Source organism: Candidatus Skiveiella danica, assembly GCF_022705245.1.
Lineage (GTDB): Bacteria > Pseudomonadota > Gammaproteobacteria > Burkholderiales > Burkholderiaceae_C > Skiveiella > Skiveiella danica.
This window is the reverse complement of record NZ_JAKJEW010000010.1, coordinates 1-111,815: the sequence shown is the minus strand read 5'-3', so window position 1 is coordinate 111,815 and position 111,815 is coordinate 1. Positions and strand designations below refer to the sequence as shown.

104 protein-coding genes (1 of these 104 running past the window's edge) are annotated in these 111,815 nt (G+C 66.6%); 49 read left to right on the top strand and 55 right to left on the bottom strand.

Features of this window, described 5'->3' with window-relative positions; all coding sequences use genetic code 11:
* Together ACMUOY_RS07995 and ACMUOY_RS07990 are read left to right on the top strand one after the other, a co-directional pair.
* Positions 1-702, top strand: partial view of a phosphotransferase gene (locus ACMUOY_RS07995; protein ID WP_413892178.1) — the 3' portion only. 384 nt of this gene lie to the left of the window's left edge; only the last 702 of its 1,086 coding nucleotides appear in the window; the start codon falls outside the window, past its left edge; it ends in the stop codon at positions 700-702.
* A 29-nt stretch (positions 703-731) separates the two neighbouring features.
* Positions 732-1,991, top strand: coding sequence for an acyl-CoA dehydrogenase family protein (locus ACMUOY_RS07990; protein WP_413892177.1), 1,260 nt, complete (start codon positions 732-734; stop codon positions 1,989-1,991).
* Positions 1,992-2,375: 384 nt separating this feature from the next.
* Here the strand turns inward: ACMUOY_RS07990 and ACMUOY_RS07985 are convergent, their stop codons facing one another.
* Positions 2,376-2,666 (bottom strand): H-NS family nucleoid-associated regulatory protein, encoded by a 291-nt coding sequence (locus ACMUOY_RS07985; RefSeq protein ID WP_413892176.1) that lies wholly within the window; start codon positions 2,664-2,666, stop codon positions 2,376-2,378.
* A 122-nt stretch (positions 2,667-2,788) separates the two neighbouring features.
* On the bottom strand, positions 2,789-4,099 hold the full coding sequence (locus ACMUOY_RS07980; RefSeq protein WP_413892175.1) for a hemolysin family protein: 1,311 nt from the start codon (positions 4,097-4,099) through the stop codon (positions 2,789-2,791).
* A gap of 36 nt (positions 4,100-4,135) precedes the next feature.
* On the opposite strand from ACMUOY_RS07980, the gene ACMUOY_RS07975 reads away from it, so the two are divergent.
* Positions 4,136-4,972, top strand: a complete 837-nt coding sequence (locus ACMUOY_RS07975) for a symmetrical bis(5'-nucleosyl)-tetraphosphatase (RefSeq protein WP_413892174.1) — start codon at positions 4,136-4,138, stop codon at positions 4,970-4,972.
* A gap of 116 nt (positions 4,973-5,088) precedes the next feature.
* Here the strand turns inward: ACMUOY_RS07975 and ACMUOY_RS07970 are convergent, their stop codons facing one another.
* A complete protein-coding gene (locus tag ACMUOY_RS07970) occupies positions 5,089-6,528 on the bottom strand; it encodes a DEAD/DEAH box helicase (protein ID WP_413892173.1) in 1,440 nt (479 codons plus the stop codon).
* Positions 6,529-6,668: 140 nt separating this feature from the next.
* Complete coding sequence (locus ACMUOY_RS07965; protein WP_413892172.1) at positions 6,669-7,559, bottom strand: neutral zinc metallopeptidase; 891 nt, start codon at positions 7,557-7,559, stop codon at positions 6,669-6,671.
* A 90-nt stretch (positions 7,560-7,649) separates the two neighbouring features.
* On the opposite strand from ACMUOY_RS07965, the gene pcp reads away from it, so the two are divergent.
* Positions 7,650-8,273 carry a pyroglutamyl-peptidase I gene (pcp, locus tag ACMUOY_RS07960; RefSeq protein WP_413892171.1) on the top strand — a complete coding sequence of 208 codons (624 nt, stop codon included), beginning with the start codon at positions 7,650-7,652 and terminating at the stop codon, positions 8,271-8,273.
* A gap of 32 nt (positions 8,274-8,305) precedes the next feature.
* The gene (locus tag ACMUOY_RS07955; protein WP_413892170.1) at positions 8,306-9,268 is read left to right on the top strand and encodes a delta(1)-pyrroline-2-carboxylate reductase family protein; all 963 of its coding nucleotides are present in this window, start codon (positions 8,306-8,308) and stop codon (positions 9,266-9,268) included.
* 12 nt (positions 9,269-9,280) lie between these two features.
* Here the strand turns inward: ACMUOY_RS07955 and dcd are convergent, their stop codons facing one another.
* On the bottom strand, positions 9,281-9,856 hold the full coding sequence (gene dcd / locus ACMUOY_RS07950; protein WP_413892169.1) for a dCTP deaminase: 576 nt from the start codon (positions 9,854-9,856) through the stop codon (positions 9,281-9,283).
* Positions 9,857-9,999: 143 nt separating this feature from the next.
* Here dcd and ACMUOY_RS07945 point away from each other — a divergent pair, with 143 nt between their 5' ends.
* Positions 10,000-10,278, top strand: a complete 279-nt coding sequence (locus ACMUOY_RS07945; protein ID WP_413892168.1) for a hypothetical protein — start codon at positions 10,000-10,002, stop codon at positions 10,276-10,278.
* Positions 10,279-10,330: 52 nt separating this feature from the next.
* Here the strand turns inward: ACMUOY_RS07945 and guaD are convergent, their stop codons facing one another.
* From guaD to ACMUOY_RS07920, 5 genes are all read right to left on the bottom strand, one after another.
* Complete coding sequence (gene guaD / locus ACMUOY_RS07940; RefSeq protein ID WP_413892167.1) at positions 10,331-11,608, bottom strand: guanine deaminase; 1,278 nt, start codon at positions 11,606-11,608, stop codon at positions 10,331-10,333.
* A 4-nt stretch (positions 11,609-11,612) separates the two neighbouring features.
* Positions 11,613-12,707, bottom strand: coding sequence for a BMP family ABC transporter substrate-binding protein (locus tag ACMUOY_RS07935; protein ID WP_413892166.1), 1,095 nt, complete (start codon positions 12,705-12,707; stop codon positions 11,613-11,615).
* Between the two features lie 110 nt (positions 12,708-12,817).
* Complete coding sequence (locus ACMUOY_RS07930) at positions 12,818-13,879, bottom strand: EamA family transporter (RefSeq protein WP_413892165.1); 1,062 nt, start codon at positions 13,877-13,879, stop codon at positions 12,818-12,820.
* A 55-nt stretch (positions 13,880-13,934) separates the two neighbouring features.
* Positions 13,935-14,201: a CopG family antitoxin gene (locus ACMUOY_RS07925; protein WP_413892164.1), complete on the bottom strand. Its 267-nt coding sequence runs from the start codon at positions 14,199-14,201 to the stop codon at positions 13,935-13,937.
* The gene (locus ACMUOY_RS07920; protein ID WP_413892163.1) at positions 14,188-14,481 is read right to left on the bottom strand and encodes a hypothetical protein; all 294 of its coding nucleotides are present in this window, start codon (positions 14,479-14,481) and stop codon (positions 14,188-14,190) included. Before ACMUOY_RS07920 ends, ACMUOY_RS07925 begins: the two co-directional genes overlap by 14 nt.
* A 349-nt stretch (positions 14,482-14,830) precedes the next feature.
* Here ACMUOY_RS07920 and ACMUOY_RS07915 point away from each other — a divergent pair, with 349 nt between their 5' ends.
* The 3 genes from ACMUOY_RS07915 to ACMUOY_RS07905 are packed head-to-tail and all read left to right on the top strand — an operon-like array spanning position 14,831 to position 15,381.
* A complete protein-coding gene (locus ACMUOY_RS07915) occupies positions 14,831-14,986 on the top strand; it encodes a hypothetical protein (RefSeq protein WP_413892162.1) in 156 nt (51 codons plus the stop codon).
* A gap of 17 nt (positions 14,987-15,003) precedes the next feature.
* Positions 15,004-15,195, top strand: a complete 192-nt coding sequence (locus tag ACMUOY_RS07910) for a hypothetical protein (RefSeq protein WP_413892161.1) — start codon at positions 15,004-15,006, stop codon at positions 15,193-15,195.
* 9 nt (positions 15,196-15,204) lie between these two features.
* The gene (locus ACMUOY_RS07905; protein WP_413892160.1) at positions 15,205-15,381 is read left to right on the top strand and encodes a hypothetical protein; all 177 of its coding nucleotides are present in this window, start codon (positions 15,205-15,207) and stop codon (positions 15,379-15,381) included.
* 132 nt (positions 15,382-15,513) lie between these two features.
* On the opposite strand, the gene ACMUOY_RS07900 is transcribed toward ACMUOY_RS07905, so the two are convergent.
* A complete protein-coding gene (locus ACMUOY_RS07900; protein WP_413892159.1) occupies positions 15,514-17,418 on the bottom strand; it encodes an HIRAN domain-containing protein in 1,905 nt (634 codons plus the stop codon).
* A 205-nt stretch (positions 17,419-17,623) separates the two neighbouring features.
* Between ACMUOY_RS07900 and ACMUOY_RS07895 the strand changes: the two genes are divergently transcribed.
* A complete protein-coding gene (locus ACMUOY_RS07895; RefSeq protein WP_413892158.1) occupies positions 17,624-17,812 on the top strand; it encodes a hypothetical protein in 189 nt (62 codons plus the stop codon).
* Positions 17,813-18,025: 213 nt separating this feature from the next.
* Here the strand turns inward: ACMUOY_RS07895 and ACMUOY_RS07890 are convergent, their stop codons facing one another.
* The 4 genes from ACMUOY_RS07890 to ACMUOY_RS07875 form a co-directional block, all read right to left on the bottom strand.
* A complete protein-coding gene (locus tag ACMUOY_RS07890) occupies positions 18,026-18,424 on the bottom strand; it encodes a hypothetical protein (protein WP_413892157.1) in 399 nt (132 codons plus the stop codon).
* Between the two features lie 79 nt (positions 18,425-18,503).
* Positions 18,504-18,905: a type II toxin-antitoxin system VapC family toxin gene (locus ACMUOY_RS07885; RefSeq protein WP_413892156.1), complete on the bottom strand. Its 402-nt coding sequence runs from the start codon at positions 18,903-18,905 to the stop codon at positions 18,504-18,506.
* Positions 18,906-18,908: 3 nt separating this feature from the next.
* Positions 18,909-19,160 carry a hypothetical protein gene (locus tag ACMUOY_RS07880; protein ID WP_413892155.1) on the bottom strand — a complete coding sequence of 84 codons (252 nt, stop codon included), beginning with the start codon at positions 19,158-19,160 and terminating at the stop codon, positions 18,909-18,911.
* A gap of 52 nt (positions 19,161-19,212) precedes the next feature.
* Complete coding sequence (locus ACMUOY_RS07875) at positions 19,213-23,097, bottom strand: class I SAM-dependent DNA methyltransferase (protein ID WP_413892154.1); 3,885 nt, start codon at positions 23,095-23,097, stop codon at positions 19,213-19,215.
* Between the two features lie 237 nt (positions 23,098-23,334).
* Between ACMUOY_RS07875 and ACMUOY_RS07870 the strand changes: the two genes are divergently transcribed.
* Positions 23,335-24,336 (top strand): hypothetical protein, encoded by a 1,002-nt coding sequence (locus tag ACMUOY_RS07870; RefSeq protein ID WP_413892153.1) that lies wholly within the window; start codon positions 23,335-23,337, stop codon positions 24,334-24,336.
* A 63-nt stretch (positions 24,337-24,399) separates the two neighbouring features.
* Here the strand turns inward: ACMUOY_RS07870 and ACMUOY_RS07865 are convergent, their stop codons facing one another.
* The 8 genes from ACMUOY_RS07865 to ACMUOY_RS07830 all read right to left on the bottom strand — a co-directional run bounded on the left by ACMUOY_RS07865 (position 24,400) and on the right by ACMUOY_RS07830 (position 32,484).
* Complete coding sequence (locus ACMUOY_RS07865) at positions 24,400-24,654, bottom strand: AbrB/MazE/SpoVT family DNA-binding domain-containing protein (protein WP_413892152.1); 255 nt, start codon at positions 24,652-24,654, stop codon at positions 24,400-24,402.
* Between the two features lie 15 nt (positions 24,655-24,669).
* Positions 24,670-25,722 (bottom strand): adenosine deaminase family protein, encoded by a 1,053-nt coding sequence (locus tag ACMUOY_RS07860; protein ID WP_413892151.1) that lies wholly within the window; start codon positions 25,720-25,722, stop codon positions 24,670-24,672.
* Between the two features lie 255 nt (positions 25,723-25,977).
* Positions 25,978-26,694 carry a hypothetical protein gene (locus tag ACMUOY_RS07855; RefSeq protein WP_413892150.1) on the bottom strand — a complete coding sequence of 239 codons (717 nt, stop codon included), beginning with the start codon at positions 26,692-26,694 and terminating at the stop codon, positions 25,978-25,980.
* A 40-nt stretch (positions 26,695-26,734) separates the two neighbouring features.
* Positions 26,735-27,898, bottom strand: a complete 1,164-nt coding sequence (locus tag ACMUOY_RS07850; RefSeq protein WP_413892149.1) for a BMP family ABC transporter substrate-binding protein — start codon at positions 27,896-27,898, stop codon at positions 26,735-26,737.
* Positions 27,899-27,937: 39 nt separating this feature from the next.
* On the bottom strand, positions 27,938-28,858 hold the full coding sequence (locus ACMUOY_RS07845) for an ABC transporter permease (protein ID WP_413892148.1): 921 nt from the start codon (positions 28,856-28,858) through the stop codon (positions 27,938-27,940).
* Positions 28,858-29,922, bottom strand: a complete 1,065-nt coding sequence (locus ACMUOY_RS07840; protein ID WP_413892147.1) for an ABC transporter permease — start codon at positions 29,920-29,922, stop codon at positions 28,858-28,860. The genes ACMUOY_RS07845 and ACMUOY_RS07840 overlap by 1 nt, the downstream gene beginning before the upstream one ends.
* Positions 29,909-31,471, bottom strand: coding sequence for an ABC transporter ATP-binding protein (locus tag ACMUOY_RS07835; protein WP_413892146.1), 1,563 nt, complete (start codon positions 31,469-31,471; stop codon positions 29,909-29,911). Before ACMUOY_RS07835 ends, ACMUOY_RS07840 begins: the two co-directional genes overlap by 14 nt.
* 68 nt (positions 31,472-31,539) lie before the next feature.
* On the bottom strand, positions 31,540-32,484 hold the full coding sequence (locus tag ACMUOY_RS07830) for a LysR family transcriptional regulator (protein WP_413892145.1): 945 nt from the start codon (positions 32,482-32,484) through the stop codon (positions 31,540-31,542).
* A gap of 85 nt (positions 32,485-32,569) precedes the next feature.
* Between ACMUOY_RS07830 and xdhA (ACMUOY_RS07825) the strand changes: the two genes are divergently transcribed.
* The gene (gene xdhA / locus ACMUOY_RS07825; protein ID WP_413892144.1) at positions 32,570-34,111 is read left to right on the top strand and encodes a xanthine dehydrogenase small subunit; all 1,542 of its coding nucleotides are present in this window, start codon (positions 32,570-32,572) and stop codon (positions 34,109-34,111) included.
* Positions 34,108-36,411, top strand: coding sequence for a xanthine dehydrogenase molybdopterin binding subunit (xdhB, locus tag ACMUOY_RS07820; RefSeq protein WP_413892143.1), 2,304 nt, complete (start codon positions 34,108-34,110; stop codon positions 36,409-36,411). The genes xdhA (ACMUOY_RS07825) and xdhB (ACMUOY_RS07820) overlap by 4 nt, the downstream gene beginning before the upstream one ends.
* 5 nt (positions 36,412-36,416) lie before the next feature.
* On the opposite strand, the gene ACMUOY_RS07815 is transcribed toward xdhB (ACMUOY_RS07820), so the two are convergent.
* Positions 36,417-38,120, bottom strand: coding sequence for an NAD-binding protein (locus tag ACMUOY_RS07815; protein WP_413892142.1), 1,704 nt, complete (start codon positions 38,118-38,120; stop codon positions 36,417-36,419).
* Positions 38,121-38,258: 138 nt separating this feature from the next.
* Here ACMUOY_RS07815 and ACMUOY_RS07810 point away from each other — a divergent pair, with 138 nt between their 5' ends.
* Complete coding sequence (locus tag ACMUOY_RS07810; RefSeq protein WP_413892141.1) at positions 38,259-39,332, top strand: STING domain-containing protein; 1,074 nt, start codon at positions 38,259-38,261, stop codon at positions 39,330-39,332.
* A 39-nt stretch (positions 39,333-39,371) separates the two neighbouring features.
* Here ACMUOY_RS07810 and ACMUOY_RS07805 read toward each other — a convergent pair whose 3' ends face one another.
* Entirely contained in the window at positions 39,372-42,062 is a 2,691-nt protein-coding gene (locus ACMUOY_RS07805; protein ID WP_413892140.1) for a GNAT family N-acetyltransferase, read from the bottom strand.
* A gap of 215 nt (positions 42,063-42,277) precedes the next feature.
* Positions 42,278-42,850 (bottom strand): DsrE family protein, encoded by a 573-nt coding sequence (locus tag ACMUOY_RS07800; RefSeq protein WP_413892139.1) that lies wholly within the window; start codon positions 42,848-42,850, stop codon positions 42,278-42,280.
* Positions 42,851-42,904: 54 nt separating this feature from the next.
* Here ACMUOY_RS07800 and ACMUOY_RS07795 point away from each other — a divergent pair, with 54 nt between their 5' ends.
* The gene (locus ACMUOY_RS07795) at positions 42,905-44,032 is read left to right on the top strand and encodes an NAD(P)/FAD-dependent oxidoreductase (RefSeq protein ID WP_413892138.1); all 1,128 of its coding nucleotides are present in this window, start codon (positions 42,905-42,907) and stop codon (positions 44,030-44,032) included.
* Positions 44,033-44,060: 28 nt separating this feature from the next.
* Here ACMUOY_RS07795 and ACMUOY_RS07790 read toward each other — a convergent pair whose 3' ends face one another.
* Positions 44,061-44,999, bottom strand: coding sequence for a LysR family transcriptional regulator (locus ACMUOY_RS07790; RefSeq protein WP_413892137.1), 939 nt, complete (start codon positions 44,997-44,999; stop codon positions 44,061-44,063).
* 84 nt (positions 45,000-45,083) lie between these two features.
* Here ACMUOY_RS07790 and ACMUOY_RS07785 point away from each other — a divergent pair, with 84 nt between their 5' ends.
* The 3 genes from ACMUOY_RS07785 (at position 45,084) to ACMUOY_RS07775 (ending at position 50,011) form a co-directional block, all read left to right on the top strand.
* Positions 45,084-47,234: a thiamine pyrophosphate-dependent enzyme gene (locus ACMUOY_RS07785; protein WP_413892136.1), complete on the top strand. Its 2,151-nt coding sequence runs from the start codon at positions 45,084-45,086 to the stop codon at positions 47,232-47,234.
* Positions 47,235-47,242: 8 nt separating this feature from the next.
* Entirely contained in the window at positions 47,243-48,877 is a 1,635-nt protein-coding gene (locus tag ACMUOY_RS07780; protein WP_413892135.1) for an indolepyruvate oxidoreductase subunit beta family protein, read from the top strand.
* Positions 48,878-49,006: 129 nt separating this feature from the next.
* Positions 49,007-50,011: a Bug family tripartite tricarboxylate transporter substrate binding protein gene (locus ACMUOY_RS07775; RefSeq protein ID WP_413892134.1), complete on the top strand. Its 1,005-nt coding sequence runs from the start codon at positions 49,007-49,009 to the stop codon at positions 50,009-50,011.
* Between the two features lie 36 nt (positions 50,012-50,047).
* Here the strand turns inward: ACMUOY_RS07775 and ACMUOY_RS07770 are convergent, their stop codons facing one another.
* On the bottom strand, positions 50,048-50,674 hold the full coding sequence (locus ACMUOY_RS07770) for a Crp/Fnr family transcriptional regulator (RefSeq protein WP_413892133.1): 627 nt from the start codon (positions 50,672-50,674) through the stop codon (positions 50,048-50,050).
* 220 nt (positions 50,675-50,894) lie between these two features.
* On the opposite strand from ACMUOY_RS07770, the gene ACMUOY_RS07765 reads away from it, so the two are divergent.
* Positions 50,895-52,328, top strand: a complete 1,434-nt coding sequence (locus tag ACMUOY_RS07765) for an amidohydrolase family protein (protein WP_413892132.1) — start codon at positions 50,895-50,897, stop codon at positions 52,326-52,328.
* Between the two features lie 255 nt (positions 52,329-52,583).
* Positions 52,584-53,933, top strand: a complete 1,350-nt coding sequence (locus ACMUOY_RS07760) for an anaerobic C4-dicarboxylate transporter (protein ID WP_413892131.1) — start codon at positions 52,584-52,586, stop codon at positions 53,931-53,933.
* Between the two features lie 59 nt (positions 53,934-53,992).
* Here the strand turns inward: ACMUOY_RS07760 and ACMUOY_RS07755 are convergent, their stop codons facing one another.
* Positions 53,993-54,166, bottom strand: coding sequence for a hypothetical protein (locus ACMUOY_RS07755; RefSeq protein WP_413892130.1), 174 nt, complete (start codon positions 54,164-54,166; stop codon positions 53,993-53,995).
* 346 nt (positions 54,167-54,512) lie between these two features.
* On the opposite strand from ACMUOY_RS07755, the gene ACMUOY_RS07750 reads away from it, so the two are divergent.
* Positions 54,513-55,811: an iron-containing alcohol dehydrogenase gene (locus ACMUOY_RS07750; protein WP_413892129.1), complete on the top strand. Its 1,299-nt coding sequence runs from the start codon at positions 54,513-54,515 to the stop codon at positions 55,809-55,811.
* 132 nt (positions 55,812-55,943) lie between these two features.
* Positions 55,944-58,196 (top strand): dehydrogenase, encoded by a 2,253-nt coding sequence (locus tag ACMUOY_RS07745; RefSeq protein ID WP_413892128.1) that lies wholly within the window; start codon positions 55,944-55,946, stop codon positions 58,194-58,196.
* A gap of 36 nt (positions 58,197-58,232) precedes the next feature.
* Here ACMUOY_RS07745 and ACMUOY_RS07740 read toward each other — a convergent pair whose 3' ends face one another.
* From ACMUOY_RS07740 to ACMUOY_RS07725, 4 genes are all read right to left on the bottom strand, one after another.
* Positions 58,233-59,333 (bottom strand): SMP-30/gluconolactonase/LRE family protein, encoded by a 1,101-nt coding sequence (locus ACMUOY_RS07740; RefSeq protein ID WP_413892127.1) that lies wholly within the window; start codon positions 59,331-59,333, stop codon positions 58,233-58,235.
* 144 nt (positions 59,334-59,477) lie between these two features.
* Positions 59,478-61,076 (bottom strand): AAA family ATPase, encoded by a 1,599-nt coding sequence (locus ACMUOY_RS07735; RefSeq protein WP_413892126.1) that lies wholly within the window; start codon positions 61,074-61,076, stop codon positions 59,478-59,480.
* A 21-nt stretch (positions 61,077-61,097) separates the two neighbouring features.
* On the bottom strand, positions 61,098-61,685 hold the full coding sequence (locus tag ACMUOY_RS07730) for a DsbC family protein (RefSeq protein WP_413892125.1): 588 nt from the start codon (positions 61,683-61,685) through the stop codon (positions 61,098-61,100).
* Positions 61,686-61,766: 81 nt separating this feature from the next.
* On the bottom strand, positions 61,767-62,069 hold the full coding sequence (locus ACMUOY_RS07725) for a putative signal transducing protein (protein WP_413892124.1): 303 nt from the start codon (positions 62,067-62,069) through the stop codon (positions 61,767-61,769).
* Positions 62,070-62,233: 164 nt separating this feature from the next.
* Between ACMUOY_RS07725 and ACMUOY_RS07720 the strand changes: the two genes are divergently transcribed.
* The 3 genes from ACMUOY_RS07720 to ACMUOY_RS07710 all read left to right on the top strand — a co-directional run bounded on the left by ACMUOY_RS07720 (position 62,234) and on the right by ACMUOY_RS07710 (position 63,772).
* Complete coding sequence (locus tag ACMUOY_RS07720) at positions 62,234-62,746, top strand: anti-sigma factor domain-containing protein (RefSeq protein WP_413892123.1); 513 nt, start codon at positions 62,234-62,236, stop codon at positions 62,744-62,746.
* Positions 62,747-62,857: 111 nt separating this feature from the next.
* Positions 62,858-63,280, top strand: a complete 423-nt coding sequence (locus ACMUOY_RS07715) for a cyclic nucleotide-binding/CBS domain-containing protein (RefSeq protein ID WP_413892122.1) — start codon at positions 62,858-62,860, stop codon at positions 63,278-63,280.
* Positions 63,281-63,370: 90 nt separating this feature from the next.
* Positions 63,371-63,772 carry a phage holin family protein gene (locus ACMUOY_RS07710; protein WP_413892121.1) on the top strand — a complete coding sequence of 134 codons (402 nt, stop codon included), beginning with the start codon at positions 63,371-63,373 and terminating at the stop codon, positions 63,770-63,772.
* Between the two features lie 104 nt (positions 63,773-63,876).
* Here ACMUOY_RS07710 and ACMUOY_RS07705 read toward each other — a convergent pair whose 3' ends face one another.
* The 5 genes from ACMUOY_RS07705 to ACMUOY_RS07685 form a co-directional block, all read right to left on the bottom strand.
* Positions 63,877-64,281 (bottom strand): hypothetical protein, encoded by a 405-nt coding sequence (locus ACMUOY_RS07705; protein WP_413892120.1) that lies wholly within the window; start codon positions 64,279-64,281, stop codon positions 63,877-63,879.
* 36 nt (positions 64,282-64,317) lie between these two features.
* Positions 64,318-64,659, bottom strand: a complete 342-nt coding sequence (locus tag ACMUOY_RS07700; protein WP_413892119.1) for a hypothetical protein — start codon at positions 64,657-64,659, stop codon at positions 64,318-64,320.
* A gap of 111 nt (positions 64,660-64,770) precedes the next feature.
* Positions 64,771-65,274 (bottom strand): hypothetical protein, encoded by a 504-nt coding sequence (locus ACMUOY_RS07695; RefSeq protein ID WP_413892118.1) that lies wholly within the window; start codon positions 65,272-65,274, stop codon positions 64,771-64,773.
* A 14-nt stretch (positions 65,275-65,288) separates the two neighbouring features.
* Complete coding sequence (locus ACMUOY_RS07690; RefSeq protein WP_413892117.1) at positions 65,289-66,026, bottom strand: DUF2092 domain-containing protein; 738 nt, start codon at positions 66,024-66,026, stop codon at positions 65,289-65,291.
* Between the two features lie 153 nt (positions 66,027-66,179).
* Positions 66,180-67,043, bottom strand: a complete 864-nt coding sequence (locus ACMUOY_RS07685) for a bile acid:sodium symporter family protein (RefSeq protein WP_413892116.1) — start codon at positions 67,041-67,043, stop codon at positions 66,180-66,182.
* Positions 67,044-67,207: 164 nt separating this feature from the next.
* Between ACMUOY_RS07685 and ACMUOY_RS07680 the strand changes: the two genes are divergently transcribed.
* Together ACMUOY_RS07680 and ACMUOY_RS07675 are read left to right on the top strand one after the other, a co-directional pair.
* Positions 67,208-67,651: an FKBP-type peptidyl-prolyl cis-trans isomerase gene (locus tag ACMUOY_RS07680; protein WP_413892115.1), complete on the top strand. Its 444-nt coding sequence runs from the start codon at positions 67,208-67,210 to the stop codon at positions 67,649-67,651.
* A gap of 33 nt (positions 67,652-67,684) precedes the next feature.
* Entirely contained in the window at positions 67,685-68,410 is a 726-nt protein-coding gene (locus ACMUOY_RS07675) for a sulfite exporter TauE/SafE family protein (RefSeq protein ID WP_413892114.1), read from the top strand.
* Positions 68,411-68,446: 36 nt separating this feature from the next.
* On the opposite strand, the gene ACMUOY_RS07670 is transcribed toward ACMUOY_RS07675, so the two are convergent.
* Together ACMUOY_RS07670 and ACMUOY_RS07665 are read right to left on the bottom strand one after the other, a co-directional pair.
* Complete coding sequence (locus tag ACMUOY_RS07670; RefSeq protein WP_413892113.1) at positions 68,447-68,908, bottom strand: TlpA family protein disulfide reductase; 462 nt, start codon at positions 68,906-68,908, stop codon at positions 68,447-68,449.
* Between the two features lie 175 nt (positions 68,909-69,083).
* Complete coding sequence (locus ACMUOY_RS07665) at positions 69,084-69,851, bottom strand: hypothetical protein (RefSeq protein ID WP_413892112.1); 768 nt, start codon at positions 69,849-69,851, stop codon at positions 69,084-69,086.
* 136 nt (positions 69,852-69,987) lie between these two features.
* Between ACMUOY_RS07665 and ACMUOY_RS07660 the strand changes: the two genes are divergently transcribed.
* The 3 genes from ACMUOY_RS07660 (at position 69,988) to ACMUOY_RS07650 (ending at position 72,809) form a co-directional block, all read left to right on the top strand.
* A complete protein-coding gene (locus tag ACMUOY_RS07660) occupies positions 69,988-70,437 on the top strand; it encodes a MarR family winged helix-turn-helix transcriptional regulator (protein ID WP_413892111.1) in 450 nt (149 codons plus the stop codon).
* A complete protein-coding gene (locus ACMUOY_RS07655) occupies positions 70,434-71,819 on the top strand; it encodes an MATE family efflux transporter (protein WP_413892110.1) in 1,386 nt (461 codons plus the stop codon). Before ACMUOY_RS07660 ends, ACMUOY_RS07655 begins: the two co-directional genes overlap by 4 nt.
* Positions 71,820-72,119: 300 nt before the next feature.
* Positions 72,120-72,809: a PRC-barrel domain-containing protein gene (locus ACMUOY_RS07650; RefSeq protein WP_413892109.1), complete on the top strand. Its 690-nt coding sequence runs from the start codon at positions 72,120-72,122 to the stop codon at positions 72,807-72,809.
* Positions 72,810-72,853: 44 nt separating this feature from the next.
* Here the strand turns inward: ACMUOY_RS07650 and ACMUOY_RS07645 are convergent, their stop codons facing one another.
* Positions 72,854-73,549, bottom strand: coding sequence for a VIT family protein (locus tag ACMUOY_RS07645; protein ID WP_413892108.1), 696 nt, complete (start codon positions 73,547-73,549; stop codon positions 72,854-72,856).
* A 145-nt stretch (positions 73,550-73,694) separates the two neighbouring features.
* Here ACMUOY_RS07645 and ACMUOY_RS07640 point away from each other — a divergent pair, with 145 nt between their 5' ends.
* Both ACMUOY_RS07640 and ACMUOY_RS07635 read left to right on the top strand, forming a co-directional pair.
* A complete protein-coding gene (locus tag ACMUOY_RS07640; RefSeq protein ID WP_413892107.1) occupies positions 73,695-75,605 on the top strand; it encodes an AMP-binding protein in 1,911 nt (636 codons plus the stop codon).
* A gap of 130 nt (positions 75,606-75,735) precedes the next feature.
* A complete protein-coding gene (locus tag ACMUOY_RS07635) occupies positions 75,736-76,485 on the top strand; it encodes a TerC family protein (protein WP_413892106.1) in 750 nt (249 codons plus the stop codon).
* 26 nt (positions 76,486-76,511) lie between these two features.
* Here ACMUOY_RS07635 and ACMUOY_RS07630 read toward each other — a convergent pair whose 3' ends face one another.
* A complete protein-coding gene (locus tag ACMUOY_RS07630) occupies positions 76,512-77,777 on the bottom strand; it encodes a urate hydroxylase PuuD (protein ID WP_413892105.1) in 1,266 nt (421 codons plus the stop codon).
* 163 nt (positions 77,778-77,940) lie between these two features.
* On the bottom strand, positions 77,941-78,759 hold the full coding sequence (xdhC, locus tag ACMUOY_RS07625; RefSeq protein ID WP_413892104.1) for a xanthine dehydrogenase accessory protein XdhC: 819 nt from the start codon (positions 78,757-78,759) through the stop codon (positions 77,941-77,943).
* Positions 78,760-78,898: 139 nt separating this feature from the next.
* Here xdhC and ACMUOY_RS07620 point away from each other — a divergent pair, with 139 nt between their 5' ends.
* On the top strand, positions 78,899-79,423 hold the full coding sequence (locus ACMUOY_RS07620) for a hypothetical protein (RefSeq protein WP_413892103.1): 525 nt from the start codon (positions 78,899-78,901) through the stop codon (positions 79,421-79,423).
* A gap of 7 nt (positions 79,424-79,430) precedes the next feature.
* On the opposite strand, the gene xdhB (ACMUOY_RS07615) is transcribed toward ACMUOY_RS07620, so the two are convergent.
* From xdhB (ACMUOY_RS07615) to uraH, 3 genes are all read right to left on the bottom strand, one after another.
* Positions 79,431-81,809 carry a xanthine dehydrogenase molybdopterin binding subunit gene (gene xdhB / locus ACMUOY_RS07615; RefSeq protein ID WP_413892102.1) on the bottom strand — a complete coding sequence of 793 codons (2,379 nt, stop codon included), beginning with the start codon at positions 81,807-81,809 and terminating at the stop codon, positions 79,431-79,433.
* Positions 81,809-83,287 carry a xanthine dehydrogenase small subunit gene (xdhA, locus tag ACMUOY_RS07610; protein WP_413892101.1) on the bottom strand — a complete coding sequence of 493 codons (1,479 nt, stop codon included), beginning with the start codon at positions 83,285-83,287 and terminating at the stop codon, positions 81,809-81,811. Before xdhA (ACMUOY_RS07610) ends, xdhB (ACMUOY_RS07615) begins: the two co-directional genes overlap by 1 nt.
* Before the next feature lie 88 nt (positions 83,288-83,375).
* The gene (gene uraH, locus ACMUOY_RS07605) at positions 83,376-83,729 is read right to left on the bottom strand and encodes a hydroxyisourate hydrolase (RefSeq protein ID WP_413892100.1); all 354 of its coding nucleotides are present in this window, start codon (positions 83,727-83,729) and stop codon (positions 83,376-83,378) included.
* 78 nt (positions 83,730-83,807) lie between these two features.
* Here uraH and ACMUOY_RS07600 point away from each other — a divergent pair, with 78 nt between their 5' ends.
* The 11 genes from ACMUOY_RS07600 (at position 83,808) to ACMUOY_RS07550 (ending at position 96,326) form a co-directional block, all read left to right on the top strand.
* Entirely contained in the window at positions 83,808-84,473 is a 666-nt protein-coding gene (locus ACMUOY_RS07600) for a GntR family transcriptional regulator (protein WP_413892099.1), read from the top strand.
* Entirely contained in the window at positions 84,470-85,414 is a 945-nt protein-coding gene (gene puuE / locus ACMUOY_RS07595) for an allantoinase PuuE (protein ID WP_413892098.1), read from the top strand. Before ACMUOY_RS07600 ends, puuE begins: the two co-directional genes overlap by 4 nt.
* Positions 85,415-85,416: 2 nt before the next feature.
* A complete protein-coding gene (gene uraD, locus ACMUOY_RS07590; protein ID WP_413892097.1) occupies positions 85,417-87,189 on the top strand; it encodes a 2-oxo-4-hydroxy-4-carboxy-5-ureidoimidazoline decarboxylase in 1,773 nt (590 codons plus the stop codon).
* 20 nt (positions 87,190-87,209) lie between these two features.
* A complete protein-coding gene (locus tag ACMUOY_RS07585) occupies positions 87,210-88,433 on the top strand; it encodes a M20 family metallopeptidase (RefSeq protein ID WP_413892096.1) in 1,224 nt (407 codons plus the stop codon).
* Between the two features lie 195 nt (positions 88,434-88,628).
* A complete protein-coding gene (locus tag ACMUOY_RS07580) occupies positions 88,629-90,173 on the top strand; it encodes a nucleobase:cation symporter-2 family protein (RefSeq protein ID WP_413892095.1) in 1,545 nt (514 codons plus the stop codon).
* A gap of 170 nt (positions 90,174-90,343) precedes the next feature.
* Positions 90,344-92,647 carry an NADP-dependent malic enzyme gene (locus tag ACMUOY_RS07575; RefSeq protein WP_413892094.1) on the top strand — a complete coding sequence of 768 codons (2,304 nt, stop codon included), beginning with the start codon at positions 90,344-90,346 and terminating at the stop codon, positions 92,645-92,647.
* Positions 92,648-92,823: 176 nt separating this feature from the next.
* A complete protein-coding gene (locus ACMUOY_RS07570) occupies positions 92,824-93,852 on the top strand; it encodes an ABC transporter substrate-binding protein (RefSeq protein ID WP_413892093.1) in 1,029 nt (342 codons plus the stop codon).
* Position 93,853: 1 nt separating this feature from the next.
* Positions 93,854-94,681, top strand: a complete 828-nt coding sequence (locus ACMUOY_RS07565) for an ABC transporter ATP-binding protein (protein ID WP_413892092.1) — start codon at positions 93,854-93,856, stop codon at positions 94,679-94,681.
* A 15-nt stretch (positions 94,682-94,696) separates the two neighbouring features.
* The gene (locus ACMUOY_RS07560) at positions 94,697-95,464 is read left to right on the top strand and encodes an ABC transporter permease (RefSeq protein WP_413892091.1); all 768 of its coding nucleotides are present in this window, start codon (positions 94,697-94,699) and stop codon (positions 95,462-95,464) included.
* A gap of 7 nt (positions 95,465-95,471) precedes the next feature.
* Entirely contained in the window at positions 95,472-95,945 is a 474-nt protein-coding gene (locus ACMUOY_RS07555) for a nucleoside deaminase (protein WP_413892090.1), read from the top strand.
* Between the two features lie 81 nt (positions 95,946-96,026).
* Positions 96,027-96,326, top strand: a complete 300-nt coding sequence (locus ACMUOY_RS07550) for a helix-turn-helix domain-containing protein (RefSeq protein WP_413892089.1) — start codon at positions 96,027-96,029, stop codon at positions 96,324-96,326.
* On the opposite strand, the gene ACMUOY_RS07545 is transcribed toward ACMUOY_RS07550, so the two are convergent.
* Positions 96,317-97,633, bottom strand: a complete 1,317-nt coding sequence (locus ACMUOY_RS07545; RefSeq protein ID WP_413892088.1) for an enoyl-acyl carrier protein reductase FabMG — start codon at positions 97,631-97,633, stop codon at positions 96,317-96,319. The two genes, ACMUOY_RS07550 and ACMUOY_RS07545, sit on opposite strands and share 10 nt — an antisense overlap.
* Before the next feature lie 391 nt (positions 97,634-98,024).
* Between ACMUOY_RS07545 and ACMUOY_RS07540 the strand changes: the two genes are divergently transcribed.
* Positions 98,025-98,744 carry a Crp/Fnr family transcriptional regulator gene (locus ACMUOY_RS07540; protein WP_413892087.1) on the top strand — a complete coding sequence of 240 codons (720 nt, stop codon included), beginning with the start codon at positions 98,025-98,027 and terminating at the stop codon, positions 98,742-98,744.
* A gap of 106 nt (positions 98,745-98,850) precedes the next feature.
* Positions 98,851-99,681, top strand: coding sequence for an urease accessory protein UreD (locus tag ACMUOY_RS07535; protein ID WP_413892086.1), 831 nt, complete (start codon positions 98,851-98,853; stop codon positions 99,679-99,681).
* A gap of 23 nt (positions 99,682-99,704) precedes the next feature.
* Here the strand turns inward: ACMUOY_RS07535 and ACMUOY_RS07530 are convergent, their stop codons facing one another.
* The 3 genes from ACMUOY_RS07530 to cutA all read right to left on the bottom strand — a co-directional run bounded on the left by ACMUOY_RS07530 (position 99,705) and on the right by cutA (position 103,448).
* Positions 99,705-101,963: a tetratricopeptide repeat protein gene (locus tag ACMUOY_RS07530; protein ID WP_413892085.1), complete on the bottom strand. Its 2,259-nt coding sequence runs from the start codon at positions 101,961-101,963 to the stop codon at positions 99,705-99,707.
* Positions 101,964-102,286: 323 nt separating this feature from the next.
* The gene (locus ACMUOY_RS07525; protein ID WP_413892084.1) at positions 102,287-103,072 is read right to left on the bottom strand and encodes a hypothetical protein; all 786 of its coding nucleotides are present in this window, start codon (positions 103,070-103,072) and stop codon (positions 102,287-102,289) included.
* A gap of 31 nt (positions 103,073-103,103) precedes the next feature.
* Positions 103,104-103,448, bottom strand: a complete 345-nt coding sequence (gene cutA / locus ACMUOY_RS07520) for a divalent-cation tolerance protein CutA (RefSeq protein WP_413892083.1) — start codon at positions 103,446-103,448, stop codon at positions 103,104-103,106.
* Positions 103,449-103,504: 56 nt separating this feature from the next.
* On the opposite strand from cutA, the gene ACMUOY_RS07515 reads away from it, so the two are divergent.
* Together ACMUOY_RS07515 and ACMUOY_RS07510 are read left to right on the top strand one after the other, a co-directional pair.
* Positions 103,505-104,779, top strand: coding sequence for a DEAD/DEAH box helicase (locus ACMUOY_RS07515; RefSeq protein ID WP_413892082.1), 1,275 nt, complete (start codon positions 103,505-103,507; stop codon positions 104,777-104,779).
* Positions 104,776-105,492 carry a haloacid dehalogenase type II gene (locus tag ACMUOY_RS07510; protein ID WP_413892081.1) on the top strand — a complete coding sequence of 239 codons (717 nt, stop codon included), beginning with the start codon at positions 104,776-104,778 and terminating at the stop codon, positions 105,490-105,492. Before ACMUOY_RS07515 ends, ACMUOY_RS07510 begins: the two co-directional genes overlap by 4 nt.
* Positions 105,493-105,606: 114 nt before the next feature.
* Here ACMUOY_RS07510 and ACMUOY_RS07505 read toward each other — a convergent pair whose 3' ends face one another.
* The 3 genes from ACMUOY_RS07505 to ACMUOY_RS07495 all read right to left on the bottom strand — a co-directional run bounded on the left by ACMUOY_RS07505 (position 105,607) and on the right by ACMUOY_RS07495 (position 107,547).
* Positions 105,607-106,416, bottom strand: coding sequence for a sterol desaturase family protein (locus tag ACMUOY_RS07505; RefSeq protein ID WP_413892080.1), 810 nt, complete (start codon positions 106,414-106,416; stop codon positions 105,607-105,609).
* Between the two features lie 30 nt (positions 106,417-106,446).
* Positions 106,447-106,695: a DUF1272 domain-containing protein gene (locus tag ACMUOY_RS07500; protein ID WP_413892079.1), complete on the bottom strand. Its 249-nt coding sequence runs from the start codon at positions 106,693-106,695 to the stop codon at positions 106,447-106,449.
* A gap of 84 nt (positions 106,696-106,779) precedes the next feature.
* Positions 106,780-107,547 carry a molybdate ABC transporter substrate-binding protein gene (locus tag ACMUOY_RS07495; protein ID WP_413892078.1) on the bottom strand — a complete coding sequence of 256 codons (768 nt, stop codon included), beginning with the start codon at positions 107,545-107,547 and terminating at the stop codon, positions 106,780-106,782.
* A gap of 219 nt (positions 107,548-107,766) precedes the next feature.
* On the opposite strand from ACMUOY_RS07495, the gene ACMUOY_RS07490 reads away from it, so the two are divergent.
* Positions 107,767-109,344: an FGGY-family carbohydrate kinase gene (locus ACMUOY_RS07490; RefSeq protein ID WP_413892077.1), complete on the top strand. Its 1,578-nt coding sequence runs from the start codon at positions 107,767-107,769 to the stop codon at positions 109,342-109,344.
* Between the two features lie 61 nt (positions 109,345-109,405).
* On the opposite strand, the gene ACMUOY_RS07485 is transcribed toward ACMUOY_RS07490, so the two are convergent.
* Together ACMUOY_RS07485 and ACMUOY_RS07480 are read right to left on the bottom strand one after the other, a co-directional pair.
* Positions 109,406-111,340, bottom strand: a complete 1,935-nt coding sequence (locus tag ACMUOY_RS07485) for a GspE/PulE family protein (protein WP_413892076.1) — start codon at positions 111,338-111,340, stop codon at positions 109,406-109,408.
* Between the two features lie 222 nt (positions 111,341-111,562).
* Positions 111,563-111,815 (bottom strand): CoA-transferase (locus tag ACMUOY_RS07480; RefSeq protein WP_413892075.1); only part of this gene is annotated, 253 nt, incomplete at its 5' end.

The window sequence follows — 111,815 nt, the reverse complement described above, 5'->3', positions numbered from 1 at the left end:
CAGTCCCTTCCCGGCATGAGCAATGACGAACGCCATGCCATCTACGACGAGATGAACCGCGTCATAGCAGCCTTGCATACAGTGAACTTCGCTGAGCAGGGTCTTGCCGGCTACGGCAAGCCCGGCAACTACTTCGAGCGGCAGATCGGCCGCTGGAGCAAGCAATACATGGCCTCCATCACCAAGCCCATTGCCGAGATGGACCAGCTCATCGCGTGGCTGCCGGCACACATCCCCGAAAAGGCGCGCGACGAAAGCCTGGTCAGCATCGTGCACGGCGACTACCGCCTGGACAACCTGATGTTTCACCCGACCGAGCCACGCGTGCTGGCGGTTCTGGATTGGGAGCTGTCGACGCTCGGGCACCCCCTGGCAGATTTCAGCTATCACTGCATGGCCTGGCATATTCCGCCGGGCGCCTTTCGAGGCCTCGGCGGGCTCGACGTCGCCGCCCTGGGCATCCCCACCGAGGACGAGTACATCCGCTTGTACTGCGATCGCACGGGGTTCACCACACCCGAAGCCTTGAAGGCCGACTGGAACTTCTATCTGGCCTACAACATGTTCCGCATTGCCGCCATTCTTCAAGGCATCGCGAAGCGCGTGGAGGCCGGAACCGCTTCCAGCGCCCAGGCCATCAAGTCCGGCGAGGGCGCGCGGCCCATGGCCGAACTGGCGTGGAAGTTTGCCCAGAGAGCCTGACACTTTTTTATCCGCCACAGGAGATCGCGATGGAGTTCGACTACAGCCCCAAAGTCAAGGACATGCAGGCCCGCCTGCTGAAGTTCATGGACGAATACATTTACCCTAACGAAGCACGCTTCTTCCGCGAGATCGCAGAAAACCGTGCGAAGGGCAATCCATGGGTGCCGACCACCCTCATCGAGGAGCTGAAACCCAAGGCACGCGCCGCCGGCCTCTGGAATCTCTTCCTACCAAAATCGCCGCGAGCCCCTGAAGGTCTGTCCAATCTGGAATACGCGCCCCTGTGCGAAATCATGGGACGTGTGCCGTTTGCCGCCGAAGTCTTCAACTGCTCGGCTCCCGATACCGGGAACATGGAAACACTGGAGCGCTATGCGAGCGAATCGCTGAAAGACCAGTGGCTCGAGCCGCTGCTCAAGGGTGAATTCCGCTCGGCTTTCCTGATGACCGAGCCGGAAGTGGCTTCGTCGGATGCCACCAATATCCGCTGCCGGATCGAACGCGATGGCAACGAATACGTGATCAACGGCCGCAAGTGGTGGTCGTCCGGCGCGGGCGACCCGCGTTGCGCGGTCTATATCGTCATGGGCAAGACCAATCCCGACGCAGGCCGCCACGAACAACAATCCATGATCGTCGTGCCGTCCAGCGCCAAGGGCATCACGGTGGTTCGCCCCCTCACCGTCTTCGGCTGGGACGACGCGCCCCACGGCCACATGGAAGTGCTGCTGGAGAACGTGCGGGTTCCCGTCACGAATCTGCTGCTGGGCGAAGGGCGCGGATTCGAAATCGCCCAAGGGCGCCTCGGTCCGGGCCGTATCCACCACTGCATGCGCTCCATCGGCTGCGCCGAGCGTGCGCTCGAGCTGATGTGCAAACGCCTCAATACGCGGGTCGCTTTCGGCCGGGAAATCGCTCGCCAATCCGTCTGGCAGGAACGGGTGGCCGAGGCCCGCTGCATGATCGAGCAGGCCCGCCTGCTGACGCTCAAGGCCGCCTACATGATGGACACCGTGGGCAACAAAGTGGCAAAGGCTGAAATTGCCATGATCAAGATCGTCGCCCCGAACATGGCCTGCCAGATCGTCGACTGGGCCATCCAGGCCCACGGCGGTGGCGGCGTGTCGGACGACTTCCCGCTTGCCTATGCCTATGCGCACCAGCGCACGCTGCGCCTGGCGGACGGCCCGGACGAGGTGCACCGGGCGTCGCTGGCCAAGCTCGAATTCTCAAAGCACATGCTGTTGCACCGCGACGTCGAGATGCCCATCACCCGTGGTAGTTGATGTGGCGTTCCCAGTTGATCGCATGGGTCAACGCTCGACGGCCGGAGCAACCTGCGTTCGGGACAAAGTCTTGCTGTTTCATGGCGTTGTCTCAGGCTCCCGGCCTTCAAACCATCCGGACATACCTCGGAGTTCTGAACACTGTCCATTGCGATTATTTGGAGATATCCGAATATTCCATGGACCAGCGGGGCTAAACCAGAGGGGAAACATGCGACGGTTGAATCGTTGCATTCAACCTCGGTGGGCAAAAGCATGGCCTTGAAACCGGAAACGCCAGAAAACGAGCCTGAAAAAAACCCCCATTCCTATAGGCAGAACGGGGGTTCATCGGCACGGCACCCGGATAACCGGGATCCGTACCGCGGAAAAACTGACGTCTGATCAGCCAATGAGAAACTTGGTCCGGTCCTGACCATCGATCCATTTTGGCGCCTTGCCACGGCCGGTCCAGGTTTTGCCCGTTGCGGGATCACGGTATTTGGCGGCCACCTTGCTGCCGGACGTCGCAGCGCGGGCCTTGCCAGTGGGAAACACGTCCTGAGCCGTCAGGCCGAACTCGGCCACCAACGCGCGAGCCTGGCTCACGGCCTGGCTGATTTCACGTTGCCGCGCTTCGGCGATTTTGCTCTCGAGCGCTTCACGCTGCTGCAGAAGTTCTTTATAGGTGGACATATTCGCTCCATGAACTGGAATTAATCGGAAACCGGATTATAGGGCCGGATTATGGCGCTTGCCATCCGAATAGATTCCAAACCCACACATCCATATTGCAGCAGGAGTGGCCGGTCGACCGTTCAATCAACCGACAGGCCCGACGGCATCTGCGGTTGAGCCAACACCTTGTCAATGCGCTTTCCATCCAGATCAACCACCTCGAAAATCCACTGGGCACAGGAGATTCGTTCGCCCACGGCAGGCAGACGGCCGGATACCGACATCAGCAAACCCGCAAGCGTGTTGAAACGCCCCTTTTCCTCGTCCGGCAATTCGCGAATATCCAGCCGTGCCTTGAGTTCATTGATCGGCATCAGTCCGTCCAGCAACCAGGAGCCATCATCCCGCGGCGTGGCCCAGGCATCTAGCTGGGTGCCGGGCTGCAATTCCCCGGTGATCGCCTCCAGCAGATCGCGCGGCGTCACCAAGCCCTGCACCACGCCATATTCGTCCACCACGAACACCATGCGGCCCGAGCGCTCGCGCAACTGTTCGAGCAAGGACATGCCCGTGAGCGTCTCTGGCACGAAGGTGGCCGGCACGACATGGTCCTCGATCGGTCCGGGGTGTTCCCGCCCCAGCCGCAGCAGCTGCGCCACGCTGATCAGACCGACCACCTCCTCGAGGCCCCCGCGGCAGACCGGGTACCACGAATGGGTACCGTGTTCGCCGCCGCGACCGGCCTGGTCCAGGCTTTGCGCCACGGTGCTGCCGGCGTCGAGCCAGTCGATGTCCACACGCGGCACCATAAGGGAGGTCAGCAGCCGATCGTCCAGATGAAACACGTTGCGAACCATCTGGTGCTCATGTTCTTCGATCAGCCCCGCATCGACGCCTTCCTCCAGGCTGGCGTTGATCTCTTCCTCGGTCACCGGCCGGGTTCGTGAGGTGTCGATACGCAACAGCTTGAGCACACCGTGCGTGGTCATCGACAACAAATGCACAAACGGCTTGGCCGCCGTTGCCATGCCCCGCATCGGCCGAGCGACCCAGCGCGACACCGTTTCCGGATACAGCTGCCCGATGCGCTTGGGCACCAGTTCGCCAAAAATGATCGTGATGAAGGTGATAAAGGTGACGACCGTGGCGGTTGCCACGATGCCGGCGGCGCGATCGGCCAGGCCCAGGCCGTGCAGCCAGTGCGCCAGATCGTCGCTGAAAGCCGCCTCGCCCACGATGCCGTTGAGCATGCCGATCGACGTGATCCCGACCTGCACGCTGGACAGGAACTGGGTCGGGTTCTCCAGCAGCTTGAGCGCCGCCGTTGCCCCCTTGTCGCCGGACTCGGACATGGCCGCCAGACGGGCCTTGCGGCTTGAGGCCAGCGCCAGTTCCGACATGGCGAACAGCCCGTTGAGCAGGGTCAGGAACGCAATCAGCAGGAAATCCATGAATGACCGGCCCGTGGCCGGTGGAAAATCAACACCATGGCACTTTACTGTATCGGCGACGTACAGGGCTGCGATGACGCCCTCGACCGCCTTCTCGACACGCTCGGATTCTCACCCAGCCGCGACACGATCTTCATGCTCGGCGACCTGGTCAATCGCGGGCCCGATTCGCTCGGCGTGCTGCGCCGACTGATCCGCTATGGCAATTCCGCGCGCTGCCTGCTGGGCAACCACGACCTGCACCTGCTGGCGGTGGCCGCCGGCGCGCGCAAGCACAAGAAAAAGGAGACCATCAGCGACATCCTCGACGCGCCCGACCGCGACGAACTGGTGGCTTGGGTGCGCCAGCGCGACATGGCGATCTATGAGCGCGGCGTGCTCATGGTGCATGCCGGCGTGTTGCCCGCGTGGACCTGCGAACGCACCCTGGCCCTTGCCGGCGAACTGTCCTCCGTGCTGGCCGGCCCCGACCACCATGACTTCATGCACCACATGTATGGCGACGAACCGGCCGCCTGGGATGAGCGGCTGACGGGCCACGACCGGCTGCGCGTGGTCGTCAATGCCCTGACACGCCTGCGCTTCTGCTCACCCCAGGGCGTGATGGAGTTCGCGTTCAAGGAGGGCGCCGACAGCGGGCCCGAGGGTTACCTGCCCTGGTTCGACGTGCCGGGTCGGCGCACGGCCGATGTCGCCGTGGCCTTCGGGCACTGGTCCACGCTGGGCTGGTTGGGGCGCGACGATGTGTATGCGCTGGACGGCGGCTGCGTCTGGGGCGGCCACTTGAGCGCACTGCGCCTGGACGACGCGGGCCGACACGAGCTCATCCAGGTGAAATGCCCGCAGATGCTGAAGCCTGGAAAAGGCAAGTGACCGGAAAGCTATTTATTTTGTAGCATACTGCGACCATCCGACGCTGGAGAAAGGCTGTTTTCTCCAGATTTCAAGGCAAGGGACCCGTTGGAATCACCCCCGAACGGGGCCTCGCCTCAGGCGGTCGTCTTGAACAAGGCGGCAACCTTGCGCTTGGTCTTGATGTTGGCCGATACCGTGCTGCGCACCGGCGCCGCACCGCCAGGGGTTTCCCACGTCGGGGGCGCGTCGGCGGCGGGCGCTTCGTAGGGCTTGTCGAAGAACGGATCGCGCGGCGGCGCTGGCGGGCGGTAGCCGCGGGGCTCGCGCCGCTCGCGGGGTTCACGGCTTTCGCGTGGCGCGTCGAGCACGTCGCGCGGGTCGTCTTCGCCCCAGGCGCGCCGGCCGGTGTTGATGCGACCACGCGGACGGTCTTCGTCGTACTCGAGCGCCTCGACCTCGATCTTGGCCTTCAGCAGCTTCTCGATGTCGGCAATCAGGCGCGCGTCACTGCCGGACACCAGCGTCACCGCCAAGCCGGAGGCGCCCGCGCGGCCGGTGCGGCCGATGCGGTGCACATAGTCCTCGGCGTTGAACGGAACGTCGAAATTGAAGACGGCCGGCACGTCCTTGATGTCCAGCCCCCGCGCGGCCACGTCGGTGGCCACGAGCAGGTCCACCTCGCCGGCCTTGAAGGCGTTCAGCGCTTTCAGGCGCTCGTCCTGGCTCTTGTCGCCGTGCAGGGCGGTGGTCTTCAGGCCCTCGCGCTCCAGGCTGCGGGCCAGCCGGGCGCAGCCGAGCTTGCTGTTCACGAAGATGAAGGCCTGCTTGATGCCGCGCGTCTTGAGCACCTGGTGGATGGCGTGGCGCTTGTCCTCGTCATTGGCACTGTAGAAGCGCTGCTCCACGGTGGAGGCCGTCTCGTTCGGCCGCGCCACCTCGATGGTGACCGGGTTCTGCAGGTAGCTGTTGGCCAGGCGCTTGATCTCGGGCGAGAAGGTCGCGGAGAACAGCAGCGTCGTGCGCTGCTTGGGCAGGTAGGACAGGATGCGCTGCAGGTCGGGCAGGAAACCGATGTCGAGCATGCGGTCGGCCTCGTCGAGCACCACGTACTCCACCTGGTTCAGCACCGCGTTCTTGGCCTCGATGTGGTCCAGCAGCCGCCCCGGCGTGGCCACCAGCACCTCGACGCCGCGCTTGAGCTCCAGCGTCTGGGGCTTCATGTCCATGCCGCCGAACACCACGGCGCTGCGCAGGTTGGTGTACTTGGCATAGAGCTTGACCTGCTGGGCGACCTGGTCGGCCAATTCGCGCGTGGGCAGCAGCACCAGGGCGCGCACCGGATGGCGCGCGGGCGATGTGGAGCTGTTTTCGTGCTTGAGCAGGCGGTGTAGCAGGGGCAGCGAGAAGGCGGCGGTCTTTCCGGTTCCGGTCTGGGCGGCCCCCATCACGTCCTGCCCGGTCATCACGACAGGAATGGCCTCGGCCTGGATCGGTGTCATGGACTCGTAGCCCATTTCGGCCACGGCGCGCGCCAGCGGTTCGGCCAGCGAAAGATTGGAAAAGGAGGATGTCATTTAGCCCAGTATTGTCTCACTCAGGGCAAACCCTGCCAAACGCAAGCGTGGCGCTGGTCCGACAGTGCCGGCGCCACGCGGACGTCGCTACGCCTTCAATAGCGTCAAATGGCTATCCGACGCTGGGATAGGGTCGTTTATTACAGATTCTTCGTGCTGAAGGTGTCGCAGGCCTTGACGCTGCCGTTCTGCAACCCGTTGTTGAACCAGCGGGTGCGCTGGGCACTGGTGCCGTGCGTGAAGCTTTCGGGCACCACATAGCCCTGGCTTTGCTTCTGCAGGGCATCGTCGCCGATGCGCGCAGCCGCGTTCATGGCCGACTCGATATCACCGTTCTCCAGAATCTGCCGCGCGTTCTGCGCATGGTTGGCCCAGACGCCGGCAAAACAGTCGGCCTGCAGTTCCAGCCGAACGCTCAGCGCGTTGTACTGCGCCGGGCTGACCTTGGCGCGCATCTGCTCCATCCTGGCGCTGATGCCCATGAGGTTCTGCACGTGATGGCCCACCTCGTGGGCGATCACGTAGGCCTGGGCAAATTCGCCGGGCGCGCCCAGCTTGTTCTTCAGCGTTTCGTAGAAGCCCAGGTCGATATAGACCTTGCGGTCCGCCGGGCAGTAAAACGGACCCATCGCCGCCTGCCCGGTGCCGCAGGCGGTGGGTGTGGCGCCGCGAAACAGCACGAGACGCGGATCCTGGTATTTCGCGCCGCCCTTGGCAAAGATGTCGGTCCACACGTCCTCGGTGTCCGCCAGAACCGTGGAGACGAACTTGGCCATGCGGTCATCGGCCGGCGGTTTGTGCGCCGGCATCTGCTGCACCTGCGCAGGAGGCGCACCGCCCCCGCTGAGCAGGCCCAGAATCGTCAGCGGATTGATGCCGAAGGCCCAGCCGCCAATCAAGGCGATGACGATCGTTCCGATGCCAATCCCCCGCCCCCCGACCAGGCCGCCCAGGCCACCACCCCCACCGCCGCCACCGCCATCGCGGCGGTCTTCGACGTTGTCCGATTCCCGGTTGCCTTCCCATTTCATGCCCGCACTCCTCACGCAGCCGCGCTGCGATACATTTGCCCGATGGTAGCCGTACCGCCCCCGATCCGAGCGCGCACCCCCAGTGTGCTGATGACCGGCTTCGATGCGTTCGGTGGCCAAGCCTTGAACCCAAGCTGGCTGGCCGTTCAGGCTCTGCATGGGCGGCGCATCGCCGGCCACCGCATCGTTTCGGCCCGGATTCCGACCGTCTTCGGCACCGCGCTGGAACACCTGCAAACGTTGATGATGGCGCACCGCCCCACACTGGTGGTCTGTGTCGGGCAAGCCGGCGGGCGGGCAGCACTGTCGCTGGAGCGCGTGGCCATCAACCTCATCGACGCCCGCATCGCCGACAACGCCCTGGCCCAGCCCGTCGACGAGCCCGTGGTGGCCGGCGGCCCTGCAGCGTACTTCAGCACCCTGCCAGTGAAAGCGATGCGGGTGGCGCTCCAGCGCCAGGGGCTGGCTGCGGAGGTTTCACAGACGGCAGGCACCTTTGTCTGCAACCAGGTGTTCTACGGACTGATGCACTTCCTCGCCACGCAGCGCGGCTGGCGCCGGGTTCGCGGCGGTTTCATCCATGTGCCCTGGCTGCCGGAACAGGGCACGCCGTCGATGCCGCTGGAGGGCATCGTCCACGGCCTGCGGCTGGCCGTGCGCGTGGCGCTGACCACGTCGCAGGACCTGCGCATCGCGGCCGGCCAGACCCATTGATCGGACGCACGCCCCTTCGCTACAGTCGGGCCATGGCCGATCTCCCACCCGAATCCCGCGTACTCGGACCTGCCGAGACCGCCGCCGCCCTGCCCTGGCCCGCGCTGCTCCAGGCGTTGGTGCAGTTGCTGCTCGATGACCAGGTTCACGTGCCCGCGCGGCTGGTGCAGCCCTTGCCCGGTGGCGGCAGCCTGTTCGTCATGCCAGCGCACGATGCCCACATTGCCATCACCAAGCTGATCACGTTCACACCCGCCAACACAGGCAGTGCTCGCCCCACCATCCAGGGCGACGTGATCGTCACCCATGTGGCCACTGGCACGCGGGCTTTGTTGCTGGACGGTCCCACCGTCACCGCGCGCCGTACGGCGGCCGTCTCGGCGCTGGCGGCCCAACGGCTGGCGCCCCGGCCAGAAGGCCCCTTGCTGATCGTGGGCGCCGGCGTGCAGGGACGCGCCCATCTGGATGCGTTTGCCGATGTCCTGGACGTCAAAGCGGCGGTGATTGCCTCGCGCAGCGAGGCCAGTGCAGACGCGCTGGCCCGTCACGCGCAGGCGCGCGGCCTGCGCGCTGAAATCACGACCGACCCCGACGCCGCGCTGGCAGACTGCCCGCTGGTCGTGACCTGCACACCGGCCAGCGGCGTGGCCCTGCGCGCCCTGCCCGGCCACGGGCATTTCATTGCCGCCGTCGGCGCCTTTACACCGACGATGGTGGAGCTCGCGCCGGCACTGTGCCGACATGTCGCTCACACCGGGCGGGTGGTCGTGGACACGCCGCAGGCCTTGCACGAAGCCGGCGACCTGCTGCAGGCGGGACTGGACGTGAGCCGCTTTGAATCCCTGGCCGATGTGGTGCGCATCGATGCCGCTTTTCACGACCCCGTCACGCTCGCCGGGCCGGTACTGTTCAAGAGCTGCGGCTGGGCCGGCTGGGACCTGGCCGCCGCCCGCTGTGCCCTGCAGACTTTGGCCGGGTCAGCCAAGGGTCGCTGAGAGCGGACTGTTTCAGGCCTTGGGCAGCGTGACGCCGCGCTGGCCCTGGTACTTGCCGCCGCGGTCCTTGTACGACACCTCGCAGACATCGTCCTTGTCGCTTTCGAAGAACAGCACCTGCGCGCAGCCTTCTCCGGCATAGATCTTCGCGGGCAGCGGCGTGGTGTTGGAGAACTCCAGCGTCACGTAGCCCTCCCACTCGGGCTCGAAGGGCGTCACGTTGACGATGATGCCGCAGCGCGCATAGGTGCTCTTGCCCAGACAGATGGTCAGCACGTTGCGCGGAATGCGGAAATACTCCACCGTGCGCGCCAGCGCAAAGCTGTTGGGCGGGATGATGCAGACGTCCTCGTTGAAATCGACGAAGCTCTTTTCATCGAAGTTCTTCGGGTCCACCACGGTGCTGTGGATGTTGGTGAAGACTTTGAACTCGGGCGCGCAGCGGATGTCGTAGCCGTAGCTGCTGGTGCCGTAGCTGACGATCTTGCGGCCATCGGGGTCCTGCCGGATCTGCCCCGGCTCGAAGGGCTCGATCATGCCGTGCTGCTCGGCCATGCGCCGGATCCATTTGTCGCTTTTGATGCTCATCGTTCACTCCTGCGGGTCATTGTAGAGGGCACGTCTTCAGGGCTTGCAGCATACGGGCGGCGCAATAGTGTCTATCCGCCAACGTTCATGAAACCGCCATCCTGATGACCCATGCTTGCCACCATGCTGAACAAGGGCTTGCCATGACGACACCCACCACGCGCCTGACCGGACTGCTGGCCGCCATCGCGCTGCCAACCTGGGCGCAAAGCCCCGCGGGCCCACCCGCACCCGACCCCTGCCGCACGGAAGTCTCCAAGTTCGAGCAGGCGATCGGCTTCATCCGGCAGACGCAGGGCAACCAGGCCGCCGCGGACCTCAAGGAGGAGCTGCTGCCGGCCAAGGTGGAGAACGACATCCTCTTCAAAGACGGCTATTGCGGCCTGGCGCGCTACCTGCGCGAGAAGAAGCTGAACAAATAGCTACTCTTTCAATAGCGAAAACTGACCATTCCACGCCGGGATGATGGCAGTTTTACCCTGAAATCACGGTTTTTTCGACCAGCCGGTCGTCTCCGAGCACGATCATCGCGAACAGCAGCTCGTCCACGCTCTGTGCCTGGCCGGTTCGCCGGGCCAGCAGCGGCGTGGCGGCGGGGTTCAGCACGATGAAGTCGGCCTCATGGCCGGGCTGCAGGTTGCCCACCACACCGCCCAGGCCCAGTGCCTGCGCCGCGCCGGCGGTGTGCTGCCACCACAGGTGCTGCGGGCTCAGGCTCAGGCCGGCCTTGGTCTGGCCTTCGCGGCCGGCGGTGTAGGCGGCCAGCATCGTGTGGAACGGGCTGAAGCTGGTGCCGCCACCCACGTCGCTGGCCAGGCCGAAGCGAAAGCCCACGCGCTCGGCGCCCGCGTAGTCAAAAAATCCGCTGCCCAGGAACAGGTTGCTGGTGGGGCTGACGGCTGCCGCCGTGCCGGTGTCGCGCATCAGCGCCCGGTCGTCGTCGTCGAAGTGGATGCAGTGTGCATAGACGGCGCGCTCGCGCATCAACCCATGGTCGTCGTAGACGGCCAGGTAGGAGCGTGAGGCCGGGAACAGCTCGCGCGCCCAGCGCACCTCGTCGAGGTTTTCCGACACATGCGACTGGATCCACACCTCGGGGTAGCGCGCGGCCAGCTCGCCGGCGCCCGTCAGCTGCGCCTCGGTGCAGCTGGGCGCAAAGCGCGGCGTGATGGCGTAGCCCAGGCGGTCCACGCCGTGCCACCGCCGGATCAGCGCCTCGGAGTCGATCAGGCTCTGTTCCGTCTCGTCGCGCACGCCGTCGGGGCTGTGGCGATCCATCAGGCATTTGCCGGTGATGAGCCGCAAGCCGCGGCGCTGCGCTTCGCCGAACAAGGCGTCCACCGAGCCGGGATGCGAGGTGGCAAAGGTCAGCGCGGTGGTGACGCCATTGCGCGCGAGTTCGTCCAGGAAGAAGCGCGCCACGTCGGCGGCGTAGTCTGCGTCCGCAAATCGCGCCTCGTGCGGAAAGGTGTAGTGCTCCAGCCAGGGCAGCAGGCCCTCGGCCGGCGAGCCGATCACATCGGTCTGCGGGTAGTGGATGTGCAGGTCCAGGAAGCCCGGTGCGAGGATGCGCCCGGGCAGGCGCTGGACAGGCACATCGGCGTAGTGCGGGGCCAGGGCGCCGTAGCTCCCCGCGGCCAGCACCACGCGCCGGCCGCTGGCATCCGGCCCGGTGACGAGCAGGCCGTCGGTCTCATAGACGGCCTGGCCGTGTTCGTCGAATCGCAGGAGGGAGGCTTGATAGGCTTTCATGCCTCTATTTTGCGATCCGGCCCTGTACCCCCGATACGAGAAAGTTCATATTCAGTATCTGCGCATCGGTCATCACCTGGCCTTTGGGCACCACTTCATGGCCCTCGTTGTCGACCATCGGCCCGGCAAAAGGCCTGAGCTTGCCACTGGCGAGATCCTTCTGGCGCGCCAGCACCTCCTGCTGCACCGCCTTGGGCACTTTAGAGCCGAAGTCACCCACGCGGACCATGCCCTCCTTCACCCCGCCCCAGACATTGCCGGAGGTCCAGGTGCCGTTGGCCACCGCGCGCACCCGGCGCGTGTAGTAGTCGCCCCACTGGTGCGTCACCGCGACGATCTGCGCGTCCGGCGCCAGCTTGCGCATGTCCGAGTGGTAGGCCACCGCCAGCTTGCCGCGCTCCTGGGCCGCCGCCATCACGGCCGTGCTGCCGGTGTGAAAGGCGATCACGTCCACGTTCTGGTTGAACAGCGCCATCGCCGCGTCGCGCTCCTTGGGCGGATCGAACCAGGCGTTGAGCCACACCACCTTCACTTCGGCCTTCGGGTTCACCGAGCGCATGCCCAGCGTGAAGGCGTTGATGCCCTGCAACACCTCGGGGATCGGAAAACCCGCCACGTAGCCGGCCACGCCGGTCTTCGACATCCGCCCGGCGGCAATGCCGGCAAGAAAGCGGCCCTCGTAATAGCGCGCGTTGGCCGTGGCCACGTTGGGCGCGGTCTTGTAGCCGGTGATCGATTCGAACTTCACGTCCGGAAACTCTTTGGCCACCTTCAGCGTGGGCTCCATGTAGCCGAAGCTGGGCGTGAAGATGATCTGGTTCCCCTGGCGCGCCAGGTCGCGAATGACGCGCTCGGCGTCGGCGCCCTCGGGCACGTTCTCGACGAAGGTGGTCTTGACGCCCGCACCCAGCGCGGCCTCCACGGCCTTGCGGCCCTCGTCGTGTTGCTTCGTCCAGCCGGCCTCGGTGATCGGCGAGACATAGACAAAGCCGGCCTTGACGGGTTCACCGGCAGCGGGTTGGGTCTGGGGAAAAGCGGGAAAAGAAAAACAGACGGCCGCGAGCGCCAAGGCGCCCGCCGGCACGAGGTTTTTGTACATGGTGGTCCTCTACATGGCCCCGGATGGCTGAAAAAGCAAAAGGCTGCCGGGGCAGCAGCCTTTGAACGGGATTTTACCCGGGGCAGCCCACCGGGCCTGGTCGCTCGCCGCTAACCCCCGTGCGCATGCTGGTGGTGCGCATCGGGCACATGGGCGTGGGTGTGGCGCACCGGATCGTGCTGGTGCCAATGGCTGTGCGGGCCCACTGGCATGGGGGTGTGCCGATGCAGGTGGTGGCCGTCGTCGTGCGTGTGGGCGTGCTCGTGATCCATGGCCGGGTGCTCGTGCGTGTGGGCGTGGCGCTCCAGCAGGTGCAGCAGCACGCCGGCCAGCATCAGCGCGGCGCCCGCCCACCACAGCGGCCCGGCGCCGCGCTCGCCCAGCGCCCACGCCGCCGCCGCACCAAAGAACGGCGCCAGCGCAAACACCGAGCCGGTGCGCGCCGCGCCGAAGTGGCGCTGCGCCAGCAGGTACAGGCGCAGGCTCAGGCCGTAGCCCGTCGCCCCCACCGCCAGCAGCCCCGCCGCCTGCGCCCCGCTTGGCAGCGGCTCGCCACTCAGGACGGCCACCGTGGCCGCGCAGGCAGCGCCCAGCGCCGCCTTGGCCAGCACCACCTGACCCGGGTCACGCTCGGCCAGCGGGCGCGACCAGGCGTTGTCCATCCCCCAGGCCGCCGTGGCCACCAGCACCGCCAGCAGGCCCCACACGCCCACCGTGCCGCTGGCACGCTGGTCCAGCACCAGCGCCACGCCGCCGCCCACCAGCAGGGCCATGGCCGCGGCCACGCGCCGGTCCAGCGTCTCGCCATACAGGCGCCAGGCCAGGGCGGCAGTGAACACCGCTTCGAGCGTCAGCATCAGCGACGCACTGGTCCCGCTGGTGCGCTGCAGCCCCCAGGCCAGCGCCACCGGCCCCACCAGCGCGCCGGCAAGGGCCACCCGCACCAGCTGCCCCAGGTCAGACCGGCGCAGCCGCGCCTCGCGCGTGGCCGGCTGGCGCAACAGCGCCCCGGCACCCGCCGCACCCGCATACAGCAACGCCGCGGTGGTGAACGCGCCCAGCCCCGCACCCAGGCGCTGGATCAGCGGCGTGCTCACGCCAAACAGCAGCGCCGCCAGCACGGCGAGCAGGCCCCCGCGCAGGGCGGGGGCGTGGGTGTGATCAGGGTGCACAGGCGGCATTGGCTCGAGCGCAGCCCCGCGAGTGCGGGCCCTCGCGATCCGTCGTTCAGCGCTCAGCGAGCCGGCCCGTCACGTACTTGTGCAGCACGCTGGCAATGAGCGTCTGGTAAGGCATGCCTTGCTCCAGCGCCTTGACCTGAATGTCCTGCAGGTCGCCGGACGACAGGCGGATGTTCACCCGCTTGTCCTTCACGGCCGTAGCGCGCGCCGCAGCCTTGAAGCGGGACAGTTCGGCCTTGGTGGCCACCGACTTGAGCGCGCCTTTGTCAAAGGCGCCGAGCAGGTCGGCTTCGTAGGCATCAGTCTTGGGCATGAGGATCGTCCTTCTTCAAATAGTCACGGGTGGCCTTGCGGCTTGGGATGGCCGTCTTCAGGAAGTAATGATCCGCCTGCTCCACAAACGGCACCAGATACACGTATCCCTCGGACTCCACAACCAGCACCCGTTGGTTGGCATATTTCGCCGCATTTGGGTGGGCCAATATGTCGAGCAGGCCGCCGGCTTCTATTGCCACCACCATCTGCTCGAACGTAATGCCCCGATCACGCTGAAGCTGATCGTTTTTTTCCGGCCCCCAGCGAAAAGGTTTCATGGGTGCCAGTTTAATTTATTGTGTGCCTTTTGTCACCAGGCAACGGCCAGGCCAACGCCTCACCCCCGCCAGCCCGTCCCCTCGCGCCGGGCGCGGCCGAGGGCTTCCCGGGTGTCGAGGATGTGGGCAGGCCTTTCTTCCAAGTGCCTTTGCCCTTGAAGCCGGCTTCGATGGCCCGCAGGGGCAGCGTGAACGCTGGAGCGACATCAGTGTGTGACGGCTTTTCGCCGGAGCCGGTCAAGCTCTCCGGTGGCCTGGACGATGCCAGCGGTCGGATTGGTCACTCAGTCCCAGATCAAGGTGATGCGGATCGTATGGAAGAACTCGGGCGCATGCTACGATTTCCCCGATGTGGAACGCGTTCTTTGAATTGCTCGGCATCATCACCTTCGCGGGCTGGGCCGTCATCGGCTGGGTGCTGTGGGGCCGCGCCGCGCGCTCACTAGGCGTATCACGCATGGCGCTGCTGGGCGCTGTCGCTCTGTTCGGCTGGCTGCTGGGCTGATCCAGCCTCAAACCCCCATGTCATCCTTTCGCTTCATGCCAATGCTGGCGGTGGTCTGCGTCCTGCTGGCATTGCACCTGGGCGATGCGTTGAGCGGGTTCTTCATGCAAGGCTTTCTGCTGTTCCTGCTGGGCTCGGCGGCGCTGGCGGATTTTCTTCACGGTCTGGGGCGGTGCGCGCGATCGCTGCTGCGCGGGCACGACGGCTGATCGATGACCATGCGCCTGACATTGACCCTTGCTGCCGTCTGCGCCTGCCTGTTCGGGCTGCTGTTGCTTTCCGGCGGCAACCAGGGACTGGCGGTGGTGCTGCTGTGGATACTGTTCATCGGTTTCTTCGTGGCCGTGCTCACGCTCACCGGAGCCATCCGTTTCTTCGCCAGACCGCCCCAGTAGTCGTGCCAGGTTCCGGGCTTGGTCACGCGGGTACCAAGGCTCGTGGATCAGATGAAGGTGAACCGAGCGCGCGGGATATCGACCTCCGGTGGCGATACCGGCCAGCCTATCCGGCTGCACCCGCCGCAGCGATCACCTGCGAGCCATCCCCGCTTCAGCAGCAATCGCAAACACCAAGCGCGTCCAGGGTTCCGCCCGAGGATCGCATTCGACTACCTGACACACAAGGACTTCGCCGGCATCCAGGCGGGCGGCGATCGCCGCGTTGAGCGCGCGCGGCACGTAGCCCAGCGTCACGCCACAGCCATCGATGCGCACGGCCAGCGGGTCATGCGGGTTGTCAGGCTCGCGCACCAGCTCCAGCGCACGGCCGATGCTGAGCTGCGCCTGCACCGACGCGCCATCGTGATAAGCGAAGCCGGCCACCCAGGCGCGAAGAACCTCGCCGGGCAGCGGCCTGTTCTCCGGGCGCGCCGCGTGGCGGGCCAGCACCCGTGTCAGCTCCTTCTCGCTCTCTGGATCGAGCGGTCCCACGACCCGCTCCATCCACCACCCGCGCGACCGCCGCCGTTGCCCCGCCGTCGCCAGCGCTGCGGCCCGCGCAGCCCGCCGCTGCGGCTCGTTGAGCGCGTCCTCCACGCGCTCAGCCCAGGCTTGCATGGCCGCGCCGCATGCCGCATTGCCCGGTCCGCGAAGTTGAACAAGGCCATAGTCCGGCACATCGCCATGGGTGGCGCGCGGGTTGTACTGCGCCGTGGCGCGTTCGTCGTCGGGCAGGCTCAAGGCAAAGATGCGGGTGCCTTCGTCGCGGCAGTCGCTCCAGTAGTCCGCCACGCAGTGGTCCAAGTCGTCTCCTTCGCGCGTCAGGGCAGAAGCCGTGGTCAGCTCGGTGGCACTGGCGACCCCCTCTTCCCACAGGCCGATCACCGCCGGCAGGGTCTCGCCATCCTCGATCGGCCGGGGCGTGGGCCTGCGGGCAGCGTGCCACCGGGCGGACGCACGCAGCAGCGGCAGCAGCCCGCGCTCGCGCAGCCAGGCGCGGGCCAGCTCGTCTTCCGAGAGGCCGGCCACATTCGCTGCGCTCCCCGCCGCCGCGCGCACGAAATCCTCCGCATCGGATACCGCCGCCGGCAGGGGGGCAAAGGCCTGCTCGCAGGCTCGCCACAGCGCTGTCCAGCCGGGCCGGAACACATCGCGCGCCACCCCGATCAAGCGCTCCGTCCCGCCCGCGAGACTCTCCAGTGCGGGCAGCGCCGGGACGAACGGGCTGATTTCAGCCCAGCGGGCGGGCCGCTGCTCGGGCCTCAGAGCGTCCATCAGGCGCAGAAAGTTCTGATGCGACAGCGCCGTGCTGCCCCACATCTGCCGGCACGTGGGCGAGCGCACCAGGGCGCGCGAAACACCATGGTGCGCGGCCAGAACGCCCGTCAGATCGCGCCCGCGGTCGATGGCCTCGACCACCTCGTCATCATGGGCGCGCCAGGCGTGGCGCTTGCCGCCGAACAGCTCCAGCCGGTGGTGGCCCGACAACAGCACGGGCGCCACCAGCAGCGGGAAGCGCGTGATCGCCTGCAGGCGGCGCTGGCGCACCTCGGGCGGCAGGATGGCCAATCGGGTGTAGTTGCGGGCTGAGCCCCAGGTGCGCTGGGCTTGCAGTTGCCCCAGGACTTCGAGCAGCTCGGCATCCAGGCCCCTGGAAAACGACAGCGCCGCCGCGTGGGAGCGGCTCCAGCGCTCTGAACGAAGCAAGGGGGCGACGGGCGCGGCGTACAGGGCAATCGCCCACTCGAACAACCGATCGTTCACTTCGAGCAGCATCCCGCGCGCATCGGCGGCTGAAGCGGCCATCAGTGGCGCCAGCACCTCGTCGCACCCCAGACAGGATGCCGGCAGGCGGAAGACCCGCACCTGCCCATCGTCCAGATGCAGCCAGACCCGCGCGAAGTCGTCGTTCTCGCCCAGGTCTTCGCCGGAAAGCCAGACCCGCGCCCGGACCCCCGGCGCGCAGCCTTCAGTGGTGGAACCAGCGGATAACATGCCGGTCATCATAGTCAGGACGACGGCTCGCGCGCGGGCATCTCCATGGTGCATGGTCCGGGGACACCGCTCCTTCGCGTCACCTGCCATCGGAAGAGCGCACAGCGACCGCTTCTCGATGCGTGTGGCAAAGTAGCCATCCCTTGACCACCGCCAGCGGATGCGCGCCTGCGCCGGGCTCAGGGCCACCACACCGGGCACCACCATGGAAATTCTGAACGAAGATTGGGAAGGCGAGGATGTCTGGTATGTGGACGATCCCCGCGTTCCGCCCAGCATTCGCGACCACGGCGCCAGGTTCAGAAATCCGGCTCGCTATGTCATCGCGGTCGATGGCGACTACCTGCTGTACGGCGCCGACGGGGAGCTCCTGGACCTCTGTTGCCTGCGCTAGCAATCGCACTTGTGATTCGGATGCGAGCCCGGATCGGGCGGGGCCGGATTGAGGCGACTTTCAGTCCATGAACGGCCTATTCCCAGCGTCGATTGGTCACAAGGCGCTCTGAATTCAGGAGTTCATGGAGGCCGAATCCGTGTGGTGACGAACTTTTCCCGGAGCCATTGCCAACTGACAGCATCACCTCAGCAGCGGATGCGAATTTGTCGATCACGCGCCGCGCGGCGTTGACCCGTGATCCAGTCCTGCATCTGGGGAGTGCGGCTGGCGGGCCATTGCGTCCCACTGCCGAATTTGCGCGTCCAATGCCTGGCACGCGGTCTGGTTCGACGGTGTCGGCACAGCTTGCTGCACATCACTGGGCGTCTGCTGCGCAACCAGCCCAGCGGCGGCAGCGCGGTCCTGCTCGGCCAGCTTGACCTGCTGATCGAACGGCATGCCATCGGGCACGCTCACGATGCGCTCGATCAGCGCGTTATGACGGCTGCAATGCGCACTGGACCAGAACGTCCCGCCGCCATAGCTTTTGCACATGAACACCTCGCCGGCCGGCGCAGCACCAACGAACACGAGCGCCAGCGCGCCCAGGAAAAACGTTGTACTTCTCATTTTTTTCAACTCCCTTCGCCTTCTCGCGCCGATTGCACTGGTTCTTCATCCGGACATTACCAGCAAGCCTCAGCATCCGTCAGGTCTCGATCAACGCCAGTTCCGGCACCCGCCGGAAATCCCGCTCGTTGGCGGTGACCAAGGTCGCGCGCTGGAGAACAGCGGTCGCGGCGATCAGCGCATCCGGCAACTTCAAGCCGGTTTCGCGGCGAATTCGCGCGGCTTCGTCGGCCACCTCGGCGCTGACGGGCACCAGATGGCAGACATCGAGAAGCGCTCGAGCCGCCGACAATGAACCATCCGTGTGCGCGGGCCACGCCAGGACTTCAGCCCGCACGATGGCGGAAATGAACACGAGACCCGACTGCAAATTCACATTGAGGAGTTCGACAGCCGCCTCGGGCAGGGCGTCGTTCAGGAACAGGATCAGCGTGCTGCTGTCAAAAACCAGTGCCTGATCTTGCGGCGCTTCGGGCGGCATCGCTCAGAGTTCCCACTCTTGCCGCGAACGGGCCAGTTCGGCAAGCACCGCTTCGCGATTGCCACGCCCCAGGGAGCCGCGCGCATTACGCAGGATCTGGGCCAGCGAAGATGGCGCCTGCTCCTCCGTCGAGTCTTCCAGAACCACCACCACCCGGCGCGCCTGAGCGATGGCTGGCGGCGCCGCGCCAAGCCAGATGACTTGATTGCCTTGCAACTCGGCCTCGTAGCTGTGCAACATGGTTTTGCCTTTCATGGAACGTCGGATGATTCTAGATAGATGGGCCCCGCGCGGTGCGATGGGTTCGTCACCCCCGCCAGCCCGCCCCCTCGCGCCGGGCGCGGCCGAGGGCTTCCAGGGTGTCGAGGATGCGGGGCAGGCCTTTCTTCCACGGGCCTTTGCCCTTGAAGCCGGCCTCGATGGCCGGCAGGGGCAGCGGGGCCGGGCTGGCGGCGAGCAGCTGGGCGACGGCGCGCACCTGCTCGGGCAGGGCGGCGGGCCAGGGCTGGGCTGCGGTGGCGGGCGCTGGGGCTGCCGAATGGTCGGTGGCGTCTTCGGCAGGCACTTCGGGCACCTGGGAGGCCGGCGGGGCCTCGTTTTCGGCCATTTTCATGCCCAAATCGGGCTGTTCCCAGCGTGGAATGGCCACAGGGCGCTCCTGATTCAGGAGTTCATCGGCGCTGGTCCGCACCGCCTGCGCGGCGGCCGCTTCGCGCTCGGCGCGGCGCGCCGGGTCCTGGAAGTCGGGGCGCAGCCAGCGGATGGTGCCGGCGGCCTCTTCGGCGGCGCGGCGGGCGTTGAGGGCCACCAGGCGCTCCAGCACCGCCTCGGTCCAGGCGGCGCGCGCGGCCTCGTCCGCCCAGGGCACGGGGCCGAGGTCGCTCCAGCCGTAGGCGGCCAGCACGGCGGCGTCCAACTCGTCGTGCAGGCTGCGCAGCACGCTGACCAGGCCCTGCTCGTGCAAGACCTTTTCCTTGGGTGAAAGCGCCTCGCCGCGGCGCAGTTTGTCGAGCACGTTGTACAGGCCGGTGAGCGTGACGGATTCAAACGCCGCCTGCCGCGCCTTGCGGTGGGCGTCGAGCTGTTCGGCGAGGTGGCGGATGCGCTCGGTGAGGTCGGGGGTAAGGCCGGTGTCGTCAGAGGGGAAGGGGAAGGTTTCGAAGCAGACCGACTTGTTGTAGCGAGGTCGGTCTTCGAGCGTGCCGCCAGCGGCCAGCGCCCATTCGACGTGCACCTGGCTGGACAGCACGCCCAGCCACGCGCCATCGTCGGTCGCGATGGCGATCAGCATGTTGTCGGGCAACACGCTGGCGTCGAGGAACTGGAAGGTGCGGTGCTTGGCGGTTTCGACAGTGGCGATGTAGCGGTGCAAGCCGGCCAGCTGGCGCCGCATCTCCTGCCGAGGTTTGCCGAACAGCCACCACTGTGCAGCGTAGCCGGCGCCATCCTTGGTGTTTGCCTTGGCGTCGCGCTCGGGCTTCACCCGCTCCACCACCCACTGGAACACGGCCGGGAAGCGCACGCGGACCTCGTCGGCATTCAGGCCGAACAGGTCGATGACCAGCACGTCGCGGGGCGACGCCATCAGGTCGCGGCCGTTGCGGTACTCGCGGACGTGGCGCTCCAGCCCAGGCACCGTGCCCAGCCCCAGCTCGCCGGCCTCCTCGCGGCTGACAATGAAGCCTGCGCCGTGCAGCTTCACACCGGGTGATGACACGCCCGCATTCGCCAACAACGCACGGGCAGCGGCCACGTTGGCGCCGCGGCGCAGGTCGGCGTGCAGCAGGCCGCGGGCTTCAGCCAGCCGCACAGCCACCTCCCCGTCGCCGCCTTCGCGCTCGTCGCATACGGTCAGCAAGCGCCCTTCCCCCTCGCCCGCCACGCCCACCGTCATCGCAATGCGCACCGCCGCCCCGTTGGCGCTGTCCACCCACGGGTGATCCGGAATCGCGTAGATCAGGCTGAGCGCCTGCAAGCCGGGGCGGGGCGTGCCGGGGGCCGATTTCTGCGCATTTGGCAGCATGAGCCCCCCGGCATGCCCCGCCCCGGCCGCCACCAGACCTCCAGCTTTCACCGGCACCCCGTCCAGCGCAGCCTGCACCACCCGCCTGTTGAACGTCTGCCGCAGGCTGTTCGTGGTGATGAACCCAAACCGTCGCGCAGCGCCAGAGCGCACCAGCCAAGCCGCGTGGTGCCACCAGTACATGACGAAGTCCGCACTCTCCGGCACGTCGGTCCAGGTGGCACGCAACGCCTCCACATAGCCGTCGCCCAGCGCGGCCCGCATCGGCCCGGCGCCAATGAACGGCGGATTCCCCACAATGAAATCCGCCGCCGGCCACTCGGCGGGGCGCGGGTTCACGTAGCGCCATTGCGGCACCTGCGCGGCCTCGTCGGGCACATCTTCGCCCGTCACCGGGTGCTTCTTGAAGGTGGTGCCGTCCCAGCGGGTGATGACCTGGCCCGATTCATCCGTGGCCAGCTCGGCGCGGTCGTAGGCCAGCACCGCGTCGCGATTTTCGATGTTGCCGTAGTCGTGCACGACGGGCTCGGCCACCGATTGGCTGCCTTGTGTTCGCACGTGCCACTGAAGCCAGCCAATCCATAGCACCAACTCGGCAACGGCTGCGGCACGGGGGTTGAGTTCGATTCCTAGAAACTGCTTGAGAGTAACGGTTTCCCCGTCTGCAAGCACGCCGGAATGCTCGCCCAATTCGCCGAGCTGGTTGAGCACCTCCCCTTCGAGGCGCTTGAGGTGTTCTAGCGTGACGTACAGAAAATTGCCGCTGCCGCATGCCGGGTCGAGCACGCGGGCAGTGCAGAGCTGGTGGTGATAGCGCCGAATTTCCTGTTGGGCTTCACGCCATTTGTCGCGCACCTTCCGTTCATGATCGACCAGGACCTTGGTCTCTTTTGCCAATTGCCGCGAGTCAAAAGTCGCGTGCGTCGTTCCCGCCGTGCGCTTCGGCGGATTTGCTTCAAGCTCCGCAGCCTCGCGGGCCAACATGTGGGCGGCGGCCTGCGCGTTGGCCCAGTCGGCGCGCAGGGGCTCCACCACGGTGGGCAGCACCAGGCGCTCCACATAGGCGCGCGGCGTGTAGTGCGCGCCCAGGGCGTGGCGCTCGGTGGGGTCGAGCGCGCGCTCCAGCAAGGTGCCGAAGATGGCGGGCTCCACCTCGGTCCAGTTGGCGCGGCCGGCACGCAGCAGGCCGTCGATCTGCGCGGTGCTGAGTGGCAGCACGTAGCCGTCTGCCGCCGAGCCCTTGAACAGCTTGCCGTTGAAGCGCAACACGTCGGCGGCAATCGCCGCGTTGAAGCCGCCCGCGTCCATGCCAGCCCAGAAGATCTTGAGCATCTGCGCCAGGGTGGCGGGCTGCTCGCGGTGCTGGCGCAGCAGGTGCACAAAGCTGCCCAGGCCCTCGGGCCCGCTCTTGGGCAGCAGGCCCACGTCCTCGGCAAACATGCTGAACAGGCAGCGCGTCAGAAAGCCGGCCACGTGGTGCGGCGTGTGGCCGGCAGCTTCCAGGCTTTTGGCCAGCTCGGCCAGCTCGGCGGCCACCTCGCGCGTGACGCGGGCGCTGGCGCGGCTGGGGTCCAGGCTGAGCGGGTCGGTCCACAGGGCTTTCAGGCGCTTGCGGATGGCGGAGTCGGCCAGCTGCTCCAGCCGGATGCGGTGGCTGCGCGGGTCGGGAAACGGGGTGTAGGTGGCGCCGGAGCGGGTGAACTCGGCGTACAGCTCGATGACGTGGCCCACGTCCACCACCACCACGAAGGGCGGGCGGCCTTCGGCAGCCGGCAGCGCGCGGGCGTAGTTCTCGGCCTGGGTGCGGGCGCGCAGGAGGGCGTCGTCAAACCGGCGGCTGCCGGCGGCGGCCTGGCGCTCGCCGTCCTTGAGCTTCTTGCTCTCCCAGACGAAGTGGCCGCGCCGGTAGCAGTCGATGCGCCCGGCGCTGGTGCTGCCGTCGCCGTGGGTGAAGGTGATGGGGCGCTCGAACATGTAGCTCTGCTCGGGCGTGGGGTGCGGCGCCTCGACGCCGAGCAGCTCGCAGAGCTGGATGACGAAGCTTTGCGAGGTGGACAGCTCGCTGGCGGTGACGCCCCGCCAGCGGGCGATGAAATCACGCACGGCCTGGGTCGTGGCGTCGATGGCGGCATCGCTGGCCGCGGGGGGGGTGCTGGCGGTGTCTCCCATGCGGCGCATCATAGCGGGCGGGGGCTGGCGTGCTTTCAAGCACTCCCGCTTTGATAGCGGGTGATGACCATTTCACGACGGGGTGGGGCAGTTTTTATTGAAATTGGCGGCAAAACAGCCGCTGAAATGGCCCCCCCAGGGCCCACGCCGCCGGGGTAGCCGACATGCTTGACACATATCAAGCGGAAAAGACTTGCCCGCGTGCTGCGGCGAACCAATGCCTAGACTGCACAAGCCATGACCGACCGCCCACCACCGCCCCAGACCGCCACCCCAGCAACCGCCCGCCCCTGGCTGGCGCGGCTGCATCCGTCGCTGTTCGGCATGGCGCTGGGGTTGCTGGGCCTGTCGGGCGCCTGGCACCGGCTGCAGCCGGCCGGGGTGGACGCCGCGGGCCCGCTGGCCGAGGGCCTTCTGGCCGCAGCGTTGGCTCTGCTTTCGGGGCTGCTGCTGCTCTGGCTGGCCAAGGCGCTGCGCCACGGTGCGGTGTTGCGGCAGGAGCTGCGGCATCCCGTGCAGGGCGCGCTGCTGGCCTTGATGCCGGTGGCGCTGCTGATGGCCGTGGCGCTGGTGGCGGGCCGCTGGCCGCAGACACGCGACACCCTGCTGCCGCTGGCGCTGGTGGTGCTGGCCGGCCAGGGCTGGATGGCGTGGCGCGTGGTGGCCGACCTGTCCACCGGCAAGACGCCGCCGGAGCTGGTGACGCCGGCCCTGTACCTGCCCACGGTGCCGGGCGGCTTTGTCGGCGCGATGGCGCTGCAGGCGCTGGGCTTTCACGGCTGGGCCACGCTGCTGATGGGCATGGGCCTCGGTGCCTGGGCGTTGCTGGAAATGCGCATCCTGAACCGCCTGTTTGCCGGCCCGCTGCCGCTGGCCTTGCGACCCACGCTGGGCATCGAAATGGCGCCGGCCTCGGTGGGCGCGCTGGCGGCCTGCGTGCTGTGGCCGGATCTGCCGGCCGACGCGGTGATGGTGGCGCTGGGCGTGGCCAGCGGCCCGGTGCTGGCGGTGCTGACGCGCTGGCGCTACTGGAGCGAGGTGCCGTTCAACGTGGGCTTCTGGTCGTTTTCGTTTCCGCTGGCGGCGTTTGCGGCCACCACGGTGGAGGCGGTGCGCCGCGGTGGCTGGCCGCTGTCCGTGGCCGTGACGGCGGTGGTGCTGGCCAGCGCGGTGCAGTTGTTCCTGCTGGCCCGCACGCTGGTGCTGGTGGCGCGGGGGCGGCTGCTGCCGCCGGTGTGAGGACGCGACCTGGATCGCCGATTGCCCACGCGGGCGGGTTTGCTGCCCAGGCGCACAGCCGGGCTATTTGGCGAGCTTGCGGAATGTATCGCTGAACTCAGCCATGAATTCACGACCAGCTGCAACTTCGTCGGTCTGCGGCGGTGGGCAGTGAGTCAGGATGTACCCGCCAGGCGCTTCTGCCGCACAAAGTTCGTCGCCAGCCTTCAGACCGAGCTGCGCCAGCAGTTCGCCAGGAAGAATGGCACCGAGCGAATCGCCGATCTCGATCAATGTGAGCCTGTGCATGGAAATGAGTCCTCTCTTCTCGACAAACATCCAAACCTTCCACCCTCAGTAGTCGTGCTCCACAAACCGCTCGAAGGTTTGATTGAGCTGATGCGTCCAGCGCTGCTTGTCGACAGCGGGCGCAAAGCTGGCCTCGATGCTGTTGTGCGCCAGGGTCCAGGCGTGCTGGGTGCTCAGGTGCAGCGCGGCAAAGGTCTGCAGGAAGTTCTCATTGAGATAGCCGCCGAAGTAGGCCGGGTCGTCCGAGTTGAGGGTCGCGCACAGGCCGGCGTCGAGCAGCGTGCGCAGGTTGTGGTCTTTCAGGTCGGGGAAGACGCACAGCTTCTGGTTGGACAACGGGCATACGGTCAGCGGCGTGCGCTCTTTGGCCAGGCGCGCCATCAGGGCGGGGTCCTTGGCGCTCTGCACGCCGTGGTCGATGCGCTCGACCTTCAGCACGTCCAGCGCGCTCCACACGTACGCGGGTGGCCCCTCCTCGCCCGCATGGGCCACGAGGTGCAGGCCCAGCTCGGCGCAGCGGGCGAACACGCGCGCGAACTTCTCGGGCGGATGGCCGCGTTCGCTCGAATCCAGGCCGACGCCGATGAAGCGGTCACGGTACGGCAGCGCCTGCTCCAGCGTGGCGAGGGCGTCTTCCTCGCTGAGGTGGCGCAGGAAGCACAGGATCAGGTCGGCGCTCACGCCCAGCTTGGTGTGGGCATCCAGGCAGGCGCGGTACAGCCCGCTGATCACCACCTCCATCGGCACGCCGCGCGCGGTGTGGGTCTGGGGGTCGAAGAAGAGTTCGGCGCGCACCACATGGTCGGCCGCCGCCTTCTCGAAGTAGGCCCACGCCATGTCGTAGAAATCCTGCTCCTTCAGCAGCACGCTGGCGCCGGCGTAGTAGATGTCGAGGAAGCTCTGCAGGTCGGTGAAGGCGTAGGCCGCGCGAAGGGCTTCCACGCTGTCGTAGGGCAGCGTCACGCCGTTGCGCTGGGCCAGCGCAAAGATCATCTCCGGCTCCAGTGAACCCTCGATGTGGATGTGCAGCTCGGCCTTGGGCATGGCGCGCAGCAGTTCGGGCAGGCGGTGCTGCGGAACGGGATGGACTTTGAACATGTTGGACTCTTGGAAAACTCCCGTCGTCCCATAGGAATTCGGCAGGAGGAAATTCAGGCTTCGACATCCAATTGCATTCGCTCAGCACGCATATCTATCGAACCGCAACTGGATTGCTGCGAATGCAACATCGATTAGTCAAAGTAAGAAAGGTGGCGTACCGGAAACTGTCGTGCCAAATCTCTTCAATCCAGCTCAACTACCTGTTTCGCGACCCTTGGTGTCAAAGCCACTACGCAAAGATAGACTAAATTTTCAGTCTGGCGTTTTCAGTTGACTGCCATCCGAAAACACTATCGCACTTGGAACGAACTTTGTTTTGTACTTACCCTCTTCAAGATTCCAAACAGCCTTGTGCTCAGAAATGAACTGGTTGTAGTCCCGTCCGCCTTCCCAGGTCACCTCACCCCCAGCCTTAATTTTTTCTGCCATACGGAAAGTTACAGAACCAACCCTTTTGTCAAAAATATCAATGAACTCAATCTCTCCTGAGACCCCGGCGATCTCTTTCTCAGATTTGTTCTTGATACCAAATTTGAAAAGCTGATATTCCGAGTAGCGCCCCAAATCGTAGTTCTTCGGCAACTCACGTTTTGCAATCAAGGCTACAGTTACTGCGCTTTCAATGTCCGCGCGGGCTTTCTGCTGCTCCTTTAGCATTCTTTCTTTCAGTGCCTTAGCTTCTGCGTCCTTGACTACTTGATCCGCCAGCCACTTTTTCTGTGCCTCCAGAGCAGCACCGAGCGTTGTTCCAATTGGGATACCTTCCTTGCCGAACAATTCGCCCATCTTGGCGCGCATCAAATAACCAGTGGCAAGCTTCTTGTCCTCTTCGCTGAGCTTGTTGATGGCCGGCGCAAGTTCGGAGTCCCACTTGCTCATATCCGACGGAATGATGGTGTCCGTCGGCTTGGAGCAGGCAAGCAATACTCCTGCCGCGAACAACAGCACCATAAGTCGATTGTGTTTCAAGTCGATCTCCAAAAAAATCAATGTACCGCGATCACTCTACTTACTTCTTCTCGTTCGCTGGCACCTTTCCTTCTACACCCTTGACGTAGAACATGATCTCACCCAGAAACTTGTCATCGGCCACGGCGTCTTTCGCCACGACTTCCTTGCCGTCCTGACCGACGATCGGGCCCTTCCAGATCACGAAGCTGCCGTCCTTCAGGCCGGCCTTGATGTCGTCGATCTTCTTCTTGGTGTCGTCCGGCACGTCGGCGGCGACCGACACCATGTCGATGGCGCCTTCCTTCACGCCCCACCAGGCCTGGCCGGTGCTCCACTTGCCGTTGAGCGCGTCGCCCACGGCCTTGATGTAGTACGGGCCCCAGTTGATGACGGCCGAACCGAGGTGGGCCTTGGGGCCGTAGGCGGTCATGTCGGAATCCCAGCCGAAGGCGCGCTTGCCCATCTTCTCGGCGGTCTGCAGCACGGCCGAGGAGTCGGTGTTCTGCATCAGCACGTCGGCGCCGCCGTTGATCAGCGCGGTGGCGGCTTCGGTTTCCTTGGGCGGGTTGAACCACTCGTTGACCCACACCACCTTGGTCTTGACCTTGGGATTGACCGACTGGGCGCCCAGCGTGAAGCTGTTGATGTTGCGGATGACTTCAGGAATCGGCATCGAGCCGACCACGCCGAGCGTGTTGGTCTTGGTCATCTTGCCCGCGATCACGCCGGCCATGTAGGCGCCTTCGTAGGTGCGGCTGTCATACGTACGCATGTTCTCGGCGGTCTTGTAGCCGGTGGCGTGCTCGAACTTCACGTCCTTGCTGTCGGCGGCAACCTTCAGCATGGGTTCCATGTAGCCGAAGGTGGTGCCGAAGATGAGCTTGTTGCCCTGGCCGACCATGTCGCGGATCACGCGCTCGGCGTCGGCGGACTCGGGCACCTTCTCGACGAAGGTGGTCACGACCTTGTCGCCGAATTCCTTCTCGACCGCCTTGCGGCCGTTGTCATGCGCGTAGGTCCAGCCGCCGTCGCCCACCGGGCCGACATAGGCAAATGCGATCTTCAGCGGATCGGGCTTGGCCGGTGCTGCCGCCGAGGCCGCAGGCTTGGGTGCCTCGGCCGGCTTCGCTTCCTCTTTCTTGCCGCAGCCCACCAGGGCAGCAGCCGCCACGGCCGTCAGGGCGGCGACTTTCAACAGGGAACGTTTGTGCAGGTCAGTCATGTCAGCTCTTTCATGGACAGGGGTGGGTAGAAAAAAAGATTATGAACCGGGATGGAAGGGCTTACCCAGCGACGCCGGCATGTTGACCCGGATCCAGGCCGGGTTGCGCGAGATCAGCGCCAGCACGACGATGGTCGACACATAGGGCAGCATCGTCAGCAGCTGGCTGGGCACGTCCACGCCGACCCCCTGCAGGTGGAACTGCAGCATGGTCACGCCGCCGAACAGGTAGGCACCCAGCAGCACCCGCGCCGGTCTCCAGGTGGCGAAGGTGGTCAGGGCCAGCGCGATCCAGCCCTTGCCGGCCACCATGCCCTCGACCCACAGCGGCGTGTAGACGACGGAGATGTAGGCACCGGCCAGGCCGCACAACGCACCGCCCACCACGACGGCGGCGAGCCGGATGCGCCGCACCGGGTAGCCCAGCGCATGGGACGACTCGGGCGACTCGCCGACCGAGCGCAGCACCAGGCCGCCGCGGGTGCGATAGAGGAACCAGATCAGCCCGATCGCGAATGCAATGGTCAGGTACACCAGCGGGTGCTGGCGAAACAGCGCCGGCCCGACCAGCGGGATGTCGCCGAGCACGGGAATCGAGAAGTGCGGCCGCTCGGGCAGCTTTTCCTGGACGTACTTGATGCCGGCGAAGGCCGAGAAACCCACGCCGAACAGGCTCAGCGCCAGCCCGGTGGCGTACTGGTTGGTGTTCAGCCAGATCACCAGCAGGCCAAAGATGGCGGCCAGCAATGCACCGGCGCCCATGCCGGCGGCAAAACCGAGCCAGTCATTGCCGGTGTGCACCACGGTGGCGAAGCCGGCCACGGCCGCGCACAGCATCATGCCCTCGGCACCGAGGTTGACGATGCCGGCTTTCTCGTTGATCAGCAGGCCCAGCGCCGCGATCGCCAGCACGGTGCCGGCGTTCAGCGTGGCCGCCAGCAGCAAGGCATAGGATTCCATTACGCGGCCCTCCCGGTGAATTTGAGCCGGTAGGCAATCAGCGTTTCACAGGCCAGCAAGGTGAACAGCAGCAGCCCCTGGAACACCCCGGTGATGGACTTGGGCAGCCCCAGGCGCGACTGCGCCAGCTCCCCGCCGATATAGAACATGCTCATCAGCACTGCCGAAAACACCATGCCCACCGGGTGCAAGCGCCCGACAAACGCCACGATGATGGCGGCAAAGCCATAGCCCGCCGGCACGTAGGGCGTGAGCTGGCCGATCGGCCCGGCCACTTCCAGCGCCCCGGCCAGGCCGGCCGCCCCGCCCGAGGTCAGCAGGGCCACCCACAGCGCCTTGCGCGAGGAAAAGCCGGCGTAACGCGCCGCGGCCGGCGCCAGGCCACCGACCTGCTGGGCAAAGCCGGCGCGGGTGCGGAACAGGAACACCCACAGCAACGCCGCACCGGCCAGGGCCAGCAGCAGTCCGGCGCTGACGCGCGAACCGCTCATCAGGCGCGGGATCTGCGTCACCGCATCAAAGGTGCGGGTCTGCGGGAAGTTGTAGCCGCCCGGGTCCTTCCAGGGGCCATAGACCAGGAAGCTCAGCACCATATCGGCCACGTAGACCAGCATCAGGCTGACCAGGATCTCGCTGGCATTGAAGCGGTCGCGCAGCAGGGCCGTGATGCCCGCCCAGGCCATGCCGCCCGCCACCCCGGCCATCAGGATGGCCAGCACGATCCAGCGGCCGGTTTCCTTGTCGGCCAGCAGCGCCACGCCACCCGCGGAAATCGCGCCGATCACGAACTGCCCCTCGGCGCCGATGTTCCAGACATTGGAGCGGAAGCACACCGCCAGCCCCAGCGCGATCACCAGCAGCGGCGTGGCCTTGACCATCAGTTCGCCCAGGGCGTACGGTGTCTTGACCGGCTCCCAGAAAAAGACCTGCAGGCCCTTGACCGGGTCTTTGCCCAGCGCGATGAACAGGGCCACGCCAATCAGCACGGTGATGACCAGCGCCAGCAGCGGCGAGCCGTAGCTCCAGAACTTGGAGGCCTGGGGCCGGGGTTCAAGCTTGAACATCGGCGGCCTCCCCGGTGGTTTCAGCCATGTCGGCCAGCCGCGCCTGGACGTCGTCGTGCCACAGCCCGCTCATCCACTCGCCCATCTGGGCGACGGTGGCGTCGACGCGGTCGACCGAAGGCGACAGATGGCCCTTGGCCATCACGTGCAGGCGGTCGCAGATCTCGAACAGTTCGTCCAGCTCCTCGCTGACCACCAGCACCGCGCAGCCGGCGTCGCGCAGCGCCAGGATCTCGCCGCGAATCTGCGCCGCCGCGCCCACGTCCACGCCCCAGGTCGGCTGGGAGACGATGAGCAGCTTGGGGTTGGCGTCGATCTCGCGCCCGACAATGAATTTCTGCAGGTTGCCCCCTGAGAGCGACTTGGCCGCCGCATGCGGCCCGCCGGTCTTGACGCCGAAGCGCTGGATGATGGCGGTCGCCTGTCGCTCCAGCACGCCGAGGCGGATCCAGCCGCCGGCGCCGAAGGCCTCGTTACGGGTCAGCATGAGGTTGTGGGCCAGCCCCAGCATCGGCACCGCGCCACGGCCCAGACGCTCCTCCGGCACGAAATGCAGGCCCAGGGCCCGTCGCTCGACGGGGCCGCAGCGGCCGACCGCCTTGCCGGCGACCTCGATCATGCCGGGCTGGGCGCGCGTGTCTTCGCCCGAGAGCGCGAACAGCAGCTCGCGCTGGCCGTTGCCCGAGACACCGGCAATGCCCACCACCTCGCCCGCGCGCACCTGCATCGAGACATCGTGCAGGTCCACCCCGAACGGGGATTCGCGCACCAGATCGAGCATCTTCACGTCCAGCACCGTGGCGCCGGTCTGTACCGCGCGGTACTGCAGGGCGGGCGGCTCGGCGCCGATCATCAGCCGGCTGAGGCTGGCGTTGGACTCCTGGCGCGGGTCGCAGGTGCCGGTGACCTTGCCGCCGCGCAGCACGGTGCAGGCGGTGCAGAGCTCACGAATCTCATGCAGCTTGTGGCTGATGTACAGGATGCTGCAACCCTCGGACGCGAGTTTCTTCAGCACCACGAAGAGCTTTTCCACCGCCTGCGGCGTCAGCACCGAGGTCGGCTCGTCCAGGATCAGCAGCTGCGGGTTGCTCAGCAGCGCGCGGATGATCTCCACCCGCTGCATCTCGCCCACGCCCAGCGTGTGCACCGGGCGGCCGGGGTCGATGTCGAGGCCGTATTCGCGCGCCTTGGCGGTGATGCGGCCGGTGACCTCGGCCAGCGACAGGCTCTTGTCCAGCCCCAGCCAGACGTTCTCGGCCACGGTCAGGGTGTCGAACAGGCTGAAATGCTGGAACACCATGCTGATGCCCAGCGCCCGCGCCTCCTGCGGGTTGCGGATCTGCACCGTCTGGCCGTTGAACGAGACGGTGCCCTCGTCCGGCTTGACCGAGCCGTAGATGATCTTCATCAGCGTGGACTTGCCCGCGCCGTTTTCACCCAGCACCGCGTGGGTCTCGCCCGGCTGCACCGTGAGCGAGACGTCGCTGTTGGCCACCACCGCCGGGTAGCGCTTGGTGATGTGCGCCAGTTGCAGGCGTGGCGGGCTCATGGGCAGGCGTTCCTTCTTGATTTTCGGCCTATTTCAGGCACTTCCCAGCGTCGATCGGTCATTGTTTGCTACTCTTTTCGAAGGGAAGCCGCCACCGACTTGACCTGCTCCCGCAGCCAGCGTCCGGCGCTGGAGGTGTGGGTGCGTTCATGCCAGAGCTGGTAATACAGCAGGCGCGGAAACTCGACCGGACAGGGCAGGATTCTCACCGGCAACTTGTCCACGTAGCGCTCACAGTACTGGCGGCCCGTGGTCAGCACCAGCAAGGTTGATGCCACCATGCTCGGGATCAGCCCGAAATGCGGGCAGCGCGCCGTGATGTTGCGCTGCAGGCCCAGGGAGTCGAGGTGCTCGTCGATCACGCCGCGTGCCCCTGGGTGCGTGGGTGTGGGCGCGATGTGTTCGGCCGCCAGCCAGCTGGCCGCGTCCCAGCCGCCCTGGCTGCTGCGGCGCACGGCCGGGTGGTCGCGCGCCACCAGGCAGACCACCTCGTCACCGAACAGCCGGCCCAGGTGCAGGTCGTCCGGCGGCTTGAGCCAGTTGCCGATGACCACGTCCATGTCGCCCTGGGCCAGCCGCGCGCGGTAGTCGCTCTCGGCCGACAGCGGCAGGATCTCGATGACGCAGTGCGGCGCCTGCTGCTTGATCTGCGCCACGAGTTGCGGAAGGAACAGCGGGTCGAGGAAATCACTGGCGGCGATGCGAAAAGTCTGCCGCGCGCTGCTGGGCTCGAACCCGCGCGCGTCGGAAAACATCGACTCCGCGGCACGAAGAATGCTTGCGCTGGGGGCGAGCATGCGCAAGCCGGCGTCGGTGGGCACCATGCCGGCGCCTGAGCGCACCAGAAGCGGATCCCCGGCGAGTTCCCGAAGCTTTTTCAGCGACGCGCTCACCGCCGGCTGGTACATGCCCAGGCGGATGGCGGCTTTCGACACGCTGCGTTCGGTCAACACGGTATGCAGGACCCTTATGAGATGGAGGTCTATCTTGTCGAAAAGGGTCTGGTCTCTCATACCGGTGCGTGCATTCAACTCATATGCTGGAGCTTATGGCGCGGGGGCGGGGATCGCTCTACCCTCGCGCACAAGGAACAAAGACATGACAAACCCAACCATCCGGTTCATCCGCCGCGGCCAGGTCGTGACGCTGGTCAATGTACCACCCACCCGCACCCTGCTGGAAGTCCTGCGCGAGGACCTCGGCAGCACCGGGACCAAGGAGGGCTGTGGCGAAGGCGACTGCGGCGCCTGCACCGTGGTGCTCGGCGAGGCGGTGGAGGGCCGCATCGAATACCGTGCCATCAACGCCTGCATCCGCCTGGCCCACTCCATCGACGGGCTGGCGCTGTGGACGGCCGAGGACCTGTCGGTCGACCCGCTGATTCAGCCGGCGCTCCCCCAGCCGGCGCTCAAACCGTCGCGAGCGGACGGCGCAGCAGGTTTGCACCCGGTGCAGGAGGCACTGGTGCAGTGCCACGGCTCGCAATGCGGCTTCTGCACGCCGGGCTTTGCCATGAGCCTGTTCGGGCTCTATCAGACCAAGGCACCCGGCGCGCCCGTCACCCGCGACGACGCGGCGTCGGCCCTGTCCGGTAACCTGTGCCGCTGCACCGGCTACCGGCCCATCGTTGACGCCGCGGTGTCCATGGACCGGTTCCCGGTCCAGCGCGTCAACGAAGCTGAACTGCTCGCAAAACTGGAGCATATCAAGACCCTTCCACGCTGGGGAAGTGCCGATTTCGATCCCGATTCGATCTACATGACCCCGAACGACCTGCCCCAGCTGCTGGCGTTGCGCCGTCAGCACCCCGAAGCCCAGATCGTGGCCGGATGCACCGATGTGGGACTATGGGTCACCAAACAGCACCGCGATTTCGCGAAGGTGCTCGACGTCACCCGTGTCGCCGAGCTGCGCCGGGTCGAGCGCTATCCGCACCACATCGCCATCGGCGCCGCCGTCACGCTGACGGACGCTTTCGACGCGCTGGTGGCCGACCGCCCCCAGCTGCAGAGCTTTGCCCATCGTTTTGCCGGCCTTCCGGTGCGCAACTCGGGCACGCTGGGCGGCAACGTGGCCAACGGCTCGCCCATCGGCGACTCGATGCCCTTGCTGATCGCCCTGGGCGCCCACGTGGTGCTGATGAGCCGGCACCAGGGCAGGTCGCGCTCGCGCGAGCTGCCTCTGGAGGCGCTTTACACCGGCTACCGCCAGAACGTGATGGCGGCCGACGAGGTGCTGGCCTGGATCAAGGTGCCGCTACCCGAGCCGGCAGAGTTCCTGCGGGTCTACAAGATCTCCAAACGCTTTGAAGACGACATCTCGGCGGTCTGCCTGGCCATCAGCCTGCACCGGCAAGACGGGCACATCGGACGCGTGTCGATCGGAGCCGGCGGTGTGGCAGCGACGCCGGCGCGGGCCCGCCAGACCGAGGCCGCCTTGATCGGCAGGGCCCCAGACAGCGCCGCGTTCGATTCCGCTGCGCAGGTGCTTCAGGCCGAATTCGAACCCATCACGGACATGCGCGCCTCGGCCGCCTACCGGCGCGAGCTGCTGGGCAACCTGGTGCGGCGCTTCGGGCTGGAGATCCAGGGCCAGACCAACACCTCGATCGAAACCCTTGTGCTGGAGGACCTGGCATGAGCGCCCCGCACACCCTCCCCGCCACATCACCCGCCTGCGGCAGCTCGCGCCCGCACGAGAGCGCCGCCGCGCAAGTGGCGGGCGCCGCCACCTACGTGGACGACATCGCCGAGGTGCGCGGCACGCTGCACGCCGCCCCCATCCTCTCGCCCGTCGCACACGGACGCCTCAAGGGCGTGGATGCGACGGCCGCGCTGGCGCTACCCGGCGTGCGTGGCGTCGTGCTGGCGCAGGACATCCCCGGCGACCCGGTCCTGGCCGCGTTTGCCCACGATGAACCCATCTTCGCCATCGACACGGTGGAACACGTCGGCCGCGTCATCGGTCTGGTGGTGGCCGACACCGTGATGCAGGCGCGCAAGGCCGCCCGCGCGGTGGCGCTGGACATACAGCCCTTGCCGGCCGTGCTGGACGTGCGCGAGGCGCTGGCCGCGCAAAGCTTCGTGCTGCCGCCCGTGCGCGTGCGCCGGGGCGACGCCCAGGCGGGGCTGGCGCGAGCGGCGCACCGGCTCAGCGGCCAGTTCGAGGTCGGCGGGCAGGAGCACTTCTACCTGGAAGGCCAGATCGCCTATGTGCTGCCGCAGGAGCAGAACCAGTGGCTGGTGTATTCCAGCACCCAGCACCCGGGCGAGGCCCAGCACTGGGTGGCGCATGCGCTGGGCGTGGACAACCACCGTGTGCGCGTGGAGTGCCGGCGCATGGGCGGCGGCTTCGGCGGCAAGGAAACCCAGTCCGGCCATCTGGCCGTGTGGGCCGCCATTGCAGCGAACAAGTTCGGCTGCCCGGTCAAGCTGCGGCTGGACCGCGACGACGACTTCATGATCACCGGCAAGCGCCACCCGTTCGCCTACGACTACACCGTGGGCTTCGACGACACCGGCCTGATCACCGGCCTGCAGCTCACCATGCTGGCCAACTGCGGCTTCAGCGCCGACCTCTCCGGCCCGGTGGCCGACCGCGCTGTCTTCCATGCCGACAACGCAAGCTTCCTCAGCGACGTGGACATCACCTCGTACCGCTGCAAGACCCACACCCAGAGCCACACCGCGTTCCGCGGCTTTGGCGGCCCCCAGGGCGTGATCGTCATCGAGACCCTGCTCGGCGACATCGCGCGCCACCTCGGGTTGGACGCGCTGGATGTGCGCCGGCGCAACCTGTACGGCGTCAACGATCGCAACGTGACGCACTACCAGATGCCGGTCGAGGACAACATCCTGCAGCCGTTGCTGGAGCGGCTCGAACAGACCTCGTCCTATCGCGAGCGGCGCGCGCAGATCGCGGCGTGGAACGCGCAAAGCCCGGTGCTCAAGCGCGGCCTGGCGATCACACCGGTGAAGTTCGGCATCAGCTTCACGGCCACCCTGTTCAACCAGGCCGGCGCGCTGGTGCATGTCTACACCGACGGCAGCGTGATGGTGAACCACGGCGGCACCGAAATGGGCCAGGGCCTGCACACCAAGGTGGCGCAGATCGTGGCCGACGAGCTCGGCGTTCCGTTCGAGCGCGTGCTGGTCACGGCCAGCGACACCGCGCGCGTGCCCAACGCCAGCGCGACGGCCGCCTCCAGCGGCACCGACCTCAACGGCCGCGCCGCCCAGTTCGCCGCGCGCAATGTGCGCGACAACCTGGCTGCATTCGCGGCAGGGCTGGACGGTTGCGGCGCCGGCGCGATCCGTTTTGCCGGCGGGCAGGTGATCTCGCCCAAGGCCTGGCGCCCATTCGCGGAAGTCGTGCAGGCCGCTTACGCCAACCGCATCCAGCTCTGGAGCGACGGCTTCTACCGCACGCCCAAGATCCACTACGACAAGACCACGCTGACCGGGCGGCCGTTCTACTATTTCGCCTATGGAGCGGCCTGCACCGAGGTGGTGATCGACACGCTGACCGGCGAGAGCCGCGTGCTGGCGGCGGACATCCTGCACGACGTGGGCACCAGCCTGAATCCGGCCCTGGACATCGGGCAGATCGAAGGGGCCTTCATCCAGGGCATGGGCTGGCTCACCACCGAGGAACTCGTGTGGGACAAAAAGGGCCGGCTGGCCACCCATGCGCCCAGCACCTACAAGATCCCCACGGCGGGCGATGTGCCGCCGCGCTTCACGGTCGACCTGTGGCCGGAGCCGAACCGCGAGGACAACGTCTTCGGCAGCAAGGCCGTCGGGGAGCCGCCGTTCATGCTCGCCATCAGCGTCTGGGAGGCGATTCGCGACGCCGTGGCCGCGGCGCGCGGGGACGGCACCGCCCGGATGGACGCGCCCGCGACGGCGGAGCGGGTGCTCGGCGCGCTCAAGGCTCGCTGAGCCCCTCAGGCAGGCGGCCCGGCATCCGGCAGCAGCTGGCGAACCACCGCGCGGTCGAACTCGCGCGTGGCCTCGTCCAGCTCTTCGTAGGCCACCAGGTTGTTGTGGCGCCGTCGGGCCCAGTCGTATTGCGGGCTGTAGCTCCAGCCGGCCATCAGAAGATCGGCCATCCAGCGCCGGTGCTCGGCCCGGGCCAGCAGTTCGACCGTCTGTGCCGAGTTGCCCAGTTGTTCGAGCGCCCGTCGCTTGACCGGCTCGTGTTCCACCTGGCGCCGGTTCGACGCCTTGACCATCTCGTCGAGCTCATCCCAGGGGAACTGGGTCGGCTTGTTGCGCAGCGGCCGGCCCGCCGCCTCGATCTTCGCCAGGTAGGCCTCGTGGCGCTGACGCGCATCGCGATCAATGGCGTCACCGAGCAGATAGGCCCCGGAGCAGACGCTGTAGCGGTCGAAGGTGGCAAAACCCAGGGCCTCGGCGGTGTTGTCCACACCGACGGCGCCCATCACTTCCGAGTGCGGCGGCATGCACACCACCACCTGGGGCCGGCGCGGCCAGCCGCGGGTCAGGCGCGAAAGGTGCAGGCCCGCGGCCAGCGCGTCGATGTCGCGCTCCAGCGTGACGAAGGCCAGAGCCAGGGTCGGCAGGCTGGCGGCTCCGTCGGTTGCCTGTCCGGTGCGCTCGGTCAGCCGCGAGGGCGACAGGTGCGGCAGCGAAACATCCTGCGCGCGCACCTCCAGCAGCGTCGAGAGGGCCGGGTACTCGGCCGTCAGCTGCACCAGCGCCTGCGAAGCCAGCGGATCCAGCAGTGTGACCACCGGGCGCTGCGGCTGGGCGTAGTGGGCCTGCAGTGCCAGGTTGACGACGATGGCGCGCGCCAGGGCATCGGCGCCGACCACCAGCACATGCAGGCGCTCGGTCCCCGCCTCATGCAGGGGCGCCACGCGGTCCGGCGCCCATTCGGTCAGCAGCACGCGCGCAGCCACGTCCACCACGTCGAGCACGCGCCCGTCGAAATGGCGGTCCTGTTGGCGGTAGTGCGGCGCCTCGCTGGCGATCTGGCGCAGGCTGCGGTCGGCCACATGCACGTAGCAGCGCAACGGGGCGCGGCGGCGCCGGCGCTCGCTGGCCTGGCGCGCGGCCAGCGCAACCCGCAGGTTGGCGGCATCACTGTCGGTCAGGCACACCAGCGCATCGGCGCGTTGCAGGCCCGCCTGGTGCAGCACGTCGGCGGACCGGCCGTCGCCCGGCAGCACAGCCACCCCTGCGGCGCGCAGCGCGGGCACAGCGCCATGGTTCTCATTGAGCTCGATCACCGCCACGCGGTGGCCCGCCTCGCGCAGGCTGAGGGCCAGCCGTGACGCCTTCTCCCCCAGGCCGACAATGACCACGTGATTGCGGTAGAAGAATCGCAGCCACAGTCGGTCGGCGCTCAGGTCCAGCACCTTGAAGTACGCGTACAGGGCTGCCAGCGCCGCGCCCCCCTTGCCCAGGTAGCCCGCCAGCGCCAGCAGGCCGGCCTCGGGCGGCTCGCCGGTCTTGCCGCCAAAGCCGAACTCATAGATCGAGCGTGCCGCCTCCATGGACCACAGGGGCAGCCCTGCGGCCAGCACATGCCAGACCACGGCCACCACCCACGCCACGGCGGCCGCCACCAGCAAGAGCGGCGCAATCAACTTCTCGCGGGCCTTGACCCAGGGCACCAGCCTCATGAAACCGCCTTCGCCTTGTTTGTTTGACAGACAGCGATTATCGGCAGGCCCGCAGGCACACCGGGCGCCGGTGCACAATCCGCGCTGCCCCGCCGCCTGCCCTGCGCGTTCCCCCGCCTTTCAAAGTAGACCGAACCCATGCTCCACCCCATGAACGACGGCACGCTCGACGTGCTGATCCTCGGCCCGATGGGCGCCGGCGTCGCCGCCTCCGAACAGAACTGCGTGCGCCTGAAGGCCGCAGTGGAGAGCCTGCTGGGGCACGCAGAATTCACCGAGCGGCTGCGCGCCTGTGGCTACCAGCGCTTCAACGTCACCGCGCCCGAGCACCTCCAGGGCAACCGCATCGCCAACGAGGTGTTTCGTGAACTGGACAAGGCCGATCTGGTGGTGCTGGACCTCTCGTCGCGCCCCGGCACCACGGCGCCCTCGCCCAATGTGATGTACGAACTCGCGCTGGTGCACGCGCTGGGCCTGCCCTTCATGCTGATCAGCAGCACCATGGATCCGGCGCCGTTCTACGTTGCCCACGACCGGGTACGCCATGCGGCCTACGACAAGCTTGACGCCACCGCGGCCGAGTTGTACGGCCCCTTCGCGGCCTACCTGGATCCGAAGAATCGACAGAACTTCGCCGACAACGCGGTGTCCAGCTATTACGACGGCGCCGCCATCATCGACATCTCGGCCGCGGCCGGGCTGGCGGCAGGCTACTACGACAACTTCGTGCACCGCGTGCTGCGCGAGGGCAACGGCTACCTGGCGCGCTCCGGCGGTCGGTTCAAGCGGCTGATCACCGTGCTGCCCGCCGACCTGGACACCACGGCACAACAGCAGATCGAGGACGTGGAGGCCCTCGTCACCTCGCTTGGCCTGCAGCTCGAATCGACCGAGCTGAAGCTCGCCGACTCCGACATCCGTGGCCTGGCCGTGCGCCACGTCGGATCGCTGCTGATCGATGTGCCCAGCACGGTCTTTGCGTTGCGCCGTTCACCACGGCTGCTCAAGCACCTGCAGGCTTCGCGCGACGGCTTCGAGGACGATCCCGGTGACGCTGAACGCAAGACGCACCAGCGCCTGCTGCGCCAGTTCCGCCAGAGCCTGCTGGATCACCTGCGCCGGGACCGTGCGCTCACACCGATCCGCGACAAGGCGTTCGAGTGTGTGGGGGTGGCCGACCTGGCCGAGCGATTGCGCCAGCCGCTGGCCTGAGTTGGAACCCCGATTCCTGCGGGGCGGCCCTGGCAGCGCTCATGCAGGCCTGGCAGGGCGCTGCAGGTCCAGCACGATGTCCCGCGTCGCGAACTCCGGCTGAACGGCCGCGTCACGGAAGCCGAGCTCGGTGGCCAGTTCCAGCATCCGGGCGTTCTCGCGCAGCACCGTCGCCACCAGTTGCTGCGTGCCATTGGCGCGCAGGTAGGTGATGAGCTTATCCATCAGTAATCGACCCAGGCCCGTGCCCTTGAGTTCCGAGCGCACGATGATGCCGAACTCCGCGCTGAGGTTGTCAGGGTCGGCCATGGCGCGGGCCACACCCAGGGTCTGCGGTGCGCCGTCCGGGCCGGGTGCCACCGCGATGAAGGCCATTTCTCGCGTGTAGTCGATCTGCGTCAGCCGTGCCAGTTCACTGCGCTCCATCGTCCTGCGGCTGTAGAACACCCGCATGCGGACGTCGTCCGGATCCAGACTGGTCAGGAACTCGACATGGCGGGCTTCGTCTTCCGGCCGGATCGGCCGCAGCTCCAGCGTGCGCCCCTTCCATGGGATGGTTTCGGCCAGTTCCGCCGGATAGGGCCGGATGGCGAAGTTCGCCGCGCCGGCCGGCTTGTCAGCGGACAGCCGGATCCGCGCGTCCAGCGCCAGAACCCCCTGGTGGTTGACGATCAGCGGGTTGATGTCCAGCTCGGCCAGCTCGGGCACATCGGCCAGCAGCTGCGACACGGCCATCAGCGTCGCGATCACCGCGTCCATGTTCGCCGCTGGGGTGTCCCGCCAGCCCTCAAGCAGACGCGCCACGCGGGTGCGCGACACCAGGGCGCGGGCCAGCGGCACGTTCAGTGGCGGCAGCGCCACTGCGCGGTCGGCGACCACCTCCACCGCCGTTCCGCCCTGGCCAAACAGGATGATGGGCCCGAACACCCGGTCGACGGTCGCGCCGACAATGAGTTCCTGCGCATGTTCGCGCCGCGCCATCGCCTGCACCGTGAACCCTTCAATGCGGGCCTGCGGCCGCAGACGCCGGATGCGGGCCAGCATGGTCTGCGCCGCCTCGCGCACTTCCTCCAGCGTATCCAGGCCCAGCGCCACGCCACCCAGATCAGACTTGTGCGAGATCTCGGGCGAGAGGATTTTCAGGGCCACGGGAAACCCGATCTGGCTGGCCATCGCGGCCGCCTCAACCGGATCCGCCGGCACGACGCGCGTGGCCACCACGGGGATGCGGTAGGCCTCCAGGACCGCCTTGGCCTCGGCTTCGTTGAGCATCTCGCGTCCACCGGCCAGCGCGTCGCGCACGATGGTCTTGACGGCCGCCTTGTCCGGCGCCGCCTCGGCTGACGTGCCCACAGGCAGCACCGGTGGCGCCTCCATCAGCTCGGCCTGGTTGCGGTGGAAGTTCAGCAACATGGAGAAGGCCCGCACCGCCTCCTCGGGTGTCGGATAGTCGGCAATGCCGGTTCCCTTGAAGATCTGCCGCGCGGCCTCCACGCCGTGGCCGCCCAGCCAGCAGCCCATGAGCCACGCCGTCGTGCTTTGGGGCAACGCCGACAACGCGGTGGCGATCTCGGCGCTCGGCACGATGGCCGTGGGCGCGTGGATGAACAGCACCGCTGCGCCGTTCGGGTCGTTGTGCAGGATCTGCAGTGCCTCTCCATAGCGCTTGACGGGCGCATCGCCAATGATGTCGACCGGGTTGCCGTGCGACCAGTTGGCCGGCAGCACCGCGTCCAGCTGTGCCAGCGTGGGGGCGCCCAGTTCGGTCAGAGGCACGTTGACCTGGGCGGCCGCGTCGGCGGCCATCACACCGGCGCCGCCACCATTGGTGAGGATGGTGAGCGACTCACTGCGGTTGGTGCGAAAGCGCGCCAGCGTCTCCGCCGCCAGGAACAGCTCCTGCAGGCTGTTCACGCGCAGCATGCCGGCACGCGCAATGGCGGCGTCATACACCGCATCGGACCCGGCCAGGGCGCCAGTGTGCGAGGCCGCTGCCTTCTGACCCTGCGCCGATCGGCCGCTCTTGATGACGATGACGGGCTTGTTGCGTGCCGCCGCGCGCGCGGCCGACATGAACTTGCGCGGCGACTCGATCGACTCGACGTAGAGCAGGATCGCGCGCGTGCGCGCGTCGGTGGCCAGATAGTCGAGCATGTCGCCGAAATCCACGTCGGCATGCTCGCCGAGCGACACGAAATGCGAAAACCCGATGCGCTGGGCATCGGCCCAGTCCAGCATGGCCGTCACCAGGGCGCCCGATTGCGACACAAAGGCCAGTTCGCCGGGCTGGGCGTTGATGTGCGCGAAGCTCGCGTTCAGGCCGATGTGCGGCGCCAGCAGGCCGATGCAATTGGGGCCCAGCAGGCGCAGCAGGCGCGGCCTTGCGGCGTCCAGCATGTCCTGCCTCTGGGCGGGCGTCATGCCGGCGCTCAGCACCACGGCCGCCCGCGTGCCTTTCGCGGCCAGTTCAGTGATCAGGCCCGCCACGGTGGCCGGCGGAGTGCAGATGACCGCCAGTTCGGGCGCACCCGGCAAATCGGCGACGCGGGCATGGCAGGGCCGTCCATCGAGCGATGCATGCTTCGGGTTGACCGCGTAGAGCGGCCCCTTGAAACCGCCACGCGTGAGGTTGCGCCAGACCGTGGCGCCCACGCTGGCGGGCCGGGTGGAGGCGCCGATCACCGCGACGGAGGCAGGGTCGAACAGGGAATCGAGGTTGCGGACACTCATGGAAAGACCTGTCGCTGATTGAGAGGAGGGTTTACCCTAGATTACCCGCATTTTGTGACGATCCTGCAGGCCAGGGACAGCCAGATTAGGCCGGACGGCCGGAAAACGTTCTGTGCGATGGCCCACCGCCGCGATGCCGTATCGAGCCACAGCGCCGATCCGGATCGGTGGGGACTGTGGCCGGACACGACAGGCCCGGGCCCGGGCCCGACCCCTCAGCGGATGTCCTCGATCGCGTGCCGTTTGTCCGGCACCTGTGGCGTGATCAGCGCATAGCCGCGGTTCTGCCAGTGCACCAGCTCGGTCATCGCCGACGGGGTGATCTCGATGAAGGGCTGCATGTCGGCATCCGTGTACCCATAGTCCTGCAGCGCCAGGCCACAGACCTTGAACTTGACGCCCTGGGATGCGTAATAGCGCATGCGCTGTACCAGCTCCTCGTATTTCGCCTCGTTCTTGCGCGCCACGGTGACGAGTTCGGTGCCGTGCAACAGCACGATGATGCTCATGTCTTCAGGAAACAGGCTGTAGGGCGCCTCAGTGAGCGGATTGACCAGCGAGCGCACCCAGTACAGCGCCGCGCCCATCTTGGCGGGATGGTCGAGGTACACGTCGACAATGGCCTTGGGATTGGCATAGGGTGTCTGGACCCGGGTGCCCTGGGCGAGCACCGGATGCGCCGCGCCAATGGCCATGATCAGTGCGAAAAAAAAGCCCCGGATCGATCGCGGCATCCGGATCGGCCGATGCGCCTGGATGCCCGCCCGCGTGCAGAAAAAGCCGCTCATGAAAAGCCTCCGTACTTTGGAAGCAGCAGTGTAGGGCCATGCAAAATACCCGGCATGCAGGAATACGACATCGCCGTCATCGGCGGCGGCATTGCCGGCGCGTCCGTGGCCTGGCGCCTGGCCGGCCAGCGCCGCGTGGTGCTCATCGAGCGTGAAAGCCAGTGCGGCTACCACACCACCGGCCGCTCCGCGGCGCTTTTCATGGAAAGCTACGGCCCGCCGGGCGTGCGCGCGCTCACCCGCGCCAGCCGCACCTTCTTCGAGCAACCGCCGGCCGGATTTGCCGAGGTGCCGCTGCTCGGGCCCCGCGGCGTGCTGCACCTGGCCTTCGAAGGTCAGGAAGCGGACCTGGCACGCGCCCGCACCGAGCTCGCGCCGGGCTGCCCGCAACTGCAGGTGCTCGATGCCGCCGCGGCCCTGGCGCTGGCGCCCTGCCTGCGCCGCGACCGCGTGATCGGCGCCCTGCTCGACCCCGAAGCCCAGGACATGGACGTGGACGCGATCCACCAGGGTTTCCTGCGCGGGTTCCGACAGGGCGGCGGCATGTTGCGCACCGGCAGCGGTGTCGCCCGGGCCGAGCGCACCGGCGCGCTCTGGCGCCTGACGCTGGAAGACGGTTCGACGCTCTCGGCCGCGACCGTGGTCAATGCCGCGGGCGCCTGGGCCGATACCGTGGCGCAGGTGTTCGGCGTTGCACCGGTGGGCATCGTGCCGATGCGCCGCAGTGCCTTCACCTTTGACGCCGGAGCGGGCCATGACAGCACGGCCTGGCCCGCCCTGGTGGCGATCGATGAAAGTTGGTACATCAAGCCCGGTCACGGGCAGCTGCTCGGTTCACCCGCCAACGCCGACCCGACCACGCCGCACGATGTGGTGCCGGAAGAAATCGACATTGCCACCGGCATCTGGCGCATCGAGGAAGCCACCACGCTCACGATCCGCCGGCCCACCAGCGCCTGGGCGGGCCTGCGTTCGTTCGTGCCGGACGGCGAACTGGTGATCGGTTTCGACGACGCGGTGCCGGGCTTCTTTTGGCTCGCCGGTCAGGGCGGCTATGGCATCCAGAGCGCCGCCGGATCCAGCGCGCTGGCCGATGCGCTGTTGCGCGACGCGCCACTGCCCGAAGCGTTGCGCCAACACGGCGTGGACCCCGCCGCCTCGGCGCCCACACGCCTGCGCTGAACGCCTGCCATCCGTTGTGACGCGCCCGTCACCGCGCCGCAAACAAATCGCACACCCGCTGGCGCAACCACTGTTGCCCGGGGTCGGCTTCGAAGCGCCGGCTCCAGTGCAATGACACGGTGAAGTCGCGCAGCGGAAAGTCCGGCTCGATGATCTCCAGCCCGCCATGCACCACAAAGCCCTGGGCGATGCTGCGCGGCATCAGCACGCCCAGGTCGCTGGCACGCACAATCGCCGGCAGTGACAGGAAATGGGCCACGGTCAGACGCAGCCGGCCCTCCAGTTGCAGCAACTGCAGGATGCGCAAGGTGTCGGAGTGCGTGCGCACGGCGGCGAAGTCCAGACCGGCGAGCGCCTCAAGACCCTCCGACGCGCTGCGCACGCCCCTGGAACCCTGGCGTCCTGCCGAAGTCCGCCACTGTGCCGCGAACGGATGGCCTTCGCGCAGCAGCACGATGTAGCGGTCGGACAGCAAGGACAAACGCTGCGTATCCGCGACGATGGGCAGGTAGCCGATGGCGATATCGATGCGACCGCTGTCGAGCGCGGCCGCGATCTCGTCGTGCGGCAGTGGCGCGGCCTCCAGCCTCGTACCGGGCGCCTCGCGCCGAAGCGTGGCCATCAGTTCGGGCAGGAAACGCGACTCGCCAATGTCGCTGAGGTGCATCCGGAAGGTCTTGCGCGCCTGCAACGGGTCGAACACCTCCGACTCGTTCAGGGCTTCTTCCAGCGTGGCCAGCGCGCTCTGCACGGCCTGCGCCAGGCGCTCGGCGCGCGGCGTGGGGGCCACGCCCCCGCCCGAGCGCACAAACAACGCATCGCCCAGCAAGGCGCGCAGCCGCGCCAGGCCCTGGCTCGCGGCGGGCTGCGACAGGTCCAGCGTCTCCGCCGCGCGGCTCACACTTCGCATGCGCCAGACGGCATCAAAGAGGCGCAACAGGTTGAGGTCCAGGTCTTTGATATTCATTCAGTGCATGTCACTTATCCAGTTCATTGTATTGATGGATAGACTGACTGGCCGGACACTCGGCGGCACAACGAGGAGCGTCGAGTGGAAGTTTCATTCAGCAAGGAAATCGAATCTCTGCGCCTGGGCGACGGCGAGACCTTTCACGGTGAGGGCATCCTGGCGATCACCAAGGGCTTGCTGCAGTCGGGCGTGGCCTATGTGGGCGGCTACCAGGGCGCGCCGGTGTCGCACCTGATGGACGTGCTGGTGCAGGCCAAGGGCTTCATGGACGAACTTGGCGTGCATGTGGAGGCGTGTTCCAACGAGGCCTCGGCCGCCGCGATGCTGGGCGCCTCGATCCATTACCCGCTGCGCGGCGCGGTAACGTGGAAGTCCATCGTCGGCACCAACGTGGCGGCCGATGCGCTCTCCAACCTGTCGTCGCCCGGCGTGAAGGGCGGCGTGCTGGTGGTGGTGGGCGAGGACTACGGCGAAGGCGCCAGCGTGATCCAGGAGCGCACGCACGCCTACGCGCTGAAGTCCGGCATGATTTTGCTGGACCCGCGCCCCGACCTGGGCCGGATGGTGGACCTGGTCGAGCACGGCTTCGCACTCAGCGAGGCCAGTAACATGCCCGCGCTGATGGAGCTGCGCATCCGCGCCTGCCACGTGCGCGGCGGCTTCACGGCGCGCGACAACCGCGCACCCGCCATCTCCACCCGCGCCCTGATGGACGACCCAGCCGCCTTTGACTATTCGCGCCTGGCGCACCCGCCCGTCACTTTCCGCCACGAGAAGCTGAAGTACGAGGACCGCATCCCCGCTGCGCGCCGCTACATCGTCGAACATGGCCTCAACGAACTGCTGCCCGGCCGGCACGACGACCTGGGCCTGATCGTGCAGGGGGGCCTCACGAACACGCTGGTGCGCGCGCTGCAGCAGTTCGGCCTGGCCGATGCGTTTGGCGAACTCGACATCCCGACGCTGGTGCTCAACGTGACCAGCCCGCTGGTGCCCGACCAGATCGCAAACTTCTGCATCGGCAAGCGCGCCGTGCTGGTGCTGGAAGAAGGGCAGCCCGAGTACATCGAGCAGGAAATCGCCACCCTGCTGCGCCGGCGCGACATCCAGACGCCCCTGCACGGCAAGGACTTGCTGCCCATGGGCGGCGAGTACACCGTGGAAGTGATCGCCGCGGGCCTGGCCGCCTGGCTGAACAAAGTGCTGCCGCAGTTCGACACCGCATCGGTGCAGGCCTGGCTGGACGGCAACCGCACACGCCGCGCCGAGGTGGCGAAAAGCCTGCCCGCGCCGCTCCCCGCCCGCCCGCCGGGTTTTTGCATCGGCTGTCCGGAGCGCCCGGTGTTCTCGGCCATCAAGCTGGCGCAGGAAACGGTCGGCCCACTGCATGTGGCGGCCGACATCGGCTGCCACGCCTTCGCCACCTTCGAGCCCTTTTCCACCGGCCACACCATCCTGGGCTATGGCATGAGCCTGGCCAGCCGCGCGGGGGTGTCGCCGCACATGAGCCGACGGGTGTTGTCCATCATGGGCGACGGCGGCTTCTGGCACAACGGGCTGCTGACCGGCGTGCAGAGCGCGCTGTTCAACGGCGACGACGCGGTGCTGCTGATCTTCAAGAACGGCTACACCTCGGCCACCGGCACCCAGGACATCCTCAACACGCCCGACGACGAGACCAAGGAGCACGCCAGCGACAAGGCGTTGAGCCTGGTGCATACCAACCAGACCATCGAGAACGCGCTCAAGGGCCTGGGCGTGCAATGGCAACGCGTCGTCAACACCTACGACGTCGCGAAGATGCGCGCCACGCTGACGGAGGCCTTCACCAGCGACTTCAACGGCCTGAAGGTGATCGTCGCCGAGGGGGAATGCCAGCTCGAGCGCCAGCGCCGCATCAAGCCCTGGATCGCCGGGCTGCTGAAAAAGGGCCAGCGCGTGGTGCGCGTGAAGTATGGCGTGGACGAGGACGTGTGCAACGGCGACCACGCCTGCATCCGGCTCTCGGGCTGCCCGACGCTGACGCTCAAGGACAACCCCGATCCGTTGAAGGTGGACCCGGTGGCCACGGTGATCGACGGCTGCGTGGGCTGCGGCCTGTGCGGCGAAAACGCGCACGCCGCCACGCTGTGCCCTTCTTTCTATCGGGCAGAGGTCATCCAGAACCCACGATGGCACGAACGATTACTGCACGGCTTCCGTCGCGCCGTCGTCCGCACCCTGCAGACATGACCCGCACCATGAACCAATCCAAGCAACCCATCTCCATCCTGCTGTGCGCGCTGGGCGGCGAAGGCGGCGGCGTGCTGGCCGAATGGCTGGCCGATAGCGCCAGGCGCGCCGGCTACCCGGCGCAGGCGACCTCCATCCCTGGCGTGGCGCAGCGCACGGGGGCCACCACCTATTACCTGGAATTCTTCCCCGTACCGCTGACGGAGCTGGCCGGCAAACGCCCGGTCTTCGGCCTGAACCCGCTACCGGGCCGGCTCGACCTGCTGGTCTCCAGCGAACTTCTGGAGACCGCGCGGCAGATCGGCAACGGGCTGGCCTCCAGCACCCACACCCGGGTGATCACCTCGTCATCGCGCACGCTGACCACCGCAGAAAAAATGCAGATCGGCGACGGGCGGCAGGATGACACTGCGCTGCTGTCCCTCGTGCGCCAGCACAGCCAGCAGCACCACGTGCTGGACATGGCGCAGCTCACCCGCGAGGCGGGCACGGTGGTCAGCGCGGTGATGCTCGGCTGTATCGCGGCCAGCGGTGTTTTGCCGTTCGGGCGGGAGGTGTTTGAAGGCGTGGTGACTGGCGAGTCCGGCACTCAGCCGGGCAAGGCGGCCCAGGCCAGCCTGCGCGGCTTTGCGTTTGGCTTCGAGGCCGTTTTGCGCCAGCGTGAGCAGACCCGCAGGGTCGAAGAGTTGCTATCAACCGATGAGCAAACTGTGACAGATCCACGCTGGGAAGATGCAAAAGAAGCTTCAAATTCTCAGGAAAAGGCCTTGGCCAGCTTCCCGGCGCCGCTGCGCGAGCGCATCGCCCTCGGCCTGGCGCGAACCACCGACTACCAGGACGCCGCCTACGGCCAGCTTTACCTGCAGCGCCTGCAGGCGGTGCTGACCACCGAGCAGCAGGCCGACCCGGCCGGGGCCAGCGGCTACGCCACCACCCACGAAGTGGCACGCTGGCTGGCGCTGTGGATGGCGTTTGACGACATCGTGCGCGTGGCCGACCTCAAGAGCCGCGCCAGCCGCTGGAGCCGCGTGGTGGGAGAGGTCAAGGCCACAGAGGGCGACCTGCTCAGGCTCTACGACCACTTCAAGCCCGGCGTACCCGAGTTCGCCGCGCTGCTGCCGCCGCGCTGGGCGGTGCGCCTGCAGCGCTGGGACCGCGCCCGCGTGATGCGCGGCCAGTTGCCCTGGGCCCTGCCGCTGAAGATCGGCACGCACAGCGTGGGCGGCATGCTGGCCTTGCGGGTGCTGGCCGCGTGCCGGCGCCTGCGCCCGATGGGCAGCCGCTACGCCAACGAACAGGCGCTGATCCAGCAATGGCTCGACGCCGTGGCTCTGGGCCTGCGCACCCACGCGGCGCTGGGTCATGAAATTGCCCTGTGCGGCCGGTTGATCAAGGGCTATGGCAGCACCAACGAGCGTGGCAAGGACAACTTGCTGCACGTGCTGCAGCACCTGGCCGTCTCCCCCTCGCTGCCCGACCCGGCGGACCGCGCCCGCGCCATTGCCGCGGCCCGCACCGCCGCGCTGCAGGACGAGGCCGGCACCCAGTTCGACGCCGCCCTGCGCGAGCACGGCGCTCCGGCGCGCGCGCTGCGCGAACAACCCATCCGCTGGATGCGCAAACCGCGCAGCACGGTGCAATGAAGCAGCCCATCCCCCGCCACCTTTCGAGGGCTCACCCCGCTGCCCCGTTCGGATGCATCGTGCCCCGCCAGCCGCCGGGCAAGCCCCGCAAACCCGCTTTTTTCATCAAAAATCACCGAGGAGACACCCATGCCAACCACATATGAAAGAAATCAGCCACTTCCCAGCGTCGGATGGTCACGATCAGCTACGCTATTGGTAGCATCCTGCCTGGCACTCGCGGCCCAAGCCCAGACCGCCTGGCCCTCCAAACCCGTCAAGCTGGTCGTTGCCTTCCCGCCCGGCGGCGTGGCCGACGTGATGGCGCGCGTGGTGAGCCAACCGCTGTCTGAGGCGCTCGGCCAGCCCGTCATCATCGAGAACCGCGCCGGCGCCAACGGCAATGTGGCGGCCGACACGGCGGCCAAGGCGCCGGCGGACGGGTACACCCTGCTGGTCAGCACCACCGGCATCGAGTCGGTCAACCCCTTCCTGTTCGCGAAAATGCCCTATGACCCGGGCAAGGACCTGGCCCATGTGGCCGCTCTGGGCCGCATCCAGCTGTTCCTGGTCACCAAGCCGTCTCTGCCGGTCAAGGACACGAAGGAATTCGTGGCCTTTGCCAAGGCGAGCCCCGGCAAGCTCTCCTACGGCTCGGCCGGCGCTGGCAGCACGCCGCATCTGGCCGGGGAGTTGTTCAAGCAGCAGGCCGGTTTCTACGCCACGCACATTCCCTACCGCGGTGCCGCCCCCGCACTGCAGGACCTGCTGGCCAGCCAGCTCGACTACTACTTTGACCCGGGCATCTCGTTCCCGCATGTGCGCACCGGCAAGCTGAAGATGCTGGCCGTGGCCAGCAACAAACGCTCGGCGCTGTTCCCCGATGTGCCGACGCTGGGCGAAGTGGGCTACAAGGGTGTGGAGGCCGACACCTGGTTCGGTGTCTACGCGCCGGCCGGCACGCCCGCCGACGTGATTGCCCGGCTGAACCGCGACATCAACAAGGCGCTGGCGGTGGCCAGCGTCAAGGCGCGCTTCCTGGACGTGGGCGGCGAAGCCACGCCGATGAGCCCGGCCGAGTTCAAGGCCATCGCACAGGCCGAGACGAAAGTGTTCAGCGCGCTCATCAAGGAGCGCGGCATCAAGATGGAGTGAACGCGCGCGAAATTGCGCGGCGGCAGTGGACCGGACTCAAACGCCCGCGAGGGAACGCAAGCCGCCCGGATCGACCAGGTTGACAATGCGGCCCGACCCGCTGATCAGGCTGCGCTCGCGCAAATGCCGCAGCACCCTTGAGAGCGTTTCAGGCGCAATGCCCAGTTGCGCGGCGATCAACCGTTTGCGCTGGCGCAGCATCACGGCCATAGAGCCGGCCTCGCCCGCAGGCTCGGCATGGCGCAACAGCCACTCGGCGCAACGCGCTTCGGCATCCTTGGCCAGGCGGCTCACGGCCAACTCGGTCTGTTGCCGGTGCGCTTGCGCGACGTCATGCAACACCGCCAGCGCAGACGGTGGCAGGGTGTCGAGGCTCGCCTGAAAGGCGGCCAGCGGGACCCTGCGCAGGGTGACCGCTGTCTCGGCGACTCCGTCGACCGCACTGGGCAGACCCAGAACCGCCGCCGTAGCCTCAAGCCAGAACGGACCTTCGACCACCCCGAGCTGATGAACCAGCAGGTCGCCTTCCATCAGGCCCAACGCCACGCGACCGGTATCCACATGCAGAACCTCCCCCATCGCCACGGAACGCCGCAATACCGGCGTTCCCGGCGCAAGGGTCTGGACCTCGGCACAAGTATCAAATGAATTGAGCGGCAACATAGTGGAGTCGACTGTGCCGTGCTAAATCCGCTCCAGCATTGACCGAAATCAAACCAGACACAGATCAAGAGCGGCTTTTCGGTCGTTCAAGGTCAAACCTTGACCTGGATCGGGGTGGCCCAGGCGCGGTTCGGGCCTGCGTCCGCTCGCCGCGTGCCCAGCCCCTCGCGGCGTGATGCCGATCGGCTATTCTTTTGGCACTCCAACCCGATTGCCTCCCATGCCGACCTTGTTGATCCGCAATGCCCGCTGCGTGGCCACCTTCGACGATGCCCGGCGCGAACTCGCGGATGCGTCGGTCTTCATCCGCGACACTCTGATCGAGGCCATCGGCCCTGCCGCTGCGCTGCCGCAGGCGGCCGACGAGGTGATTGACGCGCGCGGCCATCTGGTGACGCCGGGTCTGGTGAACACGCACCACCATATGTACCAGTCGTTGACGCGCGCGATTCCCGGCGTGCAGGACGCCGAGCTGTTCAGCTGGCTGCGCGGGCTGTACCCGATCTGGGCGGGCCTGACCCCCGAGATGGTGCAGGTCAGCACCCAGGTGGCGATGGCCGAGCTGCTGCTGTCGGGCTGCACCACCAGCAGCGACCACCTCTACATCTACCCCAACGGTGTGCGGCTGGACGACAGCATCGAGGCCGCGCAGCAGATCGGCATGCGCTTCGTCGCCACGCGCGGCAGCATGAGCGTAGGCCAGAGCGGCGGCGGCCTGCCGCCCGACCGGGTGGTGGAAGACGAAGAGGCCATCCTGAAAGACACCCACCGGCTGATTGAGACGTACCACGACGCCCGCCATGGCGCGATGATCAATGTGGCGGTGGCACCCTGCTCGCCGTTTTCCGTGAGCCGCGACCTGATGCGCGAGTCCGCCCGTCTGGCCCGCGCCTACGGGGTGCGCCTGCACACGCACCTGGCCGAGAACGACCACGACATCGCCTACAGCCGCGAAAAATTCAACCGCACCCCCACCGAATACGCGCAGGACCTGGGTTGGCTGGGGCCGGACGTGTGGCACGCGCATTGCGTGAAGCTTGACGACGCCGGCATCAGCCTGTTTGCCGCCAGCCGCACCGGCGTGGCGCATTGCCCCTGCAGCAACATGCGGCTGGCATCGGGCATCGCTCCCATCCGGCGCATGGTGGACGCCGGCGTGCCTGTCGGGCTGGGCGTGGACGGCAGCGCCAGCAACGATGCCGCCCACATGGTGAACGAGGCGCGGCAGGCCATGCTGCTGGCCCGCGTGGGCCGCGCACTGCAGCCGCCGGAGGTTCGCATCGGTGCCGACGGCGAGCGCCGCAGCTTCTTCGGCTGCGACCTGGGCCCGGCGGAAATGACGGTGCGCGACGCACTGGCGCTGGCCACACGGGGCGGCGCGCAGGTGCTGGGCAGATCCGACATCGGCCACCTGGCGCCGGGGATGTGCGCCGATCTGGCGCTGTTCGACCTTCGCACCCTGGGCTTTGCCGGTGGTGCGGTGCACGATCCCGTGGGCGCCCTGCTGCTGTGTGCCAGCCCTCAGGCCGCCTGGACCGTGGTCAATGGGCGGGTGGTGGTACGCGAAGGGCGACTCGCCACGCTGGAACTGGAACCTCTCGTGGAACGGCACAACCGGCTGGCCCGGAAATTGGCTGGCTTGCAGCCCGCCTGAAACACTCCTCAAGTCCGCTTGGGCTGCCCGGGCGAATCCTTGCGTCGTCGCAGACCCAGGCGCGCGGCGGCCAGGTCGTTGTGCGTCAGCGCGGACGAGCATCCTGGCGTCCGGGTTTCATGATCCATGTCAATTACACCGCATGAAATGCTGCACCGCAATACAACAAGGACTACGATGACGGCCATCAACCCAACGCGTGCAGCGAGTGCCGCAGAAAAGCCCACAAGGCGTTTCCTTCAAAGGAGTTAACACATGGACATCCTTCTTCAGATCACCATCATCCTGGTCTGCCTGTTCTACGGCGCCCGCAAGGGCGGCGTGGCGCTCGGACTGCTGGGGGGCGTCGGCCTGATCATCCTGGCCTTCGTATTCAAGCTGCCCCCGGGCAAACCGCCCGTCGACGTGATGCTCACCATCATCGCTGTGGTCGCAGCTTCGGCCACGCTGCAGGCATCCGGCGGCCTGGAGGTCTTGTTGCTGGGAGCCGAGAAGCTCCTGCGCCGCAATCCCAAGTACGTCTCGATCCTCGCCCCGTTCGTGACCTGCATCCTGACCATGTTGTGCGGCACCGGACACGTCGTCTACACCATGCTGCCCATCATTTACGACATCGCCATCAAGAACAACATCCGGCCCGAGCGTCCAATGGCGGCCGCCTCAGTGGCCAGCCAGATGGGCATCCTGGCCAGCCCGGTCTCTGTGGCCGTGGTCTCGCTGGTTGCTTTCCTGGCCAAGGCACCAGTGGACGGGCAAGTGATCGACTTCATCGGGGTGCTGTCCATCACCATCCCCGCAACCCTGACCGGCGTGCTGGCCATCGGCATCTTCAGCTGGTTTCGCGGCAAGGACCTCGACAAGGATGAAGCCTTCCAGGCCCTGATCGCCGATCCGGAAAAGCGCGCAATCGTCTACGGCGAAACCGGCCCGTCGGCGTCGTTGCTGGGCAAGTCGCTGACCGCCAGTCAATGGACGGCGATGTGGATTTTCATCGGCGCGATTGCCGTCGTGGCCCTGCTCGGCGCTTTTCAGTCGCTGCGCCCGGTGATGGGCGGCAAGCCCATGTCCATGGTGCTGACCATCCAGATGTTCATGCTGATGGCCGGCGCGCTGATCATCATGTTCACCAAGACCGACCCATCCACAATCGGCAAGACCGAAGTGTTTCGCGCCGGCATGATTGCCGTGGTCGCCGTGTTTGGTATCGCCTGGATGGCCGACACCGTGTTCGAGGCGCACCTGCCCATCCTCAAGGCCACCCTGACGGAACTGGTCAAGACCCAGCCCTGGACTTTCGCCATTGCCCTGCTGCTGGTGTCCAAGCTGGTCAACTCGCAGGCGGCGGCCATCAGCGCCATGGTGCCGGTCGGCCTGGCCATCGGCGTGCCCCCGGCCTACATCGTGGCCTTCGCCGCGGCCTCCTATGGCTACTACATCCTGCCCACCTACCCGAGCGACCTGGCGGCCATCCAGTTCGACCGCTCCGGCACCACGCACATCGGCAAGTTCGTGATCAACCACAGCTTCATCGTGCCCGGTCTGCTGGGTGTGTCCACCTCCTGCCTGGTGGGCTATCTGCTCGTCTCGTCGCGCGGGATGATCTGATGCGCTGAGAAGCCTTCCCCCTGATCAAACAGGCTCCGGACACGGGGCCTGTGCAGTTTTCAGGGGCGCGCCTCGCCGGGCGGCTCCTCGCGCATGAGCGCCAGAGCCAGTCGAATGCCCAGCACGGCATTGGCCACGGCAAAGCCGGCGACCATCAGCGCCGCCAGCGGAACCAGATCGTAGGAACGCGCAACCCAGGCCAGCGCCGTGGACAGCAGGTTGAGAACGACCATCAACCAGAACCTTGGATTGCGTGGCTGAAAGAGCCTCGACAGTTTCATGCCGCGGACCCCAGGCCATGGTTTGCGCCCGGCGCCGATTCTGAAGACGATTTCCTGCCCATCGAACAACTCCTGTCGAGACCTTGAACCTGTTGCCGGGGAATGCTCACCCCGCCGCGCCCTGCCAGAAGCCGATGCGCCGTCCGCAAGGGATTGGCATTGTCACGCATGCGCTCAATCCACGACCACCAACGGCTTCCATGAATCAGGGTTTGCCCTTGTTTAAGGTGCTCCCCCAACCATCCAGGACGCGAACCCACTATGCTGGCGGCTTTTGCCTTTTGCTCTGGAGACTTCCTTGTCCTTGATTTCCGACCTGATGAGTGATTCGGTACGTGCCACTGGCCTGAGCGCGTTGATGAAAGGCGCCGGCCTGGTGACGCGCTTCATCCCCATTCCGCAGCCGACCCTGCTGGTCGGCCCCGGCTCCAGTGCTCGCCTGGGTCAGGCCATCGCCGGTTTTGGCCACAGCAAGATCCTGATCGTCACCGACAGCATCATTTCGAAGCTGGGCCTGCTGAAGGGACTGACCGACGCGCTCACCGAAGGCGGCGCCCGGTTCGTCGTCTTCGACGAGATCACGCCCGACGCGCCCATTCCCCTGATCGAGAAAGCCATCGACTTCTACAAGGAGCATGACTGCGACGCGATCGTGGCCTTCGGCGGTGGCTCTTCGATGGATGCGTCCAAGGCCATCGCCGTCTCCGTGGCCAACCCCGGCAAGTCGCTGCGCCAGCTCGCCGGCTACCTCAAGGGCCTGCGCTCACCGGTGAAGATCTACGCCGTACCAACGACCGCGGGCACCGGCTCTGAAGTGACCGTGGCGGCCGTGATTTCCGACCCCGAGACGCATCGCAAACTGGTCATCGTCGATCCGCGCATGGTGCCCAAGATGGCCGCGCTCGACCCCGCGCTCATGACCGGTCTGCCACCCGCCATCACCGCCGCCACCGGCATCGATGCGCTCACCCATGCGATCGAGGCCTTCGTCGGCAACTGGAAGACGCCCTACTCCGACGGCATGGCGCTGTCGGCAGTGGGCCTGATCTTCGAGAACCTGCGCACCGCGTACAACGACGGCAAGAACCTGGCGGCCCGCGAAAAGATGGCGCTGGCCTCCACCTATGCCGGCTTTGCCTTCACCCGCGCCAACGTGGGCTACGTGCACGCCATCGCGCACCAGTTCGGCGGCCTGTACCACACGCCGCACGGCCTGGCCAACGCGATCATGCTGCCCTACGTGCTGCGGTATTCCCGCCCGGCGATCACATCCAAACTGGCCGAGCTGGCGGTGCGGGCCCGGGTGGGCCGCGCTGAAGAGCCGGAAGACGAACTGGCCGAGAAGTTCCTGGAGGCTGTGGAACAACTGAACCGAGACCTCGGCATTCCCACCTGTTTGCAGGCGCTGAAGGAAGCCGACGTCCCCGAGCTGGCCAAGGCCGCCTGTCACGAGGCCCACACCGGCTACCCGGTGCCGCGCTACATGACCCAGGAGGTCTGCGAGGGCATCATCCGACAGGCACTGCCACCGCAGTCAGCCCCGGCGAAGGCTGCCTCGACCAAGCCGACTCCGCGCAAGCGCAAGGCCGCCGCCTGAGGCGATGCCGGGTCGCCGGCGGCGGCCCGCCCATGCAGGTCAGTCCGGTTTCTGGCAGTATCCACCGGCACCCCGACCGATGCAGAACCGCCGGTCGGCATGGATTCAAGGAACAACAAGAGGAGCAATGCAATGAAAAAAGTGGTGACGGTCACGCTGGGTTCTTCCAAGCAGGATTTCGAGTTCAAGACCGAGTTTCTCGGCCAGTCCTTCTCGGTCAAGCGCATGGGCGCCGATGACGACACGGGCAAGGCCTGGGAGCTGATGCGCCGACAGCAGGCCACGGCCGACGCCATCGGCCTGGGCGAGATCGGCGACCACTACCAGGTGGGCCTGCGCACGGTGGTGAACAAGGAAACCCAGCGCCTGCTGCATGTGGTGACGCGGGTGCCGGTCACCACGGGCGCCACCCTGCGCCGGCTGCTGCAGGTGCGCGCCGTGCGCTACGTGCAGAAGGAGCTGGGCCACTACTTCAACAACAACCTGGTGCTGTTCCTGTCGGGCATGCGCAACTACGACATGGCGGTAGCCCTGTCGGACTACACCAAGAACCTGAGCTTCGCCGACGCGCTGTTCCAGACCGGCGCGCCGACCATGCTGACTTCGCTGGAGCAACTGGAGCTCTATGCCAAGGGCAGCGAATGGATGCTCTCGGGCAAACCCGGAGAAATGCTGGAGTCGGCCCTGTCCGGATTCAAGGGCAGCCGCATCGCCAGCGTGGTGGCCAAGTCCCACGTCATCGTCGGCACCTTTGCCGAGCTCAAGGCGGTCGGCAACGCGAAGAACCTCGAAGGCAAGACACTGATCACCTCGGCGGTCGATGAGGAGCGCCTGGCCTTCTTCACCAAGTGCAAGGTCAATCTGGTGGTCGACGTGTCGCCCAAACTGTTTGACAAGGTCGTCGGCGTCAACACCATTGAAGCGATGATCCTGGCCGCGCTGGAGAAACCCCAGGAAGAAGTCTCGGACGATGATTTTGTCGAGATTCTTGACGAACTCGACATCAAGCCGCGCCTGCTGCACCCCACGGGCCACTTCCGCAACATCCGTCGTTTCGCTTTCGTCATCCACCCCCTGAGCCAGAACTACATCCGCAACGCCTTCCCGATCCCGAAGTCCACGCCCAAGTTCGTGATGGACAAGGTCGAGACACTGGCCGCCCACATGCCGCCGATGGTGTACTGCAAGATGGAAAACATCATCTCGCCCACCGGGGCCGAGGCCGAGGGCTGGCTGATCTCCGTGGGCGGCACGCCCAAGGAAATGCTCTCGCGCAGCCCCGAGTTCACCTACCGCCGCCTGCTGCACGCCGCGAAGATCGCGGAGAAGATGGGCGCGCAGATCATGGGCCTGGGCGCGTTCACCAAGGTGGTGGGCGATGCCGGCGTGACCGTGGCCAAGCGTGCCAGCATCCCCATCACGACGGGCAACAGCTATTCGGCCTCCGGCGCGCTGTGGGCCGCCGCCGACGCCATGCGCCGCATGGGGCTGGTCAAGATCGACCCCGTCACCAAGAAGGTGGCCGCCAAGACCATGGTGATCGGCGCCTCGGGCTCGATCGGCTCGGTCAGTGCGCGCTTGCTGGCCATGGCCTTTGACGAGGTCTACATCGCCGGGCGCACGATGTCCAAGCTGGAAGCGCTGCGCGACTCGATCCTGGAAGAAACGCCGGACGCCAAGGTCACGGCCACCACCGACTACAACGAACTGCTCGGCGACATGGACATGATCGTCACCTCCACCTCCGGTGCGGGCAAAGAGATCCTGGACATCATGCGGGTGAAGCCGGGCTGCGTCATCACCGACGTGGCGCGGCCCCTGGACCTGCCCGCCTCCGACGTGGCCAAGCGCCCGGACGTGCTGGTCATCGAGTCGGGCGAGATCGAGCTGCCGACCAAGGTCAAGGGACTCAAGAGCATCGGCCTGCCGCCCAACGTGATCTACGCCTGCCTGGCCGAGACCATCGTGCTGGCGCTCGAAGGCCGCTTCGAGGTCTTCACCGTCGGCCGCGACACCGAGTGGGAAAAGGTCAAGGAAATCTACAAGCTCGGCATCAAGCACGGAATGAAGCTGGCGGCCATCTCCGGCGTCAACGGCGTCTTCACCGACGAAGCCATCGCCAAGGTGGTCACGCTGGCCAAGAAAGCCCGCCTGAGCTGGAAGGGCGGCAGCGATGCCCCCGCCGCCAAGGCGGCCAAGCCCAAGGCCGCCGCCAAACCGGCGACGGCCCGCAAGGCGCCCGCCAAGAAGGCCGTCGCTGAGGCGAAACCCGCCGCGCCGGCCAAGTCAGCACCGAAGAAGGCGGCCGCCCGTAAAGCCGCACCAGCCAAGAAGGCCGCCGTGAAGGCGCCGGCCCGCAAGGCGGCGGCCAAGAAGCCGGCCTGATCGCCTGCCTGTGAGTCCAAGGCCGCCGCGAGCGGCCTATTTTTTGTCCAGCCAGCCCAGGCCCTTGGCGTGCAGGCTCTGCACGTACAGGCGGTCGGCGGTTTCGGTGACGGCCGTGGTCTCGGGGTAGGCGCCACTGGGGTCCTGCAGGTCGGCGACGATCTTGCCGTCCTCGGTGAAAGCCATCACATGGCCGTAGGCCTTGGGCACAGGCCACAACGCGCGCGGCAGGCGCAGGGTCATCTCGCGCAGGAAAGGTTTTTCGGCCATGCCGTCGACCACCGGGCTTCTCGGCTTGGTCAGCCCCATCCAGATCTTCCCGTCCATACCGCGCATCAGGTTGTCGGGATAGCCGGGCAGGTTGTCCAGCAGCAGGCGCGCCTGCGCGCCGCCCTGGGCGATGTCAAGCTCGCGCGCCTCGGCGGGGATTTTCCAGACGCGGTACTTGCCGGTCTCGGCCACGAACAGGTCTTTCTCGTCCTGGCTCAAGGCCACGCCGTTGGCAAAGCTCAGGCCCTTGGCCACCACCCGGGTGCCGCGGGTGGCCGGGTCGTATTCGAGGATGCGGCCGGTGGACGACTGCTCGATGATGTCCAGCACGCTGGCCTCGAAGGTGCCGCCCCAGCGTGCGGGTGCGAAGCGCGTCGAGGCGTCGCTCAGGTAGATCTTGCCGTTGCGGGCCACCACCACGGCGTCGGCGTAGCGGATCGGGTCGCCGCCCACCTGGTCGGTCAGCACGGTGATCTTGCGGTCCGGGCCGATCGACAACAGCCCCTTGACCGCATCCGCGGCGATCAGGTTGCCGGCCGCGTCGAAATCGAAGCCCAGCACCCGCCCGCCGGTGTTGGCAAACACCTCCCGCCCACTGCCGTCGGGGTTCATGCGCAGGATGTTGCCGCTGAGCACCGTGGTGTAGAGCTTGCCGTCGCGCGCCAGCACGACGTGCTCCGGGCCCTCCTCGCCGCCGAGGTCGATCATCTTCAGGCCGGCCAGCTTCTGGTTCGCCGCGTGCGGCCCGACGTAGCCGGACGCCGCCGGCGCCTTCCAGCTGACCGGCTGGATCGGCACCGGCCAGAGCGCCAGATAGGCCATCAGGGCCAGCAACAACATGCCCAAGCCCAACGCAACTTTTTTCATGAGGCACCTCCAATGGGAGCAAAAGCATACGCGCCGGGCGCTGCAGGGCGCTTCTCAACGCTGTCGCCCAGGTGTCAGAGACTCCTTTTTCAGGAGCAACTACTGACCATTTGGCGCTGGGATGTGGCTGCTTTTGTCTGAAATTCAGGCCGGCGAGCTTTCTTGGAGGCTCCAGGCGGCGACCAGCCGCCGCACCGGGTCTGCCAGTGCCTCCAGCGGCCCGTCGTTGGCCACCTCCACAGCGTGACCTTGTTCATCCGGCGTCAGGGGCTCCTGCACCCGCTGTTGCAGCGCCAGCACCTCCAGGGTGGCGTCCGAGGCGTCCTTGCCGGCCTGCAGCCGCTGCAGGATGCGCGCCTGCAGCTGCGCGGTCTCGGCGGTGCACACCACGATCGAAAAGCCCACCTCCAGGCGTGCCGCCAGGGCGCGCATGGCCTCGCGCTCGTCGCGGCGCAGGAAGGCGGCATCGACCACCACGGAGAGGCCCGCGCCCAGCAGGGTCTGCGTCAGTTCGCCCAGGCGCGCATAGGTGCGCTGCGTGGCGTCCACCCCGTACAGGCCTGACCCCGCCTGGGGGCGTTCGTGGGGCTGCAGGCCGTGCAGGCGTTTGCGCTCCACATCCGAGCGCAGCCAGATGGCGCCCATTGCGTCGGCCAGCGCGCACGCCACCGTGGACTTGCCGGATCCGCTGAGCCCCACCGTGATCACCAGCCGCGGCCGCTGCGGCCCGCGCACCAGTTCTGACGCCAGGCGCCAGAAGGCCATGAAGGCTGCTGCGTCGCCCCCGCTGAGCAGCACCACCTTGGCCCGCACCAGGGCCCGGTAGGCCGCGTAGCGGTGCAGCAGCACCAAGCCGCCATAGTCGCCGGTGTGTCCGACCCAGGCGTTGATGAAGCGCCAGGCCAGCGGGCGCAGGCCGACCGCGTGCAGGTCCATGAAGGTGAAGGCGACGTCGCTGACAACGTCGATGCAGCGCAGCCGCGCGTCGAACTCGATCGCATCGAAGGCAAACACCTCGCCCTGCCAGCGCACCAGATTGCCCAGATGCAGATCGCCATGGCACTCGCGCACAAAGCCCTGCGCACGGCGCTGATCGACAAGCGCCTGGGCCTGCGTGAAGGTCTCGTCGATCGCGCGCCGCACGGCTGCCAGTTCGTCCAGGGAGCAACCCCTCGGCCGCAAGGGATGTGCGGCGATTTCGTCCAGGCTCTCCAGCGCCCACTGGCGCGCGTCCTTGGGCGGCAGGCCGCCCGGCGCCTCCGCGGTCACCGGCGCCAACGAGCGGTGAAAGGCGGCCAGGTGCCCGGCCAGCGCCTCCACGTCCCGCGCTTGCAGCAAGCCGGCGCGCGCCATCGAGGCAAATTCGCCATCGGCCTCAAACCGGCGCATGCGCAGCACCCAGTCGGCGGGCTCGCCGTCGCCACCGATCACGGGTTGATCCACCGTGCCGGTGACCGGCCGCACATCCAGGTACAGCTGCGGCGCGGTGCGCCGGTTGATGCGCAGTTCCTCTTCAAGGAAGAAGCGCCGCTGCGACAGCGAAGAGAAGTCCAGGAACGTCAGGCGCACCGGCCGCTTGAGCTTGTACGCCAGCGGGCCCGCCAGGATCACCGTGGAGATGTGGGTGCGAACCACCGCCAGGGGCTCGCGCGGGTCGGCTGCGGCCAACCACCGGACCAGGCCCGCCACCCGCTGTTCATGCGCCGTGGCGGCGGCTTGAGCGGGGTGTGCAGGCGCTGTCATGCAACGCCCCCGTTTGCCGGCTTACGGCGCCTCAACGCCGAGGAATTCGGCCAGCGCCGGCGTGGACATCGCGCCGTCACGGCTCACCGTCTGGCCGGTCTTCGCATTGCGCGCCACGATGAAGGGCACCGCCTCCGCGCCGAAGCTGTTGAGCAACTGCGTGTTGCTCTTGATGGTCTGCTCGATCTCGGCGGGGATGCTGCTGGACGCGGAAATGCCGCCCTTTTTCGCCAGCAGGGAGGCTTCGTGTTCGCTCATCAGCGCGCCCGGATTCGCCGCCGTCAGCAGCGCCGCCCCCTGCGCCGTGCTGCTGGCATTGATCCAGCCCACCGGGATCCAGACGAACTTGAGCTTTTTCTGCAGCGGCAGCGAGGCCTCCCACAAGTGCCCGCAATGCGGGCACTGGGCATCGAAGAAGACGTAGACCGTGTTGGAGCTCATCATGGCGCCAACAGTGAAGCCTTTGCCCTGAGCGGCCACCGTCTCCAGGGAGAGTTCCCGCTTGGCCGCCGGCGCAGGTGCGGACTTGGGGCCTTCCTGCTGCGAGCAGCCTGACATCAGCATGGAAAAAAGCAGCACAAGCGAACAGAACAGGGAGCGAGACGTCATGAACAACCTTTCAGGCCCGAAAAGGGGGTAGATCGAAAGCCCCGATTGTCGCAAGCTTTCATGCCTGCCGGCCAGGCCGGCTCACCGTGGCATCCAGCATCCGCATTGCCAGCACTGCTCGAAGCCGCCTTCCACCTGCTCGCCGCAGGCGCACCGCCAACGCTGCTGCGGAACATGCTGAAGGTCGTGCAGCAACTGGCGGGCCCGCGCCTCCTGCTCGGGATGGTCGATCCAGATTTCGGGCAGGCATTGATCCGGGGGCAATTGCCCGGCCACGCCGGCGAGGAACTCGCGTTGCACGCTCGCACCGATCCCCTCGACACCCAGCGCATCGGCCCAAAGCCGGGCCAGAGCGAGGTTGGGAGCACGGGTCAGGCGCAGCATGGCGACAAGCATACGCGGTAAGGACAGCCCTGCACAGCGCCGGTGCACCGGCGCATCCCACACTACACTTGGCCTGCAGGTGGCGGAAACGCCCGGGAAGACGACACCCGGCCGGTCTGTCCACCACGCCCTCTGCGAATACCCTGGAAAACCACGTTCTGGCCATGTCCGACATTCCCGCATCTTCTTCCCCCTGTCACGCCGGGCGCTGGCGTGCGGCCACCATCGCCTGCATTCTGGTCATCGCATTCGGCCTTGCTGCCGGCGCCAGCATGTATGAGCAGTTCAAGGCACAGGTGGCGCACCTGCAGGCCCAGCTCAAGGCCACGCCGCGGATCAAATACATCGCTGTCCTGCTCGACACCGCTCAGGCGCCGGCGATGCTCGCCACCTTCGACCCCCAGGAACGGACGATGCAGCTCCAGCGACTGAACACGGTCAAGGAGGGCCGGGAGGACACGTTGCAGCTGTGGGCCCTGGTGCCAGGTGCACCGCCCCGCTCCCTGGGCGTGCTTAACAGCGCAGGCAAGACGCATCAGCTGCCAGCGAGTGATGCCGCACTGGCCACCGTGTCGCAGCTTGCGATCAGCGTCGAGGACAAGGGTGGGGCCGCCACAGACCGTGGCCCCCGACTTCCGTACCTCTTCAGTGGAGCCCTGGTGCAGAAGGCTCTGTAGCCCCTGCGGCCGGCCATCCCCGGACTTACCCTGCCGACGCGACGCCGGTGATTTGATCTGGCGCAACACGCCGGAAATCGAGGTGACTAGCATCGCCCGACGGAGGTTCTCATGTTCGATCGACCCATCAAGAGCATCATGGAGCGGGACCGTTTTCTGACCGCGCCACCACAGACCACCGTCAGCGATGCTGCGCGCCTGATGGCCACGCGCAACGCCGGTGCTGTGCTGGTGGTCGCAAATGAAAGCCTGGTCGGCATCTTCACCGAACGCGACGTCGTGTTCAGGGTGATTGCCAAGGATCTCGATCCAGCCACAACCCATCTGGACACCGTGATGACGCCGTCGCCGCTCACGCTGGAACCCAGCCGGTCCTACGGTCACGCGCTGCTGCTGATGCAGGAACACGGCTTCCGGCATGTGCCGGTCGTGGAGAGCGGTCGCCCCATCGGCATCGTTTCGTCACGCAACGCGATGGATCCCGAGCTTGAGGATTTCGTTTCGGAACAGCGTCGGCGTGAACACCACCGCTGAGCCGGCCTTTCTCAGCCATTGCCCGGGCACTTCCGCGCTGCCGGCACCATCGTGTGCGCGGAACCTCTCGCAAGCCCAAGGGCCGAACCCATGCTGAACAACCTGACGCCCTTCCTGCTGCACTGGGCCATCACCGCCCTTTCTCTCTGGGTGGCCAGTCACATCTTCAAGGGGGTCCGGTTCGAAAGCACATCGGCGTTGATCGTTTCGGCACTCCTGCTGGGCTTTGCCAATGCGGTGGTCAAGCCGCTGCTGATCGTGCTGACCCTGCCGCTGACGATGCTCACCTTTGGCCTGTTCCTGCTTGTGATCAATGCGCTCATGATCCTGCTGGTTTCGGCGCTGGTGAAGGGATTCCGGGTGTCAGGCTTCTGGACCGCCTTCTTTGCGAGCATCTTCATCTCGCTGCTCAGCCTGGTGTTCGGCGCGCTGGCCACCGGCGGCGACCCTTCGCAGTCAATCCAGCTGCCGCGCAGCGGTGTCTGGCTCTAAGTCCGCCTGTCAGAGCCCCGCCTCAGCTCCGCAAGCCGGACATCCTTCCAGGTCGGCGCAGAAACGGCCGGGCCCCGGGCTGCCCCGGGCGCGCAGCCAACCCATCAATAGCGGAAGCCGCCGACGCCACCCCAGCCGCCCCACATGCCCCAGTTCATGGCGTTCATCTGGTTCATCTGGGCGGCCGCCAGGTTGTTGTCGCTGATCTGCTTGGCCACGCGCATCTGCTGGTAGACCTGGTACTCGTTGGGGCCGCCCACGTAGGCCTGGTTGTTGGGCGCATCTGGCAGGACGTAATAGAGCTTGCCGTCGTGCGTGATCTGGGTGATCTTGCCCTCCGGGAGGGTTTGCAACAGCGCCTTCTGTTCAGGGTTGACCGGCGTGATGACCTTGAATCCGGCGGCGATGGCCAGGTCCTGGGTGCCCTTGCTGGACGACGCGCAACCGGCGGCCAATGCAAGCAGCGAAAAAGCGAGCAGGAGTTTGAAGGCGTGAATGAAGGTTTTCATGGTGCTTCGGAAAGTTCAGGAAAAATCGGCGGACGATCAGGCGGATGGCGGTTCCTGGCGGTTGCCCAACCGGTCTCCGATGCGCTCGCGCAGCCGATCGACAATTCCGCGCACCATGTCCTGGGTCTCGAGGGCGCCCAGCGAATTCGTGGCCTTCAACTGATCCGCGGCATGCATCATCATCATGGCACGCAACTCTGCGAAAGCTCGGGGCTTCTGCTTGCCGCAGACACTGGCGTCGTTGCCCAGAATCCGATCGATGACGCCGGGGTCCAGAATGGGAATATCCATCATCACCGCAAGGCGGGCGATCTCCAGGTCGTTTTCCTCGAAGTGCTTGGTCCACCGGTTGGTTTCATAGCTGGGCGTGTCACTCATGGTTCTCTCCGTTGTGTGTAGGGGGGGATGGCGTCGTCGGCAATCCCGATGTCAGTTTGAAATCATCGCAGAAAAACGCTGCCGCGCAGCGCGCTCGCCGCCATTTGCCGGTCAGGGCTGGTTGACCACGACATAGGTCACGTTGCTGCCCTGGTACTGTGGCTGGTACCAGGTCGACCCGCATTGCATGTAGATCGTGTTGTAGCGGCTGACCTGCACGCAGTTCGTCGGCATCTGGTTCGCATACACGACGCTGCCAACAGCCGCCGCGGTGACGGCCACCGCGGTTGTCACGGCCACTGCCGCGGCCACCGGATGGTCGTATCGGTTGTTGTAGTTGTTGTTGTAGTTGTTGTCGACATTCACGTTGACGTTGCGGTTGACGTTGGTGTTCTGGTTGACGTTGACATTGCGATTGGCATTGACATTTGTGTTGGCGTTGACGTTGCGGTTCGCGCTGGCATTGACGTTCTGGTTCGCGTTCGCACCACGATTGCCGCCGGCCGCCGCACCGCCGCCGCGCGGGGCGGCTGCGCTGTCAAGCGGAAAACCGAACGAAAGCAGGGATGCACCGATAAGGGCCACCAGTGCGGGATTCAGGATCGATTTGGACATGATGGGCGGCTCCCTTATTCGGCGATTTTCTTGAACGCAATCTCGGCATCGCCCTTGCCCGGCTGGAAGGTGAAGGCTGCCGGCGTCACCTTCGGATTCAGGTTCCACCGGAAGACGGCGGAGTATTCGGGTTGCGCGGGCTTGTCAGTCCGCGTCACGACGATCTGGCAAGGCAGGGGTTTCCCGGAACGCGTGACCCAGACCTGCCAGTCGACGCCGGGCCGACGCAACGCCAGCTGATCGCAGACCTTGCCGTTGACGGTGGACGGACCGACATAGCTGGCAGCCGTCAGCGCCTTGATCTGCGCCGAATCCTTGCCGAACTGGAACAGGTCCTCCATCGGAACCTGCAGTCCGTAGTGCTTCTCCACCGCATGAAGCATGTCCTGGACATTGTCCGGCGCATCGACCGTGGTATAGAACTTCAGGCGCGGGGAGTATTGGGTGAATTTCCTTCCGTTGTAGAAGAACACCCGCGTCTGACGATCCGTCGAGAGCTTCACGCGCAAGCCAGTTCGCCCGAGCGCCGTCATCTGGCTGGTACCCAGGGTCTTGATCTTCTGGCCGGACTCGTTCACCACGTCCAGCGTCAACTGCGCATCAACCTGGAACTTCGGCAGGCTGCGCAGGTGCTCTCCCATCTGTTCCAGCGCCGCCACAACGCGGGGGTTGATCGCCGGCTCATCGGCAGCCCAGGCTGCAAGGCTGGCAGGCAGCACGGCCAGGCACAGCAGTTTGGTTTTCATGGTCATAGGTTCACTCCAGGTCACGGATAAGGCTTCTCTGCACCTGACTGTACGCAGCCCTTGCCGCTCGCACAAGGCCGATCCAGCGTCGGGCTGCGGCAGATCAAGGACAGCTGCGCAAACCGCGCGGGAACCTGTGCACGAAAAATCCGGCTTCGTTCATAACCCCAGTGCGCGGGTCTGCCGGCGCTTGTGCCAAAGAAGCGCCGACACCACCAGAGCAACCCCCGCTGTGTACCCCATGATGACCGCGCTCACCACCGGCGGCGCATGATTGGCCTCGGCCATCGTCAGCGCGAGCCCCGGGTTTCGCATGGCCACCGCGATGGCGGCCGCCGGGCGAATCTCGGGGTCACGGCCCGCAACGAGCGCACCGGTGATCAGCGCCAGCACCGCCATGCCGGCGCCCGCGGCCGTCGGAACCCAACCGATGCCGGCAATGATGGGCACGATGTCAATCAGCGTCACCGCCGAGAACACCGCAACAAGGCCGTTGCCCAGGCGGGCCGCGCGCGGCTCGAGCCACGCGGCAAGGCCCGGCTTCAGATAGCGCACGAGCGCTCCCGCCAGCAGCGGCAGGAGCTGCACGACAAACACCTGTCGCCCAATCTGCCCGTACGTCACCTGAAAGTTCGCCGAAAACAGCGCATCGAGGATGGCCACGGAAAGGGGCACCGTCACCACGGCCAGCGCGACGATGGCAATGTGCAGCGCAGGCGCAAAGTCGCGGTGTGCGCCCGCGTCGATGGCCTTGCGCAAAGCAAATGGCGCGCCGGGCGAGATGGCCATGAGCAACAAGCCGACTGCAACGGGTCCGCGCAGTTGGAACAGTTCCACCGCCACAATGGTCACCACCGGCAGCGGGACCACCGCCGCAAACAGCACCGCCAGCAGGATGGTCCGCCGCGTCATGGCCGCTGCCACCTGCGCCGGCCCCAGCATCAGGCCGATGGCGAACATGACCGTGAATAGCGTCGGAAGGGCGATGAATCCGACCCATTGGAGTGGAATTGGAGGGCTCATGCGGGTTTGCTTGAAGTTGGACGGCTGTTACACAGGAGCGGTAGCGTAGCAGGCACTGTGCGGGCCGGCGCACCGCGTGCTGCGATGTGTGATTCCGGGAAAACCCAAAGACGGGCCCAAGCGGCGACAATCCTGCCTGTTTTTCCAATCCGAGGATCCACCCCATGAATACCACCTTGCGCATCGCCACCCTGGCCGCCGCCCTGGCCGCCGTATCCCCCATCTGGGCCCAGAACACCGCTGTGGCCGAGGCTGCCAAGGAGCCCGGCGCCGTGGTCACCTCCAGCGGACTGGTCTATCGCTCGCTCAAGGATGGCACCGGCCCCAGCCCCACGGCCGCCGATACGGTCAAGGTGCACTACCGCGGCACCTTCCCCGATGGTCGCGAGTTCGACAGCTCCTACAAGCGCAATGAGGCCATCGAATTCCCCCTGACCGGCGTCATCAAGTGCTGGACCGAAGGCGTGCAGAAAATGAAGGTCGGAGGCAAGGCCAAGCTGACCTGCCCGCCATCGATCGCCTATGGTGAGCGCGGCGCCGGCAGCGCGGTGCCACCGAACGCGACGCTGGTGTTTGAAGTCGAACTGCTGGGCATCAAGGGCAAGTAAGCCGGCCGGATTCGGCACGGCGGCACGCCCGGCATGGACTTCGCCCTCGTCCTGATCCTGGGCCTGATCGCCGGCACGGTCGGCGGCATCGTGGGCTTTGGCACGTCGATCATGCTCATGCCCGCCTTGGTGCTGGTGTTCGGCCCACGCGAGGCGGTGCCCATCATGGCGATTGCGTCCATCATGGCCAATGCGTCGCGCGTGGCCGCCTGGTGGCGCGAGGTGGACTGGCGCGTCACGGCGGCCTACAGCACCACCGGCATCCCGGCGGCCGCGCTGGGCGCCAGAACCCTGTTGACCCTGTCGCCAGGCATGGTGGAGATGGCGCTGGGGATTTTCTTCATCGGCATGATCCCGGTGCGCCGCTGGATGGCGCGCCAGCACTGGACGCTCACTCTCTGGCACATGGCGGGCGTGGGCGCGGTCATCGGCTACATCACCGGCATCGTGGTGAGCACCGGGCCGATCAACGCGCCCTTCTTCCTGGCCTATGGCCTGGTCAAGGGTGCCTACCTGGGCACGGAGGCCATGGGCTCGCTGGCGGTCTACCTGGCCAAGGCCCTGACCTTCCGCACTCTCGGTGCACTGCCGCTGGAGATCATCACGAAGGGTCTGATCATCGGCTCCTCCCTGGTGGGCGGCGCCTTCATCGCGAAACGCCTGGTGATCCGGCTCGATGGCGATCGCTTCAAGCTCATGATGGATGGGTTGCTGCTGGTCTCGGGCCTGACGATGCTGGGGGCCGCCATCCGCGCCTGAGGGGCAGCTGCCCCGCCGGCCCAGGCGTGGGTGCCGTCACAGCCGGATGCGAAAGGCCTTGCCGATCAGCTTCAGCGATTCAGGGCTGTCCCACTCGCGGGCGCCCACGATCTTGTCGACCACGCGGCCCTGCGCATCGACCAGCACGGTCAGGGGCAGGCGGTCGGCGCCAAGCATGTTTTCCAGCACCAGCCGCTGGTCGATGAAGTGCCCGAACGACGTGCCGGTCCGCTGCACAAAGACCAGGGCCGCTTCCGGATGGTCGTCGGTGGAAATGCCGATCAACGTGAACTGGCTCGCACCCTTGAGCCGCGACAGTCGCTCCAGCGATCCCATTTCGGCCCGGCAGGGGCCACACCAGCTGGCCCAGACGTTGATGATCAGCGGTTTGCCCCGGAAGTCGGAAAGCTTGCGGTAGGGCACCGTCAGTCCGGTCATCGTGGCATCCGGCAACACGGCGCCAACCGCCACCTCGCCCGGCGTCTTCGCGAGGGCCATGGGCGTCGTGGCCGCCACGCCCAACAGGCACAAGCCCGACAGAAAAAAGGCTCTTTTCGAGGCGAGCGGCCTGAACGCTCCGCGAACGGCTATTTCGGCCGATGACGGCCTGCCTATTCCGTTGTTTGTTGTTCTTCCCGGCATCGGATGGTCGCAAACCGCTCTCTTTATCGAATCACTTAGGCGCCAGCGACTGGGCCAGGCTGTGCAGGTTCTGAGGAATGACCCGTATCACGCCGGCGCGAGGGCTGTCGATATCGGCGATGAAGAAGAACGACGTCGCCACGATGGCCGGCACGGCCAGCAGCATGAGCCGCTCGCGCGCGAGGTCCCTGGCGCCATAGCCCACCGCCACGCAACTACCCACCGAAATCAGCATCATCAGCATCCAGGCCGCAGGCGGAATGCGGTTCCACCAGGCGGCCTGCGTGTAGCCCTGCGAATTCAGGACGTCGTTCATGCCGTTGACCACCAGCGCCATCACGGTCGTCGGGTTCGCCATAACGGGCGCCAGGATCGCCGCCCACAGCTCGTTCTGCAACTGCGCCGTGCGGGCATTGACTTTCTGTTCTTCCTGGAAGTCGCGCGTCGTATAGAACAGGATGCGCTCGTCGGTATAACGGCGCAACAGCGCCCGGACCTTGGCCCCATCGGCCGCGGGCAGAAGGTCGGCACGCACATATTCGGTGCCAATCGCATTGGCTTCGGCCTCCTCCAGGTTCTTGCGCTGGTCGTAACGTCCGATGGCCATCGAAAAGGTGAAGCCGATGATCAGTGCCAGCAAGGTCAGAACCGCGCCCTGTACCACCCGGAAGTCTTCGAGTGCATTCCCGTCGATCGGCCGGCGCCGCCGCAGCGTGCCCGCACCGAACCAGGCTGAAAGGCCGAGCACGACCAAGGCGATCAGGAAAGTCAGCAGGGGATAGTCGGTGAGGCGGAACATGCAAGCTGGCGTCAATATCGGACAAGGTCGGGGACGGGGGCCGTCACCATTGTATTGGCGCATCCGCGTCCGGTGCGTCCCTGGCGCCCGACACCTGTTTCCTTGCACCTGCAATTCTTGCAGCTACAATCATTGGATGAACGCCACCATTGCGACACCCAAGGGCTGCACCAACTTCAAGACGCGCCAGCTGGCGCGTCTGCTGTCCCGGCACTATGACCAGGAGCTGGCCAAGGCCGGCCTCAAGACGACGCAGTATTCGCTGCTGAGTCACGTGCTGCATCAGGGTCCGGTCGCGCCCGGCGAACTGGCCCGGCGGATGGGCCTGGACGCCTCCACGCTGACGCGCAACCTGCAGCCCCTGCTGGCCGCGGGCTGGCTGGTGCAGGCAGCGGGCGCCGATGCGCGCAGCCGGCTGATCAGCCTCACGGCATCCGGCCGCGACAAGCACACCCAAGCAATGGGACACTGGAAAGCGGCCCAGAAAAGCGTCAACGCCACGCTCGGCGTGGAACGCGTCGCCGCCCTGCACGCGCTGCTCGACGACTGCACGGACCTGCTCAGCGCACCGTCGCTTTCGCCATGAGTGACGGAGCCCCCTCGGGTTCGGGCGACGCCGCGGCGGCAGGCCGGACGCGGGACCTGCTGCACGCGCCTCTGCTGCCGACGCTGCTGCGCCTGGCCACACCCAACGTGATCGGCCTTTTCGCCACCACCGTGGTCATCGGCTACGACGGCTACATCCTGGGGCGTCTGGGGGCTGACGCGCTGGCGGGCGTGGCGCTGGTGTTCCCGCTGTCGATGCTGATGCTGCAGATGTCCAACGGCGGCATGGGCGGCGCCGTGGCCTCCGCCGTGGCGCGCGCGCTGGGCGGCGGGCGCCGCGAAGAGGCCCATGGTCTGGTCCCGCAGGCCCTGCTGATCGCGGTCGTCCTCGCCTCGGTTTTCATGGCCATCATGCTGGGTTTCGGTCGATCGATCTTCGCGGCCATGGGCGGGCGGGGCCCGGCGCTGGACACGGCGCTGGCCTATTCCGATGTGCTGTTCGGCGGCGCGCTGACCATCTGGGTGCCGACCCTGCTGTCGGCCATCGTCCGCGGCACCGGCAACATGCTGCTGCCCGCCATGATGCTCACGGTGACGGCTGCGATCCACCTGCTGCTGTGCCCACTGCTGGTGTTTGGCTGGGGACCGGTTCCGGCGATGGGCGTGCGGGGCGCGGCCTTCAGCACATTGGCCACCAGCGTGATCGCCGGCATCGTGCTGGCTGCGCATCTGGTGCGGGGCAAGGGGCCCATCCGGCTCCGGGCGTCGGGCTGGGGGCTGCGCCCGGAGCTGCTTCGCACCATCCTGCGCGTCGGTGTACCGGCCTCGCTGAGCCCGGTGCTCAGCAACGGCGCGATTGCCGCCGCCACCGCGCTGATCGGAAGCTACGGCACGGCCGCGCTGGCGGGCTACGGCGTGGCCGCGCGGCTGGAATACATCATGGTGCCGATTGCCTTCGGCTTCGGCACGGCGCTGACCACCCTGGTCGCCACCAACATGGGCGCCGGCCAGCGCGAGCGCGCCTTGCGCGCCGCATGGACGGGGTCCGGCGTGGTCGCGCTGATCACCGGCGGCATCGGGACGGTTGCGGCGATCCGTCCTGCCCTGTGGATGAACCACTTCAGCGCGGACCCCGCCGTGCTGGCCTTCGGCACCGACTACCTGCACATCGTCGGCGCCAGTTACGGTCTGTTCGGTCTGGGCCTGGCGCTGTTCTTTGCCTCGCAGGGCGCTGGCCGCATGCTCTGGCCGCTGGCCGGGAGCGTGGCACGGGTGGTGGTAGTGGCTGGCGGAGGCTGGGTTGCCGTGCGCTACTTCCACGCACCCGCCACCAGCTTCTTCGTCGTCATTGCCGCCGGATTCGCGGTCTACGCGGCCATGATCGGCGGTGCCATCGGGCTCGGGCGATGGGCGCAGCGCTAGGCGACCCGGGGGCGGACCGGGCGGCCGATATTCAGCGAAAAATGGCATCTTCCCAGCGTCAATGGGTCATAGCTTGCTATGGCTTCAGGAGTCCCTGCGTCAGCCAGCCGCCGCGGTTCGCCTGCAGTCTGAATCCCATCACCACGACCCCATCGGCCTGACCCGTCCGGCGCAGCGCCGTGACCGCGCAGCGCGTACGCCAACGCACAGACCCGTGCCGGCACCCCCGGTAGAAAGGATGTCGACTGGCACCCCAGGTTTTGCGGCGCTGGCGTAATCCAACCCATCGAAAGAAGCTCCATGGCACATCTGCCCCTGAAGAACACACTGCTGATCGCCTCCTTGCTGCTCGCCGGCCACCTGGGTGCCATCGGCGCCGCCAGCGCCCAGGTGGCGGGATCCACCACGGTGGGCATATCGGTCACCGAAGCCACCCAGGTCGCCCTGGGGTGGAGCGTCAAGAAGAGCATCCTCGGCCGCACCGTGGTCAACGAGGCCGGCGAGAAGATCGGCAAGATCGAGGACCTGATCATCTCGCCCGACCGCAGCGTGTCCTACGTGATCGTGGGCGCGGGCGGCTTCATTGGCATGGGCCGGCACAACGTGGCGATTCCCATCTCGCAGATCCGGGATTCAGGCGGAAAGATCGTCATGCCGGGCGCCACCAAGGCGGTGGTAGCGGCCATGCCAGAGTTCAAATATGTCAATGACACCGCACGACGCGACCTTTTCATCACCAGCGTCAAGCAGGACATCACCCTGGCCAGCAACCGCCTGGCGGACCTGCAAGCCCGCGCGGCCCAAAGCACCAGCGAAGCCAAGGCCCAGCTCGACATGCAGATCACTGGCCTGCAGTTGGACCTGAAAGCCGCCGAAGGCAAGCTGGCCGAGATGCAGCGCGCGGGCGCCAATCGCTGGAAGGAGTTCGAGTCTGACTTGAACGCGGCCACCGCGCGCCTGCGCAAGTGGCTTTCCAGCACCAGCCGCTGATTTTCTGGATGGCCTCGCGGCCCTGACGGCGGGTCAGGGCCTGTCTACACCACGGCGCCGAAGAGTGCGCCGACCCCGGCCGTGATCCCCATCGCCAAAGCGCCCCAGAACGTGACCCGCCAAGCGCCCGCCACCAACGGCGCGCCACCAGCGCGCGCAGCCACCAGCCCCAGCCCGGCCAGAAACACCAGCGACAAGCCCGACACCCAGACCGCCAGCCCGGGGCCAGGCACCACGGCCGCCACGCCCAGTGGCAGGACCGCCCCCACGGCGAAGCTGGCCGCCGAGGCCAGTGCGGCCTGCACAGGCTGCGCGCTGAAGGCGGTGGATATGCCCAGTTCATCGCGCGCATGCGCCCCCAGCGGATCGTGGGCCGTGAGCTGCTCCGCGACCTGTTCGGCCAAGCTGGCGTCCAGCCCCCGGGACACATAGATCGCCGTCAACTCTCGCATTTCAGCCGCCGGATCGGCCTTGAGCTCGGCGCTCTCGCGCGCCAGGTCGGCGGCCTCGGTGTCGGCCTGCGAATGCACCGACACGTATTCGCCCGCGGCCATCGACATCGCGCCGGCCACCAGCCCTGCCACCCCCGTGACAAGAATATTGTCGTGGCTGGCGCTGGCCGCCGCCACGCCCACCAGCAGGCTGGCGGTGGAGACGATGCCGTCATTGGCGCCCAGCACGGCGGCGCGCAGCCAGCCAATGCGATCGGTACGGTGGCGTTCGGTGTGTCGGCGGGCCATGGAATTCCTCCAGCGAAGCGGTGAAAAGGCAACCAGTATGAGCGCGTCGCGCCGCACGCAGCGTGCGCAAGCCCACGCAGCCGCGCCGGACAGGCCGGTTCCTACAATCCACACAGACTGCCACCCCAACCCGGACCTGCCGCCCATGCCCGTCATCACCCCTTCCCCCGTCCGCTGTGGAGCCGACCTCCAACGGCTCGAGCAGACGCCGCTGGCACACGCCGTCCCCTGGGCCAGCACTTACAACCTGATCCGTGACACGGTACATGCCTACCCGGACCGGACGGCGCTGACCTTTCTGCACGCTGGGCAACCGGATAGCCCGTCAACCCGCTGGACCTATCGCATGCTGCTTGAAGGCATGCACCAGACCGCCAACCTGCTGCGTGAGCTGGACCTGGGCTTCGAGGACGTGGTGGCGGTGATGCTGCCCGGCGGGCTGGCCTACCACCTGGCGCTGTGGGGCGGCGAGGCCGCCGGCATCGTGCAGCCGCTGAACCCGATGCTCAGCGACGACAAGCTGCTGTCGCTGCTGCGCGCCAGCGGCGCACGGGTGCTGATCGCACAGGGCGACGACGACGAGTCGGGCATGCGGGCCAAGGCCCTGCACCTGAAGACGCTGATGCCCGAGCTGACCACCCTGCTGCTGGTCACGGCGGACGGCGGGCCACTGCAGATGGCAAGCCCCTGGCCCGATGGCGTGCTGGACTTCCATGCCCTGCGCGCCACCCAGCCGGCCGATCGGCTGCTGAGCCAGCGGCACTTCGCAGCAACCGACATCGCCGCCTACTTTCACACCGGCGGCACCACGGGCGCGCCCAAGCTGGCGCGCCACAGCCACGGCGCGCAGGTGTTCACCGCCTGGGCCAACGCGACGATGCAGGGCTTCCGGTGCGAGGACGTGCTGATCAACGGCTACCCTCTGTTCCACGTGGCCGGCGTTCTGCCCGGTGCGCTGTGCTCGCTGGCGGTGGGCATGGAGACCATCATTCCGACGGCGGCGCTGTTTCGCAACCGCGACGTGATCCAGAACTACTGGAAGCTCGTGGCCAGGCACCGCTCCACGCTGATCTCGGGCGTGCCCACGGCGCTGGCCGCGCTGGCCGCCGTGCCGCTGGACGGCGCCGACATCTCCAGCGTGCGCTCGGTGCGCACCGGTGCCGCACCGCTGCCGCCGGAGCTGGCCGCGCGCTTCGAACGCGACTTCGGGTTAAGCGTGCGCGAAAGCCTGGGCATGACCGAGACCGCCGGCCTGTCCACCGTCACCCCGCCGGGCGGCGAGGCGCCGGCCGGCTGCGTGGGATGGCCGCTTCCCTACGCCCGCGTGCGCATCGTGGAACTCGACGCCGAGGGCGCGCCCACCGACCGCGAACAGCCCGTGGGCCAGAGCGGCATGGTTCTCTACCGCGGGCCCAACCTGTTCTCGGGCTACCTCGACGCGGCCGAGACCGCCAAGGCCTTCACCGCCGACGGCTGGCTGATCACCGGCGACCTGGGCTTTCGCGACGCGCAGGGGCGCCTGAACCTGTCAGGCCGCGCCAAGGACCTGATCATCCGCGGCGGCCACAACATCGACCCCAAGGTGATCGAGGACGCGCTGGGCGCGCACCCCGCCGTGCACCTGTGCGCCGCCGTGGGCGCACCTGACGCCTACGCGGGCGAGCTTCCGGTCGCCTTCGCCACGCTGCTGCCCGGCGCCACGACCACCGAGGCCGAACTGCTGGCGTTCACTGCGGCGCGGGTCGATGAGGCACCGGCAAAGCCCCGCTCGATCACGATCCTGGATCACATGCCGGTGACGAACGTCGGCAAGATCTACAAGCCCGAGTTGCGCACGCTGGCGGCAGGCGCCGTCGTGCAGGCGCTGGTGGACCAGGTGGGCGAAGCGCTCGGGCTGGCCGCCGACATGCGCCCCGGGGTGCTGGCCAAGGGCGACGGCCCGGTGCGCGTGCGGATGCGGGCTGGGGGGCATGTCCAGTCCCAGGCTGAGGTCGACGCAAGACTGCTGCCCCTGCTTGAAGCCTTGCCCGTGAAAGTGTTCGTCGATCGAAACTGAGCGGCAATGCCTGCCGCGTGCGTGAAATCCCGATAGAACACAAGGTCAAACCGAACCCGGATTACGATGCGCGGTTTCGCCGCCGCACAGCGCGGCCGTCGCCACTGCCTACCCGACACCAGGACCCGCCATGATGGAACTGCTCACCAACCCGCAAACCTGGATCGCCTTTGCGACGCTGACCCTGCTCGAACTGGTGCTCGGCATCGACAACATCATCTTCATCTCGATCCTGGTGGACAAGCTGCCGAAGGAAAAGCGCGAGTTCGCGCGCCGCATCGGGCTGTTCATGGCCATGTTCATGCGCATCGGCCTGCTGCTGGTCCTGGCCTGGATCGTCGGGCTGGTGACGCCGCTGTTCAGCGTTTTCGGCATGGAGATCTCCGGGCGCGACCTGATCCTGATCCTGGGCGGCCTGTTCCTGATCTGGAAGAGCACCACCGAGATCCACCAGTCCATGGAAGGCGCCGAAGACCACACGACCAGCGTCGTCAAAGCCACCTTCACCTCGGTCATCCTGCAGATCATGGTCATCGACCTGGTGTTTTCGCTGGACTCGATCATCACGGCGGTCGGTATGGTGGACGACGTGCGCGTGATGATCGCCGCCGTGATCGCCTCGGTCGGGCTGATGATGCTGTTCGCCGGGCCGATCGGCCGATTTGTGTCGGACCACCCGACCATCAAGATGCTGGCACTGTCCTTCCTGGTCGTGGTCGGCGTGGTGCTGGTCGCCGAAGGATTCGAGTACCACGTGCCCAAGGGCTTTGTCTACTTCGCGATGGCCTTCTCGCTGAGCGTCGAACTGCTCAATATCCGCATGCGCAAGCGCTCGGCCACGCCGGTGAAGCTGCACCCACCGCATATCCCCGGGGATTGAACGAAAGTCGCTGGGCCCGCGGCACCCTACTGCGTCTTCGCGCCGGCCTTGAACCACTCGCCGATCAGCGCCCGCTCGGCCTCGGTGAGGCCGGTGGCGTTGTTCATCGGCATCTGCTTGAGCACCACCACCTGCTGGTAGACCATCTGGGCATTGGTTTTCACGCCCTCGGGCGTGTCCAGACGCACGTTCTTCATCTGCACCTGGGCGCCGTGGCACATGTAGCAGCGCTGTTCCAGCACATGTTGCACCGTTTTGAAGTTATTTGGGCCACTTCCCAGCGTCGCCGGGTCATTATTTGCTACTGATTTTGAAGTGTCGGTGGTGGCCGCAGCAGGCACAGGCACGGGTTCCAGCGCCTTCATGCCAACGATGACGGCCAGAATCAGCACCACGCCCACGGCCGCGAAGGGCCAGGGGTTGGCCGCGCGCCCGTGGTGCCACCCGTGGCGCTGCACGAAGAACTGGCGGATCAGCGCGCCGGCGAGCATCATCAGAATGAGTACGGCCCAGTTGTATTTGTTGGTGTAGAGGAAGCCGTAGTGGTTGCTCAGCATCGCGAAGATCACCGGCAGCGTGAAGTAGGTGTTGTGCACGCTGCGCTGCTTGCCGCGCTTGCCGTGGATGGCCAGCGCCTTCGGATCCACTTTCTCGCCGGAGGTCATGGCCGCCACCACCTTGCGCTGGCCGGGAATGATCCAGAAGAACACGTTGGCGCTCATGGCGGTGGCGATCATCGCGCCCACCAGCAAGAAGGCGGCACGGCCCGCAAACAGCTGGCAGGCGGCCCAGGAGGCCACGCAGATGACCGCGAAGACCAGCGCGCCGACGATGGCGTCGCCTTTTTCACGGAAGCCGAACCACTGGCAGATGCGGTCGTAGATCAGCCAGAACGCCACCAGAAAGCCCAGCGCCGCCGATATGGCCGCCGCGGGGGACCAGTCCATCAGCGATTTGTCGATCAGAAAGGTGCCGGCGTTGTACAGGTACAGCACGGTGAACAGCGCAAACCCCGACAGCCAGGTGGAGTAGCTCTCCCAGTAGAACCAGTGCAGTTCGGTGTGGATTTTCTTCGGCGCCACCATGTATTTCTGCGGGTTGTAGAAACCGCCGCCGTGCACCGCCCACATCGCGCCGTCCACGCCTTTTTCCAGGAGGTCCGGCGACTTGGGGCGCAGCAGGTTGTTGTCGAGAAAGACGAAATAGAACGATGAACCGATCCACGCAATCGCGGTGATCACATGCAGCCAACGCAGCAGCAGGTTGACCCAGTCCAGCAAATAAGCTTCCATTGAAAGACTCCAGGCGGCTCACCACTGCGGGCACTGTGAGCGGGCATTCGGTCGCGAACTCGGCTTTCCCCGCAGAAAGACCGGCGCCGCTGCGACCTGTAGACCAAAGTGTATACAGTTCTTGGGCTTGCATCCAGCCCGGAAGATCCGCGCCGGCTCCGTGTTAACCCTCAGGAGTCGTGAGCAACAACTGTGCCGCAACGGCCACGGCGATCACCTCGGGTTCCTTGCCGGTGATGCCCGGCACGCCGATCGGGCAGGTGACCTGCGCGAGATCGTCGGCCTGAAAGCCCCGGGCCTCAAGGCGGTGACGAAAGGCCGCCCATTTGCTCTTGCTGCCGATGAGGCCGATGGTGGACAGGTCGCCCCGCTCGCGCTGACGCTTCAGGCAGGCCGCCACCACGTCCAGATCCTCCGCATGGCTGAAGCTCATGATCATCACCTGGCTGCCTGCCGCAAGACTCGCCACGGCAGCCTGCACCGGGTCCGAATGTTCGCAACGGACGTTCGCCGGCACCTCGGCGGGAAAGATCTCGTCGCGGCTGTCGATCCAGTGCACATCGAAAGGCAGGGCGCCCAGCAACCGCACCAGTGCCTTGCCCACATGCCCGCCCCCGAACAGCGCCACCGGGCGGGTGTGCTGGAACAGGCGCTGACGCAGCGCCGGCAGGTCGGCGGCCGAGACGGCCTCGAAGCGCAGGTGCACCACCCCGCCACAGCATTGCCCCAGGCTCGGGCCCAGGGCATAGCGCCGGACCTGGGCCGCCGCGGCGCCGAGCACCGCAGCCGGCAGCAGCTGGCGGGCCTGGGCGATGGCATCGAATTCGAGGTGTCCGCCCCCCACGGTGCCAGCGACGGTATCGGCAAATACTGCCATCCAGGCCCCCGCCTCGCGGGGCACAGACCCCTGCGTGCCGTCGACCGTGACCAGCACGCCCGGCTCCCGGGCCAGACGTGTGAAAAAATGCGCTGTATGACTCACGAAATCCTGCCTGATTGACCTTACGCGTGATGAAACGCCTGCGTTGAAGCACAGTATGCCCCGAGACCGCCGGCAGCGCCGCCGGACCGAACCCATGAACCAAGACCCCCAGACGATGCCTCCAACCTCAAGCCCTTCGATGGCCGCCCGCCCTGACGCAGCACCACGCGTGCGCCCGGCGGCTCGAATGATGGTGGCCACGCTTGGCGTGATGGTCGCGCTGCTGGCCGGGTGCTCCTCCAAACCCGCACCGTCCCCTGCCACGCCGACGCCGCCGGCCGCGCCTGTGGTCGTACCGGGCCCGACAGCGAAGGCTCCGCCACCGTCTGTGGCCCGAACGCCGAAGGAATACCGCCAGGATGCGGCGCGCCACCTGTATCAGTTGAATGCCGACCGCATCTACAAGGGCCGCCTGCCGCCGATGCTCTATGCCATCGGCACGCTGGAGGTGCTGGTGGACCGTCAAGGCAATGTCGTTGCCCTGAACTGGCTGCGAGCGCCCAAGCATGCGCCCGAGGTGGTCGCGGAAATCGAGCGCACCGCGCGTGCGGCTGCCCCCTATCCGATACCGGAGCGCCTGGGCCGGGTCACCTATACCGACACCTGGCTCTGGCACAAGAGCGGGCGTTTTCAGCTCGACACCCTGACCGAAGGCCAGGACTAAGGGACGCTCAGGCCAGCGCGGCCCGGGCCCGCTCGCAGGCCAGCAGGATGCGCTCGGGCGTGGCTGGCGCCACCAGATCGACCGGAACCTTGTGCCCTGCCGAGGCGCTGACCGCATCGCGCACCGCAAAAAACGCTGACAACGCCAGCATCAGTGGCGGCTCACCCACGGCTTTGCTGCGGTAGGGCGTGGGCTTGACGTTCTCGCCGTCGAACAGGCTGACCTTGAAATGTTCAGGAATGTCACCAGCCACGGGGATCTTGTAGGTGCTCGGGCCGTGCGTCAGCAGCTTGCCGTTGCGGTCCCAGATGCACTCTTCCATCGTGAGCCAGCCCATGCCCTGGATGTAGGCGCCCTCAATCTGGCCCTTGTCAATGGCCGGGTTGATCGAACGCCCCACGTCGTGCACGATGTCCACGGCCTGCAGCCACCACTCGCCGGTGCGGGTGTCGATCTCGACCTCGGTGACGGCCGCGCCATAGCAGAAATAGTAGAACGCCCGGCCCTGCAGCGACTGGAAGTCGTAGGCGATGTCGGGCGTCATGTAGAAACCGGTCACGCTCAGACCGACCCGGTCCAGCCAGGCATGCTTGACCACCTGCGGCCAGGGCACGCGGGTGTCGTTGCCCGAGGCTGGATCGGCGCCCTTGGCGTGGGCGTAACCGGCAATGAACTCCACCGCGTCGGGCTCGCATTTCAGAAGGCGCGCGGCCACGGGTTTGAGGCGTTCGCGCAGTTGGTCGCAGGCGTTGTTGATGGCGGCGCCGTTGATGTCGGCGCCGCTGGACGCCGCCGTGGCGCTGGCGTTGGGCACCTTCTGCGTGTCGGTGCCGGTGACGCGCACGTATTCGACCGGGATGCCCAAGCCGTCCGCTGCCACCTGGGCCATCTTGGTGTTCAGGCCCTGCCCCATTTCGGTGCCGCCATGATTGACGCTGACCGAGCCATCCTGGTAGATGTGCACCAGCGCGCCGCCCTGGTTCAGCATGGTCGCCGTGAAGCTGATGCCGAACTTCAGCGGCACCAGGGCCAGCCCCTTCTTGCGATGGCGGCTGGTCTGGTTGAAAGCGTTGACCTGTTCCCGGCGTGCGTGGTAGCCGGATTCGGCCTCCAGCTGGTCGATCACCTTGTCGCCGATCCAGTCCTCGATCGGCTGGTTGTACTGCGTGGTCAGGCTGCCCGGGTCGCCGCTGAGCGCCGGATCCTGGTAGAGGTTGATGCGGCGCACATCGAGCGGGTCCTTGCCCAGCTGGTGGGCAATGTCTTCGATCACGGTCTCGATGCCGAACATGCCCTGCGGGCCGCCAAAGCCGCGGAACGCGGTGGCACTCTGCATGTTCGTCTTGCAACGGTGGCCGACAATGTGCAGGTTGGGCAGGTAGTAACAGTTGTCGATGTGCAGGATGGCGCGGTCGTTCACCGGGCCGGAGTAATCGGTGCTGTAGCCGCAACGCGAGGCCAGCACCACGTCCAGACCCAGGATGCGGCCTTCGTCGTCAAAGCCCGCCTCGTAGTCGATGCGGAAATCGTGACGCTTGCCGGTGATGGTCATGTCATCGTCCCGGTTGGCGCGCAGCTTGACCGGCCGGTTCAGCTTGAAGGCCGCCAGCGCTGCGCTCTGGCTGAAGATGCTGGAGTTGCCTTCTTTGCCCCCGAACCCGCCGCCCATGCGCCGGCAGATCACCTCAATGTCGTGCGTGTGCAGGTTCAAGGCGGCGGCCGCTTCGCGCTGGTTGCCGTCGGGGTGCTGGGTTGAGACGTAGATCGTGAGCTGCCCGTCCTCGCGCGGCACGGCATAGGCAATCTGCCCTTCAAGATAGAACTGTTCCTGCTGGCCGCAGGTGGTGCGGCCCTTGACGCGGTGCGGCGCCGCGGCGATGGCCTCGGCCGGCTTGCCGCGCGTGATCAACTTGGCCGGCATGACGAAGCTCTGGTGCGCCATGGCCTCATCGATGCTCAGAATGGCGGGCAGTTCCTGCACGGCCACCCGGGCCTTGCGGGCCGCCTCCCGCGCATACAGCATCTCGCGCGCCACCACCACGGCCACCGGCTGGCCCAGGAACTCGACCTTGCCATCGGCGAGAAAGGGGTCGTCATGGATGATCGGACCACAGTTGTTCTCGCCGGGAATGTCGGCGGCCGTGAACACCGCCACCACCCCGTGCTCGCGCAGGATGGCCTCGCGGTCGATGCCCTCGCCGAGCAGTTCGCCATGGGCCACCGGCGACAGGATCAGCGCGGCGTACAGGGTGCCGCGCAGCTCGGGGATGTCGTCGATGTAGACCGCCTCGCCGGTCACATGCAGGCGCGCGGACTCGTGAGGGAGCTCCCGCCCTTGCTGGCGCTCGACGGGGTGCAGGACGTGCAGCGGATGCGGGGCGTTCATCAGACGGTCTCCTCGGCGGCAGACTCCAGGAACTGGAGCACCAGGTTTCGGGCGATCAGGGCGCGATAGGCCCAGGTGGCGCGAAGGCCATCGCGCGGCGTGAAGCTGGCGGCGATCGCGGCGTCCAGCGCCTGCAGCGTCACCTCGCCCGGCGTGCGGCCTTCGAGCACGGCCTCGATCTTTGGCGCGCGAGCCGGCGAGGGGGTCAGTCCGTTGTAGGCCAGGCGGACATCCTTGAGCACGCCTTTGACCACGCGGTAATGCAAGGCGCAGCAGGTGGCCGAGATGTCCTGCTCGAAGCGCTTGCTGACCTTGTGCGCGTGGAAGCGATGGCCGCGCACGGGCTTGGGCAGTTCGATCGCTTCGATGAATTCGCCCGGCTTGAGCACGTTCTGTTTCTGGCCCGTGTAGAACGAGTCCATCGCCACATGACGCGTCTTTTCGCCCCGGCGCAGGTGCAGCGTGGTGCCCAATGCCAGCAGGCAGGGCATCGAATCGCCGATGGGTGATCCGTTGGCAATGTTGCCGGCCAGCGTCGCGGTGGAACGGATCGGCGGAGACCCGAAGCGCCGCAGCACCTCTGCGAAATCGGGGTAGGCGTCAGCCACGAGTTCCTCCACCTCCGTCAGGGAAACCTGCGCACCGATGCGCCAGGCGTGCTCCTTGTCCTCGACCTTGCGTAGTTCGGCCACGTTGCCCAGATAGCAGATATGGTCCGGGCGGGCAAACTGCTTGTTCACCTGCAGACCGATCTCGGTGCTGCCGGCCAGCAGCGTGGTTTCCGGGTGTTTCAGCAGGTAATCGGCGACTTCGGCCAGGGTGGAGGGTGAGACAAATTCGTTGCCCTTGCGCGTGCGCACCACCGGCTGCACCACGATGTCACCGTCCAGGTTGTAGGTCGGCGTGCGCGGCCGGCGGATTTCGCGCAGCAGCGGCAGGTCACGCGAATCGTCGATCTTCAGGGCCACCGCGCCCGCGGCGCTGGCCTTGTGGGCGGCGTCAATGATGGGCTTGTAGCCCGTGCAGCGACACAGGTTGCCGGAGAGCGAATCGGTGATCTGGGCACGGCTGGGTTCCGGCAGCGTGTGCATCAGGCCGGAAAGGCTCATGACCACACCCGGCGTGCAGAAGCCGCACTGGCTGCCATGGCAATCGACCATCGCCTGTTGCACCGGGTGCAGGGTCCCGTCTTCTTTCTTCAGGCTCTCGATGGTCTTGACCGACTTGCCGTCCAGCGTCGGCAGGAGCTGCAGGCAGCTGTTGACGGGCAGGTAATCGACCGCAGTTCCCGCGGCATTGAGCTCCCCGACCAGCACCACACAAGCGCCGCAATCGCCCTCGGCGCAGCCCTCCTTGGTGCCGCTGCGCCGCAACTGCTCCCGCAGGTAGTTCAAGACAGTCGTCGTGCGGCGTTCGCCGGAGGCTTCGACAATCGCGCCGTCAAGCACGAAGCGCACAGTGTTGGTCGCCTGGGTCATGGGGAGATTCATCAGTGGGGAGAGTCGCTCATTCTATTTCCCCGCCCGCCCACACGGCCGGGCCGCACAGGCTGACCTGGCACGGAACTCAGGAACCCCGGTAGGTCCCGTAACTCCATGGGCTGACCAACAATGGCACGTGGTAGTGCTCGTCGGTGCGGGCCACGCCGAAATCCAGGCTGACGCGGTTCAGGAAATTCGGCTCGGGCAAGCTGACCCCACGGGCCTTGAAATAGCCGGCCACGTCAAACACCAGCCGGTAAGTCCCCACGCGCAGGCTGGCGTTGTCGTACAAGGGGCCATCCGGGTTGCGGCCGTCGGCGTTGAGGTTGAACCTCTTGACCAGCGTGGCCTCATCGCCGTTCGTGACATACAGGGCCACGCCCATCCCGACCGCCGGGGTGCCGTGCATGGTGTCCAGTACGTGTGTGCTCAATCCCATGGCCTGCTCCAATCTCTAAAAAACACTTCGGTCGACCAAAGTGTATACACTTTTTGAATTTCCCACTATGATGACCCCATGGATACATCGACCACCGGTTCCATCGTCGAAGCGCTGACCCGGGCGATCGTGGAGCACCGCCTGCAACCGGGAAGCAAGCTCGCAGAGCAGAAGCTGGCCGACCATTTTGGCGTATCACGCACACTCGTGCGGCAGGCCTTGTTCCAGCTCGCACAGAACCGCCTGATCCGCCTCGAGCCCGCTCGTGGCGCGTTTGTGGCCTCACCGTCCGTCGACGAGGCGCGCCAGGTGTTCGCCGTGCGCCGCATGCTCGAGACTGAAATGACGCGCGCTTTCGTGCGCACCGTGTCGCCTGAACGGATCCAGGCGCTGCGCGATCATGTGGCCCGGGAAAAGCAGGCGGTGGCGCGCGAAGACGTGCCGGGCCGCACCGAACTGCTCGGGGATTTCCATGTCCGCATGGCCGAACTCATGGGCAATCAGGTACTGGCCCAGCTGCTGGGCGAACTGATTTCGCGCTGTGCGCTGATTACCCTGATGTACCAGACCCATGCGGCCGCCGAACACTCCAGCGATGAACACGCCGCCATCATCGAGGCGCTGGAAGCCGGTGATGAAACCCGCGCCGTCACGCTGATGGACGAACACCTGACCCACGTCGAGGCCAGCCTCGCCTTCGACCGCAAGCTTCCTACCCACGACATCTCGATGGCCCTCTCATGACGCAAGGCATCTACGACACCACCCAGCCCTACCCGCGCGACCTGATCGGCTACGGCCGCACACCTCCGCAGGCAAACTGGCCCGGCGGCGCCCGCATCGCCGTGCAGTTCGTGCTGAACTACGAAGAAGGCGGAGAGAACGCCGTGCTGCATGGCGACCCGGGCTCGGAACAGTTCCTGTCCGAAATGTTCAACCCGGCGAGTTTCCCGGACCGGCATCTGAGCATGGAAGGCATCTACGAATACGGCTCGCGCGTGGGCGTGTGGCGGCTCCTGCGCGAGTTCGAGAAGCGCGGGCTGCCGCTGACCGTGTTCGGCGTTGGCATGGCCCTGCAGCGCCACCCGGAGCTGACGGCGGCTTTCGTGAAACTCGGGCATGAGATTGCCTGCCACGGCTGGCGCTGGATCAGCTACCAGAACGTCGACGAGGCCACCGAACGGGAGCACATGCGCCTGGGCATGAAAGCCATCGAGGACCTCACCGGCAGTCGGCCATTGGGCTGGTACACCGGGCGCGACAGCCCGCAGACAAGGCGCCTGGTGGCCGACGACGGCGGCTTCGCCTACGACAGCGACTACTACGGCGATGACCTCCCCTTCTGGATGAAGGTGCGCCGCACCGATGGCGCGGTGGTACCCCAGCTGGTGGTGCCCTACACGCTGGACACCAATGACATGCGCTTCGCGCTGCCGCAGGGGTTTTCCCACGCCGACCCGTTCTTCCAGTACCTGCGCGACAGCTTCGACGCGCTCTACGCCGAAGGCGCCGAGACGCCCAGGATGCTGAGCATCGGCATGCACTGCCGCCTGCTGGGCCGCCCGGGACGAATCGTGGCGCTGCAGCGTTTCTTGGACCATATCGCCACGCATGACCGGGTCTGGGTCTGCCGCCGCATCGACATCGCCCGCCACTGGAAGCAGACCCACCCCTACGAAGGTTGACCATGTCCCTGACCCTTGAACAGATCAACACTGCGTCATTGCCCGAGGCCGCTGCCCTGCTGGACGGCCTCTACGAACACTCTCCCTGGATCGCCGAAGCTGCGCTGGCGCAAAGACCGTTTCGCTCGCTGGCGCACCTGAAGCAGGTCATGGCACAGATCGTCCGCGACGCCGGGCGCGAGCCCCAGCTCGCGCTGATTCGCGCCCACCCCGAACTCGCAGGCAAGGCAATGGTGAGCAACACGCTGACCGCCGAATCGACCCACGAGCAGAGCAAGGCCGGGTTGACCAACTGCACGCCCGAAGAATTTGCGCGAATCCAGACGCTCAACGCCGACTACAACGCGAAATTCGGCTTTCCTTTTATCTTGGCCGTGCGCGGCCCGCGCGGCACCGGACTGTCCAAGCGCGACATCATCGACACTTTTGCCCGCCGGCTGGACAACCATCCCGACTTCGAGGTGGCCGAGTGCCTGCGCAACATCCACCGCATCGTTGAAATCCGGCTGAATGACAAGTTCGGCGTGGAGCCGGTGCTCGGCAACCTGGTCTGGGACTGGCAGGAAGCCCTGGCCCAGCACAGCGATCCCGGTTATGCCGAGAAAGGGCAGCTCACGGTCACCTACCTGACCGACGCGCACCGCGCCTGCGCCCAGCGCATCAGCCGCAACATGCGCGATGCCGGTTTCGACGAGGTTCACGTGGATGCGGTCGGCAATGTGGTGGCGCGCTACCGCGCCGACCGACCGAACGCCAGGACACTCCTGACCGGCAGCCACTACGACACCGTACGCAACGGCGGCAAGTACGACGGACGGCTTGGCATCTTCACGCCGATGGCCTGCGTCAGGGAACTGGCCCGGCAAGGTCTGCGCCTGCCCTTCGACATCGAGGTCATCGGATTCGCCGAAGAAGAAGGTCAGCGCTACAAAGCCACCTTTCTCGGCTCGGGCGCGCTGGTCGGGCAATTCAACCCGGCATGGCTCGACCAGAAGGATGCCGACGGCGTGACCATGCGCGCGGCCATGCAGCATGCGGGGCTGTGCGTGGACGACATTGCCTCGCTGCGGCGCAATCCGGCGGACTATCTGGGCTTCGTCGAGGTTCACATCGAACAGGGCCCCGTTCTGAATGAGATCGACCTGCCGCTGGGCATCGTCACCTCGATCAATGGCAGCGTGCGCTACCTGTGTGAGGTGATCGGCATGGCCAGCCATGCCGGCACCACGCCCATGGACCGCCGCCGGGATGCGGCTGTCGCCGTCGCGGAGCTGGCACTGTACGTGGAACATCGCGCCATGAAAGACGCCGACAGCGTGGGCACCATCGGCATTCTGCAGGTGCCCAATGGCTCAACGAACGTGGTGCCGGGCCGCTGCCAGTTCACCCTGGATCTGCGCGCCCCCACCGACGCTCAGCGCGACGCGATGGTCAGCGACGTGCTTGCGGAACTGGCTGCCATCTGCAAGCGCCGGCAGTTGCATCACACCCTTGAGGAGACGATGCGCGCGGCTGCCGCACCCAGTGCGCCCGCATGGCAACAGCGCTGGGAACGGGCTGTCAGCGCATTGGGGGTCCCGCTTCACCGCATGCCCAGCGGCGCCGGCCACGATGCCATGAAGCTGCACGAAATCATGCCCCAGGCGATGCTGTTCGTGCGCGGCCAGAACGCCGGCATCAGCCACAACCCGCTGGAAAGCACCACCAGCGATGACATGCAACTCGCCGTGGACGCGTTCTCCAAGCTGCTCGACCAACTCGCGACCGAATTTTGAAACCCCTCAAGGCAACGCCCATGAACACCTACGAACAACTCGACGCCTGGATCGACGCCCACTTTGACGAACAGGTGCGGTTCCTTCAGGAATTGATCCGCGTGCCCACGGACACCCCACCTGGCAACAATGCGCCGCATGCCGACCGTGCGGCCGATCTCCTGCGCGCGATGGGACTGGACGTCGAAAAGCACCCGGTGCCCGAAGCCGAAGTGCGTGCCGCCGGACTGGAAAGCATCACCAACCTGGTGGTCCGCCGCAGGTATGGCCCCGGAAAATCCGTGCTGCTGAACGCGCACGGCGATGTGGTGCCCCCCGGCGAGGGCTGGACGCACGACCCCTATGGCGGCGAGATTGCCGACGGGAAGATCTACGGCCGCGCGGCCGCCGTGAGCAAGTGCGACTTTTCGACCTATGCCTTCGCGGTACGGGCGCTCGAAGCCGTCGTGCAACCCAAGGCCGGCACCGTCGAACTGCTGTTTACCTACGACGAGGAATTCGGCGGCGAAGTCGGCCCCGGCTGGCTGCTCAAACACAAGGTCATTCACCCCGACCTGATGATTGCCGCCGGCTTCAGCTACCAGGTCATCACGGCGCACAACGGCTGCCTGCAGATGGAGGTCACCGTGCACGGCAAGATGGCGCACGCGGCCATCCCCGACTCGGGCGTCGATGCGCTGCAGGCGGCCGTGCAGATCCTCAATGCCCTGTATGCGCAGAACACGCTGTACAAGCAGGTCTGTTCGGCGGTCGAGGGCATCACCCACCCGTACCTGAACGTCGGCATGATCGAGGGTGGCACCAACACCAACGTGATTCCAGGGCGCGTGACCTTCAAGCTCGACCGCCGCATGATTCCCGAGGAGAACCCGGCGGATGTCGAGGCGACGCTGCGCCGGGTCATCGCTGACGTTGCAGCCACGGTGCCGGGCGTCACGGTGGAAGTGAAACGCATGCTGCTGGCCAATGCGATGAAGCCGCTGGCGGGCAACCAGCCGCTGGTGGACGCGATCCAGAACCACGGCCAGGCGGTGTTCGGCGAGCCGATTCCCGCGCTCGGCACCCCGCTGTATACCGACGTGCGCCTGTTCTGCGAGGCCGGCATCCCCGGCGTGATCTATGGTGCCGGCCCGCGCACCGTGCTGGAGTCACATGCCAAGCGGGCAGATGAACGCCTCGACCTGGAAGACCTGCGGCGGGCCACCAAGGTCATCGCACGCTCCCTGAGCGACCTTCTCGCCTGAACACACACGGGATCAGCGGCGGCATCCGTCGCACCGTCGCTGTACTCACCGCGCCCCCGGCGGCGGATTACAGTCACGCAGGTCAAAACTGATCCGCCTGATATCCAGAGACTCCTACGGGTCATTCTGTATACAAACACGCGTCTATTTTGTATACAGTTATGTCCACTTACATGAAAACCGCTGGAGATGCCGATGTCTGAATCCGTTCACCCCGTTGACGAACGCCTGCCCACCAGCAAGCTGACCGCGCTGGGCCTGCAGCACGTGCTGGTCATGTACGCGGGTGCCGTGGCCGTCCCGCTGATCGTGGGCCGCGCGCTCAAGCTCAGCCCCGAGCAGGTCGCCATGCTGATATCTGCCGACCTGTTCTGTTGCGGCCTGGTCACGCTGATCCAGTCCCTGGGTGCCACCCAGTGGTTCGGCATCAAGCTGCCAGTGATGATGGGCGTGACCTTCGCCTCAGTGGCGCCCATGGTGGCGATGGCCAACAGCAACCCGGGCGTGGCGGGCGCCGGCCTGATCTTCGGATCGATCATCGGGGCCGGGGTGATCTCGATCCTCATTGCGCCGATCGTCAGTCGCATGCTGCGCTACTTCCCGCCGGTCGTCACCGGCACCATCATTGCCGTGATCGGCATCAGCCTGATGCGCATCGGCATCAACTGGATCTTCGGCAATCCCTTCGGCCCGACAGCACCCAACATCGTCAACCCGGAGCACGCCAAATGGCTGGCGGATGTGGGCAGCCTGGCCAACGCCAGCGTGACGGCGCCCGCACCGGCTGTGGCCGCGTCGGCGCCGGCCGCAGCCGCTTCAGCCCTGACAGCCGTCCCGGCGATTCCCAAGGGCCTGGCACTGGTGGGCACGGTACCCAATCCGAAGTATGCGCAGCTCTCGCACATCGGCATTGCCAGCCTGGTTCTGGTCTCCATCCTGCTGATCGCCAAGTACGCCAAGGGCTTCATAGCCAACATCTCGGTGCTGCTGGGCATCATCATCGGCGCGATCGTCGCCACGGCGGCCGGCCTCATGACGTTCGAGAAAGTGGCCAAGGCCGGCTGGGTCGACCTGGTGCTGCCGTTCGAGATCGCCGCCCCGGTGTTCGACCCGATCCTGATCCTGACCATGACCCTGGTGATGATCGTCGTCATGATCGAGTCCACCGGCATGTTCCTGGCACTGGGCGAAATGACGGGCAAGAAGGTCGATCAGAAGATGCTGGCTGCCGGTCTGCGCACGGACGGGTTGGGCACGCTGATCGGCGGCATCTTCAACACCTTTCCCTACACCAGTTTTTCTCAAAACGTGGGCCTGGTGGGCGTCACGGGCGTGCGCAGCCGTTTCGTCTGCGTGGCTGGCGGCATCATTCTGATCGTGCTGGGCCTGCTGCCCAAGATGGCCGCGCTTGTCGAATCGCTGCCGACCTTCGTTCTGGGCGGCGCCGGTCTGGTGATGTTCGGCATGGTGGCGGCCACCGGCATCCGCATCCTGTCCAACGTCGACTACAAAACCAACCGCAACAACCTGTTCATCGTGGCCATCTCGATCGGCATCGGCATGATTCCGCTGATCGCCCCCAACTTCAAGCAGTGGATGCCGCACAGCATCCACCCACTCATCGAGTCGGGCATTCTGTTGTCGTCGATCTGTGCGGTCGCCTTGAACCTGTACTTCAATGGCGCCCATGGCGACGGCTCCGAGGCCATCGAGGCTGCCAAACAGGCCGACGCGCACTGATCCCTCTGCGGGTGGCGCTGCCGCAACATGGCGCCACCCGATCAAGGCTTTCGAATCCCTGCGGATTTGATGCAGATCGGATTTGCGGCAATTACTGACGCGATCCCACCCCGCTTTGCAGTAGGCTCAGGGGCCACGGCTGCCCTGACGGCCACATCTGAGGAGATCCCATGAACAAGCCCCTGTCCCCGGCCGAAACGGCTCTGCGCGACGCTGCGCGCGAATACCACCGCACGCCGGTGCGCGGGAAGATTTCGGTCAACCCGACCAAACCGCTTTCCAACCAGCGCGACCTGTCGCTGGCATACTCTCCCGGCGTGGCGTATCCGTGCCTGGACATCCAGGCGGATCCTTCACTGGCCCACGAGTACACGTCGCGCGGCAATCTGGTGGGGGTGATCACTAACGGCACCGCGGTGCTGGGCCTGGGCGACATCGGCCCCCTGGCCGGCAAGCCGGTGATGGAAGGCAAAGGCTGCCTGTTCAAGAAGTTTGCGGGCATCGATGTGTTCGACATCGAACTGGCCGAGAACGACCCGGATCGCCTGATCGAGATCATTGCCGCGATGGAACCCACCCTGGGCGGCATCAACCTCGAAGACATCAAAGCGCCCGAGTGCTTCTACATCGAGCAGAAGTTGCGCGATCGCATGAACATCCCGGTGTTCCATGACGACCAGCATGGCACCGCCATCATTTCCGCCGCGGCCATGCTCAACGGACTGGAACTGGTCGGCAAGCAGATCGGCGACGTGAAGGTCGCGGTCTCCGGTGCCGGAGCCGCCGCACTGGCCTGCCTGGATGTCATGGTGGGCCTGGGCGTGAAGCGCGAGAATGTCTATGTCTGCGATTCCAAAGGTGTGGTCTACCATGGCCGCCCCGGTGGCTTCGACGATTCCAAGGCGCGCTATGCGCAGGCCACCGAGGCGCGCACGCTGGCCGATGTGGTGGACAAGTCGGACGTCTTTCTCGGCTGCTCGGCCGCCGGCGTGCTGACGCCGGAGATGGTCAAGACGATGGCCCCCAGCCCGATCATCCTGGCGCTGGCCAACCCGGAACCCGAAATCCGCCCCGAACTGGCGAAGGCCGTGCGGCCGGACTGCATCATTGCCACTGGCCGATCGGACTATCCGAACCAGGTCAACAACGTCCTGTGCTTCCCCTACATCTTCCGCGGTGCACTGGACTGCGGGGCAACCAAGATCACCGAGGCCATGAAGCTGGCCTGTGTGCGCGAGATCGCCGACCTGGCGAAGGCGGATATCAGCGAGGAAGTCGCCAATGCCTATGCCGGCCAGGATCTGGCCTTTGGCACTGACTACATCATTCCGAAACCCTTCGACTCGCGTCTGATTCTGCGCATTGCACCAGCCGTGGCCAAGGCCGCCGAAGCCTCGGGCGTCGCCGCTCGCCCGATCCGCGACATGGACGCCTACCGGCAAAGCCTCACGCGCTTCGTCTATTCCACCGGCATGCTCATGAGTCCGGTGTTCGCTGCGGCGCGGGCCGCTCCCGCTGCAACGAAGCGCGTGGCCTATGCCGAAGGGGAAGACGAGCGCGTGCTGCGCGCGGTCCAGATGGTCATCGAGGACGGCCTGGCCCGTCCGATCCTGATCGGACGCCCCGCCGTGATCCAGGCGCGCATCGCCAAGGCTGGCCTGCGGCTGCAACTCGGCAAGGATTTTGAATGCGTCAACCCTGAGGACGATCCCCGCTTCCGCCTGTATTGGGAGACCTACCACCGCCTGATGGGTCGCCATGGGGTGACACCGGACGCAGCCAAGGCCGCCGTGCGCCGCTCCACCACGACGATTGGCTCACTGATGGTCAAGCTCGCCGATGCCGATGCCCTGCTGTGCGGCCTCGTGGGTCGCTTTGACGTGCACCTGGACCACATTCGCGACATCATCGGACCGAAGCCGGGCGGCCCCGGCTTTGCCACGCTGAATGCGTTGATGCTGGAGAAACACACGTTGTTCGTGGCCGACACCTTTGTCAACGAGGACCCCAGCGCCGAGCAGCTGGCCAGCATCGCCCTGATGGCCGCCGAAGAGGTGCGCCGGTTCGGTCTGCCGCCCAAGGTGGCCTTCCTGTCGCATTCGAACTACGGCTCATCGAATCGGCCTTCGGCGCGCAAGATGCGCCAGGCGCGCGACCTTTTTGCCGCCATGGCACCCGACATCGAATGTGATGGCGAACTCCAGGGTGACGCCGCACTCTCGGGCGACATCCGGCATGCCAGCCTTTTGGACAGCAGCCTCACCGGCGAAGCCAACATCCTGATCTGCCCGAATCTGGACGCCGCGAACATCCTGTTCAATGTGCTCAAGATGACCGGCGGCCACGGTGTGACCGTCGGGCCCATCCTGCTGGGCGCGGCCGCCACGGCGCATGTCCTCACTCCCTCGGCCACCGTGCGCCGCGTGGTCAACATGACCGCGCTGGCGGTGGCCGACGTGAACGCGGTGCGGTGAAGATCCCCGCGAGGATCTGAATTCAAAAAGGCGCGCGAACGCACCTTTTTGGGGTTTATGGGGACGCGACCGCGCCCTGTTTCGGGGACAATTGAAGATGAGGAAGGGTGCAGGCGCTCTACGCTGGCACCCTTTTTGCTAAACCTTCTTCAACTACAACCAAGGCTGGAGTCCCTATGAAAAAACGCGTCTTTGTCAAAACCTTTGCAGCTTTGGCTGCCGCCGCTGCGCTGGGAAGCGCCCATGCCCAGACGACCCCCATCAAGTTCCAGCTCGACTGGCGCTTCGAGGGTCCCTCGGCATTGTTCCTGACGCCGGTGGCCAAGGGCTACTTCAAGGATGCCAAGCTGGACGTCACCGTGGACGCCGGTAACGGCTCCGGCGGGACCGTCACGCGCGTGGCCTCCGGCGCCTACGACCTCGGCTTCGCCGACCTGGCCGCGCTGATGGAGTTCCACGCCAACAACCCGGACGCCCCCAACAAGCCGGTGGCCATCATGATGGTCTACAACGACACGCCAGCTTCCGTGATGGCACTGAAAAAATCCGGCATCAAGACCCCTGCGGACCTGAACGGCAAGAAGCTGGGCGCCCCGGTGTTCGACGCCGGACGCCGCGCCTTCCCGATTTTCGCCAAGGCCAACAACGTGAGCGGCGTGCAGTGGACGTCGATGGACCCGCCCCTGCGTGAGACCATGTTGATGCGCGGCGACGTGGACGCCATCACCGGCTTCACCTTTACCTCGCTGCTGAACCTGGAGGCCCGCGGCGCCAAGGCCGAGGACGTGGTGATACTGCCGTACCCGCAATACGGGGTCAAACTTTACGGCAACGCCATCATTGCCACACCCAAGATCCTCAAGGAAAACCCGGCCGCCGTGAAAGCTTTCCTGGCCGCTATCGCCAAGGGCGCCAAGGACGTGATCGCCGATCCGGCCGCCTCCATCGCCTACGTCAAGGCCCGTGACGGCATCATCAATACCGAACTGGAGACGCGCCGTCTGAAACTGGCGATCGACACCGTCATCAACAGCCCCAACGCCCGCGCCGAGGGCTTCGGCCAGGTCAACGGCCCCCGCCTGTCGCTGATGGCGTCCCAAGTGTCTGACGCTTTCAACACCAAAACCCGGGTCAATCCGGACGCGGTCTGGAATGCCAGCTTCCTGCCGTCCAAGGCCGAGCTCGACGTGCTGCCCAAGAAATAAGATGAGTGACGCCGCCACTCCCTGGTTCGTTGATTTTTCGGACGTCTGGCTCGCCTACAACGAGGAACTGCTTCAGAAGAACCAGTTCGCGGTCGAAGCCATCGACCTGAAGGTGCGAAAGGGCGAGTTCATCGCCATCGTCGGGCCGTCGGGATGCGGCAAGTCCACCTTCATGAAACTGGCCACCGGGCTGAAGATGCCGTCGATGGGCAAGATCCGTATCGACGGCCAGCCCGTCACCGGGCCGCTCAAGATCTCGGGCATGGCGTTCCAGGCGTCTTCGCTGCTGCCGTGGCGCACGACCGTGGACAACGTGCTCTTGCCGCTGGAGATCGTCGAGCCTTATCGCAGCAACTTCAAGCAAAAGCGCAAGGAATACGAGGAGCGCGCACGCAAGCTTCTGCAAAAGGTTGGCCTGGCCGGCTACGAGGACAAGTTTCCCTGGCAGCTCTCGGGCGGCATGCAGCAGCGCGCCAGCATCTGCCGCGCGCTGATCCACGAGCCGAAGATGTTGCTGCTTGACGAGCCCTTCGGCGCGCTCGACGCCTTCACCCGCGAAGAGCTGTGGTGCATCCTGCGCGACCTCTGGACCGAGCAGCAGTTCAACGTGATCCTGGTCACGCACGACCTGCGCGAATCGGTGTTCCTGGCCGACACGGTCTACGTGATGACGAAGAGCCCGGGGCGCTTCGAGGTGCGCCGCGAGATCGACCTGCCGCGTCCGCGTGACCTGGAGATCACTTACACGCCCGAGTTCACCGACATCGTGCACGACCTGCGCGGCCACATCGGGGCGCTGCGCAAGGCTGGCGCCACCATCAATCAGTAATGCAGGGACCGCGCCATGAACATGAAACAAGTCGAACGCTGGTCGCCCTGGCTGCTGCTGGTGGCCGTGATCGCGCTGTGGCAGATCATCTGTTCGGCCTTCAACGTCTCGGAGTTCATCTTCCCGAGCCCGGCCCGCATCTGGAACCAGTTCATCGAATACCGCGGCCTCATTGCCGGCCACGCCTGGCGGACCTTCTGGGTCACGATGGTGGGCTTTGGCATCGCCATCGTCGTCGGCGTGCTGCTGGGCTTCATCATTGGCAGTTCGCGCCTGGCCTACGCGGCCGTTTACCCGCTGATGACGGGCTTCAACGCCCTGCCCAAGGCGGCCTTCGTGCCCATTCTGGTCGTCTGGTTCGGCATCGGCGTGGGCCCGGCCATCCTGACCGCCTTCCTGATCAGTTTCTTCCCGATCATGGTGAACATCGCCACCGGCCTGGCCACGCTGGAGCCCGAACTCGAGGACGTGCTGCGCGTACTCGGTGCGAAGCGCTGGGACGTGCTGGTCAAGGTGGGCCTGCCGCGCTCCATGCCGTACTTCTACGGCTCGCTCAAGGTCGCCATCACGCTGGCGTTCGTTGGCACCACGGTGTCGGAAATGACCGCGGCCAACGAAGGCATCGGCTACCTGCTGATCTCGGCGGGCTCCGCCATGCAGATGGGCCTGGCCTTTGCCGGCCTGCTGGTGGTGGGGGCCATGGCGATGGCGATGTACGAACTGTTCAGTTTCATCGAAAAGCACACCACCGCCTGGGCGCACCGCGGCTCGCAGAATCACTAGACCTGGAATGACCCTCGAACAGGTCGTCCGCCAGCTGCGCCGCGCCAACGAGGTCGCGCGCCGGGCCCTGACGCTGGGACGCCACCCGTTTGGCGCCCTGCTGGTCGCGCCCGACGGCGAGACGGTGCTGGCCGAGCAGGGCAACGTGGACACGGTGAACCACGCGGAATCGACACTGGCGCGCACGGCGGCCACCAACTTCACGCCCGACTATCTCGCGCAATGCACACTGGTCACGACCGTGGAGCCCTGCGCGATGTGCGCCGGCACGCAGTACTGGGCGAACATCGGCCGGCTGGTCTACGGCATGACCGAACGGCGCCTGCTGGACCTCACCGGCAACCACGGCGAGAACCCGACGCTGGACCTGCCCTGCCGCAGCGTGTTCGCCGCGGGGCACAAGACCATCGAAGTCATCGGCCCCGTGCCCGAGGTGGAGCCCGAAATCGCCGCGCTGCACCTGGATTTCTGGAAATCGTAGTCAAAACAGTGCCTTCCCAGCTTGGAATGGTCATTGTTTGCTATAGAAATTGAACAAGAAACCCGCTGCCACAGCACCTCAATGTCCACCTTCATCCCGCTCGACATGCCATCCCCCAGCGGCGAGGAACTCAAGGCGGCACGGCTGGCCGCCGGCTTGAGCCAGGTCCAGGCGGCCGAGCTGATGGGCTATTCTGTCCAGGCGGGCAGCCGTGGCGGGCTGCAGTCGCGCACCTGGCAGGCGATGGAAAGCCCCAGCGGCGACCGGAACATGCAGGGCCCGGTGTTCGCGATGTTCCTGCTGCTGACGGGCACCCACCCGGTTTACCAACTGATCCCGCGGCCGGCCCCGCAGGCGGACCCGCCCGAATCTCAGGCGTGAAGCTGGTTCAACTGCCGGGCAATGATGTCGTGGTTCAGCCAGAGCACCGGCCCGCTCGGGGCTGAAGACTCCAGAAACATCAGGGGCCCGGTGGCCTCGATCACCAGGGCACTGAGCAGGTCCGTGACCAGGGCCTTGTTGTCCTTGTGCATCTTCTGCACCTCGTCCGAAGTGCCGATGGTCAGGTCGGCCTGATCCGCGCTGTTGGCCATGGGCCAGGCGGCGAAGTTGCGGAAGGGCCGCATCACGTCGCTGGTGTGGAAGGCTTCCACCTTCGCCAGCATGGCGTCCACGGTGATGCCGTCGGCCAGCAGCTCGCCGCACGCCTGCCACTGCGCCTGCGCCCAGGCGCCGCCGCCCTCCTTCTTCAGCGCACTGAGCAGGCCCACCAGCGGCAGCTCGACGCCGGCGAAGATGTCGGACGAGTTGGTGCGGATCTCCGGGCAGTTGTAAACCGTGGCCTTGATGCCCTGCCCCCACGCGGCCTGCGCGATGCGCTCCAGCCGCATCTTGGCCAGACCCTGGGTGTAGTTGGTGTAGGTCTGCCAGGTGTAGGCGCCCTCGATGAGGATCTCGGTGCCGTGGTAGCCATAGGCCGAATAGCGCACCTCGCCACCCGCAGCCTGCACGCGCGCACGGATGGCCGCGCTGGCGTCGATCAGGTGCTGGAAGGTATTGGCCGACACCTCGTCGAAGTTCTTCAGGATCAGTTTGCCCAGGTCGCTGTCCAGCAGCGTCTGCGACGACATGAAACGCTCTCCGCGCCCCTTGTACACGCGGTTGGCAATGGCCAGGAAGACCTTGGCCTTCGGAATGCCACCAGCCATCGTGTGCGCAAAGAACACGTTGGCACCCGCGGGGATCATGCCGTCGAGCTGCGCCATCACCTGCGCCAGCGAATCGGTGAAGCGCTTCACGCCCACGGTGCGGCATTGCTCGATGTGCGCCCAGTCGAGCTTGTCCTCGGTCCAGGTCTTGAGCGTCAGCTTGCCCAGCATCTCGGTGGGGTTGGGCGTGCCCGGCGGTGCATCGAGGTCAAAACCGGCCATCAGTGGCACGTTGATGATCGTGCCACCCAGCGCGCTTTCAGCCTGGGCCAGTTCCTCGTCGTTCAGCGGACGCAGCGCATTGGCCTCGTCGCGCCGCCCGACGGTGATGCCGACGATGGTCATGCCAGCCTTGCGGGCTTCGTTCACCAGGCCATTGGCATAGCCCCGGCCAAACAGTTCACCAAAGAGGACGAACACGTCGCCCGGACGAAAGAGGTTTTGTTGCGGAAGGTCGCGCAAAGAGATCGGTGTGTTCATGTGCCTATTATTGCTTTGGGCGGGCCGGGCCATGCCTGATGCCTTTCCCGGCCCGGAGGCCGCGATCGAAAGAAGGGGCTCCCGGCGCACGCTTGCGCCATACCCTTGCCAATGCAAGGTTGTGTCCCTTGCCTGCTTAATGGGTCATTGAAAGTCTGCTTCGGGCAGACCCCAAGACAGTTGAGGCCTCGCCCCTCACGCCGGCCAGCGCCCCGCCTCGGAAGTTCAATCTTCCCTTTCAAGCAACTCCCTCTTCACCACCCCGCCCGCAGATTCGCGGCCAGGGCACGCGCAAGCGGCCCTTCCATTGGGCGCCCCCATGAAAGGCGCCCGGCAGCCCAAACGCGCCGCGCAACCGGTACGCCGACGGCTACCTTTCAGGAGTTTTCACTTGTCCAAGACAGACAAAGCATCACCACCCGATCCCACGCAGAACCAAATCCTTGCCGCGCTGCCGGCGAAGGATCTCGAACGGCTTCTGCCCGACCTGAAACTGGTCGACATGCCCCTGGGCTGGACCATGTCGGAGTCGGGTGATCATGTGAACTTTCTGCACTTTCCGGTCTCCGGCATCGTCTCGCTGATCTACGTGCTGGAAGACGGCTCGTCCAGCGAAATTGCGCTGGTGGGCAACGAAGGCATGGTGGGAATCTCCATCTTCATGGGCGGAGAGAGCATGCCCAGCAGCACCGAAGTGCAAAGCGCCGGCCGGGCCTACCGGCTGAGCCGCCAGATCATGAAGTGGGAGTTCGCCCTGGGTGGCCAGTTGCAGCACCTGGCCTTGCTGTACACCCAGGCGCTGATCTGCCAGACCTCCCAGACCGCGGTTTGCAACCAGCACCACACCCTGGACCAGCAGCTGTGCCGCTGGCTGCTGATGAGCGTCGATCGCCTGCATGAAGACAAACTGGAGATCACCCAGGAAATGATCGCGAACCTGCTCGGCGTGCGGCGCGAGAGCATCACCCAGGCGGCAGGTCGCCTGCAGAAAGAAGGGCTGATCTCCTACATGCGTGGCCGAATCAAGATCGAGAACCGTGCGAAGCTGGAGGCGCGGGCCTGCGAGTGCTACGAAGCGGTCAAGCTCGAATACCAGCGCCTGCTGCCCTAGCCGCACAGCGCCATGCCACTGAGGGGCTTTCCGCCACACGCGGGCGTGGAAAGGTCATGGCTTGCTCTATATTTCATCGTTCATCGCATCCTGAACTTTCGCCCTCATGACCTGGCACGCCCGTCTGCAGCTTGACTACACCGTGGAGGCCGAGCGCTGCGTGCTGCGCCACCAACACACGGGCCCGCTGCGCATCCTGCAAAGCCTCTACCCCGAGGGCGACGCGGTCTGCCACAACGTGCTGGTGCACCCACCGGGCGGGCTGGTGGGCGGCGACACGCTGGACATCACCGCCACCGTGGGCCCTGGCGCGCACGGCCTGCTCACCACGCCGGGCGCCACGCGCTTCTACCGCTCGGCCGGCGAGCGGGCGCTGCAGCGCACCGAGCTGACCCTGGCCGAGGGCGCGCGCCTGGAGTGGCTGCCGCTGGAGGCCCTGTGCTATGACGCCTGCCAGGCTGAGAACCGCCTCACGATGCACCTGGCGCCCGGCGCCGGGCTGCTCGGCTGGGACGTCACCGCGCTGGGCCTGCCCGGCGCCAGCCTGCCGTTTGCCCGCGGGCAGTTCCAGCAGCACCTCGAAGTGCCCGGCCTGTGGCTGGAGCGCGGCCTGATCGACGCCGCCGATACGCGCCTGCTCGACAGCCCGCTGGGCCTGGCCGGCCACCGCTGCCTGGCCTCGGTGTTCTTCGTCGCCGGCAGTCCTCTGGGGCGCGAGGCCCGCCAGGGCGCGCTGGACGCCGCGCGCGAAGTGATCGACGCCCATCCCCTGGCCGCCACGGCCGGCGCCACCAGCCCCAATGGCCGGGTGGTCATCGTGCGCGCGCTGGCGCCCCTGGTGGAGCCCGCCATGGACCTCATGCAGCGCGTGCGCGGGGCCTGGCGCGAGCTTTTCTGGCAACTGCCGCCGACGCGGCCGCGGATCTGGGCGATGTGAGCGCCAGCCGTGACGGCCGCCATTCAGCCCGCGCTTGCCGAAGTCGTCGTCAAGGGTGCCACCAACCCGCGCGGAACATGCAGATGGTCGGGCGCAAGGCCGCTGCGGTGGCGCTCGACCATTGCAACAAAAGCGTCTTCGAGGTGGCGGGTGAACAACCCGGTATCGAACAGGGGCATGGACAGGCGGTTGCGCGCCAGCTTGTCCTTGACGGAAGCCAGGCGCGCCGGCTGGGTGGCCAGCTCCACCGCCAGCCGCTCAAAATCGTCCTGCCGATCGGTGACGAGTTCAGGCAGTCCGACGGCATGGAGCAGGCTGGCCGCAACCCGGCTCGCAAACGACAGCCCACTGCAGGTCAGCACCGGCAGCCCGGCCCACAGCGCGTCGCTCGCCGTCGTGTGGGCGTTGTAGGGCAGCGTGTCCAGGCACAGATCGGCCAGCCGGTGCCGCGCCAGGTGCTCGGCGGCGGGCAGGCGCCGGGAAAAAACCAGCCGATCGCGCCCGATACGCCGGCGCTCGGCTTCGGCACGCAGATGCGCCGATGCGGCGGAGTTGTCCTCCAGCAGCCAGAGCACGCTGCCCTCGACTTGGCCGAGGATACGCATCCACCCGTCAAACGTCTGCGGCGTGATCTTGTAGTTGTTGTTGAAGCAGCAGAACACAAACCCGGTCTCTGGCAGGCCCATGTCGCTGCGCGTGAAGACCGTCTCCGCGATCCGGCGGCCCCCGTCGTTGACCTGGTAGCTGTCCGGCAGGTAGACGATCTTCTCGGTGTAATGGCAGCGGCTGGTCTGGGGGATCAGGCATTCGTCGGCGATCAGGTAATCCATCCACCCGGCGCCCATGGTGCCCGGATAACCCAGATAACTCACCTGCACGGGCGCGGCCCTGTGCGCGAAGATGCCCGGGCGACTGTCCTGCGTATAGCCTTTGAGATCGACTGCAATGTCCACGCCGAGCCGATGGGCCAGCTGCGCCACCTCGGCATCGGACATCGACCGCACATCGATGGACTGGTCAAACACCCTGGAAAGTCGCTCGGTCATTGCATCGTGGCGGTCCGGCCCGAAGGAGAAGGCGATCAACTCAAAGCGCGACCGATCCTGCCGCTCGAAAAAATGGACCATCAGCTGGGCCGTCGCGTGGTCGAAAAAGTCGGCTGAAAAATAGCCCAGGGTGATCCGGTCTCCGGCGGGCTTGCCGCCCGTTGCCGCTGGAAGATTGCCATCCGGCCAGCGGTCTCGGCACCAGATCTCCGCCGCCTGGCGCTGAACGGCCGGATCCGTCGTCAGTGCCAGCACGTCGAAGGGCTTCGCTGCCTTGCTCCCGCCACGAATCGCATCCATCAGGTCCGACATCTCGGACGCGTGGTCGCTCCAGTCGCAGACCCGCATGCGGGCCGCGATCTGGTTGCCCAGGGAATAGTCCAGGTTCGGGTTGAGGTCGCGGCATTTCTGAAAACACTCGGTGGCCGCCTCGAACTGCTTCATCTCGCTCAACGCGTTGCCGAGATTGCTCCAGGTCTCCGCCGAATGGGGATCGAGCGCCAGGGCCTTGCGGTAAGCGGCCTCGGCCTCATCGAACCGCCGGACATCGCTCAGCAAGTTGCCGAGATTGCTCCACCCCTCGGGCGCCGCCGGGTCACGCTCGATCGCGGTGCGGCAGGCCGCCTCGGCCTGCGGGAACCGTTTCAGTTCCCCGAGTGCAATGCCCAGGTTGCGCCAGCCGTCGGGCAGGTTCGGGTCGAGTTCCACCGACCGCTGGCAGGCCGCGTGGGCCCCGGAAAAGTCCTTCCTTGCGATCAACAGACCGCCAAGATTCGCATGGAGCGGCGCCAGGTCGGGTTGGAGTTCGATGGCCTTGCGAAAATGCGTTTCGGCCTCGTCCAGCCGCCCCTGCCGATCCCGAAGCTTCCCCAGGTTGGAAACCGCAAAGGCGTATCCAGGCGCCAGCTCGACGGACCGCAACAGGCATTTTTCCGCTTCGGGATAGGCGCCCAGATCCATCAGCTGCACGCCGATGGCGTTCTGGGCATCGGCCGACTGCAGGGTGAGCGTTCGGGCTTTTTCAAAGGCCTTGACGGCCTCAGGACGGTTTTTCAGCCCGGCACTCGCCAGACCCAGGTGGTACCAGGCCTCCGGCAAGTCCGGCGCACGCTGCAGCGCATGCCCGCACCATTCTTTCGCAGTTCCGAATTCACCACGCGCATTGGCCGCGCTGGCCGTGTTGATGTAAGAGGCAAGGAGCTGGCGGAGCATCGTAATGGCGTTGGTCTGCGGCATCGCGTCCGCGTCGATTGATGATAGCAGCCACCCCCCGGTTACCGCCTTCACCAAGGGGGCGTCCGACCGAGGACCCACGGCCGAAGGCGACTGCCACGCCCAGGCCTGCAGATGCCAGTACGGGAAGGCTTCGTCGCGCCGCAAGACAGCGCGACCGGGGAATGACCACGAAGTACTACGCGCCGCAGTCACCTCGCGCGCACTTCTGAATCAATAGCATCTCATGACCCATTGGCGATGGGAAGGCGCTAATTTGATTGGAAAATAAGGCCCTGAAGGCCCTTCGAACGCCTCTGGGGCCACCGAGGTCGGCCGCCGCCCACTCAGGCCTGCGCGCCGCCCCGCCCGTGCACCCGGATGTCGTCCAGCTCGATCCAGACCAGCGTGGGCCCCGGCAGCACGAGGTGGTCGCCGAAGCGTGGCGTGACGAGGCGGCGGGTGTAGAAGCGCAGGCCGTCCACCACGGCCGAGGCCAGGCAGCGGTTGGCCGCGGTGGCCCAGCCGCCGATCACGTCGGCGGTGTAGTCGTGGCGCAGCAGCAGCCCGGCGGCATCGACGTGAAAGGTCTGCTGCGCACTGTGCGTAGGCACCTGGGGCCCGAACGCGGCGCGCAGCATCTGCACGCCCTCGGGCCGCCCGGGCTCCACGCCGGTCACGCGCACACCGGGCAGGGCCAGCAGGAGCGGAAAGCTCAGGTAGTTCCACAGCGCGTAGCCGGCGAAGTAGAGGATGTCGAGCCGGTCCCAGCCCAGGCGCTTGGGCCAGGTGAACAGGGCCGCGCGCGGCTGGCTGCGCCGTGCGACCACCGTGCCGGCGGCATCGACCAGCTGCACCTCGTCGGGCGTCCAGAGGCCGCGCCCGCCCGGCTGGCCGAAGCCGCCCAGTTCCACGCGCGGCTCATGCGGCCAGACCGTGGCCCTCAGGCCTTTCAAGGCCGAGGCCTGGAACTTGGAGATGAAGGCCAATCCGCCGGAAGACAACCGGGCTTCAATGCGCTCCACCGCCTGCCAGCGCACGGTGCCGCCGTGGGCGTCGAACACGGCCTGCAGCCGCTCGGCGATGGCGTCAGGAGGCCCGTTCACGGCAGGCGTTGGCACGGGTGCGTTCATGGTCGGTCCCCCCAAGGGTGCTCTGGAGCGTTCATTCTGCCCCGGCCGAGCCCTCGGCCACCCACTGCAGGTAGTCCGGTGCGCCGGCCGTGATCGGCAGCATCACGATCTGCGGCAGCGCGTAGGGGTGGCGGGCGCGGATGAAGGCTTCCAGCGCCGGGTAGCGGTCGGCGCGGGTCTTGATGACCAGGCGCCATTCGGGCTCGGCGCAGGTCTCGCCCTTCCAGCGGTAGACGCTGCGGATGGGCTGCAGCTGCGCACACGCGCCCAGGCCGGCGTCCACGATCTGGCGCGCCAGGGCTTCGGCGCCGGCTTCGTCGGGCAGGGTGGTCAGCACCACGCCAAAGGGCGGCACGGTTGGGGTTGGATCGTTCATGGCGCGGCTCCGCAAGTTCTTGGGCTGGGCTTCAGCGCGGGAGCTTAAACTGGCCCATGCCTTTTGTTGAACTCGGACTCGCCCCGGCCCTGGCGCGCGCCGCCGCCGCGCTGGGCCTGCACCAGCCCACCCCCATCCAGTCGGCCGCTGTTCCGGAGGTCTTGCGCGGGCGCGATGTGCTGGGCACCGCGCAGACCGGCTCCGGCAAGACGGCGGCGTTTGTGCTGCCGTTGCTGCAGCAACTCGGCGACGAGCCGCCCCAGACGCCCCGACGCACCCGCGTGCTGGTGCTGGTGCCCACGCGCGAGCTGGCCACGCAGGTGGGCGAGACGGTGCGCGCACTGGTGCCCGCGCTGCCGCGGAGGCTGAAGGCGGCGATTGTTTTCGGCGGGATGTCGATCAACCCGCAGATGCTGCACCTGCGCGGCGGCGCGGAGATCGTGGTCGCCACGCCGGGGCGCCTGCTGGACCTGATCGACCAGCACGCGATCCGCCTGGATGCAGTGGCCACGCTGGTGCTTGACGAGGCCGACCGGCTTCTGGACCTGGGCTTTGCAGAGGAGCTGGCGCGCATCCTGGCGCTGCTGCCGGCGCGCCGGCAGAACCTGTTCTTCTCGGCCACCTTTGCGCCGGCGGTGCAGGCCCTGGCCGGCCAGCTGCTGCGCGAGCCGGTGCGCATCGCCATCGCCGCCGAGCCGGCGGACCGCCCCGACATCACCCAGCGCGCCATCGCGGTGGACGCGCCCCGACGCACCCAGCTGCTGCGCCACCTGATCACGCAGCACGGCTGGGAGCGCGCGCTGGTGTTCGTGGCCACCAAGTACGCCGCCGAACAGGTGGCCGACAAGCTGCGCCGCGCGGGCCTGAGCGCCGAGCCCTTCCACGGCCTGCTGAGCCAGGGCAAGCGCAACCAGGTGCTGGCCGATTTCAAGGCGCGGCGCGTGCAGGTGGTGGTCTCCACCGACCTGGCCGGCCGGGGCATCGACATCGCGCAGCTGCCGGTGGTGGTGAACTTCGACCTCCCACGCTCCCCCATCGACCACGTGCACCGCATCGGCCGCACCGGGCGTGCCGGTGAGAGCGGGCTGGCGGTCAGCTTCGTCAGCCCGGCGCAGGAGGCGCACTTCCGCCTGATCGAAAAGCGCCAGGGCATCCCGGTGCCGCGTGAGGTGATCGCCGGTTTCGAGCCCCAGGCTTCAGCGTCCGAGGCCACGCCCACCGGATCGACAACACCCGCCGCGCCAACTGGTGGCATCAAGGGCCGGCGCCCCAGCAAGAAAGACAAGCTGCGCGCCGCCGCCGCAGCCGCGCAGCAGGAGAAACCGCCATGACCCCGCCCCACCCCCTGGCCGAGACCGTGCAGGTGCTGGCCTTCGACATCTTCGGCACCGTGGTGGACTGGCACGGCAGCATCTGCCGCGAGGTGCAGGCGCTGCACCCCGGCGTGGACGGCGATGCCTTTGCCCGCGCCTGGCGCGCCGGCTACCAGCCCGCCATGGCGCGCGTGCGTTCCGGCGAGCTGGGCTGGACGCTCATCGACGACCTGCACCGGCTGATCCTGGACGACATCCTGCCGCGTTTCGGACTGGCGCATCTGGACGACGCCCAGCGCCGACACCTGAACCGCGTCTGGCACCGGCTGGACGCCTGGCCCGACAGCGTCGAAGGCCTCACGCGGCTGAAGCGCCGTTTCACGATCACCACGCTGTCCAACGGCAACATCGGCCTGCTGACCGACATGGCCAAGCGCGCCGGCCTGCCCTGGGACTGCATTCTGAGCGCCGAGGTGTTCCGCGCCTACAAGCCCGACCCGGCCACCTACCTGGGCGTGGCCCGGGTGTTCGATCTGCGGCCCGAGCAGGTGATGCTGGTGGCCGCGCACCACGACGACCTGGAAGGCGCCCGCGGGTGCGGCCTGCGCAGCGCCTACATTGAGCGCCCGCTGGAATTCGGCGCCGCGCACGTCAAGGACGTCTCGCCCCAACCCGGAAACCACCTGCACGCGGCGAGCCTGACAGCGCTGGCAGACCAGCTGGGCTGCTGAAGCTGCCTCGCAGCGGCCCGCACGGCGCCCAGACGGCTTTCCCAGAGTCACTATTGAATCAAAATGGCACCATCCCAGCGTGGAATGGTGATTGTCTGCTATCGAACTTGATAACTATCCGGTGAGCGCCTGCCCCGGTGCCAGGGCCTCGCGCGGTGCGGCCCGCCCGTAGTCCGGGTCCAGCGTGCCCATCCAGCGGTCCCAGAACAGGAAGTACAGCCCGTAGTTGAAACGCCCCCGCCCGTGGTGCGCCGCGTGCGCGGTGGAGGTATTGATCCAGCGCCCCAGCCAATGCGACGCCATGCCACGTGGCCAGAACTCGCGTCCGCAGTGGCCGTACACGTTGTAGGCGGTGGAGATCGTCTGGAAGATCACAAAGGCCAGCGGATGCACCGGCACCAGGTAGATGATGGCGGTGACGATCAGCGCCTCGCCCACCGCCTCCAGCGGGTGAAAGCTGTAGGCCGCAAAGGACGTGGGGTGGATGGAGCGGTGGTGCACCCGGTGCATCGGCCCGAACAGCACCGGCCAATGCATGGCGCGGTGCAGCCAGTAAAACAGGGTGTCGTGCAGCACTAGCATCACCGCAATGCTGAGCCAGAACCACCAGGTGGGGTAGTCCGCCACGCGGTAGTACAGCCGGCTGGCGTGGATGAAGCCCCAGCCATACAGGGCCGCGTTGACCAGCCCGAACACCGCCAGCGTGAGCAGCGAATAACCCAGCTCGCGCCGCAGGTGGCGGCGCACGTCGAAGGTGGCCGGGGCGTTGGCATGGGGCCGGCCCCAGCCGCCAGCGGCCGTCGGGCGCGCCACCCGCCAGGCCAGCCCCGCCATCGCGAGGTAGCGCACGCCGTAGAAGGCGATGGCCCACAGCGCCGGCGCCAGCACCGCGTGCGGGGGCGCCAGCCGGTGCAGCAGGTCCATGGTCGTGCAGCGGGCGAGCGGCAGTAGGCGTCAGGCGGGGCTGGCGCAGCCCGCGGGCTTGTAGACCCGCTCGGTGGAGGCCGGGTTGGCCGCCAGCTTGGACGCCGGCCGGCGCGGGCGGGCCAGCAGCTCGCCGCCGCAGTTGGGGCAGGCACCGTGCAGCACAGTGTCGGCGCAGGTCGCGCAGAAGGTGCATTCGAACGAGCAGATGCGGGCCTCGGTCGAGTCCGGCGGCAGGAGCTTGTCGCAGCATTCGCAGCTGGGGCGCAGTTGGAGCATGGCGGGCTTTCAAATTGGGGCTTTCGCGGTTTTATACCAGCACGCAGCGGCGCCAGGACTGCGCACCGGCGGCTCGGAAGGCCCTCAGGGCGCCTCCATGCCTTTGTCCTTCAGCACCGTCTTCGCGCGTTCTCCGGCCAGCAGTTCCAGAAAGGCTCTTGCGGCCGGCAGATCGGCCGAGGTGGCCGCCAGGCCGCCCGCGTACACGGTGTAGTTCTGGACCACGGCCGGGATGGGGCCGACCAGCGTGACGCCCGGCACCGCCAGAATCTCGCTGATCTGGTGCAAGGCGAGGTCGGCCTCGCCGCTGACCAGGCGCTGCGCGACCAGACCGCCGGGTACCAGCACCGCCTTGGGCGCGATCTGCGCCGCGATGCCCATGCGCTGGAACAGCTGGGTCAGGTAGATGCCGCTGGAGCCGCCCGCCGCAGGGTCGATATACGCCACGGCCCGCGCCGCCAGCAAGGCTTGGCGAAAGTCCGACTCGCTCCCGATCGCAGGCAGCGGCGCACCCTGCTTCACCGCCACGCCGATGGCCACCCGCGCCAGCCGCACGGACGAGCCGCGTGCCACCCGCCCGGCCTGCTCCAGCAGTTCCATTGCTGCCGGCGTCAACACCACGACATCGAAAGCTTCGCCGTTGCCAATGCGCCGCGCCAGCGCGCCGGCCGTGTCGTTCTCGATGCGCACCGTGTGCCCGGTCTGACCCTCGAACACTGGCGCCAACGCCGCCACGACGGGCTTGAAGGCCCCCGCGGTCAGCACCTTGAGCTCGGCCGCACCGGCAGCGTCTGCGCCCGCGCAGGCCGCCGCCACAACGATCAGGCCATGAAGGATTCGTCGAATGGGCATGGGTGCCTCGCTTCCTTGGATTTCGTTGGCCGCATGGTAGGCGCAATCCGCGGCGCGCTGGCGCGGCCCCTCGCTGGACTTGCACTACAGTGCGCACAGAACCTACAGCATGGAGACATCGATGCGCAGATGCAATGGCCGGTGCCCTGCGGCCGCGTCGCCGCTCGCCGGCGCCATTAACCGGCCCACGCACCGGACAGCCTGGGAGCGCACCGCACCATGACCGTCCCCTGCATCCTGGCCATCGACAACGGCACCCAGAGCGTGCGCGCCCTGCTGTTCGACCTGGACGGCCACCTGCTGGACAAAGCCCAGGTCGCCATCGACACCTACCAGTCGCCGCAGCCGGGCTGGCTGGAAAACGACCCCGAGGCCTTCTGGCGCAGCCTGTGCGAGGCCTGCCAGCTGCTGTGGGCCCACACCCGGGTGCCAAAAGAAGCCGTCCGTGGCGTGGTCATCACCACCCAGCGCGGCACCACCGTCGCACTGGATGCCGACGGCCAGCCCTTGCGCCCGGCCATGATCTGGCTCGACCAGCGACGGGCCACGGCGATCCCGCCGCTGCGCTGGTGGTGGGACGCGGCACTGCGCGCCATCGGCATGCGCAACACGGTGCGCTTCTTCCAGAAAGAGGCCGAAGCCAACTGGATCGCGCAGCACCAGCCTGAACTCTGGGCCCGAACCGCCCATTACCTGCTGCTGTCGGGCTACCTGAACTACCGCTTCACCGGCCGCTTCGTGGACTCGGTGGCGTCGCAGGTGGGCTATGTGCCCTTCGACTACCGCCGGGGCCGCTGGGCCTCGCCCTGGGACTGGAAGTGGCAGGCCCTGCCGATCCGCCGCAGCATGCTGCCCGAGCTGGTGCCGGCCGGCACGGTGATCGGCGAGGTGGACGCGCGTGTGGCGCAGGACACCGGCATTCCGCAGGGCCTGCCGGTGATCGCGGGCGCGGCCGACAAGGCCTGCGAGGTGATCGGCGCGGGCTGCCTGACGCCGGAAATCGCCTGCCTGTCCTACGGCACGACGGCCACCATCAACACCACCACGCCCCGCTATGTCGAGGCGACCCGCTTCGTGCCGCCCTACCCCTCGGCGGTGCCGGGCCACTACAACACCGAAATCCAGATCACGCGCGGCTTCTGGATGGTGAGCTGGTTCAAGGAGCAGTTCGGCCTGTTCGAGCGGCAACTGGCGCTGCAGCGCGGCGTGGCGCCGGAGACGCTGTTCGACGAGCTGGTGAACGCGGTGCCGCCGGGCTCGCTGGGCCTGATGCTGCAGCCGTTCTGGAACCCCGGCATCAAGGTGCCCGGCCCCGAGGCCAAGGGCGCGATCATCGGCTTTGGCGACGTGCACAACCGCGCGCACCTGTACCGCGCGATCCTGGAGGGGCTGGCCTACGCGCTGCGCGAGGCCCGCGAGCGCATCGAGCGCCGTAGCGGCCGGCGCATCACTCGGCTGCGCGTGTCGGGGGGCGGCTCGCAGAGCGACGCGGCGATGCAGATCACCGCCAACATCTTCAACCTGCCGTGCGAGCGCCCGCACCTGTACGAGACCAGCGGCCTGGGTGCCGCCATGCTGGCCGCCGTGAGCCTGAAGCTCCACCCCGATTTCGCCACCGCAGTGGCCCGGATGACACGCATCGGCGCGGTGTTTGAGCCGCAGCCCGAGCATGCCCGCACCTACGACCGGCTGTACCGGCGCGTCTATTGCCGCATGTACCGGCGCCTGCAGCCGCTGTACCGCGACATCCAGGTCATCACCGGCTATCCGGCCCGCCTGGCCGACGATACGCCGTGAAGCGCTCCGGCCTGGAGCCGGGCCGAATCAGCCATCACGCTCGGGCGTGACCGCGCGGGCGCTAGATATAGGCCACTCGGGCCTGACGCACGTCGATCTTGCCCTGGACCAGCTTTTCCAGTGCGTCGTGGCGCAGGCTGCGCATGCCCGAAGCGATGGCCGCCTCAAACAGCTCGCTCGGTCGTGCATGGCGTTGGATGAGTTCGCGGATGGCCGGGTTGTTTTCGAAAATCTCGTAGATCCCCATGCGGCCCTTGTAACCCTTGCCGCTGCATTTCTCGCATCCGGTGGCGGTGTGCACGAGGACCTGCTCGGGCGATTCGATCCCCGCTGCCGCAAGCAGGCGGCGTTGCCCTTCGGCCGGAGTCAGGCTGGAGCGATCGATGTATTCGGCAAGCAGGCGGTCGAATTGCCCGGGGCCCAGACGGTGCGGCGTCGCGCAGTGCGGACACAGTGCACGCACCAGTCGCTGCGCCACGATGCCGACCAGCGAGTCGGCGAAATTCATCGGATCCATGCCCAGGTCCAGCAGCCGCACCACGCTTTCCGAGGCGCTGTTGGTGTGCAGCGTGGACAGCACGAGGTGGCCGGTCAGGGACGCCTCGATCGCGATCTTGGCCGTCTCGGGGTCGCGGATTTCGCCGATCATGATGATGTCCGGGTCGGCGCGCAGAAATCCGCGCATGGCGGCGGCGAAGGTCACCCCGATCTTGGGATTCACCTGCACCTGGCGCAGGCCAGGTTGTGTGATCTCGATCGGGTCCTCGGCCGTCCAGATCTTGCGCTCGCCGGTGTTGACCTCGGCCAACATGGAATGCAGCGTGGTGGTCTTGCCGGAGCCGGTCGGCCCGGCGGCCAGGATCAGGCCGAACGAATGGCCCGACAGGCGCTTGAACGTGTCTTCGTCACGCGGCTGCAGACCCAGCTTGACCAGTGGAATGGGCTTGGTCGTGGCCAGCAGGCGCAATACCACATCTTCCAGTCCGTCGTGGGTGGGCATGACGGCGACGCGCAGCTCCAGCTTGGGCCCGCCAAACTCGGCAAAGTTGATCTTGCCGTCCTGCGGTCGGCGCCGCTCCGCGATATCCAGCCGCGACATGATCTTGATGCGCGACACCAGCGGCGCCCGCAACCTCGCCGGCAGGCGCAGATAGGGTTCAAGGTCGCCGTCGCGGCGAAAACGGATCAGGGTGATCTGCTCGCCCGGGTTGGTCTCGATGTGAATGTCGGAAGCGTCCAGGGCCAGCGCGTCGTCGATCATCTTCTTGACCATGCGCACCATGCCCGAGGTTTCACTCGCCGAGGCGGCCTCTTCGTGCTCCTGGCCCTCCGACATCTCGATCAGCGCCTGCGACACCAGCGTCTCGATATCTGCCCCGTGCGCCTTGGCTGAGGCGCCGGCGCCCACGGGATGCGCTGGCATGGCCAGCGGCGGCAATGAACGGCCCCCAGCGGCACCGACGCTTTCCTGAAGGTCGAGCCGGGCCTGGATGGACGCGCGGCTGGCCCAGACCAGAGTGACGCTGCGCCCGGTCAGTTCGCACAGGTGCCGGCGCACCTCCTCGTCCGTCGGCGTGCAAGAGGCCACGAAGAAGCGGTCCTCGGCCATGCCCAACGGCACCACGCCGTTCAGTCGGGCGTCGCGCACCCGCAGGGCCTGGAACGCCTCGGGCAATATGGCAAACCGCACCGTGTCCACCTCGGGGATGCCCGCCATGCGGGCCAGCGCATGCTCAAGGTCATCGGACGTGAGCAGCATGCGCCGCACCAGCTCGGCCGACTGGCTGCGCAGATAGTCCGGGTTTTCCGCCTGGATCCGATCCAGGGTCGCGGCATCGACATAGCCCATCTGTTCGAGCGCCTGGCGCAGGCTGATGACGGGCTGATGGCGCTGCAGTTCCCGAACGGCCAGCAGCTGCGCCAGGGACTGCACCGGCAGCGGCTCCGAAGAGGCGCTGGCCGGAAAACCCGAAAGCGTGACTTCTGACAGTTGCATGGAAAAACCCTTCTGTTTCTGCCCTCGCCGCGCTGTTTATGTGGCCTTCAGTCGCAGGAGCACCCACTTTGAAACATCATGTTACGTGCGTTGGGACGAATTCAACTGACCTGCATCAATTTCCCGGTCATTGGAGAGGTCCCTCCAGAAGGCGAAAAGGCCGCCCACCAGGCGATGGTGGACGGCCTGTGCCCGAACCGGCCGGGCGATGGGGCGGCTCGATCAGAGCAGCGGCACGCCGGTCTTGCTCTGCAGCTCCTCGTCGGTCACGCCGGGCGCCATCTCCACCACTTTCAGGCCGTGCGGGGTGATGTCCATCACGGCCAGGTCGGTGATGATGCGGTCCACCACGCCCACGCCGGTCAGCGGCAGGGTGCATTTGGGCAGGATCTTCAGGTCGAAGCCGCCGTCCTTCTTCTTCGCCACGTGTTCCATCAGGACCACCACGCTTTTCACGCCGCCCACAAGGTCCATC

Bases quoted from the DNA above. Each gene is read 5' to 3' on its own strand.
- ACMUOY_RS07665 (WP_413892112.1), bottom strand. From the start codon at position 69,851: ATGTTCCGCCTCACCGACTATCCCCTGCTGACTTTCCTGATCGCCTTG.
- ACMUOY_RS07770 (WP_413892133.1), bottom strand. From the start codon at position 50,674: ATGTTGCCGCTCAATTCATTTGATACTTGTGCCGAGGTCCAGACCCTT.
- ACMUOY_RS07915 (WP_413892162.1), top strand. From the start codon at position 14,831: ATGTGGAACGCGTTCTTTGAATTGCTCGGCATCATCACCTTCGCGGGC.
- ACMUOY_RS07740 (WP_413892127.1), bottom strand. From the start codon at position 59,333: ATGAAAAAAGTTGCGTTGGGCTTGGGCATGTTGTTGCTGGCCCTGATG.
- ACMUOY_RS07570 (WP_413892093.1), top strand. From the start codon at position 92,824: ATGAAAAAACGCGTCTTTGTCAAAACCTTTGCAGCTTTGGCTGCCGCC.
- ACMUOY_RS07655 (WP_413892110.1), top strand. From the start codon at position 70,434: ATGAGTGACGGAGCCCCCTCGGGTTCGGGCGACGCCGCGGCGGCAGGC.
- dcd (WP_413892169.1), bottom strand. From the start codon at position 9,856: ATGAGCATCAAAAGCGACAAATGGATCCGGCGCATGGCCGAGCAGCAC.
- ACMUOY_RS07510 (WP_413892081.1), top strand. From the start codon at position 104,776: ATGACCCCGCCCCACCCCCTGGCCGAGACCGTGCAGGTGCTGGCCTTC.
- ACMUOY_RS07530 (WP_413892085.1), bottom strand. From the start codon at position 101,963: ATGCCGCAGACCAACGCCATTACGATGCTCCGCCAGCTCCTTGCCTCT.
- ACMUOY_RS07545 (WP_413892088.1), bottom strand. From the start codon at position 97,633: ATGAACACACCGATCTCTTTGCGCGACCTTCCGCAACAAAACCTCTTT.
- ACMUOY_RS07765 (WP_413892132.1), top strand. From the start codon at position 50,895: ATGCCGACCTTGTTGATCCGCAATGCCCGCTGCGTGGCCACCTTCGAC.
- ACMUOY_RS07730 (WP_413892125.1), bottom strand. From the start codon at position 61,685: ATGACGTCTCGCTCCCTGTTCTGTTCGCTTGTGCTGCTTTTTTCCATG.
- ACMUOY_RS07900 (WP_413892159.1), bottom strand. From the start codon at position 17,418: ATGTTATCCGCTGGTTCCACCACTGAAGGCTGCGCGCCGGGGGTCCGG.
- ACMUOY_RS07710 (WP_413892121.1), top strand. From the start codon at position 63,371: ATGCTGAACAACCTGACGCCCTTCCTGCTGCACTGGGCCATCACCGCC.
- ACMUOY_RS07755 (WP_413892130.1), bottom strand. From the start codon at position 54,166: ATGGTCGTTCTCAACCTGCTGTCCACGGCGCTGGCCTGGGTTGCGCGT.
- ACMUOY_RS07875 (WP_413892154.1), bottom strand. From the start codon at position 23,097: ATGGGAGACACCGCCAGCACCCCCCCCGCGGCCAGCGATGCCGCCATC.
- xdhB (WP_413892102.1), bottom strand. From the start codon at position 81,809: ATGAACGCCCCGCATCCGCTGCACGTCCTGCACCCCGTCGAGCGCCAG.
- ACMUOY_RS07865 (WP_413892152.1), bottom strand. From the start codon at position 24,654: ATGTTTGTCGAGAAGAGAGGACTCATTTCCATGCACAGGCTCACATTG.
- ACMUOY_RS07640 (WP_413892107.1), top strand. From the start codon at position 73,695: ATGCCCGTCATCACCCCTTCCCCCGTCCGCTGTGGAGCCGACCTCCAA.
- ACMUOY_RS07690 (WP_413892117.1), bottom strand. From the start codon at position 66,026: ATGACCATGAAAACCAAACTGCTGTGCCTGGCCGTGCTGCCTGCCAGC.
- ACMUOY_RS07495 (WP_413892078.1), bottom strand. From the start codon at position 107,547: ATGCCCATTCGACGAATCCTTCATGGCCTGATCGTTGTGGCGGCGGCC.
- ACMUOY_RS07705 (WP_413892120.1), bottom strand. From the start codon at position 64,281: ATGAAAACCTTCATTCACGCCTTCAAACTCCTGCTCGCTTTTTCGCTG.
- ACMUOY_RS07935 (WP_413892166.1), bottom strand. From the start codon at position 12,707: ATGTACAAAAACCTCGTGCCGGCGGGCGCCTTGGCGCTCGCGGCCGTC.
- ACMUOY_RS07670 (WP_413892113.1), bottom strand. From the start codon at position 68,908: ATGGCCCTCGCGAAGACGCCGGGCGAGGTGGCGGTTGGCGCCGTGTTG.
- ACMUOY_RS07735 (WP_413892126.1), bottom strand. From the start codon at position 61,076: ATGACAGCGCCTGCACACCCCGCTCAAGCCGCCGCCACGGCGCATGAA.
- ACMUOY_RS07990 (WP_413892177.1), top strand. From the start codon at position 732: ATGGAGTTCGACTACAGCCCCAAAGTCAAGGACATGCAGGCCCGCCTG.
- ACMUOY_RS07505 (WP_413892080.1), bottom strand. From the start codon at position 106,416: ATGGACCTGCTGCACCGGCTGGCGCCCCCGCACGCGGTGCTGGCGCCG.
- ACMUOY_RS07700 (WP_413892119.1), bottom strand. From the start codon at position 64,659: ATGAGTGACACGCCCAGCTATGAAACCAACCGGTGGACCAAGCACTTC.
- ACMUOY_RS07775 (WP_413892134.1), top strand. From the start codon at position 49,007: ATGCCAACCACATATGAAAGAAATCAGCCACTTCCCAGCGTCGGATGG.
- ACMUOY_RS07845 (WP_413892148.1), bottom strand. From the start codon at position 28,858: ATGGAATCCTATGCCTTGCTGCTGGCGGCCACGCTGAACGCCGGCACC.
- ACMUOY_RS07720 (WP_413892123.1), top strand. From the start codon at position 62,234: ATGTCCGACATTCCCGCATCTTCTTCCCCCTGTCACGCCGGGCGCTGG.
- uraD (WP_413892097.1), top strand. From the start codon at position 85,417: ATGTCCCTGACCCTTGAACAGATCAACACTGCGTCATTGCCCGAGGCC.
- ACMUOY_RS07790 (WP_413892137.1), bottom strand. From the start codon at position 44,999: ATGAATATCAAAGACCTGGACCTCAACCTGTTGCGCCTCTTTGATGCC.
- xdhB (WP_413892143.1), top strand. From the start codon at position 34,108: ATGAGCGCCCCGCACACCCTCCCCGCCACATCACCCGCCTGCGGCAGC.
- ACMUOY_RS07515 (WP_413892082.1), top strand. From the start codon at position 103,505: ATGCCTTTTGTTGAACTCGGACTCGCCCCGGCCCTGGCGCGCGCCGCC.
- ACMUOY_RS07810 (WP_413892141.1), top strand. From the start codon at position 38,259: ATGCTCCACCCCATGAACGACGGCACGCTCGACGTGCTGATCCTCGGC.
- ACMUOY_RS07975 (WP_413892174.1), top strand. From the start codon at position 4,136: ATGGCACTTTACTGTATCGGCGACGTACAGGGCTGCGATGACGCCCTC.
- ACMUOY_RS07565 (WP_413892092.1), top strand. From the start codon at position 93,854: ATGAGTGACGCCGCCACTCCCTGGTTCGTTGATTTTTCGGACGTCTGG.
- xdhA (WP_413892144.1), top strand. From the start codon at position 32,570: ATGACAAACCCAACCATCCGGTTCATCCGCCGCGGCCAGGTCGTGACG.
- ACMUOY_RS07880 (WP_413892155.1), bottom strand. From the start codon at position 19,160: ATGAAAGGCAAAACCATGTTGCACAGCTACGAGGCCGAGTTGCAAGGC.
- ACMUOY_RS07660 (WP_413892111.1), top strand. From the start codon at position 69,988: ATGAACGCCACCATTGCGACACCCAAGGGCTGCACCAACTTCAAGACG.
- ACMUOY_RS07985 (WP_413892176.1), bottom strand. From the start codon at position 2,666: ATGTCCACCTATAAAGAACTTCTGCAGCAGCGTGAAGCGCTCGAGAGC.
- ACMUOY_RS07920 (WP_413892163.1), bottom strand. From the start codon at position 14,481: ATGAAACCTTTTCGCTGGGGGCCGGAAAAAAACGATCAGCTTCAGCGT.
- ACMUOY_RS07680 (WP_413892115.1), top strand. From the start codon at position 67,208: ATGAATACCACCTTGCGCATCGCCACCCTGGCCGCCGCCCTGGCCGCC.
- ACMUOY_RS07635 (WP_413892106.1), top strand. From the start codon at position 75,736: ATGATGGAACTGCTCACCAACCCGCAAACCTGGATCGCCTTTGCGACG.
- ACMUOY_RS07795 (WP_413892138.1), top strand. From the start codon at position 42,905: ATGCAGGAATACGACATCGCCGTCATCGGCGGCGGCATTGCCGGCGCG.
- ACMUOY_RS07550 (WP_413892089.1), top strand. From the start codon at position 96,027: ATGTCCACCTTCATCCCGCTCGACATGCCATCCCCCAGCGGCGAGGAA.
- ACMUOY_RS07525 (WP_413892084.1), bottom strand. From the start codon at position 103,072: ATGAACGCACCCGTGCCAACGCCTGCCGTGAACGGGCCTCCTGACGCC.
- ACMUOY_RS07840 (WP_413892147.1), bottom strand. From the start codon at position 29,922: ATGTTCAAGCTTGAACCCCGGCCCCAGGCCTCCAAGTTCTGGAGCTAC.
- ACMUOY_RS07620 (WP_413892103.1), top strand. From the start codon at position 78,899: ATGGCCGCCCGCCCTGACGCAGCACCACGCGTGCGCCCGGCGGCTCGA.
- ACMUOY_RS07555 (WP_413892090.1), top strand. From the start codon at position 95,472: ATGACCCTCGAACAGGTCGTCCGCCAGCTGCGCCGCGCCAACGAGGTC.
- ACMUOY_RS07870 (WP_413892153.1), top strand. From the start codon at position 23,335: ATGACCGACCGCCCACCACCGCCCCAGACCGCCACCCCAGCAACCGCC.
- ACMUOY_RS07645 (WP_413892108.1), bottom strand. From the start codon at position 73,549: ATGGCCCGCCGACACACCGAACGCCACCGTACCGATCGCATTGGCTGG.
- ACMUOY_RS07485 (WP_413892076.1), bottom strand. From the start codon at position 111,340: ATGCAACTGTCAGAAGTCACGCTTTCGGGTTTTCCGGCCAGCGCCTCT.
- puuE (WP_413892098.1), top strand. From the start codon at position 84,470: ATGACGCAAGGCATCTACGACACCACCCAGCCCTACCCGCGCGACCTG.
- ACMUOY_RS07885 (WP_413892156.1), bottom strand. From the start codon at position 18,905: ATGCCGCCCGAAGCGCCGCAAGATCAGGCACTGGTTTTTGACAGCAGC.
- ACMUOY_RS07815 (WP_413892142.1), bottom strand. From the start codon at position 38,120: ATGAGGCTGGTGCCCTGGGTCAAGGCCCGCGAGAAGTTGATTGCGCCG.
- ACMUOY_RS07835 (WP_413892146.1), bottom strand. From the start codon at position 31,471: ATGAGCCCGCCACGCCTGCAACTGGCGCACATCACCAAGCGCTACCCG.
- ACMUOY_RS07580 (WP_413892095.1), top strand. From the start codon at position 88,629: ATGTCTGAATCCGTTCACCCCGTTGACGAACGCCTGCCCACCAGCAAG.
- ACMUOY_RS07500 (WP_413892079.1), bottom strand. From the start codon at position 106,695: ATGCTCCAACTGCGCCCCAGCTGCGAATGCTGCGACAAGCTCCTGCCG.
- pcp (WP_413892171.1), top strand. From the start codon at position 7,650: ATGACCGGCTTCGATGCGTTCGGTGGCCAAGCCTTGAACCCAAGCTGG.
- ACMUOY_RS07850 (WP_413892149.1), bottom strand. From the start codon at position 27,898: ATGACTGACCTGCACAAACGTTCCCTGTTGAAAGTCGCCGCCCTGACG.
- ACMUOY_RS07685 (WP_413892116.1), bottom strand. From the start codon at position 67,043: ATGAGCCCTCCAATTCCACTCCAATGGGTCGGATTCATCGCCCTTCCG.
- ACMUOY_RS07890 (WP_413892157.1), bottom strand. From the start codon at position 18,424: ATGAGAAGTACAACGTTTTTCCTGGGCGCGCTGGCGCTCGTGTTCGTT.
- ACMUOY_RS07650 (WP_413892109.1), top strand. From the start codon at position 72,120: ATGGCACATCTGCCCCTGAAGAACACACTGCTGATCGCCTCCTTGCTG.
- ACMUOY_RS07925 (WP_413892164.1), bottom strand. From the start codon at position 14,201: ATGCCCAAGACTGATGCCTACGAAGCCGACCTGCTCGGCGCCTTTGAC.
- ACMUOY_RS07955 (WP_413892170.1), top strand. From the start codon at position 8,306: ATGGCCGATCTCCCACCCGAATCCCGCGTACTCGGACCTGCCGAGACC.
- ACMUOY_RS07535 (WP_413892086.1), top strand. From the start codon at position 98,851: ATGACCTGGCACGCCCGTCTGCAGCTTGACTACACCGTGGAGGCCGAG.
- ACMUOY_RS07860 (WP_413892151.1), bottom strand. From the start codon at position 25,722: ATGTTCAAAGTCCATCCCGTTCCGCAGCACCGCCTGCCCGAACTGCTG.
- ACMUOY_RS07830 (WP_413892145.1), bottom strand. From the start codon at position 32,484: ATGAGAGACCAGACCCTTTTCGACAAGATAGACCTCCATCTCATAAGG.
- ACMUOY_RS07600 (WP_413892099.1), top strand. From the start codon at position 83,808: ATGGATACATCGACCACCGGTTCCATCGTCGAAGCGCTGACCCGGGCG.
- ACMUOY_RS07560 (WP_413892091.1), top strand. From the start codon at position 94,697: ATGAACATGAAACAAGTCGAACGCTGGTCGCCCTGGCTGCTGCTGGTG.
- ACMUOY_RS07585 (WP_413892096.1), top strand. From the start codon at position 87,210: ATGAACACCTACGAACAACTCGACGCCTGGATCGACGCCCACTTTGAC.
- ACMUOY_RS07970 (WP_413892173.1), bottom strand. From the start codon at position 6,528: ATGACATCCTCCTTTTCCAATCTTTCGCTGGCCGAACCGCTGGCGCGC.
- ACMUOY_RS07980 (WP_413892175.1), bottom strand. From the start codon at position 4,099: ATGGATTTCCTGCTGATTGCGTTCCTGACCCTGCTCAACGGGCTGTTC.
- ACMUOY_RS07805 (WP_413892140.1), bottom strand. From the start codon at position 42,062: ATGAGTGTCCGCAACCTCGATTCCCTGTTCGACCCTGCCTCCGTCGCG.
- ACMUOY_RS07760 (WP_413892131.1), top strand. From the start codon at position 52,584: ATGGACATCCTTCTTCAGATCACCATCATCCTGGTCTGCCTGTTCTAC.
- ACMUOY_RS07800 (WP_413892139.1), bottom strand. From the start codon at position 42,850: ATGAGCGGCTTTTTCTGCACGCGGGCGGGCATCCAGGCGCATCGGCCG.
- ACMUOY_RS07965 (WP_413892172.1), bottom strand. From the start codon at position 7,559: ATGAAATGGGAAGGCAACCGGGAATCGGACAACGTCGAAGACCGCCGC.
- cutA (WP_413892083.1), bottom strand. From the start codon at position 103,448: ATGAACGATCCAACCCCAACCGTGCCGCCCTTTGGCGTGGTGCTGACC.
- ACMUOY_RS07715 (WP_413892122.1), top strand. From the start codon at position 62,858: ATGTTCGATCGACCCATCAAGAGCATCATGGAGCGGGACCGTTTTCTG.
- ACMUOY_RS07725 (WP_413892124.1), bottom strand. From the start codon at position 62,069: ATGCTGCGCCTGACCCGTGCTCCCAACCTCGCTCTGGCCCGGCTTTGG.
- guaD (WP_413892167.1), bottom strand. From the start codon at position 11,608: ATGAAAGCCTATCAAGCCTCCCTCCTGCGATTCGACGAACACGGCCAG.
- ACMUOY_RS07490 (WP_413892077.1), top strand. From the start codon at position 107,767: ATGACCGTCCCCTGCATCCTGGCCATCGACAACGGCACCCAGAGCGTG.
- ACMUOY_RS07910 (WP_413892161.1), top strand. From the start codon at position 15,004: ATGTCATCCTTTCGCTTCATGCCAATGCTGGCGGTGGTCTGCGTCCTG.
- ACMUOY_RS07895 (WP_413892158.1), top strand. From the start codon at position 17,624: ATGGAAATTCTGAACGAAGATTGGGAAGGCGAGGATGTCTGGTATGTG.
- ACMUOY_RS07695 (WP_413892118.1), bottom strand. From the start codon at position 65,274: ATGTCCAAATCGATCCTGAATCCCGCACTGGTGGCCCTTATCGGTGCA.
- ACMUOY_RS07745 (WP_413892128.1), top strand. From the start codon at position 55,944: ATGAAAAAAGTGGTGACGGTCACGCTGGGTTCTTCCAAGCAGGATTTC.
- ACMUOY_RS07575 (WP_413892094.1), top strand. From the start codon at position 90,344: ATGAACAAGCCCCTGTCCCCGGCCGAAACGGCTCTGCGCGACGCTGCG.
- ACMUOY_RS07945 (WP_413892168.1), top strand. From the start codon at position 10,000: ATGACGACACCCACCACGCGCCTGACCGGACTGCTGGCCGCCATCGCG.
- ACMUOY_RS07630 (WP_413892105.1), bottom strand. From the start codon at position 77,777: ATGGAAGCTTATTTGCTGGACTGGGTCAACCTGCTGCTGCGTTGGCTG.
- ACMUOY_RS07905 (WP_413892160.1), top strand. From the start codon at position 15,205: ATGCGCCTGACATTGACCCTTGCTGCCGTCTGCGCCTGCCTGTTCGGG.
- uraH (WP_413892100.1), bottom strand. From the start codon at position 83,729: ATGGGATTGAGCACACACGTACTGGACACCATGCACGGCACCCCGGCG.
- ACMUOY_RS07675 (WP_413892114.1), top strand. From the start codon at position 67,685: ATGGACTTCGCCCTCGTCCTGATCCTGGGCCTGATCGCCGGCACGGTC.
- ACMUOY_RS07780 (WP_413892135.1), top strand. From the start codon at position 47,243: ATGAACCAATCCAAGCAACCCATCTCCATCCTGCTGTGCGCGCTGGGC.
- xdhA (WP_413892101.1), bottom strand. From the start codon at position 83,287: ATGACCCAGGCGACCAACACTGTGCGCTTCGTGCTTGACGGCGCGATT.